Here is a 115,343-nt window from a genome sequence, read left to right on the forward strand (position 1 = left end):
TTCTATTTAGCACTTAATTGCTCTACATGAAATGATTATATATGGATATTATCCTGAATAATGATGGTATGAGCCTAAATAGATATTGTTGATTTTATGTTGCGCTATATTGGCGCAATTTAACCATTATTGTAACTATATATTAACAAAACTTATGGCACATAGATTAACTTCCAGAGATATTCTGGCATTAGGGTTTATGACATTCGCCCTATTTGTTGGCGCTGGCAACATTATTTTTCCTCCAATGGTGGGGTTACAATCAGGCGAATTTGTTTGGACAGCAGCAATTGGCTTTTTGATCACAGGGGTAGGTTTACCTGTTTTAACAGTAGTCGCATTAGCAAAAGTCGGTGGTGGTATAGAGGCATTAAGCACACCGATTGGTAAATCAATGGGATTATTATTAGCTATTGTTGCCTATCTTGCTGTTGGACCTCTTTTCGCAACTCCTCGTACTGCAACGGTCTCTTTTAAAGTGGGTATTGCCCCTTTGGTGGGTGATACAGAAATGTCATTGCTGATTTATAGCATTGCCTATTTCTTAATTGTGATTGGTATTTCACTTTATCCCGGTAAATTATTAGATAGTGTTGGTCATATTCTTGCGCCTATTAAAATTCTGGCATTAGCAGTATTAGGTGTGGCTGCGGTGTTTTGGCCTGCTGGTGGCGCGATCCCTGCCACAGATGCTTATCGTGAAATGGCTTTCACTCAAGGTTTTATCAATGGTTATCTCACCATGGATACCTTGGGGGCGATGGTTTTTGGTATCGTGATTGTTAATGCTGCCCGCTCTCGTGGAATAGATAACTCTTCATTATTAACACGTTACACTATGTGGGCGGGTATTATTGCGGGCGTATTATTAACAGCTATTTACTTAAGCTTGTTTAAATTAGGTTCTAGCAGTGGGAGCATTATTCCAGGGGCGCAAGATGGTGCTGATATTTTACACGCCTATGTTCAGTACACTTTTGGTGACTTCGGTAGCTTCTTCCTTGCTCTACTGATTTTCTTAGCCTGTATGGTGACGGCAGTTGGTTTAACTTGTGCATGTGCTGAATTTTTTAGCCGTTATTTGCCCATCTCTTACCGTACATTAGTGTTGATTTTAGCGATATTCTCAGCGGTTGTTTCAAACTTAGGATTAAGCAAACTTATTGAGTTTTCGATTCCTGTGCTGATTATGATTTATCCACCTTGTATTGTGATTATTTTGATGAGTTTCACTTTACGTCTGTGGAATAATCCAAGCCGTATTATCGCGCCAGCGATGGCTGTTAGCTTATTTTTCGGTATTTTTGATGCAATAAAAGCCTCTGATTATCTGAAACATTTATTACCAGACTGGGCAACTAAATTGCCATTAAGTGAACAGGGATTAGCATGGCTCATTCCCGTAGTGGTGACGATTGTTGTGTGCGGTATTTACGATAAAGTTGCAGGCTCTCAGAGTAAAAAAGCACTCCAGACGAAAGTGACTAAATAAGCGATAAAGCACATTGATTTAAACGTGAAAAGGGAAACGAAAGTTTCCCTTTTTGTTGGAATAACTCATTAATTTTGATCTGTAGAATACTGTTTTTCTGCCACGGGCTGTTGGTTTTCATCTAAGTAATAATGAACTCCAGCAACAATATCATCTTCACCTTCATAGAAGATTTTAAAGCGAGTACGATTGCCATCATGATAAGCAATAACTGCACTGCCGCCTTTTCCTAAGCAGAATTGATGGAGGCTACCTGTTGAGATACAAATACTGTCGTCGCCAGATACCGTGACTTTACAATTATCACCAGTATTAATCGCGACAGAGTTTTGTCCGATTACGTTGATTTGTGCTAAATCACCTGTGTTAGTGACTTTTGCTCGATCTTGCGAGGCAGTAATAAAATTACGCATGCCGCTGTTTGCGATATGAACACCATTACCAGAGGCATAAATTTTGACATCATTGCCACTATTACAAATGCGAGAGCGTCCACCTAAGCTGCCAATACGACATTGATTACCCGTATTACATACTTTTCCTGCAAAACCCGTATTCATCAATTGATTACTATAACCTGTGTTGGCAATGCTGTTTTCATCGCCAGAAAAAGCCACAATGTTATTACTCCCACACAAAGCAAGATCGGTACTTAATTGCTGACTTTTTAAGATCAATTGATGCCATTCGGTAGAAAATTGAATATTTTCAGATGTTGGCAAAGTATTGTGATATGGCAGGCGTTGTAATGACACGCCTTGCTGTTGTTCATCGCCGAGCAGGAACAAGATGTTTTCCATGACTTCTTGTTCCTGTTTGGCAAAGGATGTTTCACTAAAATGACGTAAATAAATATATTGAATAAAGCTCTCTATCCACTGTGTACGGCGCTGTTTTATTAACTCACTATGGATAGCACTGTAAGTGCCTCCATCAGGAAAATAACGCAAAAACCAACGATAAAGCGAAGTTGAAACATGCAGTTGTCGTAAGTCTTCTTTTGTTAATGTGATATTTTCCTTTGAAGGGACTGACATATAAGCTCCTTAATCCATGTATCAATTAGTGTCTATGGTAACCGTCAACCATACTGCGAAATGTTTGGAATGGGGTTCTGCCTGTCGTACACAGATACAGGTGACCAAGAATAAAAAAGACACTACATACGGCTAATACTTGGTGTGCGATCAATAGCCATGCTTTAAACATTACAGCATCAGCAGGAATAAATGCTGGGTTTTGCAGTAAAACACCCGTTATTAAAAGCAATGGAACTAATGCATACATCACACCTAAATAAGCCATTTGTTGCAGTGGATTAAATTTAACATTCGGTGTTGCTGGGAAGGGGTGATCTTCGCCTTTGATAATGCCGTAGAGGTAAAAACGAACTTGCATTAAGGTGCGTTGTAACCAATTTTTGCCATCAATGCGGTAAAACTTGCCATTACCACCAACAAGGTTAATCAGTACGAAGGATAACCAGCAAACTAATAGCAGATAACCACAGATTTCATGCACGCTAACTAATAATGCTGTATCGTGTGCAGAAAGTAGGGCGAAATGGTTAATGCCACCACTGAGAAGCAACAGAATAAATAAAGAGGCATTACTCCAGTGCCACAAACGCACTGCTTTAGAGTAAAGATAGAGCTTCTCTTCTTTATGAGACTCACCGTGTGGTGTGGCAAAGCGATAACGCAAGAAGCCATGCAGTGCGAGAACAAGCAACATCCCCACTAAGAGCACACCTGCAACAATTAACCAAAGTGGTAAATAGTCAGGCGTATAGATTAAGACATACTCTTTTAGTGAGGCTTGAAATTGCTCGGCATTTGGCATGATATTAACTGCACTCATACTTTACCCTCCTCTTGAGAATGAGGCCCTACACGACGATAGAGATGTGGTTTTCCTACGCCATCGAGTTGATAGATATAGTAATCATGTGTTTTGAGCCATTCTTGAATTTGAGGGCTGTCTTCTCTACCAAATAACAAGGCATTTTGTGGACAAGCGCTCACACAAATCGGTGGGAAACCTTTTTGTAATCGAGACTCAAGACAAAAATCACATTTATCAGCAACATGTGTCACAGGGTTAAGATAACGGACTTGGTATGGGCATGCCGATATACAATAGCTACAACCAATACATTTCTCTTTATTAACACGAACAATGCCATTGGTTTCATCACGCCAAGAAGCACCCGTAGGACAAACTGGGATACAAGGGGCGTCTTCACATTGCTGGCAAGAGTGTCTAAAGAAATGGTATTTATCGTTATCTTCTTTGAGGCTTAATGGAATATGAGCAATATCCATTCGAGCCATTCCATTGGGTACTTTATTTAATCGACGACATGCAGTGGCACAGATATTACAGCCATTACAGAGCGTCTCATCGTGGATCATGGCATAGCGGATAGGTTTTTTTTCTGCAGTTGCTGCAAGCGCACTTCCTAGTGGCGCACTGAAAAAAATGACCGATCCCATACCTGCTACAAATTTACGGCGAGAAACACGCATTATTTTTGCTCCTCAGTCTGATGATGTTGTAATACCCACATCGAATTTCGTTGATAAGGTGGAACGTTAAGGATTTTCATGTTGTTCTACCTCAATCCATTCAGTTAAGCCTCGTGCTTTGCCGTAACTCATTAACGTATTGCTAAAGAGATAAGGGGCATCGTTGGACGCTAAAACTTGCTGAATATCCTGAAAATCAGGGTGAGTTTTCATCAGTGTCAGTGCATCTTCAATCTCTGAAGCCGTGTACTGAAAAGGTTCAGACATCAACATGCTTTGTTTCAATGGTCGAGGATAGGTTTCACATTCAAAACGAACCACACCTGCAATTGCTGTACAAATATCCGCATAGCGGTTTAGTAATTGCAGTTGTGCGAAGTTATCTGACATAAATTCATCTGAGTAGAAATAATCCTCGCCATTGAGACTTAAATGGGCGATATCAATAAACTCGTCGCTCTTTAACGCGGTTTCTAACTGCGCAATATCTTCTTCTGTCAGAGAATAGGGCGCATCATACAGCGTTGAAATTGCTAATAGTTCACCTTCTTTTGAACATTGACGTATCGCATTCGCTAGATGTTGTTCGGCAGATAATTCTGCTATCTCTGCAACGGGCTCTTCTACGATATCCGTTGAGGTGTTAGCACTACGTCCAACACCGGTTTCTGATAGTGGCAGTAACCAACGGCGACGAGAAATATCAGGCTGCTCTAAAGCAATATCTGCATCATCAGCGATATCTTGTGGTATAGAAGCCGATGCACTTTGTTCTATCATCATGATCTCCTTCTTTTACCTATTAACTTGGTAATAAACCACGAGACGCTAAATCATCTGCAACATCTTGTAATCCAAGGCGAACTAAAGTTTCTTTTGTTGGGCAACCTAATTTAGGGTCCCAGCCCATTTCTTCATAGAACATGGTGAGAGAAAGCTGCATATCTTCTCTGTCCATTTTGTCTGTACCTTCAGTAAAGACAGGAATATCAGGATCTTTATCAAATACCCATGAACAGATTTGGTCATGCTCATTGCGCATATCCATAGTGTTCATTAATTTAACGGTATAAGCGCGGTGTAAGGTGAAGATACGCTCTGAGGCTAAATCTAAATCTTTAGATGTGGTTGGTTCACCTGTGATCGCCGTGAAGAATTTGGCTTCCATTTCAAGATCACCACGATAGTTACGGCTCTTATGAGGGGAAACCGTCATCGGCCATACCCAGTTACATAAAGTGACGGCATCGTGTAAGCAACTACGTAAGAGAGTCCATTTGGTATAAGCAATTTTTGCTTTATTAATTGGTGTGTAGTTTTTGGTTTCATCAAAAGCATCACCAGAGCCAAATAGCTCACCTGCAATCTCTTTTTGCAATTTCAGCGGTAAACCACTACCGATATAGTTGATATGGGTATGTGTCATCGCGTCGCGGTTAAACATACAGTTAACGATAGAACCAACTTGTGCAGAGGCTTCATTGGCGTGGTGAATTGGGAAGCCCATTGGTGACCAAAGTTTATTTTTCTTGTTACCCCAATATTCTTCACCTAAATTCCAACGCTGAGCCATCAGGTAAGATCCATCGGCAAGGTGGCTAAATTCACCTTTACGATGCGCTAAACGGTAATAGAAATCTTTGATAAATTCTGGGTTACCTTCTTCCAGTTTATCCCAAGGAATATCGTTATATTCTTCTTCAGAAAGCACACGTTTAAAGACGCCGTGGGTATAACAATAAGTGAAGTCACGATGGAGTTGACCGTAGTTACACCATAATCCCATATCATCAAAAATATTCAGACCAACAAGATTACCAACAACGTTGCCATCCCCTTTTTTCTCAACATCTTTAGGGCCATTAGGGAAAATGGTGGTGTGAACAAAGTTTGCAACGCAGGTATTACCCCCAGTTTGCGGTACACCAAATTTTTTCGCTTGTGGAACATTAAGTTGCGCCATACAACGAATAGGACAAGAGTGGCAACCTCCCATTTTGACCGTGTATTCTTCAGCTTCAGGACCAAGGTCAAAGGTGGATTTCATGGTTCTAAAACCAACGGTATTGATATCACCAGGAGGAATTTCACCCGTTTCGATAGGTCCGCCTTCAGCCGCACCCCAGAAAAGTCCTTTGCGTGCAGTCCAGCGAGAACCTGGATGAGAATATTCAGCCCATGATTGTGGTGTGCTTGGTACAACGTGGTTGTTATTTGAGCCAATAAGTTGTGTCATCATGTAGTCGTTAAGCTCTTTTAACGCTTTACGATCAGCAACGTTAACGCCTCGGCTACCTTCGACAACAATCGCTTTTAATTTTTTAGCGCCTAACACTGCACCAACACCCGCACCACCACTGTGATTACGGCTATTAATAATGCCAGATAACGGGACTAAATTTTCACCCGCAGGACCAATTGCGGCAACACAGGCTTCAGGGCTAGTTTGTGCGCACAGCTCTTCTGTGGTTTGACGAACGCCTTTACCCCATAAGAAAGAGGCATCTTCAATAGAAACTTGGTCATCATCGATATGGATCCAAACAGGTTTATCTGATTTACCTTCAATAATCAGAGAGTCATAGCCTGCAAACTTCATCCATGCTGCGAAAAATCCCCCCATATGAGCGTCAACAACGAGGTTGCCACGAGTAAAGGTGGAAAGAGAGGTGATATTGACGCGAGAGCTACAAGGTGCGCCAGATCCAGTTAAAGGACCTACTGCAAAAACAACTTTGTTTTCTTCATCAAAAGGTTTAACGCCGGGAGCAACCTCTTCGTACATAATTTTGTAGCCAAAGCCCATACCACCAATCAAGAATTTATACTTGCTTGAGCTTTCACGTGTGATGGCACCGGTAGTTAAATTGATTCTTAGAATATTTCCAGTCCAGCCGTTAGTCATAATATTGCTTCCTAATCTAAATGTGGTTCAGTGATGTGATTGTCTGGATTTATTAAACAGTAATTTCTTTCCATTCAATGATTTGCAGAGCACCTGTTGGGCACGCTGATGCACACTCACCACATAAATTACATTTGCCGGATTTTTTAGTTTGTGGGTTGACGGTTGCCATCATCCACGGACAAGCTGTTGTACAGGCGGCACAACCAATACAACGACGTGTATCAACGACAATACAGCCGAACTCTTCTTGATAACGGATAGCTTTGACTGGGCAGACCTTCATACATTCAGGATCTTTACATTGGCGGCATGTATCCGTTGTAAAGTTCAAATCGCCATAAAGCCCCCCACCAGAGCCAATACCTTTATCACCAAAATAAAAGTGACGATGGATTTTGGTACGTGAGAAGAATGATCCAACGCTTCCATCATTCCATGTTGTACATGCTGTTTCGCAACGGTGGCATCCTGTGCAACGCGCTCTATTTGTGACTAAAACGCCTTTAGGTGTTGTGGTTAATTGAATTATTCCGCTGTCTATTTCTTCTTGCTTACAACCTAAAAGAGAAAGCAATGCGGGTGCTATCGTGATCCCTGCAAGCCCTTTACCGGATATTCGCAGAAACTCTAGTCTTGATAGCCCAATATCTAATATTGGACGATGATGTGTATCAGACATTAATATTTATCTCCGCTTAACTAATTTTATTAAGAAATAAGTTGTGATGATAAATTCTTTATTTACCCGCTTGCCTTATCGTTATATAAAAAATATAATAACGGTATCGTTAGTAGATAAATTATAGATTTCAACTCTTTTTATGATTAAAAAACACGTTGTAAGAAAATGTTAAATATTTGTATTTACAATGTGTTATATCATTTTTTTTACGTATTTTTATTATCCTTTCTGATAGTGTGGTTATTAAAAAATTTATTCTGTGATTACTATCATAGAAATAAAAACAATTCGTGTTATTTAATTTGTTTAATTAAATGATTATTATTTTTATCTGTAATTACGAAAGAGAATAACTACTATTTATATATATTCTATTATTGAAATTAAATTAAAGGTGATTTGTTCTTGTATTTTATTTGATATTATTATTTTAATAATAAATTGATATTCGATATTAATTATCGATTAAATGAAATGTGAGTTTTGATTATTATTAATAGCTGTAAATATGAATAAATTGTAAAACCATGACTAGATCATTTTTATAAAAAAAGAAACCTTATCTAATTAAGAGAAGGTTTCTTTTGTTTGTTTTATCATTTGGTTTTATGGTTAGTAACCCACTGCTTTACCCGCAGGGCGGCGCACATCATTTGATCCATAAATATAACCTTCACGCACTGCTCCAGAAACAGCAGAATCGTTGCCTGATGAAGTTGGGATCACGCCTTCTTCTCCGGGGAGTCCAACCATAATCAATTCAGCAGCTCCCCATGGGGTTTGTTCTACCATTTTATATCCCATGGCAGAAAGTTTTTCTAACGTGTCTTTTGATAACCCTCGTTGTTCATAATAAACCTCATCAGGTAGCCATTGATGATGAATACGAGGGCTATTAACGGCTTCTTGCGGTGGCATACCAAACTCAATGATATTAAGTGCTGTTTGTAAGGTGATTGAGATAATTCGTGAGCCTCCTGGTGATCCTAATATTAAGAAAGGTTTACCTTCTTTCGTCACAATGGTTGGGCTCATTGATGATAATGGGCGTTTTAATGGGGCAATGCTATTACGTTCACCTTGTACTAAGCCATAGAGATTTTTCTCGCCAACTTTGGTTGTAAAATCATCCATTTCATTATTGAGGAAAAAACCTGTTCCAGGCGCAATAACAACGGCACCGAAACGACCATTTATAGTATAAGTGGTTGAAACTGCGTTACCATTTTTATCTATAACTGAGTAGTGTGTTGTTTCAGGGCTTTCATGAGGTGCAATACCAGGTTGTACATTTTCTGATGGAGTGGCTTTATTGGGTTTTATTTGTTGGCGAATTTCAGTGGCATAAGTTTTACTGAGTAACCTTTCTGTTGGATTATTAATAAATTGAGGATCGCCAAGAAAAGTGTTTCTGTCCATATAAGCATGACGCATTGCTTCCGTTAGTGTATGAACATATTCAGCTGAATTAAAGCCCATCGATTTAAGATCATAGCCTTCCAAAATATTCAATGTTTGGCAGATAGTGACTCCGCCTGAGCTGGGTGGTGGTGCAGAAATAAATTCATAACCCCGATAAGTACAGGTGATAGGTTTGGTCTCGGTGATAGTGAAGTTTGCGAAATCATCTTTAGTTAGCATTCCCTTATGCTGTTTTGAGGCTTCTTCTACTTTTTTAGGAATTTCACCTTGATAAAAAGCCTCTGCACCTTGCTCTGCAATAAGCTCAAGCGTATTGGCTAAGTCAGTCTGAATTAAGCGATCACCAGGTTGCCATGGTGTTCCATCTGGTTTTAAGAAAATTTTTGCCGATTCAGGATCTTGTTTAAAGCGCTCTGTTGTTGTTTCTAATACATCGGTATCAGCACGCGTTAAAATATAGCCTTCTCTTGCAAGTTTAATCGCAGGTGCCATCACTTCTTGGCGTGAAAGGGTGCCGTATTTTTCTAATGCAGCATCAAGCCCTTTTACCGTACCAGGTACACCTGAAGCGAGATAGCCATATAAACTGGCACCTTTAATTAAGTTACCCTCTTTATCTAAATACATATTTTTAGACGCTGCGGCAGGCGCGGTTTCCCTGAAATTAATAAAGGTATTTGTGCCATCAGCAAGGTGTATTGTCATAAAACCACCGCCACCAATATTACCGCAGCAGGCATTCACGACAGCTTGTGCATAACCAACTGCAACGGCGGCATCAATCGCATTCCCCCCTTTTTGTAAAATATCATTCCCGACTTGTGATGCTAAATGTTGAGAAGAGACAATCATACCATGTTGTGCTTCAACCGCGGGTTCATAGGCAGCATAAAGTGAATGTGAAAAAAGGGCGGTGAGTAACAGCAGGTGAGTCTTTTTTATAGTAATCATTATTATCTCCATTTATAACAGGGAGTTATATTTAATAAATACAAATATAGAGTTTTACGCTGTTATTAATGTGAATTAACAATTGCGTAACAATAAGTATAGAGAGAGGTTATTGGTGATGAGAATTTTTTTTGATGTGATGATCACAAAACTATCTTTAAGCAGGTAAACAATAAGCTTGAGTATAACTAATTGCAGTAATAAATAGAGTTGATAATAAATAAATAGATAAGCGCTGAATAAACAAAAAAAGCCTGTTTTCACAGGCTTTTAGAAAATAGTAGCTTACTGAAATATTACAGTTTGCCAGAGTTTGCTTTCAGGTATTTAGCAACGCCGTCTGGAGATGCGCCCATACCTTCTTGACCTTTTTCCCACTGTGCAGGGCAAACTTCACCGTGTTCTTCGTGGAATTGCAGTGCGTCAACCATACGGATCATTTCATCGATATTACGACCAAGTGGCAGATCGTTAACGACTTGGTGACGAACAACACCTTCTTTGTCAATTAGGAATGAACCACGCAGAGCAACGCCTGCTTCTGGGTGTTCGATGCCGTAAGCTTTGATGATGTCATGTTTGATATCAGCAACCATTGGGTATTTAACTTCACCAATACCGCCATCATCAATTGGGGTTTTACGCCATGCGTTATGAACGAATTCAGAGTCCATAGAAACACCGATGATTTCAACGCCACGTTTTTTGAATTCTTCAAAACGGTGATCAAATGCAATCAGCTCTGAAGGGCAAACAAATGTGAAATCCATTGGCCAGAAGAAAATAACGGCAGGTTTGCCTTTGATAAATGAATGCAGGTTGAAATCATTAACGATTTCGCCATTACCTAAAACGGCAGCAGCTGTGAAATCAGGGGCTTTGCGAGTAACCAGAACCATAATGTACTCCTGTAGATTGAAAAAGTTTATACTCGTCATATTTCGAGTTATAGCGTTGTTGACTGCGTTCATTCGCACTAGTCACATACTTTACTCATTTACTTGTCGCCTAGCTATACTTCGAACTATTCAGAGTAAATTCAAGGGGTATACCCTGTTTTTAAATGATGCATACAGCATAAATAATCAATCGCTATTGATAAAGTTAAACAGAACAATCCATTTGATAGATTATAGCTATCAACTTAATACAATAAAGTAGGATTATTTATGACTCCTTGTATAACGATTCATTCTAATCAACTTTGGAAATGAATACTATGCTTGTTAACAAATCGTTACTAATAACATGATAAATTGACTTAGCATCTCTTTGATATATCAAATGTAATTCTACAATATGACAAAAAGATGAAACTCAATATGGTAGTTAAATGTATCAGTCATCAAGTTGGTGATGTTGTGCTCTTTCTAGCAATTGTGGATAAAACTGCCAAAAAATTTCACTTAGTTCGTCATAGTGGGTTTCAAGAACAATATAAGAGCCAGCTAGTGCACTTAATCGTGGTCTTCTTCTTGCCATTCCTTTCAATGTTTGAGCAATATATGCCTTATCAGCATAACGAATTAACCAAGATTGTGACCATAGATACTCATTAAGCTCTTGGAATTTTTCAGGTGTTTGCCATAAATCAGGTTCAATAATATTTCGGGTCTTGGTAACAAATTCAATCAACGGTAAATCTGGTTCAAATTTCAACCAATTTAAAGAAAGAAAATGATCCCAAAAAACATCTAAGGTAATTGGTGAAACTCGGCGATATTCATCAGGAAATAAAAGGCGAGCTTGCTTGACTAATGGGTGAGTGTCTGTAAGCACATCAATGCGTCTATGCATGCGAATGCCCTCAATAACAGCTTGGCTGTAATCAGAGCTAGGTGCGCCTTTAACATAATCTGCCATCATATTGCCTAATAGAGAGCTTTTTGCTCTAAAGGCCAGATGTAAGTGAGCAAGATAATTCATCACAGCATCATAGCGCTTTTTGAATAAAAAAGGGCTTCTTTCTTGCACTGATAAGCTGGCAGCACTAGACTAGTCCGCCTGTTTTTTATGAAAGTAGTCGTTTAATTATGCGTGTATCAGACTTTACATTTGAATTGCCAGAAGCCTTGATTGCTCACTATCCACAACCTCAACGCAGTGGTTGCCGTTTGCTCTCTTTAGAAGGTGAGACTGGTGCTTTATCACACGGTATTTTTACCGATGTGTTAGATAAAATAAATGCTGGTGATCTACTGGTTTTTAATAATACGCGGGTGATCCCTGCGCGTATTTATGGACGTAAAGCGTCAGGTGGTAAAATCGAAGTACTAATTGAGCGTATGCTTGATGAACATCGCGTCCTTGCTCATGTTAGAGCCTCCAAATCACCAAAAGAAGGCGCTGCGCTTGTGCTAGGTGAAGATGAAAGTGTACAAGCAACTATGGTTGCGCGTCATGATACACTTTTTGAAATTCGCTTCGATGATGAAAGAGATGTTCTAACTATTCTTAATAGCATTGGGCATATGCCTTTACCTCCTTATATTGATCGTCCTGATGAAGAGTCTGATAAAGAGCTTTATCAAACGGTTTATAACGAGCGTCCAGGCGCTGTTGCAGCACCTACTGCGGGATTACACTTTGATGAACCATTACTTCAAGCCTTAAAAGAAAAAGGTGTTGAGATGGCGTTTGTCACACTGCATGTTGGGGCGGGAACTTTCCAACCAGTGCGTGTTGATAATATCGAAGAACACACAATGCATTCTGAATACGCAGAAGTACCACAAGAAGTGGTTGATGCTGTATTAGCGTGTAAAGCGCGTGGTAATCGAGTGATCGCTGTGGGGACAACCTCTGTTCGTTCATTAGAAAGTGCGGCTAAGGCAACAAAAGATGCGTTAATAGCACCTTTCTTCGATGATACCCAAATCTTTATTTATCCGGGTTATCAATATCAAATTATTGATGCATTGATTACGAATTTCCATTTGCCTGAATCGACTTTAATCATGCTGGTTTCTGCTTTTGCTGGGTATAAAAATACCATGAATGCCTATAAAGAAGCGGTTGAGCAAGAGTATCGTTTTTTCAGTTATGGTGATGCGATGTTTATTACTTGTAATCCTTTAGCTATCAATGAAAAAGTAGGACAAGAATAAAGATTTATTATTCTTTTTAACGTTTTTCTTCATTTTATGAATTGTTATTTCAATTTTATTGCTTAATCCCTTTGACTAAGCACGGGTTTTTGTTGAAGTAACATATACAGCCGTCTAACAAATGATTAGAATGTGCTGTTTTTTATTGCGCATTGGACTGTTTTTCTGATGCTTGGAGGATTAGTGAAATACGAATTAGACAAAACTGACGGTAATGCTCGCCGCGGTCGCCTTATTTTTGAACGAGGTGTTGTTGAAACACCTGCATTTATGCCAGTGGGTACTTACGGCACAGTAAAAGGAATGACACCTGAAGAAGTAAAAGCAACAGGTGCACAAATTCTTTTAGGTAACACTTTCCACCTATGGTTACGCCCAGGTCAAGAAATCATGAAGTTACATGGTGATTTACATGATTTTATGCAATGGCAAGGCCCTATTTTAACGGACTCAGGTGGCTTCCAAGTCTTTAGTTTAGGCGCAATGCGTAAAATTAAAGAAGAGGGTGTGCATTTCCGTAATCCTATTAATGGCGAAAAGATTTTCTTAAGCCCAGAAAAATCAATGGAAATCCAATACGATTTGGGTTCTGACATTGTGATGATTTTTGATGAGTGTACGCCATATCCTTCCGATTGGGATTATGCGAAAAACTCAATGGAGATGTCATTACGTTGGGCTAAACGTAGTCGTGCGCGCTTTGATGAACTTAATAACAAAAATTCATTATTCGGTATTATTCAAGGCGGTGTTTACGAAGATTTACGCGATATCTCCGTAAAAGGACTAGTCGAAATTGGTTTTGACGGTTACGCTGTCGGCGGCCTTGCGGTCGGTGAACCTAAAGAAGATATGCATCGTATTTTAGAGCATGTCTGCCCTCAAATTCCTGCGAATAAACCGCGTTATTTAATGGGTGTCGGTAAACCAGAAGATTTAGTTGAAGGTGTTCGTCGTGGTATTGATATGTTTGACTGTGTTATGCCAACACGAAATGCACGAAATGGTCATCTGTTTGTAACTGATGGTGTGATTAAAATTCGTAATGCGAAACATCGCTCTGACACATCAACGCTTGATGAACATTGTGACTGCTATACCTGTAAAAATTATAGCCGTGCTTATTTACATCATCTTGATCGTTGTAACGAAATTTTAGGTGCAAGGCTGAACACTATCCACAACTTGCGTTATTATCAGCGTTTGATGGCTGAAATTCGTCAGTCTATTGAAGACTCGCGTTTTGAAGAGTTTGTACACGAATTCTACGAACGTATTGGAAAACCCGTCCCACCGCTAAATGGCAGTGCGACTAAGTGTGAATAATGTATACGAGAAAGCCCAATTCTGTGTATGATATTGGGCTTATAACTTGAATATCGTCGATATCGACAACAATGAGGAAAAGTGAATGAGTTTTTTCATTTCTGATGCTGTTGCTTCTGCTGGACAAGCAGCACCTGAAGCTAGCTTTATGTCTATTTTACCGATGTTAGTGATCTTTATTCTGATTTTCTATTTTATGATCCTACGTCCACAGCAAAAACGTACTAAAGAACATCGTAAACTGATGGATTCTATTGGTAAAGGTGATGAAGTTTTAACGACTGGTGGTTTAATTGGTCGTGTTGTTAAGGTTTCAGATAACGGCTATATCGTTGTTGCTCTGAATGAAACAACTGAAGTAACTATCAAACGTGACTTTGTTGCCGCTGTATTACCTAAAGGCACAATGAAAGCTATTTAATAACATTTCCCCAAAGGGAAAAGGGAACTGCCGTGCTAAACCGTTATCCTTTGTGGAAGTACCTGATGTTGATAGCCGCTATCCTCATCGGTCTGCTTTACGCACTTCCTAACCTATATGGTGAGGATCCGGCTGTTCAAATCACTGGCGCGCGGGGAACCGCCGCCAATGAGCAAACACTGGATCAAGTTCGATCTTTATTAGATAAAGAAAAAATTGAAGCGAAATCTATTGCACTTGAAAATGGTGCGATTTTGGCTCGTTTCGGTAACCCTGATATTCAGTTACGTGCCCGCGAAGTGTTGTTGCCTGCATTAGGTGACCAGTTCATTGTTGCACTTAACCTTGCACCGGCAACACCAAAATGGTTAGAAGCCATTGGCGGTGAGCCGATGAAACTGGGGTTAGACTTACGTGGTGGTGTTCACTTCTTGATGGAAGTCGATATGGAAACCGCGTTAGGTAAACTTCAGGAACAAAATGTTGAAAGTCTACGTACATTATTACGTGACGAAGGCATTCCGTATTCATCTATCCGTAAAACGGATAACTATGGTGTTGAAATCCGTTTTCGTAATTCGGATGATCGCGCTAAAGCTTCAGATTACCTAACTCGTCGTAATCAAGATCTCATTTTTAGAGATGGCGCAAATAACTCGTTAAGAGCTATTTTTACTGACGAACGTTTACGTGATGCGCGTACTTATGCAGTGCAGCAAAACATCACTATCTTACGTAATCGTGTTAACCAGTTAGGTGTTGCAGAGCCATTAGTTCAACGTCAAGGCGCTGACCGAATTGTTGTTGAATTACCAGGCATCCAAGATACCGCTCGCGCTAAAGAAATTTTAGGTGCGACAGCAACATTAGAATTCCGCTTAGTCAATACCACTGTTGATCCTTCTGCTTTAGAAACTGGTCGTATTCCGGGTGACTCAGAAGTGAAATATACCCGTGAAGGTATGCCAACCATTCTCTATAAACGCGTTATTTTAACGGGTGACCACATTACTGACTCAACTTCTCAAGCTGATGAATATGGTCAACCTCAAGTGAATATTTCACTTGATAGCGCGGGTGGTTCTATCATGTCTAACTTTACGAAAGACAACGTCGGTAAACCGATGGCAACATTGTTCGTAGAGTATAAAGACAGCGGTAAACGTGATGAAAATGACCGAGCTGTATTAGTTAAAAGTGAAGAAGTGATCAACGTTGCGAATATTCAAAGTCGTTTAGGAAATAGCTTCCGTATTACGGGTATTTCAAATGCGAATGAAGCACGTCAATTGTCTCTGTTATTACGTGCTGGTGCGTTGATTGCACCTATTCAAATCGTTGAAGAAAGAACGATTGGTCCAACTTTGGGTCTACAAAATATTACCCAAGGTTTAGAAGCGTGTTTATGGGGTCTGATTGCGTCTGTTGCCTTTATGATAATTTATTATCGTAAATTTGGTGTGATTGCGAGTACTGCATTAATGGCAAACTTAGTGTTAATCGTTGGGGTAATGTCACTATTACCAGGCGCAACACTGACCATGCCGGGTATTGCAGGTATCGTATTAACACTTGCCGTCGCCGTCGATGCCAACGTACTGATAAACGAACGTATCAAAGAAGAGTTACGTAATGGTCGATCAGTACAACAAGCAATCCATGAAGGTTATAAAGGTGCCTTCTCCAGTATTATTGATGCGAACTTAACCACATTAATTACAGCTGTGATCCTTTATGCAGTCGGCACCGGCTCAATTAAAGGCTTTGCTATCACAACTGCAATCGGGGTTGCAACATCCATGTTTACCGCTATTGTCGGTACTCGTGCGATTGTAAACCTGTTGTATGGTGGTAAACGCGTTAAGAAACTGTCTATTTAAGGAGCACGTTGTGGCACAGGATTATACTGTTGAACAATTAAACCATGGTCGTAGAGTCATTGACTTTATGCGTTGGGACAACGTCGCCTTTAGTATTTCGTTTCTGCTTTTGGTAGCGTCAATTGCTATCATTTCCGTGAAAGGATTTAACTGGGGACTGGATTTTACAGGTGGTACAGTAATTGAGATCAATCTCAGTCAACCAGCCGACCTTGATAAAATGCGTGATAGCCTAGATGCAGCAGGCTTTAAAGATCCTCTATTACAAAACTTTGGTAGCAGCCGCGATATTATGGTGCGTATGCCTCCTGTTGAAGGACAGGCAGGCCAAGAATTAGGTAAGCAAGTCATCGATGTCATCAATGCTAAAGTTGATAACGATGCTGTGGTAAAACGTATTGAATTTGTGGGGCCAAGTGTTGGTAGTGAATTGGCTCAAACAGGTGCAATGGCGTTGTTATCTGCACTTATCTGTATTCTTATCTATGTTGGATTCCGTTTTGAGTGGCGTTTAGCGTTAGGTGCGGTTATTGCACTTGCGCATGACGTGGTGATAACACTGGGTGTTCTTTCACTGTTCCACATAGAAGTTGACTTAACCATTGTAGCGTCATTGATGTCTGTTATCGGTTACTCACTGAACGATAGTATCGTTGTATCAGACCGTATTCGTGAGAACTTCCGTAAAATTCGTCGAGGAACATCATATGAAATTATGAACGTTTCTCTTACACAGACATTAAGCCGTACCATCATGACATCAGCAACAACATTATTAGTTGTATTAATGCTGTACATCTTTGGTGGTTCAATGCTTCAAGGCTTCTCTTTAGTTATGTTAATCGGTGTTTCAATCGGTACTATTTCTTCTATTTATGTAGCTTCTGCATTAGCACTGAAAATGGGAATGAAACGTGAACACTTGATTGTACAAAAAGTGGAAAAAGAGGGTGCCGATCAGACAACACTCTTACCATAATAGAGCGTTTTTCTGATAAAACATCGCAAACACCCTGCCAGTGTATACTGACAGGGTGTTTTTTGTTCACTGAACAGGTACACTGTTTATGAGTATTGTCAAAAGTAGGAATAATTATGCATTGCCCATTTTGTGGAGCCGTAGATACCAAGGTAATTGATTCCAGACTTGTTGGTGATGGTTCACAAGTGCGCCGTCGTCGCCAATGTCTTGTTTGTCATGAACGTTTTACTACCTTTGAAGTAGCAGAGTTAGTGATGCCTCGTGTTGTGAAAAGTGATGAAATACGTGAGCCTTTTGATGAAGAGAAACTTCGTCGAGGCATGCTTAAAGCGCTAGAAAAGCGTCCAGTGAGTTCAGACGATGTTGAAGCGGCAATAAGTCATATCAAATCACAATTAAGAGCGACGGGTGAAAGAGAAATCCCTTCAAAAGAAATTGGCAATTTTGTTATGGAACAACTAAAGAAACTCGATAAAGTGGCTTATATTCGCTTTGCTTCTGTTTATCGTAGTTTTGAAGATATCCGTGATTTTGGTGAAGAAATTGCAAAATTACAGGATTAATACATTAATACTGTGCTTTATTTAATGATTTGAAAAATAACGATAAATAATAAAATTACATGTAATTATTATGATAAATAACAACAGCAACAATCCAAGTGAAAATGAAAGCCTGCAGGATGAACACTACATGCGTCGAGCTATTGAGCTTGCAGCATTAGGCCGTTTTACAACATCGCCTAATCCTAATGTGGGGTGTGTGATTGTAAAAGAGGGAGAGATTATTGGTGAAGGTTATCACCATCACGCAGGTGGCCCTCATGCTGAAGTCAATGCATTAAAAATGGCAGGAGATAAAGCAAAAGGGGCAACAGCGTATGTCACTCTTGAGCCTTGTAGCCATTTTGGTAAAACACCGCCTTGTGCTGATGCTTTGATTAATGCAGGTATAAAACGCGTTGTTGCTGCGATGCAAGATCCTAATCCTCAGGTTGCCGGACGAGGATTACACAAATTATTATCAGCCGGAATTGATGTTTCACATGGTGTTTTAATGCAAGAAGCTGAAAAACTCAACGTTGGCTTTTTTAAACGAATGAGAACAGGCTTCCCTTATATCCAGCTAAAAATGGGCGCATCTTTAGATGGTAAAACGGCATTAGCATCAGGTGAAAGCCAATGGATAACCTCTAAAGCCTCTCGTCGGGATGTACAAAATTTTCGAGCTCAAGCTAGCGCTATTTTAACGACAAGTGCAACCGTGCTTGCTGATAACCCTTCTATGAATGTCCGTTGGGATGAGCTTTCAGATGAGATAAAAGCCATTTACCCGGAAGAAACATTACGCCAACCTATTCGTATTGTGACTGATAGCCAAAATAGAGTGACTGAAGATCATAAAATCACTCAAATTGAAGGCGAATGCTGGTTGGCGCGTACAAAATCACACCCAAGTGACTGGCAGGGGAACGTATCAGAAATCCTATTACCAACGAATGGCAAAAACAGCGGTGTGGATTTAGTTTTATTAATGATGCAATTGGGTAAACGCAATATCAATACTGTATGGGTTGAAAGTGGGGCTCATTTTGCTGGCGCATTATTAGAGGCTGGGCTTGTTGATGAGCTTATTATTTATATTGCACCTAAAATTTTAGGCAATGATGCGCGTGGATTATTTACACTTTCTCCACTATCGTCATTATCCGAAGCACCTGAATTTACAGTAGATTCTCTTCAACAAATTGGCTCTGATATCAGAGTTTGTTTAAAACCTCGTTATTAATAGACGCAAATAAGTGTGTCTACGGCGCTATTTGTAGTAAAATGGCGCCGTGTGTGTTATTTCCTGTCGTTACGACATCGTTATCAGCCAACTAAATACCTTGATTTATCAAGGGTTTTTGGCTCCTTTACTGTGTAATAATAAAACAGAGCGCAGTAAGGGAAAGAATATGATAAAATCCGCGCCCCCGCGGATAGGAGAAAAAAGTAACCTATGAACGTAATCAAAGGTGTTGTCGCGGCGCCAAACGCACGCGTAGCAATTGCAATTGCCCGTTTTAATAACTTCATCAATGACAGCCTATTAGAAGGTGCGGTTGATTCATTAGAACGCATTGGACAAGTTTCCTCTGAAAATATTACCGTCGTTTGGGTTCCTGGCGCTTATGAGTTGCCATTAACGGTTAAAGCATTAGCCGAAAGCGACAAATACGATGCAGTTATCGCGTTAGGTACTGTTATCCGTGGTGGAACCGCACATTTTGAATACGTTGCTGGCGAATGTAGTTCTGGTTTATCTCAAGTTGCGATGCAAAGTGAGATCCCTGTGACTTTTGGTGTTTTAACCACTGAAAATATTGAACAGGCTATTGAACGCGCTGGAACTAAAGCGGGCAACAAAGGTGCTGAAGCGGCAATGACAGCACTTGAAATGATCAATGTACTTAAAGCCATAAAAGGCTAATCATCTGTTTTAACTTAAGGGGAATTTTGTGAAACCTGCTGCTCGTCGTCGTGCTCGTGAGTGTGCTGTTCAAGCTATCTACTCATGGCAATTATCCGGAAATGACATCGCGGATGTGGAATTGGAGTTTTTATCCGAGCAGGATACCCAAGGTGTAGATATTGCTTATTTTCGTGAGCTTTTAGTGGGGGTTGCCATTAATGCAACACGTTTAGATAAGGCGATGGAACCTTATTTATCCCGCCAACTTGAAGAATTAGGTCAAGTTGAAAAAGCAATTTTACGTTTAGCAATGTTTGAACTTAGCTTCCGTGAAGATGTTCCTTACAAAGTTGCGATTAACGAAGCGATTGAACTGGCTAAGGTATTTGGTGCTGACGATAGCCATAAATTTGTTAATGGCGTACTTGATAAAGCTGCACCAACTGTACGTAAAAAATAACGTTTTTCACGTTTCCTCTATGGTAAATAATTCAAGGCCGGTATTTCCGGCCTTTTGTTTAATCAAACTCATTTAGTATGCACAGCTAAATAGGAAATAGATAATGCCTTGTGGTGAATTCTCCCTTATTAAGCAATATTTCACTTCACAGCCTGTAAAACGAAAAGATGTGAGTACAGGAATTGGAGATGACTGCGCAATATTAACGGTACCTGAAAAGCAACAAGTTGCTATTAGCACCGATACTTTAGTGAGTGGTATTCACTTCCTTCCTTCTATCTCACCTGAAGATTTAGCGTATAAAGCACTGGCTGTAAATATTAGTGACTTAGCTGCCGTTGGTGCAGATCCTTCTTGGGCTTCATTAGCTTTAACACTTCCTGATACAAACAGTGAATGGCTTGAGGCATTTAGCCGCTCCTTCTTTGCATTAGCTGATTATTATGCAATTCAGCTAATCGGCGGTGATACCACTCGTGGTCCTTTAAGCTTAACAATCACAATACAAGGGCTTGTTCCACAAGGAACTGCATTACTTCGTTCCGGCGCTAAAATTGGCGATTGGATCTATGTTACGGGTTTTTTAGGTGATAGCGCGGCAGGGCTTGCTATATTACAAAATAGATTACAGCCGACAGAAAAAGAGCATAGTGACTATTTTGTTGCAAGGCATTTGCGTCCTCAACCTCGTTTACTGCAAGGTCAAGCATTGCGCCATTTAGCGACATCTGCGATTGATATTTCTGATGGGCTGATTTCAGACTTGGATCATATTCTTACTGCAAGTGGTTGTGGTGCGCGCTTAAATTTAGATGCATTACCTTATTCGCCTGCAATGAAAGCCGAAGTGAGTGAAGAACAAGCGGAGATCTGGGCATTGAGTGGTGGTGAAGATTACGAGCTTTGCTTTACAGTACCAGAAATAAACCGTGGCGCTTTAGAGATTGCATTAGCGCATACAGGTGCAGATTTTCATTGTATTGGTCAAATTATGCCGATTAGCGAAGGCATTCGTTATTTACGAAATGGTGAAGATGTTTACCCTAATCTTAAAGGCTTTGATCACTTTAGTGAGAGTAACGAGTAAGGTTTACTTAAACAAAAAGGCGCTTAATAAGCGCCTTTGAGAATGCTGATAATATCTGAATGAATTAATAAAGGTATTATTAATTTATCTTAGTTTTTCTTCACAAATTCAGATTTTAACTTCATTGGTCCAAAGCCATCAATTTTACAATCAATATTATGGTCGCCTTCCACTAAACGAATACCTTTTACTTTAGTACCAATTTTCAGCATGGTTGAGCTACCTTTGACTTTGAGATCTTTAATCACAGTCACTGAATCGCCATCGGCTAATAAGTTACCGTTAGCATCTTTAACAATCAATTCATCGCTTTCGGCAACAGGCTCAGCATCGTTCCACTCATGAGCACATTCAGGGCACACATACATTGCACCATCTTCATAGGTGTATTCTGAATTGCACTTAGGACAAGAAGGTAATGACATAATAATACTCTCAAATTTTATCAAAATGGGAAGTGATTAATCGTCAAAATGAGGATAACACTTGCCCCATAAATTAAAGGACACATTATCATTTAAGCATGAAAATTCTAAAGCAATACCCTAAATGGCGCTGCATCAGATAATGCGAAAGGGCAATAGTATAATAGATTTGATGGAAATTTGCATCCTTCATGGTCTATGGCGTAAAGAACGAGGAAAAGTAGCTAAAATATAGAGGGTTCAATAGGAAATAAAGATAAATAGACATAGTTTTAAAAATTATTTAACTAGTTGATCTTGAATCTTTAATTTTATAAATATAACTAGAAATAAATGCCCTCATCTTAAAAGAGAGCATCAGTAATAATAGTGCTAACTTTCTTGTTGTTATTTTATGAAATCTATCACCGAGCCACGCTCAATAAGTTTTGATATATAAATTAATGATGAGTCCAATCCTCAATTCTTAACCCATCAACTCTTTCAAATTCTCGAGTATTATTTGTAACTACTATTAGCCCTTTACTTCTAGCATGTGCAGCTATGTGTAAATCATTATCACCAATGCGTTTACCTTGTTTCTCAAGTGTTGCTCTGATTTCCCCATAATGAAAAGCGGCTAACTCATCGTAAGATAAAACAGTGAGTCGAGAAACAAAGTCGTTAACCGTAGCTAAGTTTTTAGCTGAATTTAAACTTTTTTCAGCACCAAAAATGAGCTCAGCAAGTGTGATTGTAGAAATAGCTAATTGTTCAGCATGTTGGTTGAATTTCGGTAGCAAAAATTCAGGTCTGCGTTTAATGGTAAATATAACGATGTTTGTATCTAACAGGTATTTAATCATCAAAGGATTCTCTTTCACTTGTGACTTGATCTGGTCTTTCAGATAAAAAATCATCTGTTACAGACTGATCTGATAAGAAAAAGCTATCCCATGCATTTTGTATAGGTGTGATTATTCTTTCTTTTCCTTTGACGCGAACAAAAACTTCTTTTACATCATCAGGAAATCGAGTCTCAGCGGGTAAACGAACGTTTTGTGTTCTATTGCTCATAAATACTTTGCCATGCTGGATCATAGTAATAGCTCCTATCAATTACTGCTATATAGCATAAGTATATAGCAGTTTTAATAGGATACCAAACATGTTGTATATAAATATATACCCATCCTAGTAACCTGTTAATCTAACAGGTTATTTTCTATGCCCTATCACCGAGCCACGCTCTATAAGTTTGGGGGTAAGCACTAGAACATTGTCATCAGCATCGATATTTTCCATGCGATGTAATAATTGGCTGACAGCGAGTTTTCCCAATTCATCTTTAGGTTGGTGAATGGTCGAAAGCGGTGGGATCATATAAGAGGCTAGGTCGATATCGTCATAACCCATGACGGAAATATCATCAGGTACACGCAAACCTTTTTGGTAAATGGCTTGATAAGCGCCAACAGCCATCGCGTCATTACAGGTAAAAACAGCTTGTGGTAAGACAGAAAGTGAGAGTAATTTTTGCATTGCACTAAATCCACCTGCAAATTCAAAATCACTGGTTAACACAAACTCGTTTCGAATAGCTAATCCTGCTTTTTGCATCGCATTATAATAACCTTGCAAACGATGTTTTGCAGGAAGCTTATCTTGTGGGCCTGCAATACATGCAATTTCAGTAAAACCTTTTTCAATCAGATAATTGGTTGCGATTTCGCCCCCGAGCAGAGAGTTATCTTGAATAATATCTCCCCCATATTCAAACGGGGACCAATCCATCATCACCATCGGTAAACGAGGATAACGATTTAGTACTTCATGAGAGGGCGCTCTGGCTTCCGTTGACATCAATAATAAGCCATCAACACGTTTTTGCAGCAACGTTTCAAGGCTGCTATCCATGCGCTCGTAATCCCCTTCGGTGTTACATAAAATAAGGCTATAGCCTTTTTCATAGCAGCTACGTTCAACACCGCGCACAACTTCGGCATAAAAAGGGTTGCTACTGGCTGTGACTAACATACCGATAGTGTGAGTACAGTTCATTTTTAAACTACGCGCTAAAGCAGAAGGCGCGTAATTTAAGGTTTCGATGGCGTCGTTAACCTTTTTACGAATACCTTCGCTAACATAACGGTTGTTATTGATAACGTGAGAAACAGTTGATGTCGAAACGCCCGCCAAACGGGCGACATCTTTCATTGTTGCCAAAGTACTATGCTCGCTCTGCTAAAAATGATTCGATTTCATGACGCCAAGGAACTGAAGATTGCGCACCATGACGTGTAACTGCAATTGCAGCTGCTGCGTGAGCAAAACGGATAGCCTCAACGGAAGGTTTCCCTTCTAATATTGCAGTGACAAATGCACCGTTAAATGTATCACCTGCGGCAATGGTATCAACTGCTTCGACACGAAAACCGGGAATTATCATGCCTTTTCTTTGTTCACTAAACCATACGCCACGGCTACCCAAAGTGATAAGCACTTGTTTGATACCTTTACGATGTAAGATTTCGGCAGCTTTTGCTGCACCCGCTTCATCATGCACAGAAACGCCTGTTAATATTTCGGCTTCCGTCTCATTTGGAGTGATAACATCAATAAAACTCAGAAATTCATCAGATAAAGGCACTGCTGGAGCAGGATTTAAAATAACTTTCGTGTGATGTGACTTTGCCAGTTTTGCTGCTTCAAAGACTGTCTCTAATGGTGATTCTAATTGCATCAGTAAGGCATCAGCATGCTCAACAACATGATGATATTGCTGAAAATGTGTTGGCGTTAGTGCGCCATTCGCACCTGCAACGATGCTAATTACGTTTTCTCCTTGTTCATTAACAAGGATCATTGCGACACCTGTTGGTGTCTGCGGAATAATACTAATTGCATTAATATGAATATTATCTGTTTTCAGTTGAGCAATGATTTCACTACCAATTGCATCATCACCGACACAAGCAATAAAGGTAATATCGGCGCCACTACGACCGCAAGCGACTGCTTGATTTGCACCTTTACCACCAAAGGCTATTTTGTATTGATGACCAATAATGGTTTCACCAGGTTTTGGAAATTGTGAAATATTCATAATGTGGTCAACATTGATGCTACCTAGAACAGCAAGGCGAGGTGTCGTCATAGCCTTTATCCTTGTGAAAACGTGTTTTAATGATTAAAGCCACCACGGAGCAATATCACTCCGTGGTATTTGTTGTTGTTATTTTTTTATAACTAACTCAAGCTCGACAGGGATTGTTGCATCCACTTTCTCGCCTTTGAGAATTTTATCTGCAGTTTGAATACCGATAATACCAATTTGATCTGGGCGTTGAGCAATGGTTGCACCTAACATGCCACGGTTTACCGCTTTGATCCCATCATCTGTACCATCGAAACCAATCACTAATACATCGGTACGACCAGCAGTTTGCAATGCACGTAATGCACCTAATGCCATTTCATCATTTTGTGCAAAAACAGCTTGAACAGCAGGATACGCAGTTAACAGATTTTGCATCACGTTAAGACCTTTGGTGCGGTCAAAATCAGCAGGTTGGCTTGCAAGTACATTCAGTTTATGGGCATCAACGGCTTGTTTAAAACCTTCACCACGTTCACGAGATGCAGATGTTCCTGTGATCCCTTCTAGTTGAATAACTTTGGCGTCATTAGCGACTTTTTCAGCAATATAATCACCTGCCATTTTACCGCCAAGGCGATTATCTGAAGCAACGTGGCTGACGACTTCACCTTTGTTTGCAACACGGTCTAGGGTGATAACTGGGATTTTAGCTTTATTGGCTAAAATAACTGCATTCCCCACAGCATCTGAATCTGTCGGATTAATAAGCATTAAACGTGTGCCTTTTACGGTGAGATCTTGCACGTTAGCAAGCTCTTTAGCCGGGTTGTCCATAGAATCTAGAACAACAAGGTCGTAACCTAATCTATTTGCCTCTTTCTGTGCACTGTCTTTCATTGTGACAAAGAAAGGGTTGTTTAGTGTTGAGATAACAAGCGCGATTGATTCTTTTGCCAATGCGTTAGCGCTGATTGTGGCGCTTAATGCAACAACAGAAAGAAGTGTTGCCATTTTTTTGAGTTTCATAATATAAGTTCCTGTCGGGGTTCGGATTAAGAGAATAGAGAGTTATTTTTTGTTATCTACCAAAACAGCAAGTAAGATGACCACCGCTTTTACTATCATTTGATAGTTTGATGATATTCCTAATAAATTCAGTGCATTATTTAAGAATCCTAGAATAAGTGCACCAATTAATGTACCGATAATACGACCTTTACCGCCTGCAAGACTGGTACCACCGAGAACAACGGCAGCAATAGCATCTAGCTCATAACCATTACCTGCCATTGGTTGTGCTGATGAAAGTCGAGCAACTTCAATGACACTCGCAAGGGCTGCTAATAAACCACATAATGAATAAACGATGATTTTGATTTTATCGACGCTAATACCCGATAAGCGAGTGGCAGATTCATTACCCCCTAATGCATAGATATAGCGACCTAAACGGGTGTGATGTAATAAATACCATGCACTTAAGAAGACAATCATCATGAGCCAAATTGGCGTTGGAATGCCAAATGGGCGACCAATACCAAACCAACTAAACAGATCGGCATTATCACTAAATCCGGTATTAATAGGGCTACCATCGGTATAAACGCGAGTAACACCGCGCAGTAATAACATCATGACTAACGTAGCAATAAAGGCTTGAACTTTACCTTTAGCAACGATAATTCCTGTTACACCACCAATAGCGGCACCTAATGCCAATGCGCCAACAACAGCAACAAGCGCATTAACATCCGCACCCACCATAGAAGCGGCAACGGCACCTGTTAATGCAAGCAATGAACCAACAGATAAGTCGATACCAGATGTTAAAATAACTAGCGTCATTCCAACTGCCATAATGGCGTTAACCGATGTTTGTTGGAGAATGTTGAAAATATTGTTTAAGGTAAAAAAATTAGGGCTGAGTGTGGAAACCACAACAATCAGAAGTAGCAATGCAATCAGCGATTTTTGCTCTAATAGCCAAGCTTTTGAGAACCAACGTTTTGACGCTGGAATTGAATTCGTGCTCATATCAAACTCCTACTTTAGCGTCATATTGTTTACCAACAGCCGCTGCCATTAGCATTTCTTGTGTGACATTGTGAGCGGAAAACTCACCACTAATACGACCTTCATGCATAACCAGAATACGGTCACTCATTCCCATTACCTCAGGCATTTCAGAAGAAATTAAAATGATGCTTAATCCTTCTTGTTTAAATTTATTAATTAGCTGATAAATTTCTTTTTTAGCGCCCACATCAACGCCACGAGTGGGTTCATCAAGAATAAGCACTTTAGGGCGAGTCATTAGACCTCTTGCGATAGCCACTTTTTGTTGATTTCCCCCAGATAAAAAGCCAATCGTTTGATCCATTGAAGGGGTTTTTATATTGAATAATTTAATAAAATCACCGACAGTGAGTTGCTCTTCTTTATGATTAAGTACACCCATACCGCGGCTAAAATAGCGAAGGGCTGTCAGAGACATATTTTCTTTTACCGACATGCCAAGCACTAAACCATCACGCTTTCTATCTTCAGAAATGTAAACAATGCCTTGTTCCAATCCTTCAACCGGCTTTTTGATTTGGCAGGGTTTACCATCTAATTCAACAGTGCCATTGGTTTTAGGTAATGCGCCGTAGATAATTTTCATTAACTCAGTACGACCCGCGCCCATTAATCCAGAAATGCCCAGAATTTCGCTTTCATGTAATGAGAAACTGACATCATGAACATCTTCGCCACTGAGGTTAATGACGTTAAGTTTGGTTTTTCCTTGAGGGATATTAATACGAGGGTATTGGTCTTCTAACTTACGACCCACCATCATTTCAATCAGAGTGTCTTCTTTTAATGAGGCGACAGGTTTTTCACCAATAAACTGGCCGTCTCGCAGTACAGTCACGTCATCACAAATCTCAAAGATCTCTTTTAGACGATGTGAGATATAAACAATGCCACAACCTTGATCTCTTAGTTCACGAATAACGTTAAATAGAGATTCTGTTTCAGTATCGGTTAACGCATCTGTTGGCTCATCCATGATGATGACTTTTGAGCCAAAGCTAAGAACCTTGGCGATTTCTACCATTTGCTGATCACCAATCGATAATTCAGACACTAAACGGTGACTACTGTAAGCAAGGTTTAATCGGGCTAATAACTTATCAGCCTCTACATACATTTTCTTCCAATCGATAGCGCCAAAAGCACGAGTAAACTCACGACCTAAGAAGATATTTTCTGCGATGGTTAATTCTGGAATAAGGTTAAGCTCTTGGTGAATAATGCCTATTCCTGCTTCTTGGGAAGTTTTGGGACCATTGAAAGCACAGCTTTCGCCTTGATAAATGACTTCACCCGAATCTTTTTTATAGATCCCAGTCAGCACTTTCATTAGTGTTGATTTGCCTGCCCCGTTTTCACCTACGAGTGCCATTACTCTACCGGGATAAATTCGAAGTGTGGCACCTGATAGTGCTTTTACACCAGGGAATGACTTATCAATATCTTTAAGTTCAAGTAAAGGTTCCATATTGCCCTCAAAAAGTCACACCAGAAAACAACACAATATTGGCATAAGGCGTACATTCACCGGTTCTAATAACAGCTTTATTTTCAGTAAGTTGCTTTTTGAATGCTTCATGTGAAACATACATTATTTGAATAGGTTTCTTCTGCTCTTGTTCTAATAAATTGAGATAAGAGAGGATTTCATTAAACAGAGAGGGATTGATGGTTTTAATTTCTTCCGCCAGCATCACCGCTTCGATTTGCATTTCATGGGTAACGGTTTGTAAGACTGACATAAAGTCAGGAATACCTTGAGTGAGAGCAAGATCAATTCGTTCAACAGAGGAGGGAATAGGTAATCCAGCATCTGCAATAGTGATTTTGTCAGTGTGTCCTAAACGTGAAATTACACTCGAAATAGGACTATTAAGTAATACACCTTTTTTCATGTTTCCTCCTCAGCGAAACGTTTCGCTGTCTACATAGTAGAAAAGAAAGGTGGGAAAACAAGTTTGATTTATTCATATTGTGAGCGTGATCGAAACGTTTCGTTGGCAAACAAAAAGAAAGAAAAATCTAACTGATTGAATAAATTAACGCTGAATGGATTCAAGAAAGAAAGAGGTTATTTTCAGTGAATTTCATAAAAATGTGATGATGGACAAGGTTGTAATAAAGGCGACAATATGGGGTGTGGAAATGTAAACCAGTATGATAAAAGTAGATAAATCACAGCCTAGAAATACATTAACCTCTCCTGTGGTTAATTAGGAGAGGTTTTTTAATCATTTTAATTCAATTAGTTAGCTTGATAAGCCTTAATTGATTTCTCAATACCTTCTGCATCTAATCCTAAGTCAGATCTGATCTCTTCTTGTCCACCTTGTGGTACAAACAGATTAGGTATACCTAAGTTTAGGACAGGTATTAAGCAACGTTCTTGCATGAGTAACTCGTTTACGCCACTGCCAGCACCACCCATAATGGCATTTTCTTCTAGCGTTACCAACATATCATGCTGTTCAGCCAGAGAAAGGATAAGTGATTTATCAAGAGGCTTGATAAAACGCATATCAGCCACAGTTGCATCAAGTTTTTTAGCAACTTCTAACGCTTCTGGTAGTAATGTACCAAAGTTTAAAATCGCAATACCTTTGCCTTGGCGACGAATAATACCTTTACCCATAGGTAGTGGACTAAGTGGTTGCAATTGTGCACCAACACTAGAGCCTCTTGGATAGCGTACGGCAACAGGACCATCTTGATAGTGATAACCTGTGTGAAGCATTTGGCGACACTCATTTTCATCACTTGGCGCCATAATGACCATATTAGGAATGCAGCGTAAGAATGAGAGGTCAAAAGCACCTTGGTGAGTTTGACCATCTGCTCCCACAATACCACCACGATCAATAGCAAATAAAACAGGCAGTTTTTGAATGGCAATGTCGTGGATCACTTGGTCGTAAGCGCGTTGTAAGAATGTTGAGTAGATAGCAACAATCGGCTTATAACCCCCAATTGCTAAACCTGCTGCAAAGGTAACGGCATGTTGTTCTGCGATCGCAACATCAAAGTATTGTGAAGGGTATTCCTTTGAGAAACGCACCATACCAGAGCCTTCACGCATAGCTGGGGTAATTGCCATGAGTTTTGGATCAGTTGAGGCTTCTTCACATAACCAGTCACCAAAAATTTTGGAAAATGTAGGTCGTGCATTAGGGCTTTTAGGTAATGTCCCAGTTTGTGGATCAAATTTAGGGACTGCGTGCCAGCTAATTGGATCACGCTCAGCAGGCGCATATCCACGACCTTTTTTAGTCATAATATGCAGAAGCTGAGGGCCTTTTAGATCACGCATGTTAGTTAATGTCTGTACTAACGCAATAACATCGTGGCCATCAACAGGACCGATATAGTTGAAACCCAACTCTTCAAACATGGTGCCTGGGACAACCATGCCTTTGATATGTTCCTCTGTCTTTTTCAGTAATTCTTTAATGGGTGGAATACCTGAGAAGACTTTTTTTCCACCTTCACGCAAGGTGGTATACAGTTTGCCAGATAACAATTGCGCAAGGTGATTATTCAATGCACCAACGTTTTCTGAAATCGACATCTCATTGTCATTAAGTACAACGAGCATATCTGGTTCAATATCTCCTGCGTGATTCATTGCTTCAAAAGCCATACCCGCAGTAATTGCCCCATCACCAATCACACAAACTGTTTTTCTGTTCAGCTTTTCTTGTTCGGCGGCGACAGCCATACCTAAACCTGCACTGATAGAGGTTGAAGAGTGACCAACACAAAGTTTGTCGTATTCACTCTCTTCTCGCCAAGGGAAGGGGTGTAACCCATTCTTTTGACGGATAGTATCAATGCGGTCACGGCGACCCGTTAAGATCTTATGAGGATAGGCCTGATGACCAACATCCCAAATCAGGTTATCAAAAGGGGTTTTATAGACGTAATGAAGAGCAACCGTTAACTCAATAGCACCTAAACCTGAGGCGAAGTGACCACTTGAGCGGCTGACACTGTTAAGAAGAAATAGCCTTAGCTCATCACAGAGTTTAGGCAAACTCTCTTTTGGTAACAGGCGCAAATCTTCTGGTGTTTCAACCAACGCCAATGTGGGATATTTTTCGATATCAATGCTCATGTGATGCCTATTAATTAATCACTTGTAATAGGGAAAGAACAGGTAAGCTGCTCTCTTTATTTTTTATTAGTTTTTCCGTTCGACGATAAAACTCGCTAATTGTTTAAGCGTGGTCGTATCGTACTCGTATTGCTCAAGAAACGCTAAGGCATCCAGTGCTTCGTTATACAATTCCTGTGCTTTCTTTTGAGCTTGCTCTAATCCAAGGAGTGCTGGATACGTGCTTTTTCCTGACTCTTGGTCGCTACCTTGACGTTTCCCAGTTTCTTCCGTACTGCCAATGACATCTAAAATGTCATCTTGTACTTGAAATGCAAGGCCAATAGAGTGGGCATATTTATCTAGTGCGGGTAATACATCATGGCCTTTTGAGCCAGCACTAAATGCGCCTAAGCGAACAGCTGCACGAATTAATGCACCTGTTTTGTGTAAATGGATTTTTTCAAGAGATGCGAGGTCAATCGATTTATCTTCGGCTTCAAGATCAAGAGCCTGACCGCCACACATACCTGCAAGCCCGCTGGCTGTTGCTAATTCAGAAATCATTGCAACACGATCAGCCATTGCAACATCAGGCATTGGATTTTTTGCTAAGATCTCAAAGGCGAGTGTTTGTAATGCATCACCCGCTAAAATTGCGTTGGCTTCACCAAATTCAATATGACATGTAGGCTTACCACGACGTAAATCATCATCATCCATCGCAGGCAAATCATCATGAATGAGAGAATAAGCGTGAATACATTCCACTGCGGCGGCTGGTGCATCAAGGTTAAGTGCGGGGACTTTAAACATTTCACCCACTGCATAAACAAGGAAAGGACGTAAGCGCTTTCCACCTAAAAGAGCACCATAATGCATGGCTTTACCTAGAGGCATGTCAGTGAATGGTAAAGCGGATAGCGCTTGGTTTAATGCATGATCAACACGCTGGTGGGCGGAATCTAATTTATGACGGAACGCATCCGTACTTGAAGTTGCGTTACTCAATTATTCTGCCTCTTGGATAAAATCATCAGGAGTTGCATTATCGTCTTCTTTTAGAAGAATACGAACACGCTGTTCAGCGTCTTGTAATGTTTTTTGTCCAACACGGGCTAGACGAACGCCATGTTCAAACTCATTAAGCGCTTCTTCTAAAGGGAGTTCACCGGATTCTAAACGGTTTACGATTTGCTCAAGTTCTTGCATAGATGCTTCGAAACTTGGTGCTTGTGCGATGTCTTCGTTAATTGGTGTCGTTTTCTTAGCCATAATATTTTTGATAATAAAGCATGTTAGCGCTGAATAATAGCGATCATCTTACTACAAGTGAGAAGAAAATTTCTTATTCAGTCGATGATTTTTGCGGGTGAGCCCTAAATATTGGTGATATACTTTGTGACTTTTATAAACTCCAGTCAATTAACATCACTGTAGTTTATGTTTCTACTTAATAACCTATGACCATTGACTATGAAGTTTATTATTAAATTATTCCCCGAAATTACGATCAAAAGCCAATCTGTTCGTATACGTTTTATCAAAATTCTCACTAGCAATATTCGTAATGTACTTAATACATTAGGTGATGAAATCACGGTTGTCCGCAATTGGGATAACATTGCTGTTGTGAGTAAAGATGAAAGCAAAAGTGAAGCGGTATGTGATGCATTAACACGTATTCCTGGTATTCATCACTTTTTACAAGTAGAAGAGCATCCGTATACTGATTTACACAATATTTTTGAGCAAACTTTTGCGGCATTTAAGCATTTAGTTGAAAACAAAACATTTTGTGTTCGTGCCAAACGTCGTGGTAAGCACAGTTTTACTTCAAATGAAGTTGAGCGTTATGTTGGTGGTGGTTTTAACCAACACGTTGAAAGCGCAAAAGTGAAATTAACGCGTCCAGATGTCACCATTAATTTAGAAATTGAAGATGACAAACTTATTTTAGTGAATGCGCGCTATGAAGGTATTGGTGGTTTCCCAATTGGTACACAGGAAGATGTTTTATCACTGATCTCTGGTGGTTATGATTCAGGTGTATCAAGCTATATGTTAATGCGTCGTGGTAGCCGAGTTCACTATTGTTTCTTTAACTTAGGCGGTTCTGCCCACGAAATTGGCGTTAAACAAGTTGCTCATTATTTATGGAACCGTTTTGGCCGTTCACATAAAGTGCATTTCGTTGCTGTTGATTTTGAACCTGTTGTCGCAGAAATCTTAGAAAAAGTCGATGATGGTCAAATGGGCGTTGTATTAAAACGTATGATGGTACGTGCCGCATCCCGTGTTGCTGAGCGTTATGGTGTTCAAGCCATTGTGACGGGTGAAGCATTAGGACAAGTTTCTAGCCAAACTTTAACTAACTTACGTTTAATTGATAATGCGACTGATACGTTAATTTTACGCCCTCTTATCACGCATGATAAAGAGAACATTATCAATATCGCTCGCCAAATTGGTACAGAAGATTTTGCTCGTACAATGCCAGAATTTTGTGGTGTTATTTCAAAAAGCCCAACAGTGAAAGCAGTAAAAGCGAAGATCGAAGCGGAAGAAGAGAAGTTTGATTTTTCTATTCTTGATAACGTTGTTGAAAACGCCAAGAATATGGATATTCGTCGTATTGCAGAAGAAACCGTACAGCAAGTTACTGAAGTTGAAATGGTATCTGAATTTGGTGCTAACGATGTTATTTTGGATATCCGCTCACCTGAAGAGCAAGAAACTTCGCCATTAAAGATAGACGGTGTTGATGTTAAAGAGTTACCTTTCTATAAATTAAGCACCCAGTTTGGTGATTTAGATAAAGCCAAAACTTATTTGCTCTATTGTGATCGCGGAATGATGAGCCGCTTACAAGCGCTGTATCTGCGTGAACAAGGTTTTGAAAACGTTAAAGTCTATCGTAAAAAATAATACGATAACGATTCGATCTTACAAATAAAAAAGCCACTGAAAAGTGGCTTTTTGGGTTACTGATAATAGCTTATTAGAAATTATTTTGAAATTCTTCTGCTCTTTTCTCTAATACAGCCAGAAATGATGTTTTTGCTATCTCATGAGCATTGGGCGACATAATAGCAATAATTTGATATCTGTTTGGGTAAAGCCAATGTTGACAGCAAACTAAGTAATGATTTGATTTTCTTTGTATTTGAGGTATCTTTTTATTCCATCCTGGTTCAAGTGGCATTCTAATATGTATTTTAGAAATAAGAGATTGACATAACTTGGCATTATTTTCCCAGCGACCATTGGAACCTAAATAATTAGATAATATATTGTCTTCTTTCCAAAGTTTTAATAAGTGAGCATATTCATTGGCGATAGTTTTATATTCAATATCAGGATGTATTGATATTTGAGTCATAAAATATCAATTACTATGAAATTTAGGTATATCAAGCCCTAATTTTATATGCTCAGATTGTATTAATCTCTGCATCTCAGCATTAGTTACATTGGGTTTTTTATTTGTTGTTTTTAATGGCTGATGAGTTTGTTCTATAAATAAAACAATCTCAGTTAATACACTTCTATACATTGCTAAAGAGCGACCAAATAAAAGAATACTTTCTTTTTTTAAGATATCGTTATTTAAACATGATGCAAGGACATTTTTTATATCAACTAAAGAGGTATCTATATCTTTTATATTTTTATTTATTTGTTCATAAATGTGTTGGCTAATAAATAAATTTTCATGGTTTTCCCATTCTTTTTTTAATCTAGTTAAGTCACTATTGAGTAACTCAGCTAAAGTGCTCATTTTTTCAGTAGCATCATCAATCGGAATAGCAACAAGTTGATTAGATACAGGAGATGCAAAAGAGTATTGAATATTGGGGATCAACGATGATTGTTTATGTCTAAAACTTTCAGCAGGAACAGTGGCTAATCCCATAGAAATTAAAGTAACAAGTTTAGGTAAGTTCTTGCGGTATTGAAGAGTTTTCATTTTGCCACATCCTTTAGAAGTTGGTTCTATTTTAACCTCTCAACACTTATTTTAAAATCTGATATGAAGAAATAACGACTGAAATAGGTCTTAAAAATTAATCCCCAACTAATAAATAATATACCTATTAATAAGATAAATGAATTAGGTGGGGATATTTTGTTATGAGTGTACAGTTTATCTATTTATCCCCAAACCCTGTAAATTCATCTTGATAATTATAAATACCGGGTGGTAATACAAGCTGTTTGGCAACATCTGCTGCAGCTTCTTTGCCTTTTAAGCGTTCGATAATTTTTAGTGCAAAATCGATAGATGTTGCTGGAGCTTGGCTAGTAATTAAGTTAACTCTTTCATCATAATAGACGCGATAATCAACCCATTTTTTCGATGAGATTTTATCTTTTAATGCAGGAAAACCCGTCATATTGCCGATGGGAAAAATATTGTGAGATTCAAGGATCATTGCGGGTGCTGCACAAATCGCGGCAACAAGCTTATTTTCACTGTGCATGCGACGTACTTTCTCAACGACTAAAGGGCTGTCTCTTAATGTTTCAGTACCTTGTAATCCACCAGGTAGAATAATAACGTCATAGTGGTGATCGACAACACGAACTAAAGGGGCATCTGCGACAAGTTTTATGCCTCGTGAACATGTAATTATAAGTTCATCAACATCATCTTCTGCACTTGCAAGCACGACATTAATACCTGCCCTTACCAGCAAATCTGCGGTAGTCACGACTTCGGTTTCTTCACTTCCATTAGCTAGGCAGATGAGCGCTGATATGGTCATAATTGCCTTCCTGTTGTTTAATAAATTGAAAAAGGTGGTTATTTTCTGGCAATACAAGCCCTTGTTCTGAAGCTCGGCGTAATAAATAACCCGTAATATAGTCAATCTCTGTATGGCGTTGATATTTCACATCTTGATACATAGAAGAATAATTATTTGCTGTTTGTTCTATTGTATCAATAATATAGCCATGAAGATGGGCTTGAGATGTTGGTACAACACCTTCACGTTCCATCACTAGATAAACTTCATCGCATATTTTTTGAATATGTTCAGGATAACGCAATAAATCCCCATTTCGGCATTGATAATAAACGGTAAGAGGGTTGATAACACAATTAACAGCAAGTTTTAGCCAACTAATTGTATGAATATCATTGTGCCAAGCGACATCGGGTAAAGCATGATGCAAGGTTTCTGCTAAATAGCTATATTGTTGAGCTGTATGATTTAATGGGCCTATATGTGTTATTCCTGTTGCGGTATGAATAACATCTTGCCCTTGTTGATAAGCACCATGAGTAATGATGCCTTGTAAGATAGGTCTGGATATAGAGTGCTGTGTTGCTGTTAATTCATCTGCTGTTCCCATGCCATTATGAATTAATAAGATAGGACATTGTGCAGAAAGATAAGGCAATAGCGCATTAACCGCATCTGAAACTTGCCAAGATTTTAAGCAAACAATTAATAATTCACTCTGTTTTAACCATTCCAGTTGATTAGCGATAATGCGCTGATAAAAAGGCTCGCCATTAATATTATCAACACTCACGTCTAAAAAAGGCTGAGGTATTCTTAGCCAACCTTGTACTTCATGAGATTGACGTGTTAAAGCTGCAACCCAAAGTTTACCAATCGAACCACACCCTAAAACGGTAATTTTCATTGTGCCTCTTTTTGCAAATCGTAATAGCGTAAGGTGGCTACTGACGGTCATTAGACTATTTAGCTAAAATTATAACATTGATTACACTTCTCTGTTTAAAGTATGTTTGCGCTTTACTGTAAGAGGAAATTAAAGGGATAAATTTGTTATTGAATGTGCAATGCTTTTTTGCAACCCTAAAAGAAGCTATTATTCGGGTTGTATTTATTTATTGAGGAAGAAAGAATGCCATCTTTTGATATCGTATCTGAAGTTGACTTACATGAAGTGCGTAATGCGGTGGAAAACGCACAACGTGAACTGACTACTCGTTGGGATTTTCGTAATGTTGAAGCAAGCTTTGAATTAAACGAAAAATCAGAGTCAGTGAAAACGACCAGTGTATCTGAATTTCAGGTTCAACAATTATTAGATATTCTGCGTGAGAAAATGGCAAAAAGAGGGATTGATGGTGCGGTATTAAATATCCCTGAAGAGATGACTCACAGCGGAAAAATGTACAGCGTAGAAGCCACCTTAAAACAAGGTATTGATTCAGCATTAGCGAAGAAAATTGTTAAGCTGATTAAAGATAGTAAATTGAAAGTACAAGCCCAGATCCAAGGCGAGCAAGTGCGTGTTACAGGTAAATCCCGTGATGACTTACAAGCTGTGATGAAATTAGTAAGAGAAGGTGAATTAGGGCAACCTTTCCAATTTAACAACTTCCGTGACTAATTGTTTATCCATTGAGTCATAAAAAAATGCGCTGAAATAAACAGCGCATTTTTATTTGGATTTATTGATATTTAAACAGAAGACACTAAAGATTCTAATGTTGCTCTTGGTGTTTGTTTAGTATCAACCTTGATATAAGCACTCTGTTCATCCGCCATAATCACAACTTCATTAACCCCCGGTTGTTGCTTAAATAATTGTTGTAGTTGCTGTTGTTGGCTTGAAGATAGATTTTCAGGTAATTCAACGCGTAAGCTACTGACATAAGAGGGTTGGCGTAATGTTAGGCTAATGAAAAACCAAATAATGCCAATCATTAAACAGCCTAAAAATACAATTTGTGCACTATAATGCTGGTAAAGCCATCCTCCTAAAATTCCGCCCAATGCCACACCTAAAAATTGGCTGGTGGAATAAATTCCCATAGCTGTACCTTTATAACCTGCTGGCGCTTCTTTACTGATTAATGAAGGAAGAAGGGCTTCCATAATATTAAAGCCAATAAAGAAGACCTGAATACCCGCAATAATTAACCATAAGCTAGAGCCTGAAATAATAAGAATTGCCTGAGCCACAATCAGTAAGAAAATACAGAATAAGAACACTTGTTTCATTTTTCGTTTCTTTTCTGCATAGATAATAAAAGGTAATACTGTAATAAAGGCGATAAGCATAGTGACAAGATAAACAATCCAATGTGTCTCTTTTGCTAAGCCAGCTTCACTCATGACAAGAGGAAGCGCAACAAAGGCTGCCATTAATAAAGTATGTAGAGAAAAAATACCGGTATTAAGCTTAAGAAGTTGTGCATCAAATAAGACTTTTTTGACACTGCCACGGACAAAACCAGATTCTCGATTAAGAATATGATGTTCACTGTTCGGTACAGTAAAAAGCGTAATAATAATGCCACCAAAGGCGAGCAGGGCAATGCCCCAAAAAAGACCTTGTAAGCCGAAAATATGCGTTAAAATAGGCCCTAAAACTAAGGCTAAAGCGAACGTTATCCCAAAGCTAATACCAATAAAGGCCATTGCTTTTGTTCTATTTTGTTCCCGCGTTAAATCAGACAATAAAGCCATTACTGCTGCTGAGATAGCCCCAGCCCCTTGCAATGCTCGTCCAATAATAATGCCGTAAATATTGTCACTAAGTGCAGCAATCAAACTACCAATAATAAAAATAATTAAGCCGAAAACAATTATCGGTTTTCGGCCGAATTTATCAGAGAAAATACCAAAAGGGATTTGGAATACCGCTTGTGTTAATCCATAAATACCGATGGCTAATCCGATGAGTGATTCTGTTGCGTGTTGTAGTTGAAGCCCATAGGTGGTTAAAACTGGGAGTACCATAAACATGCCAAGCATGCGAAGAGAAAAAACAGTGCCTAGTCCCCATGTTGCTTTGCGCTCTAATGGGGTCATTTTATTATCATTCATGGATTACCTCGTATTACTGATATCCCCATTGTAATGGCAAATCTTGGCGAGGTTAATCAATAAATAGGATACAAAAAAGACAAAACTGTACTGATATCATGTGTAGTCATAAAAGAGATAAAAAAATACCAGTCAGAAGGCTGACTGGTATTTGGGTTACTTTAGTAAATACATTATCTTAGATACGCAAGAACCGCTTCTGTTGAGCTTGTTGGATCAACAGACATCATTACGCTTAATGAAGTGATTGCGACAATAGAGAAAATAAATAATTTTCGTGCCCACACAATATCATTGGTTGCTTTGTAACCAGATAAAGCCATGCCTAACCACCAAATACTAACGGCTGAAGCTACAATCAGGTATTTATAACCCGCGTAACCCACTAATGTCAGCATTAAGGTTGCAATCATAAACGCCAGAATATAGAGAATGATATGACGTTTAGCGACTGAGATCCCTTTAATCACAGGTAATACAGGGATATTTGCAGCTTGGTAGTCTTTAAAACGGAAAATAGCAATGGCATAAGAGTGAGGCATTTGCCACAAACTAAAGATAAGTAATAGGATTGCCGCGCCTGCATCAAATTCACCGCTAACGGCACAATAACCGATAACAGGCGGTGCAGAGCCAGATAAGCTTCCAATCAGTGTGCCATAAACAGATTTACGCTTCATATAGAGGCTATAAACCCCAACATAAATAATAAAACCGAATACAGCGATAAACATTGCAAGTGGGTTGGCTGCTACATAGAGCAGCACAACACCTGCAATACCTAAAACTGAGGCATAAATCAGGCTAACTTGAGGGTCAATTAATCCTTTAACTAATGGACGATTCTTCGTTCTTTCCATGATACGGTCAATATCACGGTCAATGTAGTTGTTAAAAACACAACCAGAAGCAACGACCAGAGACACCCCAAGTAGAGTCGCGAAAAATAGGGAGTAATCAATCTCACCCTTAGAAGCGAGAAGAAAACCACCTATTACAGAAATTAAATTTCCGAAAATAATTCCTGGTTTGGTGACTTGTAGGTATTGCTTAATCATAGCGACAACTCTTAATCCATCATCATATTGATGTTCAGGTTGTACATAATCCACAACGAGCCTACGACAACAATGCCGATAATAAGCAGTGTGAACAGGAATGCGACGACGTTCCAGCGCTCTTCTGATGACGTATTCATATGCAAGAAGCAGACTAAGTGAACCACAATTTGCACAACTGCCATACCGACAACAGTCCATAGAATTGTTGCTGGTGTTGCTGTTCCTTCCATCACCATCCCAAATGGAATAACGGTGAGGATAACAGACAGAATAAAGCCGATCAGATAAGACTTCATGCTGCCGTGGCTTGCGCCTGAAGGAGAAGTATTTGGATGACTCATTACATCGCTCCCATCAGATAAACTACGGTGAACACACAGATCCAGACAACGTCAAGGAAGTGCCAGAACAGACTTAAACAGCTTAAACGAGTGCGGTTAACTTCAGTTAAACCACGGCGTGATACTTGGATCATCATAATAACAATCCAAATTAAACCCGCGGTTACGTGAAGACCGTGCGTTGAAACTAATGCAAAGAATGCAGATAAGAATGCACTGCGATCTGGGCCATAACCTTCTGCTATTAGCTCATGGAATTCGTAAACTTCCATGATGACGAAACCTAAGCCGAATAAGAAAGTCACAAATAACCATAGATTAACTTGGCTAACGCTACCTTTATTCATGCTCAGCATAGCGAAACCAAAAGTGATACTACTAAATAGCAGTAAGAAGGTTTCAACTAAAACAAACGGTAAGCTAAAAATCTCTTTACCTGAAGGACCATCCGCAATCCCGTTAACAAGCACCGCATAAGTGGCGAATAAGCTGGCAAACAGGATAAGGTCGCTCATTAGGTAGATCCAGAAGCCGAAAACTTTTGTCGCTCCTGCATCGTGGTGCCCATGATGCTCATGGGCGTTTGTGTTATTTACAGTTTGAGTAGACATTATTTCACACCTGCTTTTTTCAGTTCTTCATAATGCTTATTCTCGAGAGCTTCAATTTCAGGTACTTGGACATAGTAATCCACATCTGTATCAAAGCTTTTCACGATCCAAGTGACAATCATGCCAGCGAAACCAACGATAGCTAACCACCAGATATGCCAGATCATGGCAAAACCAAGGACTAAGCTAAATGCTGAAATAATTACACCCGCGCCTGTATTTTTAGGCATATGGATAGGTTCGTATTTAGCAGGACGCTGATAAGCTGTGCCTTTTTCTTTCTGATCCCACCACTCATCACGAGTTTGAACATTAGGTTCAACGGCAAAGTTATAGAACGGAGCAGGTGAAGAAATTGACCATTCCAGAGTACGTCCACCCCATGGATCACCCGTTAAATCACGGTTTTGATCACGGTCACGGATACTCACGTAGATTTGAACAACTTGGCAAGCGATACCGATAGCAATCAGTGCAGCACCACCAGCCGCAACAAGCAGCATTGGGTTAAATTCTGGATTGATATTTTGGCTTAAACGACGAGTCATACCCATAAAGCCAAGAATATATAGTGGCATAAAGGCCATAAAGAAGCCGATAAACCAGAACCAGAATGCACGGATACCCCATTTTTCATTCAGAGTGAAACCAAATGCTTTAGGGAACCAGTAAGTCATACCAGCGAAACAACCAAATACTACACCACCAATAATGACGTTATGGAAGTGAGCGATTAAGAATAAGCTGTTATGTAAAACGAAGTTTGCACCCGGAACGGCTAACAGAACCCCAGTCATTCCCCCAACAGAGAAGGTGATAAGGAAACCTATAGTCCACAGCATTGGGCTTTTATATTCGATACGACCTTGATACATCGTAAACAGCCAGTTAAAGATTTTAACCCCTGTTGGTATAGCGATGATCATCGTGGCGATACCGAAGAAGGCATTGACGTTGGCGCCAGAGCCCATGGTAAAGAAGTGGTGTAACCAAACGATAAATGACAACACGGTAATAACGACAGTTGCACCAACTAAAGAGGTATAACCGAATAACCGTTTTTTAGAGAATGTTGCTGTAACTTCAGAGAACACACCAAATACTGGCAGAACGAGGATATAAACTTCTGGATGACCCCAAGCCCATACAAGGTTGATGTACATCATCATGTTACCGCCCATATCATTGGTAAAGAAGTGCGTACCAAGATAGCGGTCTAAAGTTAACAGCGTAATAGTGACTGTTAAAATTGGGAATGCAGCAATAATTAGGACGTTAGTACATAAAGCCGCCCAAGAGAATACTGGCATTTTCATCATGCTCATACCCGGCGCACGCATACGCAGGATAGTCGCGAAGAAGTTAACCCCTGTTAGAAGCGTACCAATACCGGATATCTGTAAACTCCATATCCAATAATCGACCCCGACTCCTGGGTTATACTCCAAGCCAGAAAGTGGTGGATAAGCTAACCAACCTGTTTGTGCGAATTCACCAATACCTAAAGAAAGGTTGATTAGTACCACACCAACTACAAAGAACCAGAAGCTCAGTGAGTTAAGGAAAGGGAAGGCCACATCACGAGCACCAATTTGCAAAGGTACAACAAGGTTCATCAGACCCACAACAAAAGGTGTTGCCATGAAGAAAATCATGATAACGCCGTGTGCGGTAAAAATCTGATCATAGTGATGAGGTGGTAAGAAACCCGCTTCACCTGCGGAGGCAAGCGCTTGTTGGCTTCTCATCATAATTGCATCGGCAAAGCCACGGAACATCATGACCATTGCAACAATGATATACATAATACCAATTTTTTTATGGTCAACACTGGTTAACCATTCGCTCCATAACCATTCCCATTTACGGAAATAAGTTAAAGCGCCAACAACAGCAAGTCCACCAAGAACAATACCGAGTAAAGTGACTACGATAATGGGTTCATGTAGCGGGACTGCATCGAGAGTTAATTTTCCGAACATGCCTTTATTCCTCTGCTCCTGCATGCGCCGCATGGCTCATGTTCATATTCATTGTTGCATCAGCATGTGCTGTCTGATTGCCACTGGTGTGAGCGCCATGACCTGTGTGACCAAATTTAGAAATGGTCTCTTGGAATAACATTGGCTTCACGCTTGAATAGTAGGTCACTGGATTTTTCTGGCTTGGTTTAGCAAGTTCATTAAATGCAGCGGTCGTATTTAACGTATCTGACGATTGTTTGACTTTTTCAACCCACGCATCGAAACCGGCACGATCAGGTGTCGCAATCGCTGTAAATTTCATATCAGAGAAACCGTGTCCACTATAACTAGCTGACATACCTTGATATTCACCAGGTTCATTAGCAATTAAGTGTAATTTAGTCTGCATTCCTGCCATCGCATAGATTTGTCCACCTAAGCGAGGGATAAAGAATGAGTTCATGACAGAGTCAGAAGTGATTTTGAAATTAACAGGAACATTAGTAGGGAAAGCCAGTTCATTAACTGTTGCAATACCTTGTTCTGGATAGATAAATAACCATTTCCAATCCATTGAAACAACTTCAATGGTGACAGGTTTTTCTGTGGACTCTAATGGTTTGTAAGGATCAAGCTCATGGGTTGTTTTCCATGTAATCGTTGCCAAAATCACAATAATGATAATTGGCACAGTCCAAACGACAAGTTCAATTTTATTTGAGTGAGCCCAGTTTGGGCGATAGGTGGCTTTAGTATTAGATTCACGGTAGCGAAAAGCGAAAACAATCACCATCAGTATTACCGGTATCACAACAATTAACATTAAACCAAGCGCAATGAGGATTAATGTTTTTTGCTCAGCGCCGATAGCGCCTTTGGGATTCATTAACGCCATATCACAGCCACTTAATAGAAGAGCTGCAACTAATAGCGAAAGTGTCCCAATACTTTTTATGTATTTCATAAGTCTCATCCAACGACCCAAATGACAAAGGTTCTATTGTTGTTTCATCAGTATCAGTAAGGACATTTTACGGTAAGGTTGCGACAGTGTAAACAATTGTAATGGTAAGTAAGTGATTGGTTAGTCTTTTGTGTTAATGTGATCACAAGTAATCAAACTATTAAATAAATGTTAATTTAATTATTGTGTATTAACTATAATTTCATAAAGTACCATGTTTTTAAAATAAATACATATTTTTACAAATAAAAATGCAGTAAAAAGTGTAAGAAAACGTATTTTGATTAAAAAAGTAACAAAATAGAGGTCGGAGGAGAGTTGATGGGTAAAATCCTTTTTATCTTGATGTTTAATATCTATATTTGATGCTTGTGTGATTTTTAATATGGGCAATTAGTGATTTGATGAATGTTTGTATCCAATGAGAAAGTTTTTCATTAAGTGATAAAAAGAGGTTACAGCGAATAAAAATGCTTTCGCTGTAATAAAAATTAACAATTAGCGATCAAAAATTATACTTCAAGCTATATACAATGCCATCTTGCAGAAAATCTTCGCCTAGCTTTTTATAAGCATAACGATATTGAATACCCGTAGTAATAGAGGTCGTTGGATGCCACCAAAAAGCTAAAGCGCCATTGAACCCATTTTGCCCGCCATTGCCGTAACGCTTATGACGACTAAATTCCATTTCATGCCAATTGCTAATGCTAAGTTTCTGATCTCTAATGGAAAAATCATATCCAGCAACCCAACCAACGACGTAGCCATTATTTCCTGAATAATAAGTTTGATCGACATAATGAAGCGCAACGAATGGTTTAAACCATAAATTATCAATTTGTGTGTTATAGCCTAGACCGTAAAGCGTATTAACTTCATGGAAGTTGCCACCGTTTTCTTTTCCTGGAAGTGACCATGTGCCGTAAACATGCCCGTATAAATTAAAAGGACTTTCACCTAAATAAATACGGCTTGTTGCTTTAACGGTATAACGTTGATTATCACCCGGTTGTGTTTTCCGAGGATTAAGTGGGTTTTCTAGATCAAAGAAGCCATAAAACTCGCCCCATGAAAAATTGGCACCACCTTCAAGTTCTAAATAGGCAAAATCATCTTTATGAGAAGATTCCCCTGTTTTGTGTGTTGTATGAGAAGTCCAATCAAGATAATTGATGCTGGTATTAGCGAATCCACCTAAATAGCTAGCTTGAGCTGATAAAGAAAGTGTACTTGCGATGGTTAATAAAAATGTTTTTTTTATCATGATTAATCTCAATTAAATTTAATGAAATAATTTTACGGTGAATTTGTTTTTTAATATATTTTGAAACTATAACCTATTAAATTGAAATTTACAGATCATGATTTTGAAATCTAGATCTATTTCTAGAATATTAAATTGATAATTAAAAGTAGGAATTTTAGTATTGTTTAGTTTATTTTTATTATTTTATCTGTTTTGAATGGATTGAGCGCTTAATAACTGTTTTTTTTGGCAGGGAAAAAAGAAATTAAAAGAAGAAAGAAAAATATGTAGTAAAAGTCGCGTAAAAATACCTCACGACACAAGAATAAAGGGATAGTATCATTAACCAATATTCGTTTTTATCTTACTTGGAATTTTCATTGTGACCTCATTTGCTGAACTTAACGCACTTCCTGCTGAACAACTCGCTAACCTTAATGAATTGGGTTATCTCACTATGACTCCAGTTCAAGAAGCCGCTTTGCCCGCTATTCTTGAAGGAAAAGACGTTCGCGCTCAAGCAAAAACAGGCAGCGGTAAAACAGCTGCTTTTGGTTTGGGGCTTTTGCAACACATTGATGCAAAACAGTTTAATACTCAATCACTTATTTTATGTCCAACGCGAGAACTTGCTGATCAAGTTGCAAATGAATTACGTCGCCTTGCTCGTTACCTTCCAAATATCAAAGTATTAACGCTGTGTGGTGGCGTTCCATTTAGTATCCAGCGTGATTCATTAATACATGCTGCACATATTATTGTTGCAACACCAGGTAGATTGCTTGATCACCTAAAAAAAGAGACTGTCACTTTAGATGATGTGAAAACATTGGTATTAGATGAAGCAGACAGAATGTTGGATATGGGATTTTTTGATGATATCAACGATATTATTTCTCGTATGCCAACGGAACGTCAAACGTTACTCTTTTCTGCAACTTGGCCAAATGAGATCGCAGCAATTAGCCGTAAAATTCAGCAAAATCCAGTAACTATTGAAATAAACTCTGTTGATGAACTTCCTGCTGTTGAGCAGCAGTTTTATGAAATATCTCGTCATGGAAAAATAGGATTGCTGCAAAAGCTGTTAAGTCGTGAGCAGCCTGCCTCTTGCGTTGTATTTTGTAACACAAAGCGAGATTGCCAAGATGTGTATGAAACACTGACAGAAAGCAACCAAAGTGTGCTTGCTTTACATGGCGATATGGAACAAAGAGAGCGTGACCAAACGCTGATTCGCTTTGCTAATGGGAGTTGTCGTGTATTAGTAGCAACAGATGTTGCAGCTCGTGGACTTGATATTAAAGCGTTAGAAATGGTGATTAACTACGAATTGTCGTGGGATCCTGAAGTGCATGTTCACCGAATTGGCCGTACAGCCAGAGCGGGTGAAAGTGGATTGGCGATTAGCTTTTGTGCACCAGAAGAAATTCAGCGTGCTAACGCTTTAGAAGAGATGCTTCATATGAAGATAAATTGGCTACCAGTACCTACTGGGCTACAAATTACGCCTCTTGAAGCAACAATGGCAACATTATGTATTGATGGTGGTAAAAAAGCCAAAATGCGCCCAGGTGATATTTTAGGCGCATTAACGGGTGATATGGGTTTCAATGGTGCCGATATTGGTAAAATTATGATCAATCCAACACATGCTTATGTTGCTGTGAAACAATCTATTGCAAAACAAGTCTGGAAACAGCTGCAACAAGGTAAAATCAAAGGTAAGGCAGTAAAAGTAAGATTGTTTAGATAAATTATCTTTACTAAGAATACAAAAAAGGACAGCTTAGGCTGTCCTTTTTTCTGACGAATATAGTGAAGAAAGCAACAAGATTAGTGTGTTGTTTTCTTAAGGGCTAAATAATCTAGGATTGTGCCAAAGACAAGGCTTACCGCACCAACAATAACACCATATAAAAAGAGTGTTGAAGCCCAAGAACTTAATCTATCAGTATCTATTGATTGAATAAAATTGACAGACTGGAACATTTCTAAAGTTGGTAGTGAATTTGTGATCACAAGAATTAAACTACAAAGAAAGAAAAGAACAGTCAGCATCAAACCATAAATAGCAAAACGGTATTGTTTAATAAACAAAGTTCTTCTAAGGAATTCACCTGTTTTTTGCGTATAAATAAGTGTGTTTTTCGAAATCAACAGCAAGATAAGACCGGGTACAGAAGCAACAATAGAAAAAAGGTAAAATGCTTCCCAACCATGGCTTTCAACATACCAGCCTGCAACTGGGCCAACATAAACACGACCAATTGCAGAGAGAGCCGAGAGTAACGCAAATTGTGTTGCTGAAAAGGAGAGATGACAAAGTGTCATTAAGAGGGCAACAAATGCTGCTGTTCCCATACCGCCACAGATATTTTCAAATGCAACTACTGCACCCATGCTATAAATACTTTGCTCAGAAATAGCTAAATACCAATAACCGATATTTGAACCGCCTTGCAAAATACCAAAAATCATCAGTGCTTTAAATAAACTCCAACGGCGCATTAATAAACCACCTAGTAATGCCCCAACAATCGTGGCGGCAAGCCCAAGTGTTTTATTCACTAATCCTACTTCACCAGCATCAAATCCAGCACCGCGGATCAGAAAAGTAGTACTTAAACTTAGGGCAAAGGCATCACCCATTTTATACAGCACAATAAGCAGTAAAATTAGCCAAGCATTATTACGAGAGAAGAACTCATATAAAGGCTCAATAACAGCTTCATAGAGTGTACGTGGTGGCTTTACGGTGGTTTCTGGCTCTTGGGCAAGTAATGTGGCAATAATACCAATACCCATTAAGGCAGCCATTAACCAGTACATGTTTTGCCAGCCAATATATTTATCCGCTAACCAAAGCGCCATTCCTCCAGAAACAAGCATTGCTATGCGATAGCCTAATACAGAAACTGCAGCACCAGTACCACGCTCATCGGCTTTTAAAATATCGGTTTTATAGGCATCAAAAACAATGTCTTGTGAAGCGGAACAAAAGGCAACAATGACAGCTAAAGAGGCAAGCCACCATAAATGGTCGTTAGGATTTAAAAAGCCCATCCCTGCAATACCAAGTACTAACCCTATTTGAGTGAGCAACATCCATCCTCGGCGTCGACCAAGAAAAGAAGGGGTATAGCGATCCATAAAGGGTGACCAGAGGAATTTAAAAACATAGGCTTGTCCCACCAATGAGAAAAAACCAATGGTTTTTAAATCGATATCTTCTACTGTCATCCAAGCTTGTAATGTACCCGCTGTGAGTGCCAGAGGTAATCCAGAAGTAAAGCCAAGTAATAGAAGAATAAATGATTTATACCAAGTGGTTTGTTTGAAGGTGGGCTGAACCATGCAAAAATTCCTTTCAACGACCTGTTTGAGATAACAGGTCGTTTATTCTAATAAAATTAACGGGCGTTAGATTTGATAAATTGACTGACTGAAGCGTCTTTTGCCATATCGCTAACGAGTTCACTTAAGACATTGTTAATCGCGGCGGCAATTTTCTCATTAGTTGCACCAAATGGACCTTGAACATTGTAGCTAGTACGGAATGTTTTGGTATTAGAACTGCCATTCGGTAAGGTGACGATAACTGAAATATCCGCTTTTGCACTGATATTATGACGAACACTTCCTTCACCCACATCTGCACTGAGTTTATTGATGACAATAATCACATCAGCAGAAGCAGGAGAACCTATCATAAAACCACGCGCTGCCATTTGCTTTTGTAGAACTTCTTGCATTAAAAATGCAATGTCACGAGATGGAACAAGGATATCTAATTTACCGTTACGGTTGATTTCCGCTAGATTTTTTGATGCACGTTTGTCTTGGCTAGAAATATTCAGTGAAATAGGGCGCATCGTTGGATCAGCCGCAGGAACTGACATCGTGGGCTCAATAGATAATTTGTTACTAGGAGTTGCACAACCTGAAAGCAGTGTTAATGCAAAAACAGCACAGAGTAAATTTTTAATCATGAGGTAATCTCGGTTAAATATGTCTGTTGTGTTAACAAGTAGAATAGGCTTCAAACTTTAGCCTATCATACCACTGCTGGTAGGTTGCTAATATCCCCTTAACGAACGAAATTATCTGATTTTATCAATTGATTTTATTTCAAATTACTCTCATTTTTGCTCATGTATTTGACAATATTCGGTCAATGGTTTTACTCAAGATGAAAAATAAGCGATTATCATCAGCAAAATTAAAAAGAATAAGCCCATCATTTTGTATTGATAACGACTAAATCGATATAGTCTGGTTGACTTGTTTTTGGTTTGCCGTGGTATAAAGGCTAGAGTATTAGGGGCAGAGATGATCCGTGATGATATTGAGAATAAGCTGATTTCACGCTTTTCACCGCATTTTTTACAAGTAATAAACGAAAGCCATCGCCATAATGTGCCCGAAGGCTCTGAAAGCCACTTTAAAGTCATTATCGTTTGTGATGATTTTAATGAGAAACGTAGTGTTTCGCGCCATCGTGATGTGTACCAAACATTAGCTCATGAAATGGAAAATGGTGTTCATGCATTAGCATTACACACTTTTACTTTGAGCGAATGGAATGAACAGCAGGATAAAGCATTGCGCTCTCCTGGGTGTCGTGGCGGAAGCCAAGAAGATTAACAACCTTATCGTTAATCGTGAGTAAATAGATCCTAAGATGCGTATTTTTTGTTCTTTATAGAGGGAAAAAGGGGTGAGTTGCTCGATTTTATGAAAAAATTGAGGAATAAAACGGCTCTTTCTCGACTCAACCCCTCTAGATCGTTATAATGTCGCGTCTAATTTTCAGTAAGGTTTCGGGATGCTTCTGATATCAGGGATCCTCGTTTTTTTAAATGTGGCGGCCCCGGTTCTGAAAGGAAAATAAACCTAAACATGTCAATATCATGTTAGTTTCCTTTAAAGTAGACCGAGCACTAAAACTTATTTTGAGGTAACAAGATGCAAGTTTCTGTTGAAACGACTCAAGGCCTAGGGCGTCGTGTCACAATCACCGTACCAGCCGCTGATATCCAAACTGCTGTAGACAGTGAACTGAAAAAAGCTGCTAAAACTGTTCGCATTGATGGTTTCCGTAAAGGTCACGTTCCAATGTCAATGGTTAAACAGCGTTACGGTATGTCAGTGCTGAATGATGTTCTGGGTGATCTGATGCAGCGTAATTTCATTAACGCTATCATCGAAAATAAAGTAAACCCAGTTGGCGCGCCTGACTACAAACCAGAGCAATACAAAGAAGGTGAAGACTTTGTTTACTCTGTAGAATTCGAAGTTTTCCCAGAAATCGAACTGAAAGATCTGGAAAGCATTGAAGTTGTAAAACCTGTTGTTACTGTTAAAGACGAAGACGTTGATAACATGTTAGAAACACTGCGTAAGCAACAAGCAGAGTGGAAAGACAAAGACGGCGAAGTTGCAGCAGAAGATCGCGTAACTGTTGATTTCAACGGTTCTATTGACGGTGAAGAATTTGAAGGCGGAAAAGCTGAAGATTTCGTACTGGCAATGGGTCAAGGTCGTATGATCCCAGGTTTCGAAGAAGGCGTTATCGGTCATAAGGCTGGCGAAGAATTCACAATTGATGTGACTTTCCCAGAAGATTACCACGCTGAAAACCTGAAAGGTAAAAAAGCACAATTCGCTATCAACCTGAAAAAAGTTGAAGAGCGTGAACTGCCAGAATTAACTGAAGAGTTCATCAAGCGTTTTGGTATTGCTGATGGTTCTGTTGATGGTTTACGTGCTGAAGTACGTAAAAACATGGAACGTGAACTGAAAAATGCAATCCGTACTCGTGTTAAATCACAAGTTATCGATGGCTTAGTTAAAGCAAACGAAGTTGACGTACCAGCAGCCGCTGTTGACAGTGAAATCGAAGTTCTGCAGCGTCAAGCAGCTCAACGTTTTGGTGGCGACGAGAAACAAGCACTGCAATTGCCTCGTGAACTGTTCGAAGAACAAGCTAAACGTCGTGTAATCGTTGGATTACTGTTAGGTGAAGTGATCAATAGTAATGAACTGAAAGCAGAAGACGACCGTGTGAATGCACTGATCGACGAAATGGCTTCAGCTTATGAAGATCCATCAGAAGTTGTTGAGTTCTACAACAAGAACGAGCAACTGATGAATAACATCCGTAATCTTGCGTTAGAAGAGCAAGCGGTAGAAAAAATCTTAGCAAATGCTAAAGTAACTGAAAAAGAAACTAACTTCACTGAACTGATGAACGAAGTTCAAATGGGTTAATTCTTAACCGCGAATATCGGTTTTAAGCAAAAACCCGTGGTTTTTACCACGGGTTTTTTTCAGTTTGTATATATTTATCAAATTTTGCCTTGAAATTTGAGCGATTATCTCCAGATAATTCTATATTCTCTTTATCACTCCTCGCGAGGCGCCTTGAATGTCTTGTGAGAGATTAGATCATTAGAAATGGTCATGATCAATTATCTCAAGTAAAATTGTTGTCATTGGCACCAATAAGAATGCAATAGGAGACAGACATGTCATTTAACGACACACAGGAACAATTCGCACCTAATATGGCTCTGGTGCCGATGGTTATAGAGCAAACTTCGCGAGGAGAGCGTTCTTACGACATTTACTCACGTTTATTAAAAGAACGTATTATTTTCCTGACTGGCCAAGTTGAAGATCACATGGCTAATCTTATCGTTGCTCAAATGCTATTTTTAGAAGCAGAAAACCCAGAGAAAGACATCAACCTGTATATCAACTCACCAGGTGGCGTGATTACAGCGGGTATGTCTATTTATGACACCATGCAGTATATCAAAGCAGATGTGAGTACCATTTGTATGGGACAAGCGTGTTCAATGGGCGCTTTCTTATTATCTGCTGGTGCGAAAGGTAAACGTATTTGCTTACCTAACTCTCGTGTGATGATCCACCAACCATTAGGTGGTTTCCAAGGTCAAGCAACAGATATTCAAATTCATGCTCAAGAAATTTTGAAAGTAAAATCTCGTATGAATGAGCTAATGGCTCAACATACAGGTAAATCTATTGAAGAAATAGAAAGAGACACTGAGCGTGATCGTTTCTTATCCGCTAACGAAGCGTTAGAATACGGGTTAGTGGATAAAGTCTATACTCAACGTGGCTAATCATTACACGTTGTAATAGCAATTGAATTAACACGTTTCCTTTGCTATAGAATCGCGCAAAGGAAACGGCTATTAATATCTCTATGTAAAAAGTCTTTCTTCTTCTTATTAATTGAATAAGAAGAATAACTAAGTGAGGTTGACTGATGACAGATAAGCGCAAAGATAGCTCAGGGAAGCTTCTGTATTGCTCTTTCTGCGGTAAAAGCCAGCATGAAGTAAAAAAATTGATCGCTGGTCCGTCGGTTTATATCTGTGATGAATGTGTCGATCTTTGTGTTGATATCATTCGTGAGGAAATAAAAGAACTGGCGCCTCATCATGAACGCAGTGAATTGCCAACGCCACATGAAATCCGTAAGCACCTTGATGACTATGTTATCGGTCAGGAATTGGCTAAAAAAGTTTTGGCTGTTGCCGTTTATAACCACTATAAACGTCTGCGTAATGGCGATAAAGCCAATGGTGTTGAGCTGGGGAAAAGTAATATTTTGCTGATTGGTCCTACTGGTAGCGGTAAAACGTTATTAGCAGAAACATTAGCACGCTACCTTGATGTTCCTTTTACTATGGCAGATGCCACAACGCTGACAGAAGCGGGTTATGTGGGTGAAGATGTTGAAAACATCATTCAAAAACTGCTACAAAAATGCGATTACGATGTGCAAAAAGCACAACGTGGTATTGTTTATATTGATGAAATTGACAAGATCACCCGTAAATCTGAAAACCCATCAATCACTCGTGATGTGTCTGGTGAAGGTGTACAACAAGCATTATTGAAATTAGTTGAAGGCACTGTGGCTTCTGTGCCTCCTCAAGGCGGGCGTAAGCACCCACAACAAGAGTTTTTACAAGTTGATACTTCTAAAATCCTCTTTATTTGTGGTGGTGCATTTGCTGGACTCGATAAAGTTGTCGCACAACGTTTAAATACACATTCAGGTATCGGTTTTGGTGCAGAAGTTAAAAGCCAAAAAGAGAAAGCTAGCGAAGGTGAATTATTAGCTCAAGTTGAGCCAGAGGATCTGATTAAATTTGGTCTTATCCCTGAATTTATTGGTCGTTTACCTGTTGTTGCAACACTCGGCGAATTAAACGAAGAAGCGTTAATCCAAATCTTACAAGAACCTAAGAATGCACTGACTAAGCAATATCAGGCATTATTTAAATTAGAAGGTGTAGATTTAGAATTCCGTAAGGAAGCGCTGACTGCGATTGCGAAAAAAGCCATGGTACGTAAAACGGGTGCGCGTGGTTTACGTTCGATTGTTGAAGCAGCATTACTTGATACGATGTATGACCTTCCTTCATTTGAAAATGCAGAAAAAGTGGTCATTGATGAAGGCGTTATTAATGGAAAATCTGAGCCACTGATTATTTATAGTCAGCTAGAAAATCAAGCGTCTGGTGAATAATACATCGTAATTTGGCAATGTCTCTTGTCTGACATTATCTAGTTTTCTCTCAAAATAAGAGGGAAATTTAAGATAAGGCGCGCCAACGCAATAAAAATGAGGGAATTTTCCCTCATTTTGTTTTTTTAATGGGTAAGGCTATTGAATGTCAGAAAAGTGCCCTTATATATTTTGACAATCCGTGGAATTAATTTTATTTGGTGACATGCGAATAAAATTACCTGTAAAAGCGTTAAGCTAAAAACGAAGAGAGAGCTCTATGAATCCTGAGCGTCCAGAACGTATTGAAATACCTGTATTGCCATTACGTGATGTCGTTGTATATCCGCATATGGTGATCCCGTTGTTCGTTGGTCGTGAAAAATCTATTCATTGCTTAGAAGCTGCGATGAACGACAACAAACAAATTATGCTGGTTGCGCAGAAAGATGCATCTACTGACGAACCAGGTGTTAATGATCTTTTTTCTGTTGGTACAGTTGCGTCTGTATTACAGATGCTAAAACTGCCTGATGGAACAGTGAAAGTACTTGTTGAAGGTATTCGTCGTGCCAAAATTACGACGTTATCTGACAATGGTGAATACTTTCAGGCGAAAGCAGAATACCTTGAAACGCCAGCCGTTGATGAGCGCGAACAGGAAGTCTTAAATCGTACAACGATTAATCAGTTTGAAGGTTATATCAAGCTGAATAAAAAAATTCCGCCAGAGGTATTGACCTCATTACATGCTATCGAAGAATCAGCGAAATTAGCAGACACTATTGCTTCTCATATGCCGCTGAAATTAAAAGATAAGCAAGCTGTACTTGAAATGTCTGATGTCACCGAACGCCTTGAATATTTAATGGCAATGATGGAATCAGAAATCGATCTGCTACAAGTTGAAAAACGCATTCGTAACCGCGTTAAAAAGCAGATGGAAAAGAGTCAGCGTGAGTATTATCTCAATGAACAAATGAAAGCTATTCAAAAAGAATTAGGTGAGATGGATGATGCACCTGATGAAATGGAATCGCTGAAACGTAAAATCGACGCTGCTAAAATGCCAAAAGAGGCAAAAGAAAAGACAGAAGCGGAACTTCAGAAATTAAAAATGATGTCGCCAATGTCAGCAGAAGCCACGGTTGTGCGTAGCTATATTGATTGGATGGTTCAAGTTCCTTGGAATAGCCGTAGCAAAGTTAAAAAAGACTTAGTGAAAGCACAAGAAGTTCTTGATACTGACCATTACGGTTTAGAACGTGTTAAAGAGCGTATCCTTGAATATCTCGCGGTACAGTCTCGTGTTAGCAAAATTAAAGGGCCAATCCTGTGTTTAGTTGGACCTCCAGGTGTGGGTAAAACCTCGCTGGGTCAATCTATTGCTAAAGCAACTGGCCGTAAATATGTTCGTATGGCGTTAGGTGGTGTGCGTGATGAAGCTGAAATCCGTGGTCACCGTCGTACTTACATCGGTTCTATGCCAGGCAAATTAATTCAGAAAATGGCGAAAGTTGGCGTTAAAAACCCTCTTTTCCTGTTAGATGAAATTGATAAAATGTCATCAGACATGCGAGGCGATCCGGCTTCTGCACTGTTAGAGGTGTTAGATCCAGAACAAAACATCGCATTTAACGACCATTATCTGGAAGTTGATTACGATCTGTCTGATGTGATGTTCGTGGCGACATCTAACTCCATGAATATACCGGCACCGTTGTTAGATCGTATGGAAGTTATTCGTTTATCAGGTTATACCGAAGACGAAAAACTGAATATTGCTAAACAACATTTGTTACCAAAACAGATTGAACGTAATGCGTTAAAACCAAGTGAGCTGACAATCCATGACAGCGCAATTATGGGCATTATTCGTTATTACACGCGTGAAGCGGGTGTACGTAGTTTAGAGCGTGAAATTTCTAAATTATGCCGTAAAGCAGTAAAACAACTGCTAATGGATAGCACAATCAAACATATTGAGATTAACGAAGATAATCTCAAAGACTACTTAGGTGTTCGTAAAGTTGATTACGGTCGTGCTGACACAGAAAACCGAGTAGGGATGGTAACAGGACTTGCATGGACAGAAGTTGGTGGTGATCTACTGACTATTGAAACAGCAAGTGTACCAGGTAAGGGCAAGCTGACATTCACCGGCTCTTTAGGTGAAGTCATGCAAGAGTCTATTCAAGCGGCAATGACGGTAGTTCGTGCTCGTGCTGATAAACTTGGTATTAATAGCGATTTCTATGAAAAACGTGATATGCACGTACACGTTCCTGAAGGCGCAACACCAAAAGATGGTCCAAGTGCAGGTATCGCAATGTGCACTGCATTGGTATCAAGCCTAACAGGTAATCCTGTGCGTTCTGATGTTGCAATGACGGGCGAAATTACGTTACGCGGACATGTCTTGCCAATTGGCGGACTGAAAGAAAAGTTACTTGCTGCACATCGTGGTGGAATTAAGACAGTTCTTATCCCTGATGAAAATAAACGTGATTTAGAAGAAATTCCTGAAAATATTGTTGCTGACTTGGATATTCACCCGGTGAAAACAATTGAGGAAGTTTTATCGCTAGCCCTGCAAAACTCGCCGTTTGGCATGGAAGTTGTGACTGATAAATCACACTAAAGAGTGATATTAGTCATAAATAATAGCTAAAAAAAAGGCTGGATAAGTAATAAAAGCTTGCCAGCCTTTTTTTGTGTCGCTAATTTAATGGGGATTTTAATTAAAAATGCTGTTTTATCGGTCTTGCTATATCTAAAAAGGCTTGATATAACGACGTTTGCAAAATTTGCCATTAATGGTGAAAAATAACGCATAAAATTATGGGGATGAAAGCGTGAATAAAACTCAACTGATCGACAAAATTGCTGCAAATGCAGATATCTCAAAAGCGGCAGCAGGTCGTGTTGTAGATGCTCTGGTTGCTTCTATCACTGAATCTTTACAAAAAGGTGATGATGTAGCATTAGTAGGTTTCGGTACTTTCACTGTACGTGATCGTGCAGCTCGTACAGGCCGTAACCCACAAACAGGTAAAGAAATTCAAATTGAAGCTGCAAAAGTTCCTGCATTCCGTGCAGGTAAAGGCTTAAAAGACGCAGTTAATCAATAATAGTTGAACTTATTTTCTGCCAATTTGTTATTAGCTTAACGTTATGGGTAAACAGAAAACGACTCAATTAAAAAATGAAGCGCATCTTTTTGAGATGCGCTTTTCTTTTTTAGGTTATAAATCACGATTAAACCTTGTATTCTCTGGCGATAAGACGTGAAACTGAAGTAGTCATTTGATAGAATGGCGCGTTGTTCTATAACTGAAATAGACAACAATGAATGATTCAGTGGTGAGTTAAATGGTTATCGTAATCAATGAATCAAATAATGCTGTTTAGTTTTTTTTAGTTATAGAAAGTGCGTGTTAAGACTGCGCATTAATACGGGACTGGCTGTTTTTAATGATTGTCGCGTGTCGTGACATTTTGATATTAAGCCAGCATGGGCATATTATCTTTTCGCTGTGCTCAAAATAGTCGTGTAACACCCATAAAAAATAATTTTTATTTCACCAAACGGAGCCTCGTCTCGTTATGATGGACAACATTCGTTCCACTGCTAATAATCCATTTATAAAGATATTATTAGCTGTGATCATCCTCTCCTTCGTCCTAACTGGTGTGGGCGGATATCTCTTTAGTTCAGGCGTTAATGATGCTGCTGAAGTTAACGGATATAAAATTAGCCGTTCTCAATTAGAGCAAACTTATCAGCAACGTCGTGCTCAATTACAACAAGATATGGGTGAAAATTTTGCTGCTCTTGCTTCATCAGAAGAAGGTCAGAAACTTATTCGCCAACAAGCGCTTGATTTACTGATCAACCAAGCATTACTTGATCAATTTGCACAAAATCTGGGTATTTCAGCCGGTGATCAGCAAATTAGAGATGCTATTTTTGCACTTCCTTACTTTCAAACTGACGGCAAATTTGACAATAAAAAATATGTCGATTTATTGAAAGGCAATAATATTGATGCAGATGCTTTTGCAGAAGGTATTCGTCAAAACCTTATTAATCAGCAATTAAAATTTTCTATCCAAGGTACGGATTTTGCCTTAGATAGCGAAGTTAAAGAATTTGCGGGATTAATGCTACAAAGCCGTAATGTACGTTTAGCATCATTAGACATTCAGCCATTCCTTGAAAAACAAACGGCATCTGATGAAGAAGTGAAAGCGTTCTATGAGCAAAATAACCAAATGTTCATCGCGCCAGAGCAATTTAAAATTAGCTATATCCAATTAAATGCTCAAAAAGATTTTAATAAGATCAACATTACTGATGAAGAAGCAAAGGCTTACTACGATAGTAATATTGATGAGTTCACGGCAGCAGGACAGAAACAGTACAGCATCTTAGTCTTAGCTGATGAAGCAGCAGCTAAAGCGGCAGAAGACGAGCTGAAAAAAGGTGCTGATTTTGTTTCGTTAGTGAAAGAAAAATCTATTGATAGTTTCTCTAAGAAACAAAATGGTTCTTTAGGTTGGATAACTATTGGACAAGAGTTACCAGAGCTGGCTAATGCAAGTTTGACAGAAAAAGGTCAAATCTCTGAACCTGTTAAAATCAGCAATGGCTACGCAATTTTCCGCCTTGATGATGTCAAACAATCTGTTGTAAAACCATTTGATGAAGTGAAAACAGATTTACTGGCAAAAATGCGTGAAAATAAAGCAATTGATGATTTCTTCGCATTACAACAAAAAGTGAGCCAAGCTGCATCTAATGACAACGACACACTAGTTCCTGCTGCAAATGCGGGCAACGTGACCGTGGTTAATACTGATTGGTTTGATGAAAATACGGTTCCTGCACCATTAAATAATGAAAAACTCACCCAGTTAATTTTTGGTGGTTCATTAGTGGATGAAAATGGCCCAACAGGCATGAATTCAGACATGGTGACGTTAGGTAATGACAGTGCATTTATCGTGCGTGTAGAAGGTTACAAGCCTTCAGCAACCCAACCATTAGACAAAGTACGTGATCAAGTTGTTATGCTGGTTAAACAGCAAAAAGCATCACAAGCAATGAATGCAGAAGCCCAAAAACTTTTAGCCGCATTAAAAGAAGGTAAAGGCGAAGAAGCACTGAAAGCTGCTAACATTTCGTTTGGCAGTGAAGAAAGCATTGTTCACTCATCTGCAACAGATGTAGTACAAACCGCGATTTTCTCTATGCCAAAGCCAGCTGAAGGCAAAAAAGAGTATGGCATGACTAATGTACCAGGTACTAAAGTTGTCCTTATTCAATTAGATAGCGTAACAGACGGCAAACCAACATCTGAACAGCTAGAGTTTATGACTAATCTCTATCGTGCTCAGATGGGCGAAGAAGCGTTACAACTTATGTTACGTGACCTAAAAGATAACGCTAAAATTGAAATTTTTGATAAAGATTATCAATAATCGAATTTGAGTTATTACATTGAAAACCCAGCATAAAGCTGGGTTTTTTTATGGCTGCTATTCTTGATAATTGAAGCAAATGCTTCGCTTTTCTAAAAATTCATATTTGAGAGCAAGCCCGACAATTTTTTGTAATGCTTCTTTTATTCATTTTTATTTTTCCTGCTTTCTCGCAGTTCTCTTTTTATACAATTGATGATTTATCAGTATATTGGCATTCTTTTTCTGCATTCAGAAATCTCTGTTTGCTATTGAATTTAAAATTATTGAATAAAAGGAAATTATGATTATGAAAATGGATAAAAAAATGTTGTCAGGTTTTATGGCTTCTATCTGTCTTGCTTTAGGATTAGGGCTTTCTCCTTTCTCTTATGCAGAAGAAACACCAGCTTCAACACCAACAGTTTCTATTGAAACTCACTCATCTGTTGCTCGTGATGCTAAAGAAAACAAAGCCAGTGCAGAAGGTAAAGTTAATTTAAATACAGCAACAGTAGATGAACTAATGGGATTAAAAGGGATCGGAAAAGCGAAAGCGCAAGCCATTATTGATTACCGCGAACAGCTAGGGCGTTTTACCTCTATTGATGAACTTGAAAAAGTTTTTGGAATTGGTATGAAGTTAGTTGATCAAAATCGTGATTTTATCGTTATTAATTAAGGTATTCATTCTTATACGATGTTGAGTATAAGTGATAGCAGAAACGTGAATATTGATTGAAAATCTCCGTGTTTCTCTTTGATTTTTATTTTGATAAGAGAAACACGTTTTCTTAGCGTTTTCTTTGTTAAAAGAAAACGAGATAAACCTATATCAGAAATTACTAAATTTATTTTCTTGGCTATATTTATGGTATCGCAAAAAAACTTTATAAAAACTTTATAAAAAGTTTATTAGAATAATCAAGAGGTAATAAATTGATATGAGTACGTTAATTAAAGTTTATGGCTTTCATTTAGATGTTTTTGAACATGTGAATAATGCGCGTTACCTTGAGTTTTTAGAACAGGCTCGATGGGATTGGATTGAGCAACATTTAGATTTTGATTGGTTTAAGCGCAATGGCTTGGCATTAGTGGTTGCTAATATCAATATCAATTATCGCTTACCTGCAAGTTTAGGTGATGAGCTACTTATTGATTGTGATGTTGCTGAAGTGGGAATTAAAAGTGGCGTACTTTCTCAAAAGATTGTGAGAAAAAAAGACGGTGCGCTTATCTCTGATGCATTAATTACTTTTGTTCTTGTTGATATCAATACCAAAAAAGCACTGACATTAACAGAACAGTTAAGAGAGAAGCTTGAATATGTACGTCAATCATCCTAATACACAAAGAGAGTATTAGAGAGCTCTCATTAAATGCTTTCAGGCTAATCTAAGATGATTTAATGCAGTGATAGTGCTGGTGAATTATCACTGCATAAGTGAATAGAATGCCAGGTAGCAGTGATAATTAATAAGGTAATTCCAATGATTATTTAAGACCCACTTTCTGTTTCATTGTCTGCATAATTGGTGTTTTATCGGCTAAGTAGGTGTTTAATCCGCGTTGTCTTAAATGACAAGCAGCACATTCACCACAGCCATCCCCCTGAATACCGTTATAGCAAGTTAAAGTTTCATGACGAACGAAATCTAACTTTTTATAGTAATCAGCAAGAGCCCACGTTTCGGCTTTATCTAGCCACATTAATGGCGTGATAAATTGAATATCACGAGCAATACCTAAGCTGACAGCATGATTCAGAGCTTTTACAAATTCATCACGACAATCAGGGTAACCAGAGAAATCTGTCTCACAAACACCAGTGATGACACTCTCTGCACCAATTTGATAAGCGTAAATTGCAGCCAAAGTGAGGAAAAGGATATTTCTACCTGGTACGAAGGTACTAGGAATATCACTTTCTTCACTTTCTTTGAAATCAGGAACAGGAATATTATCTCGAGTTAAGCTACTGATGGCGAGTTCGTTGAGTAAACTTACATCTAAAACTTTATGAGCGGTTGCACCTAGTAATTGACTAACTTTTTGTGCTACCTCAATTTCTTCTTTATGGCGTTGCCCATAATTAAATGTAATGCAATGTACTTCATCGTACTTTTCCAACGCTTGAATAAGGCAGGTTGTCGAATCTTGTCCACCACTAAAGACAACGACCGTTTTTTTCATCAGAATACTCCTGAATATTGAATTTCTATAAGGATTAGTACGCATAAAAGTACATATATTATGGCAATTTATTACCTATTTATCATTAGATGATTACTCTTATAGTAAGGGGCAGGTTATCATTATTTTTTGTAGGGGCATATTTTGAAGGAGTATCTATGTTAGATAAGATTGACCGTAAACTATTAGCGCTGTTACAGGAAGATTCAAGCCTCTCACTGAATACTTTGGCTGAGGCTGTTAACCTAACCTCAACACCTTGCTGGAAACGATTGAAAAGACTAGAGGATGAAGGGTATATTCGTAAGCGCGTTGCGCTGCTTGATAGTGAAAAAATCGGGCTAGGTCTAACAGTTATTGTTATGATTAGAACACAGCAACATAATAGCGAATGGTACGAACAGTTTGTCTCATTTGTTAAGCAAATGCCAGAAGTACTGACATTCTATCGAATGGCGGGTGAGTGTGATTATCTAATGCATGTTGAAGTAGTAGACATGAAAAGTTACGACCTATTTTATAAGCGTATGGTTAATGGCGTACCAGGTCTTATTGATGTGACTTCTAACTTCGCAATGGAAAAAATTAAATACACAACGGCAATGCCGATACCTGAATAAGGTTCATCTTTACCAACTGGCACTTTTATTTTTTGTATAACCTTAGGATTTAAGGCGTGGCTCTATTTTCACAGCTCAGTTGGTATTTTCTCAGTGAATGGCGTCGTTATGTAGGTGCCATTTTCTTATTGATGGTTATCGCAGTATTACAGGTGATCCCTCCAAAGATTGTTGGGATCATTGTGGATGGTGTCGATAACCATAGTCTGACGTTTAGCCAAGTGATCAACTGGATTGGCGTGATGGTATTAATTGCCCTCGCGGTTTATCTTTTGCGTTATTTTTGGCGTCTTTGGTTATTTGGTGCATCTTATCAATTAGCAGTAAAACTGCGGATGCAAATTTATCAACAACTTAATCAACAATCTTCTTCATTTTATCATCGTTATCGTACAGGTGATTTAATTGCACGTACCACCAATGATGTTGATAAAGTGGTTTTTGCTGCGGGCGAAGGTGTACTGACCTTAGTGGATTCTATGGTTATGGGGCTTGCTGTGCTTGTCATGATGAGTATTCAGTTAAGTTGGGAACTGACGCTGATTTCATTATTACCTATGCCAATCATGGCAATTTTGATTAAGCGATATGGCGATAAATTACATAGTCGCTTTAAAACCGCACAGGCACTTTTCTCTTCACTTAATAATCAAGCACAAGAAAGCTTGAGTAGTATTCGTATGATCAAATCATTCGGACTAGAGCAACAGCATGCCTCCCGTTTTGATGATGTGGCAAAAGAAACTGGACGACAAAATATGCGCGTTGCAAGAATTGATGCGCTATTTGATCCTACTATTTTTATGGCTATTGGTTTTGCTAATTTACTCGCTGTTGCTGGTGGTAGCTATTTTGTTATTAATGGCAGAATGACATTGGGTGAATTAACCAGCTTTGTGATGTATTTGGGGCAAATGATCTGGCCAATGCTGGCTTTAGCATGGATGTTCAATATTGTTGAGCGTGGCAGTGCTGCTTATAGTCGAATTAATAGTTTATTGGATGAAAAACTCGATATGGTTGATGGTGAATTATCACCAAAGCAAGGTAGAGGAGTATTATCCGTTAATATCAAACGTTTCCAATATCCCGAACAAACGACACAAACACTGAAAAATATTCAGTTCACATTATCACCCGGTGAAATGCTAGGTATTTGTGGTGTGACAGGAAGTGGTAAAAGTACATTACTTAGTGCCATTCAACGACTTTACGATGTTACTGAAGGTGAAATTTGTTTTCAATCAGTTCCTATTTATCAATTGAAACTTGATGAATGGCGAGCACGATTGGCTGTTGTTAATCAAACACCCTTCTTATTTTCAGACACCATCGCGGGAAATATTGCCTTAGGTCGTCCTGATGCGACAAAAGAAGAAATAGAGTCTGTTGCGAAATTGGCAAATATTCACGAGGATATTTTACGCTTACCTGAAGGGTATCAAACACAGGTAGGTGAAAAAGGTGTGATGTTATCTGGTGGACAAAAACAGCGTATTTCTATTGCCCGAGCACTATTATTGGATGCCGAAATTTTATTATTAGATGACGCATTATCTGCTGTTGATGGACAAACTGAATATCAAATTCTGCAAAACTTGTCACAATGGCGAAAAGATAGAACATTAATTATCAGCGCTCATCGCTTATCTGCATTGGTTGGTGCTACGAATATCTTAGTCTTAAAACAAGGTGAGATTATAGAGCAAGGTACACATCAGCAATTAATTTCAATACCAGGTTGGTATCAAGATATGTACCATTATCAGCAATTAGAGGCCGCGCTGGATGACGATGAATAAAAATAAATCCGTTAAAGCGCTATTGCCTGCATTAAAGCGTCTTTTGACTTATGGTAAAACCTATCGCAAACCCATGACATGGGGCGTCATTATGTTGTGGGTAGCCGCCGTTGCAGAAGTGGGGGGGCCATTAATTGTTGGCTATTTTATTGATGCAAAAGTTGCCACGAATAATGTGGAATTAATGTCATCATTAGGCCTAGCATTGGCTTTTATTCTTTTGCAGGTGATCGCCGCTACACTTCACTATTATCAGGCCATTGTGTTTAATCATGCCGCTGTTGGGGTTGTACAACAATTACGTACTGATGTAATGAGTGCGGCTCTAAAACAGCCATTAAGTGCTTTTGATAATCAGCCTGTGGGGCAGTTAATTTCTCGTGTAACAAATGATACAGAGACGATTAAAGATTTGTTCGTGAACGTTTTACCGACATTATTCCGAGCAATTGCTTTAGTGGTTGTAATGCTGATAGCTATGTTTTTATTAGAATGGCAAATGGCGCTTGTTGCAATGATGATATTTCCTGCGGTGATAGGTGTGATGATGTTTTATCAGCGATTGAGCACACCGATTGTACGTAATGTACGTCATTTTCTTGCCAATATTAATGATGGTTTCCACGAAGTTATCAATGGCATGTCAGTTATTCAGCAATTTAGGCAACAAGCTCGATTTGGTGAAAGAATGTCAGATGACAGTTGGCAACATTACCAAGCACGTATGAAAGCGTTAAAACTGGATGGTCTGTTATTACGTCCTTTATTAAGTATGCTCTCTGCGTTGGTTCTGTGTGGTTTATTAATGTTGTTTGGGTATCAGGGCAGTGCAGTTATTGGTGTTGGAGTTATTTATGCGTTTATTAGTTATTTAGGGCGATTAAATGAACCCTTGATCACATTGACATCTCAGCAATCGATTTTGCAACAGGCGGTAGTCTCTGGTGAGCGTGTTTTTGAACTGATGGATGCGCCTTTACAGCACTACGGTTCATCATCACATTCCATCACTCAAGGTAATATCGATGTTAACTCTCTTTGGTTTGCGTATCGTGATGAGCAATGGGTATTAAAAGATATCAATTTAACTATTCCTGCTCGTCATTTTGTCGCATTCGTTGGGCATACAGGGAGTGGCAAAAGCACTCTAGCAAGTTTATTAATGGGAAATTACCCTTGGCAAAAAGGAAATATCCATTTAGATGGGCAACCTTTAGAGGACTATTCTCATACTGCATTACGCAGTGGTATTGCAATGGTGCAGCAAGATCCCGTTTTATTATCAGGTTCACTGCATGACAACATTACGTTAGGGCGTGAATGTGATGAGTCACATTTATGGCAGGTATTAGAAACAGTTCAACTTGATCAATGGGCTAAAGCCTTACCTGAAGGACTACAAACAGAACTCGGTGAGCAAGGTAGCCGCTTATCCGCTGGACAAAAACAATTACTTGCATTGGCGCGTGTATTATTAATACCTCCTCGTATTCTTATTTTGGACGAGGCAACAGCAAATATTGACTCAGGAACAGAACAAGCCATACAGAAGGCGCTAAAAGTAGTTAGGGAAAAAACAACACTGATTGTTATTGCTCATCGACTTTCCACTATTATTGAAGCCAATGAGATTGTGGTGCTTCATCGTGGTGCAATTGTTGAACAGGGTGATCATGCTAAGTTACTTTCACAAAAAGGGCGATACTATAATATGTATCAATTACAGCAAGTCAGAGAGTCTTTACAAGAACAGGAACCTGTTGAAGTAGAATAATAACCTTAAATAAAAAATATAATTTTAGAGGGCACATCATCTTTATGTATGTGTCCTTTTTTATTTCCTCATTATCTCGCTTTTATCAAAATAGCAGCCGTATTTTTGCACCAACTCGGTGAGTTTTTTCATTTTAACTATTTCAATAATTTAATTTCTATTTAAATATCAATTAATTAAATAATGGCATGCCTTTTGCTTTTCTATATGAGCTTTGTTCTTTCAAATATCGACGAGGTTTATATGAAATATATCATCGCCATTATTAAGCCATTTAAATTAGAAGAGGTAAGAGAGTCGCTTTCTGATCTGGGTATCAAGGGAATGACAATCAGTGAAGTCAAAGGTTATGGACGACAAAAAGGGCATGCAGAGCTTTATAGAGGAGCTGAGTACGAAGTTAATTTTCTCCCCAAAGTAAAAATAGAACTCGCTATTTGCGATGAGCAACTTGAGTCAGTTATGCAAGTGATTATGCAAGCGACTGATACAGGGAAGGTAGGAGATGGAAAAATTTTTGTTTTGGAATTATTGCAGGCGGTCCGTATTCGTACTGGCGAGTCTGGTGATGAAGCTCTTTAAAGGAGATATTCGATGAAACGCTTACTTTCTTTGTTATTAATGTTAGTGCTTACACACTTTTCATCATCCGCATTTGCGACTGAAACAGTAATTGTTGATAAAGCTGATAACGGTTTTATGTTGATATGTACTGCTTTGGTCTTTTTTATGACTATACCTGGTATTGCTCTGTTCTATGGCGGGTTATTAAGAGGGAAAAACGTACTTTCTTTGATCACGCAAGTGATGATGATCTTCAGTGTTGTTGTTATTCTTTGGGTTATATTTGGCTACAGTCTGGCATTTACCGCAGGTAATAAAATTTGGGGTGGGTGGTCACTTACTTTTTTGAATAACGTATCACTAGATTCACTCTCTGGTTCAATTAATCAGTATGTACATATTGCTTTTCAAGGATCTTTTGCTGTTATCACTGTTGCATTGATTGTTGGTGCATTAGGCGAGCGAGTCCGTTTTTCCGCACTGCTTATTTTCACGGTTATTTGGTTTACGTTTTCTTATATCCCTATTGCGCATATGGTATGGGGAGAAGGTGGTTGGTTAATCGATGATGGTGCATTAGATTTTGCAGGGGGAACTGTCGTGCATATTAATGCGGCTATTGCGGCTCTTGTTGGTGCTTACTTACTTGGTAAGCGACGTGATAGCCAGCATACAGCGCTTAAACCTCATAATTTACCAATGGTCTTTACAGGTACAGCGGTACTCTATATTGGTTGGTTTGGTTTTAATGCAGGTTCTGCTGGTAGTGCAAATGCGATTGCGGCTTTAGCATTTCTAAATACAGTAATTGCAACCGCAGGCGCTGTACTTTCTTGGACGGCATCAGAATGGATCACCAGAGGAAAGCCTTCCATGCTAGGCAGTTGTTCAGGTTGTATTGCTGGATTAGTGGCGATTACACCTGCTGCTGGCACGGTCGGAGTGATGGGGGCTTTATTTATCGGTGTAATGGGGGGCATTATCGGGCTTTGGGGCGTTGTTGTTTTAAAGCGCTGGTTAAAAGCGGATGATGTTTGTGATGTTTTCGGTATCCACGGTACTTGTGGTATCGCAGGTTGCCTATTAACCGGGGTATTTACGGCTTCATTCTTAGGTGGAGTAGGATATAGCGATGGTATGACACTCAGTAAACAAGTTTTAATTCAATTAATGAGTGTTGTGATCACCGTGATTTGGTCTGGTGTTGTCGCTTATACAAGTTTTAAAATCGCAGATAAGTTGGTGGGTTTACGTGTTTCAGAAGAGGAAGAGCATGATGGATTAGATTTAACAACGCATGGTGAAAGAGCTTATCAACAATAATTGTCTATTCCCCCTCGTTTGAGGGGGGAATATGCCAAGATATTATTTTGAATGTTTAGTACGTTTTTGGCGAATAACCCCTTCTTGAACAGAAGACGCGACTAGTTGACCATTTGTATTAAAGAATTTACCTCTCACAAATCCTCTACCGCCTGATGCTGAAGGGCTTTCAATCACATAAAGTAACCAATCATCTACACGGAATGGGCGATGAAACCACATAGAATGGTCAATCGTAGCGACCTGTAGACTTGTATCCATAAAGCCTAAGCCATAAGGTTGGAGAGCGGTTGGTAAAAAATCAAAATCAGAAACATAACCAAGCAAGTATTGATGCAAGAAAGGATCTGATGGCATTTCACCACGACTACGATACCAAACATAGCGTTCAGCAGGTGCTTTAGAGTAGCCAAAAGGGCTAAAATATTGCACTGGACGCGCTTCAAAAGGTGTTTCTCGTAGTGCTAAAGATTTAATCGGCTCGGGTAATTTAGGTGCTAATTTCTTTAAAATCTCATGTTGTGAGATAAGTTCATTTGGAAAAGGAACATCAGGCATTATATCTTGATGTTCAAAACCCTCTTCAAATTCTTGAAAAGAAACGGTCATATAAAAAATAGGTTTGCCATGCTGAATAGCGCTGACTCTACGAGTACTAAATGAACCGCCATCACGGATAAATTCCACATCATAAACAATAGGCTTATGGCTATCACCAGGACGTAAAAAGTAGCTATGAAATGAGTTGATATAGCGGTTATCAGCAATAGTCTGTTTTGCAGCGTATAGTGCTTGTCCTACAACTTGCCCACCAAAAACTTGAGGTAATCCTAGATCTTCGCTTTGACCTCTAAATAGACCTTCTTCTATTTTTTCAAGTGCCATCAAATTGATGAGATCTTTCAATGCTTGACTCATAGTGTACCTGTATCATTAGATCTGGTTATTTTTTATAAAGTTGATTATATACAATCCTAAGAAGATAAAAAATAATCTCCCTTTTTATCTTAGATAGCAATCTAATGATAAATAAACAGAGTTGATGAGATTATGTTTACCCACTTATTGAATACTCTCTGATGAATTTATGAGAGGCAAAAAGAGCGTTAAAGGCAATTGAATAATCAGCGAGTGTAGATTTGGGTAATTAATCATCACTTAGGTTCACTTTCCTTGCTATTTGGATCAGTTTAAAACATAATGCGTGACGTCTTAGCAATAAGACAATCTATGGGGTCTTGTTGGTTCTCCCGCAACGCTAACTTGTTAACTCGGTCAGGTCCGGAAGGAAGCAGCCATGGCAGGTGTCGCGTGTGCCGGGATGTCGCTGGCAAGGCCCCACCCAATTTTTAGCCTTTCATAATATCTAATCTTTCATAATTATTATCTTCTAAGATTGTTATTTTTCCTTATATTCTTACTCTCTATACGTGTTTTTTGAGCGCTGTTTTCTTTGGGTTTAAGAGTCAATATTATTGAATAGAAAATAGTATGCTTAATGTATCAATTTATTATTGGAAAATTTACGGTCGTATTTATAAATGAAAGGAATATTTGAGTAAAGCAGTGCAGTCATGCCGTAATAAGTCAACGGCATGATGGTGTGTAATCATTCTACTGATAAGAAAACGTGAATAAAACGATATCTAAATTAAGAACTAATAACCCTACTACTATAAAAAATAAAAATAGCAAAAATAAAACTAAGGCAATTAAATAGAATTAGATTATCTTACAAATTTCCAAACAGACGCTGGAATTTTATCATATAGCTTATTCATTGTGAGTTCTGCTAAACGGTGGTCTGCTGCTGAATAAAACAGCTCCAGTTCATCATCAGAGAGTTCATATTTGTTTTTTTCAATCACACGTTCTAATGTTTCGATTGAAGTACATTTTCTTAAACGCATTAGATAGTCTGTCTTAGTCATGTTGTCTTTTCTCTATTATTAAAATAAAACTACAGATAATTAAAATTACTTAATATAACTTTTTGGGTTTTTGGCAATGAGAGCTAAAAGTGACTGGTTTAACTCTTTCCAATTATTGATATCTGAGTAAGAAATTGATGTATTACCAAATAAACGATAAGTCTCTTCAAGGTACTCTTCTATAAGCGTATTAATTACATGTTTATCTGGGTGCTTAATCTTAAATTTCCAACTAAAGTCCATAATGTGTTCAATTAGAACATTAAGGTCAACGCTTTTTGTGCTACTCAGATCGTTGTGCCAAACTGTGCTTCCTTTATCTAATGAGCCTAAAGCTTGCTGTAATAGCTCTTCGCACAAAAACGACAATTCGGCTAAATCTACTTTTTCTGGTGAATATTCGTCCATAACATATCGTAATTGAATTAATAGAAAATATTCATTAATAATGATCAATGCTTAAAGTTGAACTTATTAACGGGATACATCACATAATTCATTAATGGATTAATAAAAAACATAAACTTGAAAATGAGTGTTTATATTTACTCGTATGCTAAAAGAGTTTAATAATTATATTTATTATTTCTAACAAAGTAATAGCATATCGAAAGACAACACTAAACTGCACACGAATGAGTTTAAAACTTATACAATAAGTATTTCTTTGCTTAATATAGCACTATTATTGCATAAGTCACTATCTGAACAACAGAATTTTGTCTATTTTCGTAAAAATCAAGAAACCCCGATTAAAGAGTATTTCTCTTAACTTTGTGATTTTATTTGTTTTTATTATATTTTAAATGTTTAAGCGTGTAAATGAGGCATAATTATCGTTGTTATTTATAAATAACAGAACTGCTTAATTTTGACAAAAAGTCATATATAAGAAAAAAAATAAAATAAATTTATTGATTAAAGAGATATTTCCTAAAAATAATATAATGAGATAAGTTTTCATTTAAAACAATACATCAATAGATAAAGAAAAAGGTCGCTTTCGCGACCTTTTTGGCATTACCATTCAAATTAGTGTGAATGATTTGGATGCTCTAAATCTTCATTTTTCTTCGCAAATCGTCTACGGATCACGACGAAGAAAATAGGAACAAAGTAGATAGCAAGGGAGGTTGCGGCAATCATACCACCGAATACACCTGTACCTACGGAGTTCTGAGCACCAGAACCTGCACCGTTACTTAATACTAGAGGAATAACCCCTAACATAAAGGCAAGTGAAGTCATTAGAATTGGACGTAGACGCATTCTAACAGAGTCTAACGTTGCTTCTATGAGTCCTTTACCTTCTTTCTCCATCAAGTCCTTGGCGAATTCAACAATCAAGATTGCGTTTTTCGCCGATAACCCAATGGTTGTTAAGAGCCCAACCTTAAAGTAAACGTCGTTTTCAAGGCCTCTTATTGATGTTAATGCAAGAGCACCAATAACCCCCAGTGGAACGACTAACATAACGGAGAATGGTACTGACCAGCTCTCATAAAGAGCAGCAAGACAAAGGAATACAACTATCAAGGAAATGGTATACAGCGCAGGCGCTTGGTTACCAGATAAACGTTCTTGATATGACATTCCTGTCCATTCATAACCGATACCGCTTGGTAGTTTACTTGCGAGATCTTCCATCATAAGCATTGCATCACCACTACTTTGGCCTGGTGTTGCACTACCTTGAATTTGAACTGCTGGTAAACCGTTATAACGCTCTAAACGAGGAGAGCCGTATAACCAAGGATCTTTACTTGTATCAATGAACGATGAGAATGGAACCATCTGACCGACATTGTTACGAACATAAAGATTACCGATATCTTGTGGCAACATACGGTATTGTGATTCAGCTTGAACGTAAACTTTCTTAACACGACCACGGTCGATAAAGTCGTTTACATAGCTACCACCAAACATCGTACCTAATGTTGAATAGATATCGCTAATCGCAACACCTTGAGCTTGTGCTTTTTCTAGGTCGATATATAGACGATATTGTGAAGTATCTTCCTGACCATTAGGACGCACGCCCATTAACATTTGAGGCTGTTGCGCTGCCATTCCTAGTAATTGATTTCGAGCTTCCATGAGTTTTTCGTGACCGAGGTTAGCTTTATCCACTAACTCGAATTCGAAACCACCCGCAGAGCCTAACTCAACAATCGCTGGAATGTTAAATGAGTAAACAAAGGCTTCCTTAATTTGGGATAATGCCATATTGGCACGTGCAACAATCGCCGGAACTTTGTCTTCATCTGATTTACGTTCATCCCAATCATTCAATACTACGAAAACCAGTCCCATATTTTGTCCTTGACCACCGAAGCCGAAGCCACTTACGGTAAAGACCGATTTAACGAGTTCTTTCTCATCAGTATTGAAGTAGTCGTTTACTCTTTCTAGTACGTCTTGTGTTTGTTCTTGTGTTGAACCAGCAGGCAACTGAACCATTGTCAGTAATACACCTTGGTCTTCTTCAGGTAAGAACGATGCTGGTAAGCGAATAAACATTAACGCCATACCTGCGACTAATAAAACGTAAATTAGTAAGTAACGACCTGTACCACGAAGAGTACGGGATACGCTGTCAGTGTAGTGGTGGCTACTCTTTTCAAAGGTACGGTTAAACCAACCAAAGAAACCTGTTTGCACACCGTGACTGCCTTTCGGTACAGGTTTTAACATCGTTGCACAAAGTGCTGGTGTTAAAATCAACGCAACGAAAACAGACAGAACCATTGCTGATACGATGGTGATAGAGAACTGGCGATAGATTGCACCTGTTGAACCACCAAAGAATGCCATTGGAATAAATACCGCAGAAAGTACTAGGGCGATACCGACCAACGCACTTTGGATTTGTCCCATGGATTTACGTGTTGCTTCTTTAGGCGATAAGCCTTCTTCTTGCATAACACGTTCAACGTTTTCTACCACAACGATGGCATCATCCACCAGAAGCCCGATGGCAAGTACCATCGCGAACATCGTTAAGGTATTTATCGAGTAACCAAACGCCGAAAGTATGGCGAAGGTTCCTAACAATACAACTGGTACTGCAATTGTTGGGATTAACGTAGCACGGAAGTTCTGTAAGAACAGATACATTACTACGAATACCAGCATAATTGCTTCAATCAGCGTTTTTACCACTTCGAAAATAGAGATCTTAACGAATGGCGTTGTATCGTAAGGATAAACAACTTCTAATCCCGCAGGGAAGAATGGCTCCATTTCAGCCAATGCTGCACGTACCGCGGTTGCTGTATCTAATGCGTTAGCGCCTGTTGCTAATTTAATACCGATACCAGAAGCGGGTAGGCCATTAAAGCGAGCAATAGTGCTGTAGCTTTCAGCACCCATTTCAACTATACCAAGATCTTTTAGCTTAACCTGTGAACCGTCGGTGTTAACCTTCATCAGGATATCGCCAAATTGCTCTGCGGTATTGAGTCGAGTTTGAGCAATAATAGATACATTTAAACGCTGGCCAGGAACGGGAGGTGTACCCCCTAATTGACCTGCGGCCACTTGGTTATTCTGTGCTTTAATCGCACCGATAACATCAAGTGTGGTCATGTTGTATTTCACCAGTTTATCTGGGTCTAACCAAATACGCATCGCGTATTGAGTACCAAATAACTGGGTTTCACCCACGCCGGTTACACGGCTTAATGGGTCTTTAATCGTTGCACCCACATAGTCTGCGATATCATCTTGTGACATTGAGCCGTCACTTGAGATGAAACCCGCAACCATCAAGAATGAACTTGAGGATTTATCAACACTAATCCCTTGTTGTTGCACTTCCTGAGGTAATAACGGCATGGCAAGTTGCAGTTTATTCTGCACCTGTACTTGCGCGATATCAGGATCAGTACCTGCTTCAAAGGTCAGAGTGATATTCATCATACCGGCTGAGTCACTGGTCGCAGACATATACACCATGTTATCGATACCATTCATATTCTGTTCGATAACTTGGGTAACAGTATTCTGCACAGTGGTGGCGTCAGCACCAGGATAAACCGCAGAGATAGAAATCGCTGGCGGTGCAATCGTTGGATACTGGGCAACAGGCAGTTTGATGAGTGCCAGAAGACCTGCGAGCATGGTAATTATCGCAATTACCCACGCAAATATCGGTCTATCTATAAAAAACTTAGGCATGGATCACCGACTCCTTATTGAGGATTCTTAGCTGGCTCAGTTTGTTCAGGTGATGGCTTCGCATCTAAATTCTCTTCTTGAGCCGTTACTGTCATTTTGGGTTTTGCTTTTTGCAATCCAGAAACGATAACGCGCTCACCAGCCTGAACACCACTATTAACGAGCCATTTATTACCAACAGCTTGTGACACTTCAATGGTACGAACTTCAACAACATTGTCTTTATTCACAACCATTGTTGTTGCTTCACCACGCGCTGTACGAATAACGGCTTGTTGTGGGATCAAAACTGCATTTTGACGAATACCATTCTCTAACTTAGTACGAACAAACATACCTGGTAGTAATTCCCCATTCGGGTTAGGTACGATAGCGCGCATTGTAATTGAGCCTGTTGTTTCATCAACAGTCACATCAGAAAATTCTAAATGCCCTTTCTGTGCGTAAGCTTGCCCATTCGTCAGTGTTAAATGAACAACGGGTTTACCTTGTTCTTGACGAATAATGCCGCTTTCAATTTCATTTTTTAATTTCAGATAATCTTCGCTCGATTGTGTCACATCGACATAAATCGGATCGATTTGCTGAATTGTTGTCAGTGCAACTTGTTGACCTTGGGCGACTAAAGCACCTTCAGTTACGGTTGATTTGCCTGAACGACCTGAAATTGGTGATGTTACTTTGGTGTATTCAAGATTGATTTTTGCGCTTGTCACTGCTGCTTCTGCTGCTTTAACTGCGGCAGCCGCTTGTGCATATTGTGATGTTGCGGCATCAAAATCTTGTTTACTGACGTAATTTGTACCTAGTAGCGGTTTATAACGCTCTACAGTGAGACGCGCAATTTCAGCATTTGCTTTCGCTTTTGATAATTCAGCTTGCGCACTATTTAACGTTGCTTCAAAAAGAGCTGGGTCGATTTGATACAGTGATGTACCTGCTTCTACATAGCTACCTTCTGTATAGTTACGCTTTAAAATAATGCCGCTAACTTGAGGGCGAACCTCAGCAATACGGAAGGCTGATGTACGACCTGGTAAATCAGTAGTGATTGTCAGAGCTTGCGCTCCTAACGTCACAACACCTACAGCGGGTGCAGGAGGTGGACCTCCAGCAGACTGTTTAGCTTTGTCGTCACATCCAGCAAGAACCAAGCTGCCTGATAGCACTAACAGAGCCAGAGGCAAAACCCCTCTGTTTTTTCGCATAAGAAAACCTCTATTCAAACGTTGTTTCCCGGGATAAAAATAATTAAGTTGATGATTGATTGCGATGTATAGTACAAACATACATGAATGTATGTAAATTAACTTCAGTCAAAATCGAGGATTAATGGCACGAAAAACTAAACGGCAGGCACAAGAAACAAAACAGCAGATTATTGATGCTGCACTTCGACTGTTTACTGTGCAAGGCGTTTCTGCCACATCACTTTCAGATATTGCAGCAGCGGCAGGTGTTACCCGTGGCGCAATATATTGGCACTTTAAAAATAAAGTGGATTTATTTACTGAAGCGTGCGAACTCACCGACTTAAAAATAGAATCTTTAGAAATAGAGTATCAATCAAAATACCCAGATGATCCACTATTTGTATTAAGAGAATTGCTTATTTACATATTGACATCAATTGTCGAAGATCCCAAACATAATGCACTTTTAGAAATATATTTCCATAAATGCGAATTTGTCGGTGAAATGACACCAATTGTTGAAATTCGCAGAGAATTGTGTGCAGCGGATCACTCTAGAATAGAACAGTCTTTATCTCGTTGTATTGAAAAAAAACAGCTTCCTACGGACCTTAATTTAAGAAGAGCCGCCATTATGTTAAGAGCCATGATGACAGGTCTTGCCGAAAATTGGTTATTTTCACCAGAAAGTTTTTCTATCAAAGATGAAAGTCAATATTTGGTTGATAGCTTTATTGATATGATAAAGCACAGTGCAAATATGAGAATATCTGCGACCTCTTAATTTATTTTTAAACAAAAGGAAGACATTCATGAGTAAGGTGTTAGTTATTGCTAATGGTGCAGCTTATGGCAATGAATCATTATTTAACGCACTGCGTTTATCGATTACATTAAAAGAACAGCATCCAGAAACTCAATTAAATATTTTTTTAATGTCTGATGCTGTGACTGGGGCTTTAGCCCGTCAACAACCTAAAGAAGGCTACAACTTACAGCAAATGCTGGAAATTTTAACAGCGCAAAATGTGCCTGTTAAGTTATGTAAAACCTGTACAGACACCCGTGGTATCAGTGATTTACCACTTGTTGATGGTGCAGAATTAGGGACTTTAGTTGATTTAGCGCAGTGGACACTAGATGCTGATAAAATCCTGACTTTCTGATCACTATTTCGTTTTCTCAGGCGAGAAACACCCCAAGCAACTTGTTCTGTTTACACTGCCAATTTAAAGCAATTGGATTATACTAAGAGACAGTTTTTCAATATTAATTGAACAAGTTGCTTAACCATGTGTACAAAAACTCTTTTTTCTCAATTTAATAGTCAAATAAAGACGGTTATTACAGCCTCGATTATTGTCTTTATTCTTTGGAGCCTTTCCATTACCGCTGTTTTAGCCGCGGTATCGAGTAATTTACCGACTCAAGAAAGCATTCAAAATCAGCTTAATTTATTAAATAAGCGCAGTGAGTTAAGTGCAGAAGATAAATTAACTATTGCTGATCTTGAGCAATCGCTTTTATTACTTGATGATATTCAACAATTAGAGAAAAAATCGACAAGTTACAATAAAACAGTCGATCAATTACCAGAAAAATTGCGTAGTACTCAATATCAACTCGATCAATTAAAACAAAAAATCGCTAATAAAGAAGGTGACAATTATAAAAAATCATTAGAGGCTTTACCGCTTGCAACATTAGAATCTCAACTTGAAACGGTATTACAGTCATTACAAAAATCTCAAGATGATTTAGCCAACTACAGTAATGAGCTTATTGTATTACAAACACAACCTGAAAGGGCGCAATCTGTTTTATTTAGCAATTCAGAAAGACTGCAACAAATAAGAACCTTGTTAAATAAAAGCAGTGCTGATAAAGCACAAATGCGCACTTCGGCAGTGCAACTGTTGCAATTAGAACAATATTATCTTCAACAACAAAATAATTTTCAAAAGCGAACTCTCCAATCAAATGTGCAACTGCAAAGCTTATTGCAATTACAGCGAGATTATAGCTCTGCTTATATCGACCTTTCACAAGAGCATGCTCAATTACTTCAGGATGCTATCAATGATAAACGCTTAGATAGCTCAGAGGAAACTGCCAAAGAAGCCCAAAGTACAGGGCTTGAGAATCAGATCATTAATAATGATCCATTTTATTTGGCACAAACAGAAATCAATAAACAGCTTAGTGATAAGTTGATTGTTACCACGCAAAATAATAACGATTTAAATCGCCATAGCTTACTAGTCAAGAATCGCTTAGATAGAGCCATTCAATCTGAACGTAATTTAAAAGAACAAATTGATGTGCTTAAAGGCAGTTTATTGCTGTCACGTATTCTGTTTGAAGAACAAGTTGATTTACCCGATGGTATATTTATTAATAACCTGCCTGATAAAATTGCCGATCTGCGATTAGAACAATTTGAAATAAACAAGCAACGTGATCAAATCATTCAACCTAATATTTATATTGATCAGTTGATGAAAGAGTATCAATCAACACATCCTGAAACCTCTGATGCTAATGCGCAAAAAGAGTTACGCAATGCTTTGGAACTATTAGTTGATGCTCGTAGAGAACTGCTCGATAAACTGAATAACCAATTAGGTAATCAAATTTCGGGTTCGATTAATCTCCAAATGGATCAGCAACAATTACGCAGTGTGGTAAGTTCACTCGAAAACACATTGGCTCAGCAAATTTTCTGGGTAAGCAGTAATAAGCCGATTAACCTAAATTGGTTTTCAACATTCCCCGCTCAGGCTGTTGCCGAATTTCAAGGTCTTAAACTTAACTGGTCAAATGAAAATCTGCTGATCGGGGCTAAGAAATCACTTCCTATACTTATTGCACTTATTTCGTTCAGTTTGTTGATTATTTGGCAACGTAAAAAGCTAGATGTGCAATTTGAAAAACTGAATGCGGATATTAATAAGCTTAATAAAGACTCACAACTGCATACGCCATTAGCATTAGGGATTGTATTTATAAAAACATTACCCCTTTCTTGTATTGTATTAGCAATAGGGTATTGGCTAATTAATAGCTTTAATGTTCAGCAAGAATTTATTTGGTCTTTTGCATGGCAATTTGCGGTATTTTGGCTGATGTTTGAATGGTCTTATCGCTTAATGTCTGACAATGGTGTTGCAGTAAAACATTTTAAAATTCCTCTCGAACGCGTTCAGCAAAATCGTAAACGTTTATTACGATTATCACTGCCAATGTTGCCAATTATTCTGCTTTCAGCTTATGGCATTAATAATCCATTGCTGTTGGTGGGTGATGTTATTGGGCAATTGGTTGCGATTATTTCATTATTTGGTATTAGTTTATGTGCGTTGCCATTTTGCCGTGAAATGTGGCAAGAAAAGGGCAATCATGTTGTTCGAACGGTCGTCATTACCTTATTAACGTTTTCACCCCTTATTTTAATGGGATTGGTTATTTTTGGTTATTACTACACCGCATTGCGTTTAGCAAATCGTTGGATTGATAGCTTATATCTACTTATGCTGTGGTTTATTGCTTATCACGCCAGTTTGCGCGGCTTAACAGTTGCGGCTCGACGCCTTGCCTATCGTCGTGCACTTGAGCGTCGACAAGCAATGCTTAAAGAGAAAAAAGAAGGCGAAGATAACAGTCTTGAACCTATTCAAGAACCACCAATGGATATGGATCAAATCAATCAACAATCATTAAGACTGACAACGATGATCTTATTTATCATCTTTGCGTCTAGTTTCTATGGTATTTGGTCTGATTTTATTACGGTCTTTACCTATTTAGATGGAATAACACTCTGGAGTTACACTTTACCGACAGAACTCGGAAATGTTGTTAAGGCAGTGACTGTTGCAGATCTATTATTGTCTGTTTCTATTATGGCAATTTCTTGGTTTATGACACGAAATTTACCAGGTTTATTAGAGGTATTAATTTTATCTCGTATAAAATTGCAACAAGGTGCTTCTTACGCGATCACAACCATTTTGACCTACATTATTATTGCTATCGGAACCATCGTATCACTGGGAATATTAGGTGTAGCATGGGAAAAACTGCAATGGTTAGCCGCAGCTTTAACAGTTGGTTTAGGATTCGGTTTACAAGAAATATTTGCAAACTTTGTGTCTGGCTTAATTATTTTGTTCGAAAGACCCGTCAGAATTGGTGATACGGTTACTATTGGTACTTATTCCGGTACGGTTAGCCGAATTCGTATTAGAGCAACGACAGTGACTGACTTTGATCGCAAAGAAGTGATTATTCCAAATAAAGCGTTTGTAACTGAACGGCTTATTAACTGGACATTATCTGATACGGTGACACGTATTATTATTCAAGTGGGTGTTGCTTATGGATCTGACCTCGATAAGGTCAAAGAGATCTTAATGAAAGCCGCTAAAGATAATGCCAGAGTGATGACTGAACCAGAACCTGTGGTGCTATTTACTGAATTTGGGGCAAGCACCCTGAATCATGATTTGCGTTTTTATGTCAGAACATTAGGTGACAGAAATATTGCAATAGATGAAGTTAACCGCGCTATTGATAAGCTGTGTAATGAAAATAATATCAATATTGCGTTTAACCAACTTGATGTCTATTTGCATAATAAACAAGGTGATGAAGTACAAGAGATAAAACGTCCTCTTGATGGCTCAACACCCGAAGCCAATACGCCTTTTGCTTAATTAAAGGGATGAATGAGTAGATTGTGCCGCTAATTTTTTTTCATAATCTTGGCGCACAATCTCGAGGGCTTCTAGTGCTGTTTTAGGATCAATATGGTGGCTTTCAAGTAAATAGATAAGATCGACTGCCAATTGAACAGACTCTGGTGCTTCTTTTAAACTCATTATCACTCCCTTTAAAATTTATCTTCTTGTTTCTCAATGCTCTTTTCGATAGAGAACAGGGCATTTTTGCAGCGCGCAAGGCGATTTTCAAGCGCGGCAATCTCTTTTTGTAACTCTTGTTGCTTCATAAAGCTCTGTGCCTGCGTTAACGAAAGCTCCCTATCTTGGATCATGGCTTGTAATCGGCGCTCATAATCCTGATGTTGGGCAAGCTTTTGGTATAAATCGACACTTTTTTTTCGTTGAGTAAGCTGGTTCTCTTGCTTTCTTAGTGTTTGTGTCGATAATTCACGAGTTAATGCTTCAATTTGTTGTAGGATTTGTGTGGCCAGAAATTTAACTTGCTGGCTTCGTTGTGCCTCAACACAAGCGATTAACTGGGTAAAATTATCGCGGATCTGTTGCATGTAGCCACCAAGGGAATCACTTCGGCGGTGGAATAGTGCTGTGTCGAAGCAAGGTGCTGCAATTTTTTTGTTTGCAATAGGCGCCACTGTTTCGGCTAGATTGTCTATCTGTTTTTTAAACAAGCTTAAAGGATCGGGTTTATTCATCTGGTTCTTGTCCCTGTTTTGATAAAAACATGAATTGACTTAAAGCAACAAAAAAGAGTTGTTAATTGGCTTTCTGTTGCATTTTAACGGCATATTGCATAGATTCTATCGTTTCGTTTTTTATTATGGCACTGATTATGACTGCTAACGCGCAACAACTGCAATTTATTAAAGACAGTATTGAAACCATTCCTGATTATCCAAAAGAAGGGATATTATTCCGTGATATCACCACATTATTAGATAATCCTGCTGCATATCAGGCAACCATTGATTTATTGGTAGAACACTATCAAGGTCAGGGTATCACTAAAGTTGTGGGTACCGAAGCGCGTGGCTTCCTATTTGGTGCTCCTGTCGCTTTACGCCTAGGTGTTGGTTTTGTTCCTGTTCGTAAAAAAGGTAAATTGCCTCGCGAAACGCTCAGTGAAACTTATGATCTGGAATACGGCACAGATACTTTAGAGATCCACAAAGATAGCATTACGGATAAAGATAAAGTATTAATGGTTGATGATTTACTGGCAACAGGTGGCACCATTGAAGCAACTGCTCGTCTGATCCGCCGTTTAGGTGGCACTGTGACAGAAGCTGCATTCATTATCTGCTTACCTGATTTAGGCGGTATCGAACGCTTAGAAAAACAAGGTGTTCACAGCTTTACACTGGTTGATTTTCCAGGACATTAATATCTTCACTGTTTAGAGAAGAACTAATTAAGTTCTTATCGTAAACACAAGTAAGAGTGCGGGTGTTTATATATCATTTATAATTTTTTCTATTTTTATAAATGTGTATTGCCCGCACAATTGTTGCCTCTTATCTTTACCTTAAATTTCTGCTGGTTCTTTCTCCAATATCTCATTTGTTTCTTACAGATCTCGCTCAATAGGTCGTCCCTGTGTTAGCATAGAGATAAATCTTGTTCAAATTTAGCGGAATCAATGAGCTATCAGGTACTTGCCCGTAAGTGGCGCCCACAAACTTTTAACGATGTTGTTGGTCAACGTCATGTGTTGACTGCTTTAGCTAATGGTCTTGATCATCAGCGACTTCATCACGCCTATCTTTTTTCTGGCACACGAGGTGTCGGAAAAACTACGATAGCCCGATTATTTGCTAAAGGGCTCAATTGTGAAACAGGTATTACGAGTAAACCTTGTGGTCAATGTGCAAATTGCCTTGAAATAGAACAAGGGCGTTTTGTCGATTTAATTGAAATCGATGCTGCATCTCGTACTAAGGTAGAAGATACCCGTGAACTGCTGGACAATGTGCAGTACGCGCCAGCACGAGGACGCTTTAAGGTCTACTTGATTGATGAAGTTCACATGCTTTCTCGTCACAGTTTTAATGCGCTACTAAAAACATTAGAAGAACCGCCAGAGCACGTTAAATTCTTATTAGCGACGACTGATCCACAAAAATTACCTGTCACGATTTTATCACGTTGCTTGCAATTTCATCTGCGAGCATTAGATATTGACCAAATTGCGACACAACTCGAAAAAGTGCTATCAGCAGAGCATATTGAAAATGATGTAAGAGCGCGTCAACTTATTGCACGCGCTGCTGATGGCAGTATGCGAGATGCATTAAGCTTAACAGACCAAGCTATAGCAAGTGGCGAAGGTGTTGTCAGTGCAGAAGTGGTTAGTCAAATGCTTGGCACGATTGATGATACTCAGCCTTTAGCATTGATTGAAGCGCTAGTAAAAGCGGATGGTCAACAGGTCATGTCGCTGGTTAATGAAGTTGCTTCAAGAGGTACTGACTGGGAAAATTTCTTGGTTGAAACACTCTCATTACTGCATCAAATTGCCATGTTGCAGTTATTGCCTAGTGAAGAAAATCCTCAAGAGCAATTTACTCAAGAACGCCTACGTTTATTGGCAAAATCTGTTTCTCCACAAGATTTACAACTCTATTATCAAACCTTACTAGTAGGGCGAAAAGAACTGGCTTATGCGCCAGATAGACGCATGGGTGTTGAAATGACTCTGCTACGTGCGCTTGCTTTTCATCCTAAAACAGTGATTGATGAAATACCTTCTGCGCCATTAGCACAAACTTTACCTTCAGCATCATTGCCTACAAATAGAATGTCTGAACATTATGCCCCGCAAACTGTGCAGACTCATTCGCCTCAAGTGGATCACCCATCTTCTTCACCAATAGAAAATAGTGCTTCATTAGGCAATAGCCCCGCAGCACAACTTTTAAGAGCAAGGCAGGCAATAAAGGGGACGGAACAACAAACCCCGCCAAAAAAGTCTGAACCGGCGACGCCTAATCGGGCCAAGCCGGCTGCTAGTGCATTAGAGCGGCTAGCAGCCGTGAGTGAAAAACGCCAGCAAGTTGCGAAGCGTCAGACTAATGCGCCTGAAAAAAAGAAAAAAGAAGAGTATCAGTGGCGTCCACAAAACCCTGAGTTAATGTCAACGCAAGAGGTTGTTTCTTCACCAAAAGAGATCAAAGAAGTTCTCGAATATGAGAAAACACCTGAATTAGCAGCAAAAATTGCTAAAGAGTCGCAAGAAAGAGATGCTTGGGCGGCTGAAATTGACAAAATGCCACTCCCTAAATTGGTGCAACAACTGGCATTAAATGCGTATAAAGAGACAGTAAACGAAGAAAACGTTATTTTGCATTTACGAACTAAACAGAAACATTTAAATTCAGCAAATGCGTTACGCACGCTTACTAATGCGTTAAGTGAATTGCATGGAAAAGCAATTTCACTCACAATTATAGAAGATGATGATCCAGCGGTAAAAACACCGTTGGAATGGCGACAAGCCATTTATGATGAAAAATTGGCGTTATCGCGTCAATCGATTATTACGGATAAAACGATTCAAACATTACAGCAATATTTTGATGCTGAATTGGATGAAGAGAGTATCCGACCTGTTTAATCGCAACATGTTGTATGACTTCATACTGTGTGGCTTTTACAAAGAGAGACAATTATGTTCGGAAAAGGTGGTTTGGGTAATCTGATGAAGCAAGCCCAACAAATGCAAGAAAAAATGCAACAAATGCAAGAAGAGATCGCAAACTTAGAAGTGACAGGTGAATCTGGCGCTGGCTTAGTTAAGATCACTATCAATGGTGCTCATAATTGCCGTCGTGTTGAAATCGATCCTAGCCTGCTAGAAGATGACAAAGAGATGCTGGAAGATCTGATTGCTGCTGCCTTTAATGATGCTGCGCGTCGCATTGATGAAACACAAAAAGAAAGAATGGCCTCTGTTTCTAACGGTATGCAATTGCCACCAGGCTTTAAGATGCCATTCTAATGCAAACCAGCCCACTTCTTGAATCATTAATGGAAGCGTTGCGTTGTTTACCCGGTGTCGGGCCTAAGTCAGCGCAACGAATGGCTTTCCAACTACTTCAACGCGATAGAAGCGGTGGTATGCGACTTGCACAAGCACTCACGCGTGCAATGTCTGAAATCGGTCATTGTTGTGATTGCCGAACTTTTACTGAAGAAGAGCGTTGCACCATCTGTGCCAATGTTCGTCGTCAGCAAAATGGGCAAATTTGTGTTGTCGAAAGTCCTGCGGATATTCATGCTATCGAGCAGACAGGGCAGTTTGCGGGGCGATACTTTGTCTTAATGGGGCATTTATCCCCTTTAGATGGTATCGGTCCTATGGACATTGGTTTAGATAGACTTGAAGAGCGCTTAAGCCAAGAGACGATTTCTGAAGTGATCTTGGCAACCAATCCGACTGTTGAAGGTGAAGCAACAGCCAATTATATTGCTGAAATTTGTGCTCAGTATGATATTTCGGCTAGCCGAATTGCCCATGGGGTTCCTGTGGGAGGTGAACTTGAAATGGTCGATGGTACAACGCTTTCGCACTCTATTGCTGGACGCCAAAAGATCCACTATTAACATCATAAATAGTTTATTAAAAAGCACCTTTTACAAGATGTAATAAGGTGTTTTTTTCATTTGAAATCATGAAAACACTCTCAAATTTAATTTAAAACATCGAGTTTTAAACCTTAAAGCTTATTTTTTATCAGAAATATCTTTATCTTCACTTTATTGCTTTTTTCTTTCTGATGAATTTTGCGTCTTTATGTTACATTAATCATTATCATGAAAAATAATAACTGAATGATGGAGCATCCCATGATCCCTGACGTAGCCTTGGTTGATAACAGTGAACAACGTACCCCTCTGATCTTAGTGCTAGATAGCTCTGGCAGTATGTATGGTCAACCTATTCAACAATTAAATGAAGGGCTTAAATTACTCGAACAAGAACTCAAAAACGATGTGATTGCGGCTAAACGTGTCCGTATTTTAGTGATTGAATACGGCGGATATGACCAATGTACGGTTCATGGTGATTGGAAAGATGCTATGGATTTTACAGCCCCTGTTTTAGAAGCTAATGGCACAACCCCAATGGGACAAGCCATTACTTTAGCGCTTGAAGAAATTGAAGCAGAAAAACAGCGCTTTAAACAAGCGGGTGTTGCTTATACACGACCTTGGCTATTTTTAATGTCTGATGGTGTTCCTACAGATCAATGGGAACAGGCTGCACAGCTTTGTCGCCAAGCAGAAGAAAGCCAAAAAACAGCGGTGTTTCCGATTATGGTTGATGGCGCATCAGCAGAAGTCATGGGAAGCTTTAGCCGTAATGGTGTTAATGGTGTGAAAATGCTTAAAGGGCTGCAATTTAAAGAACTGTTCTTGTGGCTAAGCGCCAGTATGCAGGTGGTTTCTCAATCAACACCGGGTGGCACAGCACAATTACCTTCAACTGATTCTTGGGCGAGTGTACCTGTTTGATGAATGATTGGTTAGCTTATGGGGCATCTGTGACAGGCATTGCCCATCAAGAACGTCAAATTCCCTGTCAGGATGCTTATTTTATTCGTCGTAAAGGTGAATATCTTATCGCTGCTGTTTGTGATGGTGCTGGTTCTTCTCGTTATAGTGAACAAGGTGCTCAGCTCGTTGCTCGGTTATTTACGCTACGTATTACAGAGTGGCCAAACATTGATTTGTTAACCGAAAAACAGATAACACAAGGGGCTAAACAACTTATTGAAGATATTCGCCTCCAACTGGCTGAATATGCAGAAATAAAGCAGTGTGCGCTTAATGAATATGCATCAACACTGGTTGCATGTTGGGTTGGTGATGATAGTGGCTATTTATTCCATTTGGGTGATGGTATTGCTGTGGTGGAATACTGTGATGGTACAAGTTATGTATCACAACCTGAAAATGGAGAATATGCGAATCAAACTTGGTTTGTGACGTCAGAAAATTGGGAAGCGCATTTACGCGTTATTCCCCTAAATAAACCAGTAAAACAAGTTATTTTGATGTCTGATGGTGTACAACCTTTTGCCATGAATAAAGCGGGTGATGCCCTTTATGAACCGTTTATCACCCCAGTTATTCGTTATTTAAAAACCGTATCAGAAGATAGTGGAAGTGAGGCGTTAGCAGGGACTTTAGCTGATCCTCGAACACATTCGATCACAGGCGATGATAAAACCTTAGTTATTTGCATCAGGGATGAAGAGTTGTGGTAAAAGCGAGAAAGAAAGGGATAGTTCAACCAGTATCTAGGCAATTACAAGATGAAAACGGTAAGATTTATCAAATAGGTGATTTGATAAAAAGCGGTGGTGCGGGTAGCGTTAGCCATATTAATAATGCACCTTTCCAAGTATCAAAAGTTTATCATGACAAAATTGATAAAGCCTATTATCTGAAAAAGATCACGGCAATGCAGAAGTTAGAACCTGCATTAAAGCCCGTTTCTGTTAACGATACGCCTATTATCCAACTCGCATGGCCTCAAGCACGTTTATACAATAGCCAAAAGCAATTTGTTGGCTTTGTGATGCCTGAACTTGATGTTAAAAATACTATTGAGTTGGAATACATTCTTCAAGAACGCCAAGCCAAAGCGCATGGCTTACCCACAGGAATGGGGGCAAAAGTGAGTCTCGCATATAACCTTTGCTCATTGATTGATGCTTTACATCAGCAAGGGCACCGTATTATTGATATGAAACCGCTGAATTTGCGGTTTTATAAATCAAGTCTGTATATGTCTCTTCTCGATTGTGATGGATTTAGTATCCAAGGCGATAATACGCGTTTTCCTGCCGGACAATTTACTGTTGAATATCTTGCCCCTGAATTTCAAGCAAAACAAACTGTTCCAGAATCTCAAGAAGAGTGGCAAGACCGATTTGCGTTAGCCGTTATTATTTTTCAGTTGCTTAATTTTGGTATCCACCCTTTTAGTGGTCGTCCTAAAAATGACACTGTACCTACGGATATACCAAGACGTATTGCGGGGCGTTTTTATGGTTATGGCATAAAGGCGCATAATTTGATCACCCCAAATGTCGCCAGTGGACATAAACAATTACCTGATAAGCTAAGAACTCTCTTTGATAAAGCATTTTCAGGCACACCTTCGCAAAGACCAAGTGCAAAAACATGGACGACAGCACTTTATGAATATGCACAACCCGAAAAGCAACAGTTAGTCATTTGTCAAAAAGATAAAAACCACCAGCATTTTGCAGGTAAAGCTTGCGCAGCTTGTGCAAGAGAGGCGAAGTTACAGCAAGTTGCAATTACTCAGAAACAAAACCAAACGCAACGTGAGCCAGTTCGTCAAAAAAGAGTACAAAATGCGAATATCCGACAAGCGCCAACTCAAACTACGCCAGCGAAACCTATTCAACCGCCAGCGATATTTATTACGGTTAAAAATGCAATAAATCAAGTACCCAAAGTCATATTACATACCGCTATTGCCATGATAGTCCCTGTATTTTTGGGTTTATTACTGATGAATTTTATTCCACAAGGAGCCAGCGGTGGTTTAGGTTCTAGCTGGATCGCAGATTTAATTAAAGCGGATTATATTGAGCAAATACTAATAACGATGTTGAGTGTGATGTTTTTAATGGTTTTAGCCATTATCTTGTTAGTTCTTTTTGTTTTCCCTTCAATGCATATTTTGAAAAGAAAGCCATAATTTAGGGAAAATAACATGAAAAAAAGAATAAAGCTGATCCTGATTATTATTGGTGTTATAACGTTACTGTTCCCTTTCTGGTTGCCAGCCTTCTTAGTTTCAACCTTTAGCTTGATTGATAGTTTTAATAGTAAAATTCTCCCCTCATCTGTTCGCTTTGATGAGCGTAATTTCTTACTGGGATTATGGTTAGGCTCTCTTATTATGACGATTGTTATGTTATTGCAATCGTGGCGAGCTAAAAATATTTACTATTTATGTGGTGGTGGATTAGTCCTTTTAATGGCGCTGAGTGTGTCATTATCGGTGATCCCAACGAATGAATTAGAAGATCGCCGTCGTTTTGTTTTACAAAATATCGAACAATCAGAATGGCAAAATTATCATTATTTTGTTGTTAATAGCGAAAATGAGATCCGTAACGTTATTCGGTCTAATCAACCGAAAGCGCTGGCATCGATTAGCGCTATTGAGAAAGTGCGAATTGCTTTACCAGGATTAGATTATTTTAGCGATGATGTGATTGAAGCGACAAAAGCGAAAGAGGCTTATTTAGTTTATACCAAGGGAACCACAGAACGTGCGGAAGCTGTAAAAACACTCAATTTTTATGGTGACTGGCTATTAAATCAACCTGATATTATGGTTGCTCAGGCATTAGCTTCTCTTTCAAATAGTAATGATGCTCAATTAACGCAATCAGGTATTAATGTTATTGCTGTTGCGCCATTATCACCTGAGGCATGGCAAGTTTTATCACTTACTTATATCGCCCATCGTTCTTTGGATGCACAAATTGAAAAAGCGATGTTAGCTTTAATGGTGGCAGATACGCTCAAACAGGCTAATCAAGGTCATAATGATATTTCAGCGCAACAATTATTGGAAAAAGCAATTTCAGAGCTTACTGAAAATCAGCGCCAGATTTATCAGATATTACAAGCGCGTGTTATTGAAGATCGTTTTTATCGACAAAACAGTACACCACCAGAAGAAGTCACTAAGCTTGCTAATCAGCGATTACCAGTGAGTAATGCAATCAATAATGATTTAACCACTTATCTTGAAATGCAATCAATGATGGGAAAAGAGTATCCCGGAGAAGTAATTGTTGAATCACCTAATGAAGTGAAAAACTTAACTGAGATCCGTTATCCAACAATCAGAAAATATATCCCTCGTGCAGATGTTATTTTATCCGTTGATGTCGATCCTCAAGGGCGTATTTCAGGGCTTTGGGTGCAAAACAGTAGTGGTGTTGATGCTTTCGATGATCAAGCAGTGAAAGCAGCTCGTCATTGGCGTTTTATGCCAAACAAAGACGGATATCGCCAACGTGTGACAGTTCGTTTTGAAAGTACCCGTCTTGGTTGGAAAGAGTATGCGGTTAAGCAACAATCAACATTGATAAAACTGGTTAAAGCTTATGCGAGACAAGATGCAAAAGGGATAACACTGACTGAAAATGCTTATACAGAACTGAAAAAGCAAGCGCCAGAATTAGATGATGGAAGAGAAGCAACTCGCTCCAGCTATGATCCTTATTCATCTTATTACCCTAGATTATCTCAACAACAGCAAGAAAAACGTGCTGCGTTACAAGCCATCTTAAAAGAGTTGCAGACATTGCCTAATGGTAAAAATAACCATGAAAGTTGGGATAACAGTATTCGCTTTTTAAATGAAAAACTCGCTCTTCATCAGGATAATGCCGATATCGTGAGAACAGTGGCACGTTTTGAATTGCAATATTACAACGTAGGAACCAACAATTTAGCCAATTCTCCTAAAATTTATCCTCAAGAGAAAAAATATTGGCAAACTTTATTACTCAATGCGCGTACTCATTTTGAACAGGCCATCGCATTAGAACCCGATCGTGAAGATGTCTGGTTAGGATGGGGCATAACATGGCTCGATGAAGATCCTGAAATTGCAGCAGGGGCATTTGCTAAAGCTTCACAGCAAAAATCAAAAGAAAGTGTTGGTTCGCTTATGCAAATGTTAGAAATGAGAATGGTGATACATACACTTGAGGGCGCTCGCTTAGATCGCTATCAAACCTTACGAGCGCGAATGGATATGCGTTATTTACCTGAAGGTATTGAAGTTAAACCTTCAGATGATTATCTCAGTGATGACCTAACTCAGATTCAATTAGCTCAACGTGTAATACCAGCATCAGATCCTAATAGTAAAGTGATACGTAAGCCGCTAAACAACAAGGTTGTTGAGCAATCAAATCGGACATTTAGTACTGATGAATCCCCTAATGATTTTGGTAAAAATCATTAAGTTAAGGTGGATACACATCTTGTCATATGATCAAATGGTTTCGCGAAAAATCAATAATCAGACAACAAGATGTGCGAACTCGATATTTTACACGACTCTCTTTACCAATTCTGCCCCGAATTACACTTAAAACGACTCAACAGCTTAACGTTGGCTTGCCACGCATTACTTGACTGTAAAACTCTCACTCTTACCGAACTTGGCCGTAACCTGCCAACCAAAGCGAGAACAAAACATAACATCAAACGAATCGACCGATTGTTAGGTAATCGTCACCTCCACAAAGAGCGACTCGCTGTATACCGTTGGCATGCTAGCTTTATCTGTTCGGGCAATACGATGCCCATTGTACTTGTTGACTGGTCTGATATTCGTGAGCAAAAACGACTTATGGTATTGCGAGCTTCAGTCGCACTACACGGTCGTTCTGTTACTCTTTATGAGAAAGCGTTCCCGCTTTCAGAGCAATGTTCAAAGAAAGCTCATGACCAATTTCTAGCCGACCTTGCGAGCATTCTACCGAGTAACACCACACCGCTCATTGTCAGTGATGCTGGCTTTAAAGTGCCATGGTATAAATCCGTTGAGAAGCTGGGTTGGTACTGGTTAAGTCGAGTAAGAGGAAAAGTACAATATGCAGACCTAGGAGCGGAAAACTGGAAACCTATCAGCAACTTACATGATATGTCATCTAGTCACTCAAAGACTTTAGGCTATAAGAGGCTGACTAAAAGCAATCCAATCTCATGCCAAATTCTATTGTATAAATCTCGCTCTAAAGGCCGAAAAAATCAGCGCTCGACACGGACTCATTGTCACCACCCGTCACCTAAAATCTACTCAGCGTCGGCAAAGGAGCCATGGGTTCTAGCAACTAACTTACCTGTTGAAATTCGAACACCCAAACAACTTGTTAATATCTATTCGAAGCGAATGCAGATTGAAGAAACCTTCCGAGACTTGAAAAGTCCTGCCTACGGACTAGGCCTACGCCATAGCCGAACGAGCAGCTCAGAGCGTTTTGATATCATGCTGCTAATCGCCCTGATGCTTCAACTAACATGTTGGCTTGCGGGCGTTCATGCTCAGAAACAAGGTTGGGACAAGCACTTCCAGGCTAACACAGTCAGAAATCGAAACGTACTCTCAACAGTTCGCTTAGGCATGGAAGTTTTGCGGCATTCTGGCTACACAATAACAAGGGAAGACTTACTCGTGGCTGCAACCCTACTAGCTCAAAATTTATTCACACATGGTTACGCTTTGGGGAAATTATGAGGGGATCTCTCAGCATTTAGTATTGATTTCTCATCAGCGAATATCAAAGGCAGTGATCAGGCATTACCGAAAGTGAATGCACCTGATACAGCACCTAAAACAGGGGATATGATCTTACAACTTGATGTTGACCCTCAAGGTGTTCCTACCGTGGTGCTATTGAAATCTGGCAGTGGTGACATGAGCATAGATAATGCCGTTATTGATGCTGCATACCAATGGCATTTTAATGGTTCACCTGCTCGAAAAGGTAATGTGCTTTTGATATCCGTTCAATTTAGCCAATAATTACTACTTAATTAAATAATGTTATAAAAAACCTCCTTTTTTGTTAGTGAAAAGGAGGGTTTCTTCTATTTTGTGAGTTTCTAACTTATTGAAAGAAATAAAATTGTTACCTAGATCACAAAAAAATAGCCTTTTCAAAAAGACAGAACCACTCAACTTAGAAAACAGACCGCTTAATTCGTTATACAACCGCTAAGCGATTTTGTCGCACTGTTTATATCTCATTCTTCTTATTATGTAGTAGCGGGCAGTTGTCTCTCATATTCGCTCAAATCATTCTCAGCTGTCTCGCATTACTCTTTGGCTGTTCGGTCTTGCCTGAAAAAAAGGTGTCTCATGAACAAAAATGCATTTTTAAAGCACGTACCTTGGGTGATCCTAGGGATTATTGGTGCTTTTTGTCTTTCAGTGGTTGCACTTCGCCGTGGTGAACACGTCAGTGCACTATGGATAGTTGTTGCTTCTGTTGCCGTTTATTTAGTTGCTTATCGTTATTACAGTCTTTACATCGCTCAAAAAGTGATGAAGCTTGATCCAACTAGAGCAACACCTTCTGTTGTTAATAATGACGGTTTGAACTACGTTCCAACTAACCGTTATGTTTTATTTGGTCACCACTTTGCGGCTATCGCAGGTGCTGGTCCTTTAGTAGGGCCTGTTCTTGCTGCTCAAATGGGGTATTTACCGGGTACGCTTTGGTTATTAGCTGGGGTTGTGCTTGCTGGTGCAGTACAAGACTTTATGGTGTTGTTTATTTCAACACGCCGTAATGGTAACTCACTTGGTGAGATGATAAAGAAAGAGATGGGTCCTATTCCGGGTACTATCGCTTTATTCGGCTGTTTCCTTATCATGATCATCATTCTTGCAGTGCTTGCGCTTATCGTTGTTAAAGCATTAGCAGAAAGCCCATGGGGTGTGTTCACTGTTTGTTCAACAGTACCAATTGCCCTGTTTATGGGTATCTACATGCGCTATATCCGTCCGGGTCGTGTCGGTGAAGTCTCTGTTATCGGTATTGTATTACTGATTGCTGCGATTTGGTTTGGTGGTGTTATTGCTCACGATCCATACTGGGGGCCTGCGCTAACCTTTAAAGATACAACCATCACCTTTGGTCTTATTGGTTATGCTTTTGTTTCTGCATTACTGCCAGTTTGGTTGATCCTTGCTCCTCGTGATTACTTAGCGACGTTCCTGAAAATTGGGGTTATCGTTGGTTTAGCCGTTGGTATTGTTATCCTAAACCCTGAACTGAAAATGCCAGCGGTTACTCAATATGTCGATGGTACAGGACCATTGTGGAAAGGGGCTTTATTCCCATTCTTATTTATCACTATCGCTTGTGGTGCTGTTTCTGGTTTCCACGCACTGATTGCTTCAGGTACAACACCTAAACTTATCGCCAATGAAATGGATGCGCGTTTTATCGGTTATGGTGCAATGTTAATGGAATCATTCGTTGCGATCATGGCGTTAGTCGCTGCATCTATTATTGAACCAGGTCTGTATTTTGCTATGAATACACCACCAGCAGGTTTAGGTATTACTATGCCAAACCTTCATGAATTAGGTGGTGAAAATACAGCAGTTATTATGGAGCAGTTAAGAGAAGTGACTGTACATACTGCTGCAACGGTGAGTTCATGGGGCTTTGTTATTTCGCCAGAAGAAATTCTACAAACGGCGAAAGATATTGGTGAGCCTTCTGTATTAAACCGTGCTGGTGGTGCGCCTACCTTAGCAGTGGGTATCGCGATGGTATTCCATAAAATCATTCCTGCTGCGGATATGGGCTTCTGGTATCACTTTGGGATCTTGTTCGAAGCGCTCTTTATTTTAACGGCGTTAGATGCGGGTACACGTTCCGGTCGCTTTATGTTCCAAGACTTGTTAGGTAACTTTATCCCTTACCTGAAGAAAACAAACTCGTTCATTCCGGGTGTGATTGGTACTGCGGGTTGCGTAGGATTATGGGGATATCTGTTATACCAAGGTGTTGTTGACCCATTAGGCGGTGTTAAGAGCTTGTGGCCACTGTTTGGTATTTCAAACCAAATGTTAGCGGCAGTTGCTCTGGTATTAGGTACTGTTATCTTAGTTAAGATGAAACGTACTAAATATATCTGGGTGACAGTTGTTCCTGCAGTATGGTTATTAATTTGTACAACATGGGCATTAGGTCTGAAACTTCTCAGCGATGATCCACAAATGGAAGGTTTCTTCTACTTAGCAAATGAATACAAAGCGAAGATCTTAGCAGGTGGTGCTGACTTAACTGCGGCTGAAATTACCAATATGAATCATATTGTAATTAACAACTATACCAATGCTGGCTTAAGTATTCTGTTCTTAGTGGTTGTTTACAGCATCATTTTCTACGGTTTCCGTACCGCAATGAAAGCGCGTAAAAACCCAGAAGATACATCACAAGAAACACCGTATGTTCCTATGCCAAAAGATGTAAAGGTGTCCTCAGGTCACTAATTTAGGTTGATAGGTTAAACCCCCGTGCTGGCTTGCCAGTACGGGGCTTAGGAGAAACTTATGTTTGGTAATTTAGGACAAGCTGGAAAATATCTAGGACAAGCAGCACGTATGCTAATAGGTATTCCTGATTACGATAATTATGTGCAACACATGAAAGATAACCATCCAGATAAGCCTGTTATGACCTATAACGAGTTTTTCCGTGAGCGTCAGGAAGCCCGTTATGGCGGTGGTGATGGTAAAGGCGGTTTTCGCTGTTGCTAATGATCCGTAAAGGAGATAAATGATGGAACCTATTGCAGTGACAATACTGACCGGTTTTTTAGGATCAGGAAAAACAACACTTTTACGTCATATGCTTAATGAAGAGCATGGCTATAAAATTGCCGTTATTGAAAATGAATTTGGTGAAGTCCCTATTGATGATGAAATCATTGGTGATAGAGCCACTCAAATTAAAACACTGACCAATGGTTGTATTTGTTGCAGTAAATCGAATGAATTAGAAGATACGCTATTAGATTTATGTGACAGCCTAGATCGCGGTGAAATCGAATTTGATAGATTAGTTATTGAATGCACTGGGATGGCTGATCCAGGCCCTATTAGCCAAACATTCTTTTCTCATGAGATCATCTGCCAGCGCTACTTATTAGATGGCATTATCACACTTGTTGATAATGTTCACGCTCAGCAACAACTGGATCAATTCACGATTGCACAATCACAAATTGGTTATGCTGACCGCATTCTGTTAACGAAAACAGATGTCACTCCAGCCTCTCCTGAATTAATGGCACGATTAAGACGTATTAATGCTAGAGCGCCTGTGCATACCGTGATCCATGGACAAATTGATTTAGGATTACTGTTTAACGTAAAAGGTTTTATGTTGAACGATAACCTCGATGTAAAACAGCCTCTGTTTCGTTATCAGGCTGATAAGCAAGATGACATTAATTCGATTGTACTAAAGTTTGATTATCCTGTTGAGTTACAAGAAGTTTCAGACGTAATGGAAAAATTATTATTAAGCTTTGCTGATAATCTTTTGCGTTATAAAGGGATATTAAATATTAAAGACCAACCTAATCGCTTGTTATTCCAAGGTGTACAACGCCTTTATAGTGCTGATTGGGATAGACCGTGGAATGAAGATGAAACTCGTCAAAGCACATTGGTTTTTATTGGTATTCAATTACCAGAAGAAGAGATAAGAGCCAATTTTGATGCATTGATGCCTAGTACAGAAGAGAAGGCTTATTAACCTAATACCCTGTAGTGAGTGTTAAAAAGCAGTAAGAAGTAAAGTAGTTAAGTAACCGTAGTCGTTGAAACGTAGTAGTTGAAATGTAGTAGCCGTAAATAGCAGTAACGAATATTGATAAGCTCCTGACTTGAGGAGGATCCTGTTCCTAGGATCTTATGTTTCACCCCATAATAACCAATATTATGGGGTGTTTTTTTTTAAACGCTCAAATTAGCCATTAGCAACGGCTTTATATTCCATGATCTCAATAATTTGAACATCGGTATGTTGCATTGCACGGCTTGCTAGTGCACATAGATTTTCAATTGTAGAATCAACATCATGAGCGACAATACCGTCATTACCTGTCACATAAGTGTTATCTAGAGCCATTAACACAGCTTTATAAGCTGCACTTGCACCAGTTGAGACTTTCATCGCACAACTATTTGAAGCACCATCACAAATCACACCGCTGATATCACCAATCATGCTACTAATTGCCATAGCCATAGATTCGTAACGTTCATCCATTAGCCATGCAATTGCACCAGCTGCGCCCATTGATGCGGTTGTTGCTGCACATAACGCAGATAGTGCAGGAAATTTATGGTGAATATAAATAGCCAGTAAATGGGAAAGCATTAATGCTCTTGCCATTTTCTCTTCGCCAACTTGTAAATATTCAGCAACCACGACAACAGGCATCGTTGCGGCAATACCTTGGTTACCTGAGCCAGAATTACTCATTGCGGGTAAAACGGCACCACCCATACGCGCATCAGAGGCAGCAGAAGTACGGATCATGATTTCTGATAATAAATCTTTTGCTAATAAGCCACGCTGTTGCTGGCGTTGTAAAGTTTGCCCAATATGTAAACCATAAGTATTGTTCAAACCTTCTTTTGATAGCGCATCATTTAAGTGTGCTGACTCAAGGATAAAAGAAATTTCTTCTACTGGAGTTTGGGTAACAAACTGGTAAATTTCTTGAGTGTTGGTTTGGGTTAACGTTTCTTTTATTTCGCAAGGTGATGCAGACTGTTCTGCGCCAGCACAAGTATTATCAAGAACAACATGACCGTTATGAATAATTTTAACAATATTAGTGTGGTTACCTGCAATAATGACAGTTGCGCTGTTTTCACTATCTTCAACAGTCACTTCACTATATAGAACTTCTTGGCACTCTTTTTTAATTGAAACATTCACAATGCCAGCAGCTAACAGTGCTTTGCTTTGTTCAACGTGTTCAGGCGTTGTATTTTTTAATACTTCTAAACCTGCTTCACTGTCACCACCAACGGCACCTAGGCTTGCTGCAATGGATAATCCCACCATGCCTGTACCTGGTACGGTTACGCCCATACCGTTTTTCATTAAATTAGGAGAGACTTCAGCACTAATGCGGGTAATCGCGTGTTGTAAGTAACGTGCTGCTGTTGCAGCCGCTAATGCAAGCGAAATAGGCTCTGTACAACCTAAAGCGGGTTTTACTTGTTGCTTAACTGCCGCTATCAATATTTTCCAACGAGAAGATAATTGTTCTTTCATTGCATGCATCCAATAAACAGTATGAAAATTCAATGGGTTATTCTATTTTTAATACAAACATCATACTGAATTTATGGGAGAAAGTTTTTTCTGAATTTACTAAGATTGTACAAATTTTGAGAAAATACTGCCCTTATTAACTTTAAAAATGGTAATTTTTTCTATGTTAAAAACAAGGCAACCGTATTGACTCTCTTGCGATATTTATCAATAAAAAGGAGGGTGTTTTGTATTCTTTTTATTAAAGAGACGTGGTGAGAAACATAAAGAGAATGAGATGGTGTTAATATCTAATAATAAGACTAAATAAAAATGCAATAGAACGAATACACCATTCTATTGCTAGTATAATTATCATACTTAATGTGGGCTAACTCAGAATAGTTAAAATAAATGGCAATGAGTGAGTGCGTTTAATATCATGTCATCATTTTAACAAAATAAATAATAGGCGTTTTATTTTCTGCTGTATAAGAATAATATCTTATTATTTTGTTAATATTTTCATTGATTTAGTAATTTTATTTTTGTTTTAAAATGATTGAGTAAATATATTTTAAATAAAATGTAACTAATTTTTTATTTATGAAAATAACAATAAATTATCTTCACTTATTTTTAAGATGTTTATTATTTGAAAATAACCTGAAGCAACAATTATTGCTTCAGGTATATTTATTAATAATAGAAGATAGCAATAATAGCACTATGGAATACAAAACCGACCATAAGCGGTACTGCTGTTCTCTTTACAACATCAAACGGTTGTAATTTTGCGCCACTCGATACGGCAATGATTACACCCGCCACTGGAGACATACCTCGTCCCATATGTGACGCTTGTTGCATTGGTAAAATCATCGCAATTGGGTTTACGCCCATGCTATGGGCAATTTGTGGAATAAGTTCAACGAAGGCAAGGAAAGGTGCATTACCTGAACCCATAATAATCGCGGCAGCTAATGTTACGATAGCGAAGACCAATGCCATTGCAAATGGTGGTAGGCCAACAGATTCTGCCATAACGATCAGACTGTCTATTGCACCACTGACTTTAATACCATGAGCAAAAACACCTGCTGCGACTAATAATCCCACAACATTACTAAATGCAGAACCCATACCCTTTAAGAAATGCTGGAAGCCCGCACACACTGATTTAAAATCACGTAAGCGTAATGTTTCAATCAGCATACAAATTGCCATTGAAATCAATACAATAGTGACTACATCAAGGTGAATGCCTTTAACAAATAGGCTTGATGAACTTACTGCCATAATGATAGGTAACATTGGCAGTAAGGCATAAAAGCCGGGTACATTTTTATCACTCTTTGCTTCTTCAGACATTTTGCCTAATTGAGGCACAAACCCAGCTTTGCGATCACAATGGCGTTGCCAGAAGATATGTGTAATACCGACGGCTAATACGGTAGCAATCGCCGCAGGTCCTTGGTAATAAAGCACATATTCAACAACGCCTAAATCAACTGCTTTTGCACCACGAATAGCATCAATTGCTGTTGGGGTATAAGCAACGCCCAATGAGGTTGCAATCACGCCAGCCGCGGAAGCGGGGGATAAGCCAAGCCCTATCATAATCGGGAACATCGTACCCATTAATAGAACGGCCAATCCTGTTGCTGAAGGAATAGCAAGTTGCAAAATACTTGCGAGTAAAAAAGAGAGAAATAGCAACACATAAGGTGAGCGCATATTTTTCAATGGACGAGTTGCAACACGGACAACGGCCTCATTGGCACCAATATGATCCATATAATGTGCAAATCCCATCAGCGCCATGATCATTAAACCAAGATCAGCCGCACGGCTACTAAAGAGATCACGCATTACTTCAAAAGGATCTAACCAGCCAATACCTGTTGTTTTGACATTTTTAGGAAGAATATCTCCCCAACCAAACATCATTGTTAGCGCCATTAAGGCTAAACCCGCCACTAACAAAACAGGCTCGGCTTTATATCCTTTCAAGATCATTCTAGCGACAATAACAACGACAACTAAGACCGCAAGAATTTGGATCATGCTTTAGCTCCAGGTGCAAAGCGTTCAGCGGTGATCTTAACGACAGATTTTAAGACATCACTTGCCGCATAAAGCGATTTAACTGGCAGATATTCATAAATAGAGTGGAAGTTATGAGCGCCAGTAAAAATATTAGGACAAGGCAGACCATTTTGAGAGAGTGCAGCTCCATCATAACCACCGCGCATTGGGATTGGGCGAGGTGTAATGCCATTCGCTTCATAAGCCGCTACTGCAATATCGATAGGATAGCGGTTATCACCTTGCAGGCTATTAAACACGTTTGCATAACGATCTGCTAGTTTACAAGTGACAGAGCCTTCACCCCATAAACCTTCACAATAATCTGAGAGTTGTTTTAAAAATGCCATGCGGTGCGCATAACCTTTTTCGGTGAAATCACGCACATCCATTTTTAATACAGTACGCGCGCTATTACCTGCTAATTGTTTTACCCAATAATAACCTTCACGGCCTTCTGTATATTCAGGTGCTTCACCGCCCGGTAACATAGCAACAAATTTATGTGCCATTAACAGTGAGTTTTTTAATTTCCCTTTGGCTGACATTGGGTGCGCTGATGCGCCTGTAAAGGTGATTTCAACATCACCCGCATTCCAGTTTTCATACACTAATTCACCAATACCACAGCAATCTAAGGTATAGGCAAAATCAGCACCAAATTCTTTAGTATCAAAGACTTTTGCACCACGTAAACCTTGTTCTTCATCTGGCACAAAACCAATTTTAACTGTACCGTGTTTAACTTCAGGATGCTGTTTAAAGTACTGCAACATATCCATAATAGAGGCGATAGCGGCTTTATCGTCAGCACCTAATAGGCTTGTGCCATCGGTCACGATAATATCGTCACCAATATAGTTTTCTAATTCAGGAAACTCGCTTTGGCGCAGATAAATATCAAGTTCTTTGTTTAAGCAAAGGTCACCGCCTTTATAAGGTAGGATTTGCGCTTTGGTATCGTTAGTTTGTTCAGCGCTGGTATCTAGATGACCAAAAAAGGCAACCGTAGGGACATCATAATCAAGGTTTGAAGGAAGTGTCGCTGTGACAATCGCGGTATCGCGAATTTTAATATCTTCAACACCTAACGCTTTTAATTCTTCCACTAATTGTAGTGCAAGCACTCGCTGACCTTCCGATGAAGGCATGATACCAGCAGCGCCATTTTCCCTGTTAGTTGTGGTGTTAACTTTTGTATAAGAAATAAAACGTTCAACGAGATTCATGACAAGACTCCATTGTGTTTGATTTTTTGTATTCTCTCTATTAAAGCTTAGTTGTCTCATTTATTGGAAAGGGCAACACCTACTTGTTGTATCATAAAAAAACCAGCAGGGAATTAGAGGAAAATAATTTTTTTTGCAGAAAATTTTTAATGTTAATTAATATTTAATTTTTGGTTTTTTCTTTATTAAAAAAAATCGTGTTTTGTATAGGTGAGGTTATTTTATTTACTTTATGACTTCTATTTTTGTGAAGTTAATCATTAAACTTCACTATTATTTCTTTATCATAATTAATATATTTTTTGAAAATTATTAAGTTTTTTTCTTAAAATAAATGCTATTTATTTAAAAAAATAGAAAAGAGAAGTGATAGATGAGGGGGATCCTGAGAGTAAAATATTGTTTATATATAAATAATATGAGTATTATGATAATGAATGGTATCAATGAAATTGGTAGAAAATCACCCTCTATTGCGAATAAAATAGTCTCCATAGACGGGGAAATAAAACTCTCTATTTCTAATCTATCTATCAAGGTGAGGAATACAATAAATGAATTTATTCACCCTAATCGCTATGAAAAGAAAATGTTTTTTAAAAAGAAACAGAGTGTTTTAAAATTTATCGAACTTCCAAATAAAGATTTGATACCAATTGATAAAGCTATTAACGCTCTTCGTTCATGTAAACAAGATAGTTTGTTGAAGAGTAAGATGTTATTAATTGATTATATTACAGATATGAAATTTAAACCTCTAATGAATAATTTTGAATTACTAGAGAAATCCAATTCTAATTATTTAAAAGAAAGTGAAATTGAATTTGATGATACAAGATATGAATCTGCAAATTTTCATTCTTATGAAATAATTGAACATGGTGAAAAAGAATCATCAACGCTATCTAATTTAAATAATGATGATACACCGATAGAATCTAATGAAAACAAATTAGCTATTGAAAAGGACAAATTTAAATCTTTCTTGATTGAAACAACAAAAGACATATCATTATTAGATAGATTATCAGATAGCGATAATAGTTATGGCTATACTTTTCTTGCTAAAGCCTCTAATTTTTTAGAAGATTATAATGGGATTGAAAATAAAGAAAAATCAAACTGTTTTAATAAGAAGAATTATTTAAATAAATTGGTTAAATCAGATTGTTTTTTTAAATTAAATAAAAAAGCTAATGATATTATTTGCTTACAATATTTAAAAAATGAGCAAAGCAAGCATGAAAATGGTGTTGTAGAAGAAATTATTATTAAGCAGCCTAGTGAAGAGGAGAAATTAAAAGAAACAGAGAAACAAAAAGAAACTCTAGCCGGAAAAGATAAGATAAATGAAAGAAATCTAGCATTGATAGAGAAAGAGCATAAAGCTAGATTTAATTTAATAAATAACAATAAATTAATTGGTGGTTTTTTAGATGAAATAGACGAACAGCTTAAAATATCGAATGAAAATAAGCATCTTACATTAAAAGAATTATTGGAAAAAGTTAAAAAAAGCTAAAATTATGATGGTGGTGCCCATGGTTTTTATTGTAGCTGTATTTTAAATTTCAATGATAAATTGATAATGTTTAAAAATAAAAACACACAAAATGGTTTTGTTACCATGCTAAATGACGTAATAGATATCAAGTTACTTGTTTAAATAAAGATAACCACCTTTATAAGGAATAACTTGCGCTTTTTTCTTATTAACTTGTTCTACACTGGTACCTAAATGACCAAAAAAGGCAACCGTAGGGATATCATAATCAAGGTTTGAAGGAAGTGTTGCTGTGACAATTGCGGTATCGCGAATTTTGATATCTTCAACACCTAACGCTTTTAATTCTTCCACTAATTGTAGTGCAAGTACTCGCTGACCTTCCGATGAAGGTATGATACCAGCAGCGTCATTTTCCCTGTTAGTTGTGGTGTTAACTTTTGTATAAGGAATAAAACGTTCAACGAGATTCATGACAAGACTCCATTTTGTATTCTCTTTATTAAAGCTTAGTTGTCTCATTTATTGGAAAGGGCAACACCTACTTGTTGTATCATAAAAAAACTAGCAGGGAATTAGAGTAAAATAATTTTTAGGTCTAAAAAAAGCATCTCTAATATCAAAAATAATCAGAGTGAAAATGATAATATAAAATTAGATTATAAAAAATAAAAAAGATATTGATGAGGTTTTTGATAGGGGTTTATCTAGAGCACAAAGAAAAGTAAAAAGTGATGAAATAAAAGAAATAGTAATTAATGATATTATCTCTTCTTTGGAGGAAACACCTACATTAGAGAAAGAAAAAATTACAGAGTTTAAGAATGAGTTATATTTTAATTCTAAATTGATTTTGTTTTCTGGTGATACAACGTCTTTAACGAAAATTAAAGAAGATTTTATGGGTTCAATAGTTGATACTCTATTAAATTCAGATGATAAGATAAAATATAATATTGGAAATATTGATGGTTATAAATATTTTTTACAAGATAGTATTAATAATACTGTCGATATTATTCTTTACAAAAATTAGCTTTATATATTTTCTTGTAAAAATTATTTATATGGATGGTGGATAAATGGTAGATGAAGAAAAATCGAAATATATAATATTATCTATATTTAACTAATAGGATGATAATGATGTATCTTGAAAAGATAAACATAATGCCACAAGGAATGTATTCAACTTTAGCAAATCATATATCAGATACTGATCTCTCTATTAATAGAGACTCAGTGTTATCAATGAAAAATTCATCGCATGAATTTATTGGTGTTAAGTGTTTAGAAAGTAAAACAATGGAGATGCTAGACGAACCAATTTATATGGACATGAGTAAAGATATCTCTTGTGTTTCTAATTCTTACGAAATTTTTTATGACAAAATCGCTGATGGCTATTTTTCTAATAAAAGTTTATTTATTAAAAGTGAAAAAGAAAATCCATTTTTTGATTTAGATAAGAAAGAGCAAGAATCAATATTTAGTTATTTAAAAAATAAAGGGTTTGATACTAATAAATTAATAAATAAAGAATTGCTAAAAAATGTTATTGATAGTTCTATTAATGAACCTATTGAAGATAATATTTATGAACCAATTTATGAACCAATTTATGAAACAATGAATCAAGATTGTTTGTTAAAAGAAAAACTAGAGCTTGTTGATGATTTATCTAAAATTATTTATAAGAATAATAAAGTGAATGGTAAGTTTAAAGATAACTTAATTAAGATTATTATCAATGTTTCATTAGATGAATTATTTTCTTCATGTGAAAAATATGAAGAGCAGTATGAGATACAAGATTATTTTTTAATTAATAGATTTATTTATCGATTTATAGAAGATTTTAATAAATCAAATAATCATAAAATTAAAGTAAATGAAGATTTAAAAAGACGTTTAAATGCTTTTATTCTTCTTGAGAGTTTAAAGTTGAAAAATAACAATATTATCTAATAGGGTTTCCCCGATAAAATATCGGGGAAAAAAAAGAGTATTAGTACTAAATATCCAAGCGCTTAGTTTGCCATTTACGAGAGCGCCAACGCCATGCGTTAGTTAAGCCACGCAGCCATTCATCACAAAGGAAGCCAATCCAGATACCAATCAAGCCCATTTCCATTTTTATACCAAGGAAATAGCCCACCGGAATAGCAATACCCCACATAAAGCAAATTGCTGTCATCAGCGGGAATTTAGCATCGCCGGCTGCACGCAAAGCATTCACCATCACGATATTAAAAGTACGGCCGGGTTCTAAAAAGACGGATAAAATAAATAGAGGGATCAATTGGTCAATGATGCGTTGGTCTTCAGTGATCGAATACAAAATAGGATCACGCATAAACCAATAAACAATCACAACCCCGATGGTAAATATCACTCCCGTTTTTAAGCTTTTCCAGCCTCTAGCAAAAGCATCATCAAAGCGTTTAGCACCAACTAAGTGACCCACTAGTATTTCATTACCAATACTAATCGCTATACCAAAAAGCATTAAAAATAATGACAGTTGGAAATAGAGAGTTTGCGCTGCAAGAGGGACTTCGCCCATTAAGCCAATAAAGGCTGATGCAGTCATATAATGTAAAATCCAAACCAAGTTCTCACCCGCAGCAGGTAAACCGATATGTAGGATTTTCCCTAACATATTTTTAGACCACACGACGAGTTGCTTGGCTTCGAATTTAATACGTAAACCGTAGAACAGTAATCCACATAGTAAAATAACTGCAATAATACGACCAACAACCGTTGACCACGCAACACCCACTAATCCGTATTGTGGCAAACCAAAGAAGCCGTAAAGCACAATCATATTACCAATAACAGTAACAATATTAGCAATCAATGTGACATACATGGCGGCTTTTGATTTGCCGTAAACTCTCAGACAAGCTGCAAGAATAATCGAAATTGCCTCAGGAATAAGACAAATACCAATAATATGCAGATAATTGTAGCCATCTTGCACCAAGTGCTCAGGCGTATTCATTATGTTGAGAATATTGTAGCCAAAGAACAGGATAATCAGTGCGCTACTAATACCCAGCAAAGAGTTAAATGCGATAGAAATATGAATTGCTTGGCTTGCTTTCTCTTTTTTACCTGCACCTAAGTATTGGGCAATAACAACGCTACACCCAACGCTAATAAAGCTAAAAATGGTGATGAAAAGATCAAAAACTTGGTTACCGACGCCCATAGCAGCTAAGTAAGCCGTAGAAACGTGACTTACCATGTAAGTATTAATTAATAGTGTGGCTAGATGTAGGAAAATATCTATAAATATTGGCCAACTAAGGGAAAAAAGCGAGCGATCCGCTACATCAGGCTGATGCATTGAAAACCTTCTTAAAAACAGAGTGAAATCGATATTATTAATATAACGCGTAGGAAGATAAGAGATTCTACAAGGTTTATTTATAAGGTAATAGCGCAAATAATGTTTATCTGGCAAAAAAGATGTTTATATGGTTTATTCATTGATAACTAATCACTATTATCATTAAGAGATGATTCACGTTAAAGTCAGGGGAATTAATGAATACTAAAATAAAAGTGGCCATTGTCGGTTATGGAAATATTGGTCGATTTGCATTAGAAGCGGTTCAAGCTGCTCAAGATTTTGAATTAATGGGTGTTGTTCGTCGAGATATTAATAATGTTCCAGAAGAACTGCAAAATATTACCGTGACTAACGATATTAAAACATTAGGTAATGTTGATGTTGCTCTCTTATGTTCACCGACTCGTGCAATTAAAGAATTAGCTAAATCTATTTTAAGCTTAGGCATTAATACAGTAGATAGTTTTGATGTTCACAGTGAAATTGTGTCATTAAAAACAGAGTTAGATGAAGTCGCAAAAAAACATGACCGTGTCGCTGTTATTTCAGCAGGTTGGGATCCGGGGTCTGATTCTATTATTCGTACGCTAATGTTAGCTATGGCACCAAAAGGGATCACTTATACTAACTTTGGCCCTGGTATGAGCATGGGGCATAGCGTAGCTGCTAAAGCAATTGATGGTGTAAAAGATGCACTTTCAATGACTATTCCATTAGGAACTGGCGTTCATCGTCGTATGGTTTATGTGGAATTAGAAGCAGGAGCAAATTTTAATCAAGTAGAGCAAGCCATTAAAGCAGATAGCTATTTTTCTTCTGATGAAACTCATATTAAGCAAGTCGATTGTGTTGATAGCTTAAAAGATGTGGGACATGGTGTACAAATGTCTCATAAAGGGGTTTCGGGTAAAACACATAATCAATTATTTGAATATTCAATGCGTATTAACAATCCTGCATTGACGTCTCAATTTATGGTATCTGCTGCAAGAGCAAGTATGAAACAACGTGCAGGTGCTTATACGGTTATTGAAATTCCACCAGTTGATTTCTTAGCGGGGGATTTAAATACATTAATCGCAAAACTTGTCTAATTCGATTAAGAGTATCTGCATAAAATATTGCCCACATAACGTGGGCAATATAGATTAACGCTTAGGCAAACTTGATGATTTTGAATTAGCGTTTAATGCTTTTAAATTCTTTGGTCGTTGCGGTTAATGCCACTTCTGTTGGTAAGCGTTCCATTGAACTTGCACCATAGAAGCCGTGGCAATCAGGGCAATTATCTAAGATATATTGTGCATCTTCTGGTGTTGCAATTGGGCCACCATGACAAAGCACAATGACATCAGAACGTACAGCTTTTGCCGCTTTTGCCCAGTCATTAATTAAAGGAACACAGTCCGCTAAGGTTAATGCTGTTTCAGCACCAATATTACCGCCAGTTGTTAATCCCATATGAGGCACAATAATATCTGCACCAGCCTCAGCCATTGCAATCGCGTCTTCACGACTAAAGACATAAGGTGTGGTTAATAAACCTTTTTCGTGGGCCTTGCGGATCATATCTACTTCAAGGCCATAACCCATACCTGTTTCTTCTAAATTAGCGCGGAAATTACCATCAATCAGACCTACCGTTGGGAAATTCTGTACACCAGCAAAGCCTGTTGCTTTAACTTCATCTAAGAATTTATCAAAGTTACAGAAAGGATCTGTACCATTAACGCCAGCAAGTACAGGTGTATGTTTAACAACAGGTAATACTTCTTTTGCCATATCCATAACGATTTCATTGGCGTTACCATAAGCTAATAAACCCGCTAAAGAACCACGGCCAGCCATACGATAACGACCAGAGTTATAAATAACGATAAGGTCAATACCACCTGCTTCTTCACACTTAGCTGAAAGCCCTGTACCTGCACCACCGCCAATAATTGGCTCATGGCGTGCAATCATTTCATTGAATTTTTTTAGTAACGTTTCACGTGAATGAGTCATTCTTCTTCTCCGTGGTTAACAAATAAGTTCCTGGTGTAAATCATAAATTTGCTGAGTAAACTCAGCAGAGTTTATGTGATAAGGACTGATGACTAACTGACGAGTCTCTGTCTCTTTAAATGTTGTTATAAATGCATCAAAAAAAGCTTGGTTCGCTTGAGGATCCCAGAAAGGGGCTCCTTCAATATCCAGAGCTGAAAAACCGCCCTGTGGTAATACAAACCGCAATGGACCTTCACACTGATTGAGTTTCTCAGCGATCCAGATACCTAATTGACGGTTTTCCTCTGGTGTTGTACGCATCAAGGTGACTTGCGCATTGTGATGATAAAATTGACGCCCTTTATATTTCTCAGGAACACTCGATGGGCGACCAAAGTTCACCATATCTAATGCGCCACAAGAACCTATATAAGGGGTTTTGGTACGGGCGATTGCACCAAAACGGTCTTCATCACAAGCAAGTACACCGTCAAACAAGTAATCACACACTTCTGTTGTTGTAAGATCGAGCACGCTATGAAGTAGGTGACTGTCTGCCAGTTTTTCCATGGCTTTACCGCCACTTCCTGTTGCGTGAAAAACAAGGCAGTCATAATTATTTTCAAGTTTTTGTGTAAGTTGTTGTACACAAGGCGTAGTTACACCAAACATTGTTAATGCGACAGCCGGTTTATCAACAACATGTTCTTCCTGGTAAAAATAGACAGCGCCAGCTATTTGGTTCGCCGCATTTCTTAGGACTTTGCGAGAAATGCGATTTAAGCCGGATACATCTGTGACGGAGTACATCATTGAGATATCACTTGCACCGATATAGCCTGAAATATCGCCAGACGCCATCGTCGATACCATCAATTTAGGTACACCAATTGGCAAAGATTGCATTGCTGGTGTAATCAGTGCCGTTCCCCCTGATCCGCCTAGTCCAAGAATGGCTAAGACATCATCTTGGTGAGTTAAATAGTGTTCAAATGCGATAGACATCGCTTCTATGGCTTTACCTCTATCGCCACAGAAAACCGCGTCTTTACCATTAGGATGAAAACTTGCGATTTCTGCTGCGGTGACATCAGCTTCTTTGGCGAGTGTCGTGGGTTTAGTTGTCAAATCGACGGTTTTAACAGGAAGGCCTGCTTTTTTAATTAAATCACTGACATAAAAAATCTCAGCACTTTTAGTATCAAGCGTTGTGGCAATATAAATAGAGCCAGAATACTGTTTCATAAGCCTTCCCTTACCTTTTATGATTATCGACGAATAGATTATAACCATAATGAGACTCGAGTTTCATTTATCATAACATCGTTTTGAGACTCTTGTCTCATTATTTTTATTTTTATACTCTAGAGGTCGATAAGGTGTGATTAATCACCTAAAGTAAACGTTAAGTGTTGTGAGTATTTGACTTAAAATAAATTAGACACATAAAGTGTGGAAATAACGAAGGATTTTCTATGAGTGACAATGACGAAACGGATGCTATGTCCGGTACACGAAAAAGAACCCATCAATTATTGGTGACAACAGCATTGGGACTTTTTGAGCAAGGAATGTTACCGACAGTGTCGGAATTAGCGGCACATGCAGGTGTTTCGAGAGCAACCGCATATCGTTATTTTCCAACACAAAGTGATTTAATTAGTGCCACTGTTGATGCAAGTTTAGCACCGATCATTGCATGGAAGCCCACTCCTGAAGATAATACGCAACAGCGCATTACTGAATTGCTCAATCTTGCCTATCCTCAAATGTTTAAACATGAAGGTGCACTGCGTGGTGCATTACAAGTCTCATTACAGCAGTGGGCAAAAGAAAGGCAATCAAGTGAATATGCAGAAAAACGATTTATTCGCGGTCACCGTAAAGAGATTCTACTCAAAGTTATTGAGCCATTAAAAGCACACTATCCTGAAGAAATGTGGGATAAGGTGATTAAATCTTTCTCTTTAATTTATGGGTCTGAAGTCTTTTTGGTAATGAAAGATATCTGGAAAATGGATGATCAACAGGTCATTGATATGACTCAATGGATGGCAAAAGCTATTCTAAATCAGGCAAAATCTGATTATCCTGCAGATAACGATTAATTATTTGAATAAATCAGTTAAAATTGTATAAATCATTTACGTTTTAGCTATTGCAGGGATCGTTATGTCACACAAAACAGAAGACCAAGAGTGGCTGGTAGAACAACTACAATTTATTGCACAAGGCATTGGTAAAACATTATCGCCTTTTTGTGAAGTTGTACTTCATGATCTAACCGATAGTGAAAATACCATTATGGTCATTGAAAATAATCTATCAGGTAGAAAAGTAGGGGATAGAGCAACTGAGCTAGGAATGGCACGTATTGAATCGTCAGATTTCCCTCAGATTGTGGCGAATTACCCCAATCAATTTCCGGATGGAAGAACGGCAAAAAGTACGTCTATCGGTATTAAAGACAAACAGGGCAATTATGTTGCAGCGTTATGTTTAAATATTGATATTTCAATGATCAAAGGATTACAAATGGTACTTAACCAATTTGCAACCCTTGAAGAAGGTAATGACATTATTGAAACCTTTAGTTCAGTGACGGAAGATTCGCTAAAAAAACGTATTGATGAGTTTTCTGCGACTTATTCAGTCACACCAAGAGCATTAAAACCGCATCAACGGCGCGAGTTGTTACTCTGTTTACAAGATGAAGGTTATCTTTCGCTGCGTAAGGCGATGGAAATTACTGCCCAATACCTTGGTGTTTCAAGAGCAACGGTGTATAACGATTTAAAAGAATGATTAAGAAATAAATTATTTTTAAATTCCAGCGGAAGATAAATCAGTAAAATAAAAAAAGATATCACTTGTTGATATCTTTTTTTATTTCTATTTTTAAATTTTAATAATATAGTGTTTTTTTATTGAAACTAGTTAACTAATTACTTGTGTGTGATTTTTATAAACATAAAAAAATAAAAGGAATAGACTGTCTATAATAATTTTTAATTGATAGGTGTTAAAATGAAAATTTCAGAAGTGAAACCAGTTATATCTACAGTTATAGATAAGATTAATAATAAAATAGATAAAGGATTTGATTTTATAAAAAATATAAAATTGATTGATAATACTACTGTTTCTTTTGATAAAGGAAAAAGAGAAGAAATATCCCAAGAAAATTATTTAAAGTATATTACAGGATGTCAGAATATATTAAATAAAACAAAGCCTGATATTTATAGTCCCCATTTTGGAAGTCTTAGAGCAGAAAATAAAGAAAGTATAGTTAATAAAGAAAATATAGTTAATGGAGAAAATATAGTTAATGGAGAAAATGTAGTTAATGGAGAAAATGTAGTTAATGGAGAAAATGTAGTTAATGGAGAAAATGTAGTTGATAAAGAAAATGCAGTTAATGGAGAAAATGTAGTTGATAAAGAAAATGTAGTTGATAAAGAAAATGTAGTTGGTGAAGAAAATGTAGTTGATAAAGAAAATGCAGTTGATAAAGAAAATGTAGTTGGTGAAGAAAATGTAGTTAATGGAGAAAATGTAGTTGATGAAAAAAATGCAGTTGATAAAGAAAATGCAGTTGATGAAGAAAATATAGTTAATAAAAATACGGATGAGTTAGAAATAGAGAAATATTTAGATGAAGTAATTAATAATTCGAATTCAATTATTAGCTTAGATAATGATGTTGGAGATACCATAGATTTTGGGAGAGATTTGAAAAGAGAAAACGTTAATATAAAAGAAACTAGAGATAAACTTCCAGATTGGATTACTAATTCAGGAAAGAAAGAGTTAAATACAGAACAAAAACTTTATTTTAGAAGCGAGAAAAAAAGGAGCTTTAAAAATCTAATTATAAATTTAACCTCTCCATTTAAATTTATAAATAGAACATTATTACCTGTAAAAATAAACTTTGAGAATGAAAATATAAATAAAGCGTTAAATACATTTAAATTTGATAATGTATCAAGTGATAATGATGCATTTAAAAATTTCTCAAATAAGTTAAATCAACTTAATAAAACATTTACTGATAATGTTAATAAGGTAATATCTAAAAAAATAAATAGTGATAACAAAATAGATATTATGATTAAATATCATACCTTAGAAAAAGCTTTGGAGTGTAAGCTTGTTGATGATATTAAAATAATAAATAATGAATTTAAAGCTGATTTGGCTAAAAATAAATTCCAGAATAATTACTCTGATTTACCTAGTAAAATAATGGGTAAATTGAATATTGTTTCAAATTTAAATATAGATGAACTATTCTCTTCTAATACAATCGATAATTTAAAGAATTTACTAAAAGAAAAAATCAACAATCAGGATAAAGATGTGAATGTTGATAGCGTTATTAATAAAATTATTGATTCTATTTTTAATAAAAAGAATAGATTAGAAATTAAAGAAATTTCTGGTGGTGATTTTGAAAATGTTAAACAAGAAATATCTTTAAGTTTAACAAAAGAATTATTTAACCAGCTATCAAAAGATGAAAACTTTATTGGCGAGGATGACTCTATTGCTAAAGTAGACAACTTAATAAGGATGGTGAGCAAGGATATTTATAAGAATATGGGAGAGCCAACAGATAAAGCAATAACTTTACTCAACAATAGTTTTTATGAAAATATAAAGAAAAATGATAATGGACATGATTTTCTTACTCGGTTATTTAAAAACTCAAGTAATAACATTAATTATAAATGGGCGCAAGATGCTGTTGTTCTATTAGTTAGTTATAGTTATTTTGGAAATAAAAATAATGAAATAATTAACTACACTAGTGACGGTATGGTTGGATATGGCGGTAGTGGTACTAGTAGCACACAAAAAACAGCAGTGGAAGATAAACTAAAAGGTATTTTTAGCCGGTTAGGGTTAAGCATTGATGATTTAGATAAATCTAAAGATGAAGTACTAAGAAAGTATTTTGCTAATTATTTTGAGCATATCTAATAATTTTATCAAGTTATTTATATGTTTAATAATTTAATTATATTTATTGATATATGGGTGGATGATTTATGATTAGCAAAACAAATATATTTAACCCCAGCGTGTTATTTGTAAATAAAAAACATTATCTTCCCAAAAATGAAGATTATATTTTTACAAAAAAAATAACTGAAATAAGAAACACACCAGTTTCACCTTCTTTTGGTAAGAGAATTATTCATGTGTTGACTTCTTTATTCCATAAACTAGAGATTGGTTTTCTTATAAAAGATATAAAAAATAATAAACTATTTGATATTGTTGATACAAAAAAACATAGTAATATTTTCAATAAAATAGATAAAGAAAACATTGAAATAGAAGGTGTTAGAGAAGAAAAAATAGAAATAAAAAATAAAAATTTAAATACTATAAATAACATAATTTCTCATGCAAATGATAAGTTTGAGTTTTACAGTTTCTGTGATTATTTAACTGAAGTGAAAAGAGCTAAAGATTTTTTCTCAGGACTAGATGATATAGAGAATGAAGGCTCTAACAGTAACTTAATTGTAGAGTGTTTAAATGAAATTATTAAACTTAGAATAAACTCCATAGATGATAAAAGTATTAAAAATATTTTCAAGTTAATAAATTCAAATTTTAACTTCGAAAATATTCATTTAAATAAAAAATATGATTTTATGCATAATTTTTCGACAGGAAAAGAAAGAGATAATTTTATAAAATCAATGAACATTTTACTTATTGGTATTGAAGAAGCCCAAGTGCTTGATAAATTTGATGATACTATAAAAAATAAAATAGAAAATAAATTATCTACTATTATGATGATAGCACTTAATAAAAATATGGGTAGTGAATATTCCTTTAATGACTTAATGCAAGAATGGATAGGAAAATATATTAGTGATAACCATAATGCGATAAAAAGAAATACGATAGTAGATACAGTTACACAAGTAGATACAGATATAATTAATGATATAGATATAGAAACAATAATAATATTACCCCAATCTACACCTAAAGAAGACTTGCAAGATAGATATATTGATATTGATGATTTTAATGTTGGGGATTATAAATTTACATTAAAAAGTGAAATGGATAATGCAGGTAAAATTGACGATGGTGATACTCAGGATATTGATGATAGTGAATTAATATTAGATAATTCAAAAGAAATGAATGAAGATGATAATCCAGATTATCAATGGGATTATGAAAATTTTAATATAAATAATATTCATTATAAAAGACCAGAATTGGATGATTTAATGGAAAAAATAAAGAATTTAAATTCAACGCTAAAGTCAGATGAGAAATTTAATAAAATAAATAATAAATTAGACTCGATTATACTCGATATAGATGAAAACTCTACTGAAGAAGACACACTTTTAGATTTAGATGAGAAATTAAAATTTTCACCAGATAATTATCAATTGAATTTTAGTAAGAACGAAAATACGAGTGAAATAAGTGAAAAAGATAAAACTAACAAAAAATTATAAATCCTTTCTTAAGTAATATTTTTTATCACTAATTGGATAGTTTTCTAACATGCCAAATATCTCAAACCCCTGCTTTTGATAAAAAGGCAGGGCTTGAAAGCTAAAAGTATCCACTTCAGCATATTTGGCTCCTTTTTCTTTTGCTGTGCTTTCCATCGTTTGCAACAATTCTGTACCTATGTTTTGTCCACGATAGGTTTTATCTACCCACAAATAACGAATGCGTAGCCAATTCCCTAAAATATCCCCTATGATCCCACCTATTTTTTTACCATTCTCCTCCTTAAAAACAGCAAGTGGTGTGTATTGATCCATATGAATATAGCTGAGGTTATGTGTTAATAAGCCTTCATAAATTTCATTGATCTCATTTGATGTGGGATTTGTGGTTATTTTCAGCGACATAATCGGCTCTATGCATTAAAAAAAATAATAATTACATTATCACTATTTGGTTATTAAATATTTATACAAATGCTAGGATGGAAACAATAATTAAAAAAGTTGGATAACACAACATGTCGTTTTTAAAAACTCTGCCAGGTATTCTATTTTGTGCATTAATCGGTGGTGTTCTTACCCTTTCAGGTTTGCCTATGGCTCTGATGTTTGGGCCAATTCTCGTTGTCATTATTGCTTATCGTTTTAAATGGGAGCTTGCGGTTCCTAAACATACATTAACGTTTATTCAGCTCACTTTAGGTACATCGGTTGGCTTAATGTTTAACCAAGTTCATTTAGGCAATGCTGATAATTTAATCATTCTATTACTGACGTTGGTTGTTTGTTTAGCCATTCAATTTTTTGTGAGCTATTTTTGGTTCCATCGCCATATTGGTTGGACGAAAGAAGAATCAATGTTAGGTGCCGTACCCGGTGCGATGGCGGCTATTTTGGCTCTTACGGATCATACTAAAACACCACCACAAAAAATCGTTATTTCTCATACCATTCGTTTAATGGTGCTGATTATTATGGCGGGTTTTATTGTGGGAGCCGATAAAGCCAATATGCCTGAATTTGCAATACCCGAAATGACAATAATTTCTCTGTTGTGGTTATTGTTGATTATTGCGTTAGGGTTGGGCTCTGGGATTTTATTACAGAAAATCCGATTTCCTGCGCCTTTTATGCTAACCTCATTAGGCAGTGCGATATTGGTTCAATCTTTTGTGAGTGAGCCTATTACGTTTCCAATGCTTCTTAATGAATTGAGCATGGTATTAATTGGTATGAATATTGGCGCACATTTTGTTGTTTTCCCGCTTTCATCACTGATTAAAAATGCATTTTCTTCTGTGCAAGTTGTGATTATTAATGTGATTTTAACCGTGATTGTGGCGTATGGGGCGGCTTATCTAACAGGTGTGCCTTGGGCAACGTTAGTATTAGCTTGGGCGCCGGGAAGTATGGAAGCAATGACTTTTGCTGCGATAACCATGAATGTAGATGCGGCTTTTGTTATGTCGAATCATATTTTTCGAATGCTGATTATTCAAAGTATTCCATCTGTTGCTTTATATTGGAATGAATATAGGCAGAAGAAAAATAATTAGCATTAAAGAAAGGTAAAAAATCTGTTGATAACCTCTATAAGTCACTTTATATCGCGACTGTATTTAAAGAGGTTATCTCGCTTTATTTATCCAATAGTGAATTAACACAAGTATTAATAATTTAATAAACTTAGCGATTTATTTGCTAATAGCTGACATTTCTTACTGTGTGTTACTTCAATGCCTTTTAAATCCTTATAGCTATCTTCATTTAATTGACTCATTGGCAACGTCGAGTAATTACTGACATCCCATTGTTGTGAGCGTGAAAAAACCATTAATGCTCTTTCAATTTTAGGTTTTGATATTTGCTCATAACCACAATCTTTATTTAGAAAAAGGTAGATAGCGGTTAAATCTGCCAAGTCTTCTGCTTGCGTGTAAGTTAACGCTTTTGTACTCGAAGAAAAGAGCATAGTAAAAGAAAGCGTTAGTGTGCAGAACAAGGCGAACATTTTTTTCATTAGGTGAGCTATTCCTTTGTGTGATGATTTAGCAAGTTTTGTTATTTGGCTTAATGTAGT

At 38.1% G+C, this 115,343-nt stretch carries 103 protein-coding genes, 1 other RNA gene and 1 pseudogene; 54 read left to right on the top strand and 51 right to left on the bottom strand.

Annotated features, from left to right (window positions below):
- Positions 1 to 154 precede the first annotated feature (154 nt).
- On the top strand, positions 155 to 1,492 hold the full coding sequence (brnQ, locus tag F1325_RS03225) for a branched-chain amino acid transport system II carrier protein (protein WP_160229983.1): 1,338 nt from the start codon (positions 155 to 157) through the stop codon (positions 1,490 to 1,492).
- A 68-nt stretch (positions 1,493 to 1,560) separates the two neighbouring features.
- On the opposite strand, the gene ydhT is transcribed toward brnQ, so the two are convergent.
- From ydhT to F1325_RS03270, 9 genes are all read right to left on the bottom strand, one after another.
- Positions 1,561 to 2,529: a protein YdhT gene (ydhT, locus tag F1325_RS03230; protein WP_160229984.1), complete on the bottom strand. Its 969-nt coding sequence runs from the start codon at positions 2,527 to 2,529 to the stop codon at positions 1,561 to 1,563.
- A gap of 25 nt (positions 2,530 to 2,554) precedes the next feature.
- Positions 2,555 to 3,352 (bottom strand): thiosulfate reductase cytochrome B subunit, encoded by a 798-nt coding sequence (phsC, locus tag F1325_RS03235; protein ID WP_109371768.1) that lies wholly within the window; start codon positions 3,350 to 3,352, stop codon positions 2,555 to 2,557.
- The gene (locus F1325_RS03240; RefSeq protein WP_109371766.1) at positions 3,349 to 4,020 is read right to left on the bottom strand and encodes a 4Fe-4S dicluster domain-containing protein; all 672 of its coding nucleotides are present in this window, start codon (positions 4,018 to 4,020) and stop codon (positions 3,349 to 3,351) included. The genes phsC and F1325_RS03240 overlap by 4 nt, the downstream gene beginning before the upstream one ends.
- Positions 4,021 to 4,086: 66 nt before the next feature.
- A complete protein-coding gene (locus F1325_RS03245) occupies positions 4,087 to 4,803 on the bottom strand; it encodes a YdhW family putative oxidoreductase system protein (RefSeq protein ID WP_109371764.1) in 717 nt (238 codons plus the stop codon).
- A 19-nt stretch (positions 4,804 to 4,822) separates the two neighbouring features.
- Complete coding sequence (locus tag F1325_RS03250) at positions 4,823 to 6,925, bottom strand: aldehyde ferredoxin oxidoreductase (RefSeq protein WP_109371762.1); 2,103 nt, start codon at positions 6,923 to 6,925, stop codon at positions 4,823 to 4,825.
- A gap of 52 nt (positions 6,926 to 6,977) precedes the next feature.
- Complete coding sequence (locus tag F1325_RS03255) at positions 6,978 to 7,607, bottom strand: ferredoxin-like protein (protein ID WP_006535141.1); 630 nt, start codon at positions 7,605 to 7,607, stop codon at positions 6,978 to 6,980.
- A 615-nt stretch (positions 7,608 to 8,222) separates the two neighbouring features.
- Positions 8,223 to 9,983, bottom strand: a complete 1,761-nt coding sequence (ggt, locus tag F1325_RS03260; protein WP_160229985.1) for a gamma-glutamyltransferase — start codon at positions 9,981 to 9,983, stop codon at positions 8,223 to 8,225.
- 296 nt (positions 9,984 to 10,279) lie between these two features.
- Complete coding sequence (locus F1325_RS03265; protein ID WP_072069413.1) at positions 10,280 to 10,882, bottom strand: peroxiredoxin C; 603 nt, start codon at positions 10,880 to 10,882, stop codon at positions 10,280 to 10,282.
- A 439-nt stretch (positions 10,883 to 11,321) separates the two neighbouring features.
- Positions 11,322 to 11,909, bottom strand: coding sequence for an ACP phosphodiesterase (locus tag F1325_RS03270; RefSeq protein ID WP_109372071.1), 588 nt, complete (start codon positions 11,907 to 11,909; stop codon positions 11,322 to 11,324).
- Between the two features lie 107 nt (positions 11,910 to 12,016).
- On the opposite strand from F1325_RS03270, the gene queA reads away from it, so the two are divergent.
- The 10 genes from queA to thiL all read left to right on the top strand — a co-directional run bounded on the left by queA (position 12,017) and on the right by thiL (position 21,700).
- Positions 12,017 to 13,090, top strand: coding sequence for a tRNA preQ1(34) S-adenosylmethionine ribosyltransferase-isomerase QueA (gene queA / locus F1325_RS03275; protein ID WP_109371756.1), 1,074 nt, complete (start codon positions 12,017 to 12,019; stop codon positions 13,088 to 13,090).
- A gap of 183 nt (positions 13,091 to 13,273) precedes the next feature.
- Positions 13,274 to 14,416 (top strand): tRNA guanosine(34) transglycosylase Tgt, encoded by a 1,143-nt coding sequence (gene tgt, locus F1325_RS03280; RefSeq protein WP_036911729.1) that lies wholly within the window; start codon positions 13,274 to 13,276, stop codon positions 14,414 to 14,416.
- An 85-nt stretch (positions 14,417 to 14,501) separates the two neighbouring features.
- Positions 14,502 to 14,837 carry a preprotein translocase subunit YajC gene (gene yajC, locus F1325_RS03285; protein ID WP_006535133.1) on the top strand — a complete coding sequence of 112 codons (336 nt, stop codon included), beginning with the start codon at positions 14,502 to 14,504 and terminating at the stop codon, positions 14,835 to 14,837.
- 32 nt (positions 14,838 to 14,869) lie between these two features.
- Positions 14,870 to 16,717 (top strand): protein translocase subunit SecD, encoded by a 1,848-nt coding sequence (secD, locus tag F1325_RS03290; protein ID WP_109371754.1) that lies wholly within the window; start codon positions 14,870 to 14,872, stop codon positions 16,715 to 16,717.
- Positions 16,718 to 16,727: 10 nt separating this feature from the next.
- Positions 16,728 to 17,696, top strand: coding sequence for a protein translocase subunit SecF (gene secF, locus F1325_RS03295; protein WP_109371752.1), 969 nt, complete (start codon positions 16,728 to 16,730; stop codon positions 17,694 to 17,696).
- Positions 17,697 to 17,812: 116 nt separating this feature from the next.
- A complete protein-coding gene (gene nrdR / locus F1325_RS03300) occupies positions 17,813 to 18,262 on the top strand; it encodes a transcriptional regulator NrdR (protein ID WP_006535128.1) in 450 nt (149 codons plus the stop codon).
- 70 nt (positions 18,263 to 18,332) lie between these two features.
- Entirely contained in the window at positions 18,333 to 19,487 is a 1,155-nt protein-coding gene (gene ribD / locus F1325_RS03305) for a bifunctional diaminohydroxyphosphoribosylaminopyrimidine deaminase/5-amino-6-(5-phosphoribosylamino)uracil reductase RibD (RefSeq protein ID WP_167392468.1), read from the top strand.
- A 213-nt stretch (positions 19,488 to 19,700) separates the two neighbouring features.
- A complete protein-coding gene (gene ribH / locus F1325_RS03310; protein ID WP_160229986.1) occupies positions 19,701 to 20,171 on the top strand; it encodes a 6,7-dimethyl-8-ribityllumazine synthase in 471 nt (156 codons plus the stop codon).
- A gap of 28 nt (positions 20,172 to 20,199) precedes the next feature.
- Positions 20,200 to 20,613: a transcription antitermination factor NusB gene (nusB, locus tag F1325_RS03315; RefSeq protein WP_006535124.1), complete on the top strand. Its 414-nt coding sequence runs from the start codon at positions 20,200 to 20,202 to the stop codon at positions 20,611 to 20,613.
- Positions 20,614 to 20,716: 103 nt separating this feature from the next.
- Positions 20,717 to 21,700 carry a thiamine-phosphate kinase gene (thiL, locus tag F1325_RS03320; protein ID WP_160229987.1) on the top strand — a complete coding sequence of 328 codons (984 nt, stop codon included), beginning with the start codon at positions 20,717 to 20,719 and terminating at the stop codon, positions 21,698 to 21,700.
- An 89-nt stretch (positions 21,701 to 21,789) separates the two neighbouring features.
- Here the strand turns inward: thiL and F1325_RS03325 are convergent, their stop codons facing one another.
- The 12 genes from F1325_RS03325 to xseB all read right to left on the bottom strand — a co-directional run bounded on the left by F1325_RS03325 (position 21,790) and on the right by xseB (position 32,645).
- Positions 21,790 to 22,125, bottom strand: a complete 336-nt coding sequence (locus F1325_RS03325; protein ID WP_109371746.1) for a zinc ribbon domain-containing protein YjdM — start codon at positions 22,123 to 22,125, stop codon at positions 21,790 to 21,792.
- A gap of 440 nt (positions 22,126 to 22,565) precedes the next feature.
- A complete protein-coding gene (vapC, locus tag F1325_RS03330) occupies positions 22,566 to 22,970 on the bottom strand; it encodes a type II toxin-antitoxin system tRNA(fMet)-specific endonuclease VapC (RefSeq protein ID WP_109371744.1) in 405 nt (134 codons plus the stop codon).
- Entirely contained in the window at positions 22,963 to 23,205 is a 243-nt protein-coding gene (vapB, locus tag F1325_RS03335) for a type II toxin-antitoxin system VapB family antitoxin (protein WP_099074198.1), read from the bottom strand. The genes vapC and vapB overlap by 8 nt, the downstream gene beginning before the upstream one ends.
- A 117-nt stretch (positions 23,206 to 23,322) precedes the next feature.
- Positions 23,323 to 24,330 (bottom strand): ribose operon transcriptional repressor RbsR, encoded by a 1,008-nt coding sequence (rbsR, locus tag F1325_RS03340; protein ID WP_196564086.1) that lies wholly within the window; start codon positions 24,328 to 24,330, stop codon positions 23,323 to 23,325.
- Positions 24,331 to 24,334: 4 nt separating this feature from the next.
- Positions 24,335 to 25,261, bottom strand: a complete 927-nt coding sequence (gene rbsK, locus F1325_RS03345; protein ID WP_160229988.1) for a ribokinase — start codon at positions 25,259 to 25,261, stop codon at positions 24,335 to 24,337.
- Positions 25,262 to 25,339: 78 nt separating this feature from the next.
- The gene (gene rbsB, locus F1325_RS03350; protein ID WP_109371738.1) at positions 25,340 to 26,230 is read right to left on the bottom strand and encodes a ribose ABC transporter substrate-binding protein RbsB; all 891 of its coding nucleotides are present in this window, start codon (positions 26,228 to 26,230) and stop codon (positions 25,340 to 25,342) included.
- A gap of 42 nt (positions 26,231 to 26,272) precedes the next feature.
- Complete coding sequence (rbsC, locus tag F1325_RS03355) at positions 26,273 to 27,238, bottom strand: ribose ABC transporter permease (RefSeq protein WP_069368591.1); 966 nt, start codon at positions 27,236 to 27,238, stop codon at positions 26,273 to 26,275.
- Position 27,239: 1 nt separating this feature from the next.
- Complete coding sequence (rbsA, locus tag F1325_RS03360; protein ID WP_160229989.1) at positions 27,240 to 28,748, bottom strand: ribose ABC transporter ATP-binding protein RbsA; 1,509 nt, start codon at positions 28,746 to 28,748, stop codon at positions 27,240 to 27,242.
- 7 nt (positions 28,749 to 28,755) lie between these two features.
- A complete protein-coding gene (gene rbsD, locus F1325_RS03365) occupies positions 28,756 to 29,175 on the bottom strand; it encodes a D-ribose pyranase (RefSeq protein ID WP_109371734.1) in 420 nt (139 codons plus the stop codon).
- A gap of 350 nt (positions 29,176 to 29,525) precedes the next feature.
- The gene (gene dxs / locus F1325_RS03370) at positions 29,526 to 31,391 is read right to left on the bottom strand and encodes a 1-deoxy-D-xylulose-5-phosphate synthase (RefSeq protein ID WP_109371732.1); all 1,866 of its coding nucleotides are present in this window, start codon (positions 31,389 to 31,391) and stop codon (positions 29,526 to 29,528) included.
- A 66-nt stretch (positions 31,392 to 31,457) separates the two neighbouring features.
- Positions 31,458 to 32,381 carry a (2E,6E)-farnesyl diphosphate synthase gene (gene ispA, locus F1325_RS03375; RefSeq protein ID WP_160229990.1) on the bottom strand — a complete coding sequence of 308 codons (924 nt, stop codon included), beginning with the start codon at positions 32,379 to 32,381 and terminating at the stop codon, positions 31,458 to 31,460.
- Entirely contained in the window at positions 32,382 to 32,645 is a 264-nt protein-coding gene (xseB, locus tag F1325_RS03380) for an exodeoxyribonuclease VII small subunit (RefSeq protein ID WP_023580876.1), read from the bottom strand.
- A 201-nt stretch (positions 32,646 to 32,846) separates the two neighbouring features.
- On the opposite strand from xseB, the gene thiI reads away from it, so the two are divergent.
- Complete coding sequence (thiI, locus tag F1325_RS03385) at positions 32,847 to 34,298, top strand: tRNA uracil 4-sulfurtransferase ThiI (protein ID WP_160229991.1); 1,452 nt, start codon at positions 32,847 to 32,849, stop codon at positions 34,296 to 34,298.
- A 73-nt stretch (positions 34,299 to 34,371) separates the two neighbouring features.
- On the opposite strand, the gene F1325_RS03390 is transcribed toward thiI, so the two are convergent.
- From F1325_RS03390 to panE, 4 genes are all read right to left on the bottom strand, one after another.
- Complete coding sequence (locus F1325_RS03390; RefSeq protein WP_160229992.1) at positions 34,372 to 34,752, bottom strand: type II toxin-antitoxin system YafO family toxin; 381 nt, start codon at positions 34,750 to 34,752, stop codon at positions 34,372 to 34,374.
- Between the two features lie 6 nt (positions 34,753 to 34,758).
- A complete protein-coding gene (locus F1325_RS03395) occupies positions 34,759 to 35,340 on the bottom strand; it encodes a hypothetical protein (protein WP_109371724.1) in 582 nt (193 codons plus the stop codon).
- Between the two features lie 181 nt (positions 35,341 to 35,521).
- Positions 35,522 to 36,139, bottom strand: coding sequence for a protein deglycase YajL (yajL, locus tag F1325_RS03400; RefSeq protein WP_160229993.1), 618 nt, complete (start codon positions 36,137 to 36,139; stop codon positions 35,522 to 35,524).
- On the bottom strand, positions 36,108 to 37,028 hold the full coding sequence (gene panE, locus F1325_RS03405) for a 2-dehydropantoate 2-reductase (protein WP_109371720.1): 921 nt from the start codon (positions 37,026 to 37,028) through the stop codon (positions 36,108 to 36,110). The genes yajL and panE overlap by 32 nt, the downstream gene beginning before the upstream one ends.
- A 225-nt stretch (positions 37,029 to 37,253) precedes the next feature.
- Between panE and F1325_RS03410 the strand changes: the two genes are divergently transcribed.
- The gene (locus tag F1325_RS03410) at positions 37,254 to 37,745 is read left to right on the top strand and encodes a YajQ family cyclic di-GMP-binding protein (RefSeq protein ID WP_109371718.1); all 492 of its coding nucleotides are present in this window, start codon (positions 37,254 to 37,256) and stop codon (positions 37,743 to 37,745) included.
- A 71-nt stretch (positions 37,746 to 37,816) separates the two neighbouring features.
- Here the strand turns inward: F1325_RS03410 and F1325_RS03415 are convergent, their stop codons facing one another.
- The 7 genes from F1325_RS03415 to F1325_RS03445 all read right to left on the bottom strand — a co-directional run bounded on the left by F1325_RS03415 (position 37,817) and on the right by F1325_RS03445 (position 45,407).
- Complete coding sequence (locus F1325_RS03415; RefSeq protein WP_109371716.1) at positions 37,817 to 39,187, bottom strand: MFS transporter; 1,371 nt, start codon at positions 39,185 to 39,187, stop codon at positions 37,817 to 37,819.
- A 173-nt stretch (positions 39,188 to 39,360) separates the two neighbouring features.
- Positions 39,361 to 40,245 (bottom strand): heme o synthase, encoded by an 885-nt coding sequence (gene cyoE, locus F1325_RS03420; RefSeq protein WP_109371714.1) that lies wholly within the window; start codon positions 40,243 to 40,245, stop codon positions 39,361 to 39,363.
- 11 nt (positions 40,246 to 40,256) lie between these two features.
- Positions 40,257 to 40,589 (bottom strand): cytochrome o ubiquinol oxidase subunit IV, encoded by a 333-nt coding sequence (locus tag F1325_RS03425; protein ID WP_160229994.1) that lies wholly within the window; start codon positions 40,587 to 40,589, stop codon positions 40,257 to 40,259.
- The gene (locus F1325_RS03430) at positions 40,589 to 41,200 is read right to left on the bottom strand and encodes a cytochrome o ubiquinol oxidase subunit III (protein ID WP_036932890.1); all 612 of its coding nucleotides are present in this window, start codon (positions 41,198 to 41,200) and stop codon (positions 40,589 to 40,591) included. The genes F1325_RS03425 and F1325_RS03430 overlap by 1 nt, the downstream gene beginning before the upstream one ends.
- A complete protein-coding gene (gene cyoB / locus F1325_RS03435) occupies positions 41,200 to 43,182 on the bottom strand; it encodes a cytochrome o ubiquinol oxidase subunit I (protein ID WP_160229995.1) in 1,983 nt (660 codons plus the stop codon). Before cyoB ends, F1325_RS03430 begins: the two co-directional genes overlap by 1 nt.
- Before the next feature lie 4 nt (positions 43,183 to 43,186).
- A complete protein-coding gene (cyoA, locus tag F1325_RS03440; protein ID WP_109371710.1) occupies positions 43,187 to 44,137 on the bottom strand; it encodes a cytochrome o ubiquinol oxidase subunit II in 951 nt (316 codons plus the stop codon).
- Positions 44,138 to 44,633: 496 nt separating this feature from the next.
- Complete coding sequence (locus tag F1325_RS03445) at positions 44,634 to 45,407, bottom strand: outer membrane protein OmpK (protein WP_406588699.1); 774 nt, start codon at positions 45,405 to 45,407, stop codon at positions 44,634 to 44,636.
- A gap of 352 nt (positions 45,408 to 45,759) precedes the next feature.
- Here F1325_RS03445 and dbpA point away from each other — a divergent pair, with 352 nt between their 5' ends.
- Positions 45,760 to 47,133, top strand: coding sequence for an ATP-dependent RNA helicase DbpA (gene dbpA / locus F1325_RS03450; RefSeq protein ID WP_109371706.1), 1,374 nt, complete (start codon positions 45,760 to 45,762; stop codon positions 47,131 to 47,133).
- 80 nt (positions 47,134 to 47,213) lie between these two features.
- On the opposite strand, the gene ampG is transcribed toward dbpA, so the two are convergent.
- Both ampG and F1325_RS03460 read right to left on the bottom strand, forming a co-directional pair.
- Entirely contained in the window at positions 47,214 to 48,734 is a 1,521-nt protein-coding gene (gene ampG, locus F1325_RS03455; RefSeq protein WP_160229997.1) for a muropeptide MFS transporter AmpG, read from the bottom strand.
- A gap of 56 nt (positions 48,735 to 48,790) precedes the next feature.
- Positions 48,791 to 49,369: a YajG family lipoprotein gene (locus F1325_RS03460; RefSeq protein WP_109371702.1), complete on the bottom strand. Its 579-nt coding sequence runs from the start codon at positions 49,367 to 49,369 to the stop codon at positions 48,791 to 48,793.
- A gap of 340 nt (positions 49,370 to 49,709) precedes the next feature.
- Here F1325_RS03460 and bolA point away from each other — a divergent pair, with 340 nt between their 5' ends.
- The 9 genes from bolA to F1325_RS03505 all read left to right on the top strand — a co-directional run bounded on the left by bolA (position 49,710) and on the right by F1325_RS03505 (position 60,740).
- Positions 49,710 to 50,024: a transcriptional regulator BolA gene (gene bolA, locus F1325_RS03465; RefSeq protein ID WP_109371700.1), complete on the top strand. Its 315-nt coding sequence runs from the start codon at positions 49,710 to 49,712 to the stop codon at positions 50,022 to 50,024.
- A 321-nt stretch (positions 50,025 to 50,345) separates the two neighbouring features.
- Positions 50,346 to 51,650 (top strand): trigger factor, encoded by a 1,305-nt coding sequence (tig, locus tag F1325_RS03470; protein ID WP_023580863.1) that lies wholly within the window; start codon positions 50,346 to 50,348, stop codon positions 51,648 to 51,650.
- A gap of 257 nt (positions 51,651 to 51,907) precedes the next feature.
- Positions 51,908 to 52,531, top strand: a complete 624-nt coding sequence (gene clpP, locus F1325_RS03475) for an ATP-dependent Clp endopeptidase proteolytic subunit ClpP (RefSeq protein ID WP_160229998.1) — start codon at positions 51,908 to 51,910, stop codon at positions 52,529 to 52,531.
- A gap of 146 nt (positions 52,532 to 52,677) precedes the next feature.
- On the top strand, positions 52,678 to 53,949 hold the full coding sequence (gene clpX / locus F1325_RS03480) for an ATP-dependent protease ATP-binding subunit ClpX (protein ID WP_023580862.1): 1,272 nt from the start codon (positions 52,678 to 52,680) through the stop codon (positions 53,947 to 53,949).
- 259 nt (positions 53,950 to 54,208) lie between these two features.
- Positions 54,209 to 56,569, top strand: a complete 2,361-nt coding sequence (gene lon, locus F1325_RS03485; RefSeq protein WP_109371696.1) for an endopeptidase La — start codon at positions 54,209 to 54,211, stop codon at positions 56,567 to 56,569.
- Positions 56,570 to 56,783: 214 nt separating this feature from the next.
- Positions 56,784 to 57,059 carry a nucleoid-associated protein HU-beta gene (gene hupB / locus F1325_RS03490; RefSeq protein WP_036911695.1) on the top strand — a complete coding sequence of 92 codons (276 nt, stop codon included), beginning with the start codon at positions 56,784 to 56,786 and terminating at the stop codon, positions 57,057 to 57,059.
- Positions 57,060 to 57,534: 475 nt separating this feature from the next.
- Positions 57,535 to 59,412 carry a peptidylprolyl isomerase gene (gene ppiD / locus F1325_RS03495; protein WP_109371694.1) on the top strand — a complete coding sequence of 626 codons (1,878 nt, stop codon included), beginning with the start codon at positions 57,535 to 57,537 and terminating at the stop codon, positions 59,410 to 59,412.
- A 289-nt stretch (positions 59,413 to 59,701) separates the two neighbouring features.
- Positions 59,702 to 60,073, top strand: a complete 372-nt coding sequence (locus F1325_RS03500; protein ID WP_232805415.1) for a ComEA family DNA-binding protein — start codon at positions 59,702 to 59,704, stop codon at positions 60,071 to 60,073.
- Between the two features lie 262 nt (positions 60,074 to 60,335).
- Positions 60,336 to 60,740, top strand: coding sequence for an acyl-CoA thioesterase (locus F1325_RS03505; protein WP_099074223.1), 405 nt, complete (start codon positions 60,336 to 60,338; stop codon positions 60,738 to 60,740).
- A 148-nt stretch (positions 60,741 to 60,888) separates the two neighbouring features.
- On the opposite strand, the gene queC is transcribed toward F1325_RS03505, so the two are convergent.
- Positions 60,889 to 61,587, bottom strand: coding sequence for a 7-cyano-7-deazaguanine synthase QueC (queC, locus tag F1325_RS03510; protein WP_109371692.1), 699 nt, complete (start codon positions 61,585 to 61,587; stop codon positions 60,889 to 60,891).
- Between the two features lie 158 nt (positions 61,588 to 61,745).
- Between queC and F1325_RS03515 the strand changes: the two genes are divergently transcribed.
- The 5 genes from F1325_RS03515 (at position 61,746) to amtB (ending at position 67,670) form a co-directional block, all read left to right on the top strand.
- Positions 61,746 to 62,207, top strand: coding sequence for an Lrp/AsnC family transcriptional regulator (locus tag F1325_RS03515; protein ID WP_036911686.1), 462 nt, complete (start codon positions 61,746 to 61,748; stop codon positions 62,205 to 62,207).
- Positions 62,208 to 62,263: 56 nt separating this feature from the next.
- Positions 62,264 to 64,009, top strand: coding sequence for a SmdA family multidrug ABC transporter permease/ATP-binding protein (locus tag F1325_RS03520; RefSeq protein ID WP_109371690.1), 1,746 nt, complete (start codon positions 62,264 to 62,266; stop codon positions 64,007 to 64,009).
- Entirely contained in the window at positions 63,996 to 65,783 is a 1,788-nt protein-coding gene (locus F1325_RS03525; RefSeq protein WP_160229999.1) for a SmdB family multidrug efflux ABC transporter permease/ATP-binding protein, read from the top strand. The genes F1325_RS03520 and F1325_RS03525 overlap by 14 nt, the downstream gene beginning before the upstream one ends.
- Before the next feature lie 243 nt (positions 65,784 to 66,026).
- Positions 66,027 to 66,365 carry a P-II family nitrogen regulator gene (glnK, locus tag F1325_RS03530; RefSeq protein ID WP_109371686.1) on the top strand — a complete coding sequence of 113 codons (339 nt, stop codon included), beginning with the start codon at positions 66,027 to 66,029 and terminating at the stop codon, positions 66,363 to 66,365.
- 12 nt (positions 66,366 to 66,377) lie between these two features.
- Entirely contained in the window at positions 66,378 to 67,670 is a 1,293-nt protein-coding gene (gene amtB, locus F1325_RS03535) for an ammonium transporter AmtB (RefSeq protein ID WP_109371684.1), read from the top strand.
- A gap of 42 nt (positions 67,671 to 67,712) precedes the next feature.
- Here the strand turns inward: amtB and tesB are convergent, their stop codons facing one another.
- On the bottom strand, positions 67,713 to 68,588 hold the full coding sequence (tesB, locus tag F1325_RS03540; RefSeq protein ID WP_100159258.1) for an acyl-CoA thioesterase II: 876 nt from the start codon (positions 68,586 to 68,588) through the stop codon (positions 67,713 to 67,715).
- Between the two features lie 321 nt (positions 68,589 to 68,909).
- Between tesB and ffs the strand changes: the two genes are divergently transcribed.
- An RNA gene (gene ffs / locus F1325_RS03545) (signal recognition particle sRNA small type) lies at positions 68,910 to 69,006 on the top strand.
- 391 nt (positions 69,007 to 69,397) lie between these two features.
- Here ffs and F1325_RS03550 read toward each other — a convergent pair.
- From F1325_RS03550 to F1325_RS03565, 4 genes are all read right to left on the bottom strand, one after another.
- Entirely contained in the window at positions 69,398 to 69,601 is a 204-nt protein-coding gene (locus F1325_RS03550) for an HHA domain-containing protein (protein WP_006535062.1), read from the bottom strand.
- Positions 69,602 to 69,646: 45 nt separating this feature from the next.
- Positions 69,647 to 70,009: an Hha toxicity modulator TomB gene (gene tomB, locus F1325_RS03555; RefSeq protein WP_109371682.1), complete on the bottom strand. Its 363-nt coding sequence runs from the start codon at positions 70,007 to 70,009 to the stop codon at positions 69,647 to 69,649.
- Between the two features lie 624 nt (positions 70,010 to 70,633).
- Entirely contained in the window at positions 70,634 to 73,783 is a 3,150-nt protein-coding gene (locus F1325_RS03560; RefSeq protein ID WP_109371680.1) for an efflux RND transporter permease subunit, read from the bottom strand.
- Positions 73,784 to 73,797: 14 nt separating this feature from the next.
- Positions 73,798 to 74,991, bottom strand: a complete 1,194-nt coding sequence (locus F1325_RS03565) for an efflux RND transporter periplasmic adaptor subunit (RefSeq protein WP_109371677.1) — start codon at positions 74,989 to 74,991, stop codon at positions 73,798 to 73,800.
- A 124-nt stretch (positions 74,992 to 75,115) separates the two neighbouring features.
- Between F1325_RS03565 and acrR the strand changes: the two genes are divergently transcribed.
- From acrR to mscK, 3 genes are all read left to right on the top strand, one after another.
- Positions 75,116 to 75,760, top strand: a complete 645-nt coding sequence (acrR, locus tag F1325_RS03570; protein ID WP_109371675.1) for a multidrug efflux transporter transcriptional repressor AcrR — start codon at positions 75,116 to 75,118, stop codon at positions 75,758 to 75,760.
- A 28-nt stretch (positions 75,761 to 75,788) separates the two neighbouring features.
- A complete protein-coding gene (locus F1325_RS03575; protein WP_072069368.1) occupies positions 75,789 to 76,142 on the top strand; it encodes a DsrE/DsrF/TusD sulfur relay family protein in 354 nt (117 codons plus the stop codon).
- Between the two features lie 126 nt (positions 76,143 to 76,268).
- Entirely contained in the window at positions 76,269 to 79,691 is a 3,423-nt protein-coding gene (gene mscK, locus F1325_RS03580; RefSeq protein ID WP_160230000.1) for a mechanosensitive channel MscK, read from the top strand.
- Here the strand turns inward: mscK and rsmS are convergent, their stop codons facing one another.
- On the bottom strand, positions 79,692 to 79,856 hold the full coding sequence (gene rsmS, locus F1325_RS03585) for a pleiotropic regulatory protein RsmS (RefSeq protein WP_102949409.1): 165 nt from the start codon (positions 79,854 to 79,856) through the stop codon (positions 79,692 to 79,694).
- 11 nt (positions 79,857 to 79,867) lie between these two features.
- The gene (priC, locus tag F1325_RS03590) at positions 79,868 to 80,410 is read right to left on the bottom strand and encodes a primosomal replication protein PriC (protein ID WP_088493663.1); all 543 of its coding nucleotides are present in this window, start codon (positions 80,408 to 80,410) and stop codon (positions 79,868 to 79,870) included.
- A 137-nt stretch (positions 80,411 to 80,547) separates the two neighbouring features.
- Here priC and apt point away from each other — a divergent pair, with 137 nt between their 5' ends.
- The 13 genes from apt to yjiA all read left to right on the top strand — a co-directional run bounded on the left by apt (position 80,548) and on the right by yjiA (position 95,071).
- The gene (gene apt, locus F1325_RS03595; RefSeq protein ID WP_036932856.1) at positions 80,548 to 81,099 is read left to right on the top strand and encodes an adenine phosphoribosyltransferase; all 552 of its coding nucleotides are present in this window, start codon (positions 80,548 to 80,550) and stop codon (positions 81,097 to 81,099) included.
- Positions 81,100 to 81,354: 255 nt separating this feature from the next.
- Complete coding sequence (gene dnaX / locus F1325_RS03600) at positions 81,355 to 83,328, top strand: DNA polymerase III subunit gamma/tau (protein WP_109371669.1); 1,974 nt, start codon at positions 81,355 to 81,357, stop codon at positions 83,326 to 83,328.
- 54 nt (positions 83,329 to 83,382) lie between these two features.
- Positions 83,383 to 83,712, top strand: coding sequence for a YbaB/EbfC family nucleoid-associated protein (locus tag F1325_RS03605; protein WP_023580840.1), 330 nt, complete (start codon positions 83,383 to 83,385; stop codon positions 83,710 to 83,712).
- On the top strand, positions 83,712 to 84,317 hold the full coding sequence (gene recR / locus F1325_RS03610; RefSeq protein WP_109371667.1) for a recombination mediator RecR: 606 nt from the start codon (positions 83,712 to 83,714) through the stop codon (positions 84,315 to 84,317). The genes F1325_RS03605 and recR overlap by 1 nt, the downstream gene beginning before the upstream one ends.
- Before the next feature lie 243 nt (positions 84,318 to 84,560).
- Positions 84,561 to 85,229 carry a vWA domain-containing protein gene (locus F1325_RS03615; RefSeq protein ID WP_227336451.1) on the top strand — a complete coding sequence of 223 codons (669 nt, stop codon included), beginning with the start codon at positions 84,561 to 84,563 and terminating at the stop codon, positions 85,227 to 85,229.
- A complete protein-coding gene (locus F1325_RS03620) occupies positions 85,229 to 85,984 on the top strand; it encodes a PP2C family serine/threonine-protein phosphatase (protein ID WP_109371663.1) in 756 nt (251 codons plus the stop codon). The genes F1325_RS03615 and F1325_RS03620 overlap by 1 nt, the downstream gene beginning before the upstream one ends.
- Positions 85,978 to 87,453 (top strand): DNA-binding protein, encoded by a 1,476-nt coding sequence (locus F1325_RS03625; protein WP_109371661.1) that lies wholly within the window; start codon positions 85,978 to 85,980, stop codon positions 87,451 to 87,453. Before F1325_RS03620 ends, F1325_RS03625 begins: the two co-directional genes overlap by 7 nt.
- Before the next feature lie 15 nt (positions 87,454 to 87,468).
- The gene (locus tag F1325_RS03630) at positions 87,469 to 89,748 is read left to right on the top strand and encodes an energy transducer TonB family protein (RefSeq protein WP_160230001.1); all 2,280 of its coding nucleotides are present in this window, start codon (positions 87,469 to 87,471) and stop codon (positions 89,746 to 89,748) included.
- A gap of 69 nt (positions 89,749 to 89,817) precedes the next feature.
- Positions 89,818 to 91,026, top strand: a complete 1,209-nt coding sequence (locus F1325_RS03635) for an IS4-like element ISVsa5 family transposase (protein WP_001339197.1) — start codon at positions 89,818 to 89,820, stop codon at positions 91,024 to 91,026.
- 72 nt (positions 91,027 to 91,098) lie between these two features.
- A complete protein-coding gene (locus F1325_RS03640) occupies positions 91,099 to 91,314 on the top strand; it encodes a TonB family protein (protein ID WP_160230002.1) in 216 nt (71 codons plus the stop codon).
- 336 nt (positions 91,315 to 91,650) lie between these two features.
- Positions 91,651 to 93,801, top strand: coding sequence for a carbon starvation CstA family protein (locus F1325_RS03645; protein ID WP_109371657.1), 2,151 nt, complete (start codon positions 91,651 to 91,653; stop codon positions 93,799 to 93,801).
- A gap of 60 nt (positions 93,802 to 93,861) precedes the next feature.
- Positions 93,862 to 94,068, top strand: a complete 207-nt coding sequence (locus tag F1325_RS03650; RefSeq protein WP_004245057.1) for a YbdD/YjiX family protein — start codon at positions 93,862 to 93,864, stop codon at positions 94,066 to 94,068.
- 22 nt (positions 94,069 to 94,090) lie between these two features.
- Positions 94,091 to 95,071, top strand: coding sequence for a GTPase (gene yjiA / locus F1325_RS03655; RefSeq protein ID WP_109371655.1), 981 nt, complete (start codon positions 94,091 to 94,093; stop codon positions 95,069 to 95,071).
- A gap of 213 nt (positions 95,072 to 95,284) precedes the next feature.
- Here the strand turns inward: yjiA and F1325_RS03660 are convergent, their stop codons facing one another.
- The 3 genes from F1325_RS03660 to pepT form a co-directional block, all read right to left on the bottom strand.
- On the bottom strand, positions 95,285 to 96,607 hold the full coding sequence (locus F1325_RS03660; RefSeq protein WP_109371653.1) for a serine dehydratase subunit alpha family protein: 1,323 nt from the start codon (positions 96,605 to 96,607) through the stop codon (positions 95,285 to 95,287).
- Between the two features lie 678 nt (positions 96,608 to 97,285).
- Positions 97,286 to 98,653: a C4-dicarboxylate transporter DcuC gene (dcuC, locus tag F1325_RS03665; RefSeq protein ID WP_109371651.1), complete on the bottom strand. Its 1,368-nt coding sequence runs from the start codon at positions 98,651 to 98,653 to the stop codon at positions 97,286 to 97,288.
- Positions 98,650 to 99,903 carry a peptidase T gene (gene pepT / locus F1325_RS03670; RefSeq protein ID WP_109371649.1) on the bottom strand — a complete coding sequence of 418 codons (1,254 nt, stop codon included), beginning with the start codon at positions 99,901 to 99,903 and terminating at the stop codon, positions 98,650 to 98,652. The genes dcuC and pepT overlap by 4 nt, the downstream gene beginning before the upstream one ends.
- A 433-nt stretch (positions 99,904 to 100,336) precedes the next feature.
- Here pepT and F1325_RS03675 point away from each other — a divergent pair, with 433 nt between their 5' ends.
- The gene (locus F1325_RS03675; RefSeq protein WP_160230003.1) at positions 100,337 to 101,425 is read left to right on the top strand and encodes a hypothetical protein; all 1,089 of its coding nucleotides are present in this window, start codon (positions 100,337 to 100,339) and stop codon (positions 101,423 to 101,425) included.
- A 135-nt stretch (positions 101,426 to 101,560) separates the two neighbouring features.
- Here the strand turns inward: F1325_RS03675 and F1325_RS03680 are convergent.
- Positions 101,561 to 101,881 (bottom strand): annotated as a pseudogene (locus tag F1325_RS03680) (peptidase T); the annotation flags it as partial.
- A 301-nt stretch (positions 101,882 to 102,182) separates the two neighbouring features.
- Between F1325_RS03680 and F1325_RS03685 the strand changes: the two are divergent.
- A complete protein-coding gene (locus F1325_RS03685; RefSeq protein WP_109371645.1) occupies positions 102,183 to 102,443 on the top strand; it encodes a hypothetical protein in 261 nt (86 codons plus the stop codon).
- Between the two features lie 107 nt (positions 102,444 to 102,550).
- Positions 102,551 to 103,375, top strand: coding sequence for a hypothetical protein (locus tag F1325_RS03690; protein ID WP_160230004.1), 825 nt, complete (start codon positions 102,551 to 102,553; stop codon positions 103,373 to 103,375).
- A 46-nt stretch (positions 103,376 to 103,421) separates the two neighbouring features.
- Here the strand turns inward: F1325_RS03690 and F1325_RS03695 are convergent, their stop codons facing one another.
- Positions 103,422 to 104,762: an MATE family efflux transporter gene (locus tag F1325_RS03695; protein ID WP_160230005.1), complete on the bottom strand. Its 1,341-nt coding sequence runs from the start codon at positions 104,760 to 104,762 to the stop codon at positions 103,422 to 103,424.
- Between the two features lie 200 nt (positions 104,763 to 104,962).
- Between F1325_RS03695 and F1325_RS03700 the strand changes: the two genes are divergently transcribed.
- Positions 104,963 to 105,862, top strand: a complete 900-nt coding sequence (locus tag F1325_RS03700; RefSeq protein WP_160230006.1) for a diaminopimelate dehydrogenase — start codon at positions 104,963 to 104,965, stop codon at positions 105,860 to 105,862.
- Between the two features lie 85 nt (positions 105,863 to 105,947).
- Here the strand turns inward: F1325_RS03700 and F1325_RS03705 are convergent, their stop codons facing one another.
- Positions 105,948 to 106,775: a phosphoenolpyruvate hydrolase family protein gene (locus tag F1325_RS03705; protein ID WP_088493647.1), complete on the bottom strand. Its 828-nt coding sequence runs from the start codon at positions 106,773 to 106,775 to the stop codon at positions 105,948 to 105,950.
- A gap of 15 nt (positions 106,776 to 106,790) precedes the next feature.
- Positions 106,791 to 108,002: a Tm-1-like ATP-binding domain-containing protein gene (locus tag F1325_RS03710; RefSeq protein ID WP_109371637.1), complete on the bottom strand. Its 1,212-nt coding sequence runs from the start codon at positions 108,000 to 108,002 to the stop codon at positions 106,791 to 106,793.
- Between the two features lie 230 nt (positions 108,003 to 108,232).
- On the opposite strand from F1325_RS03710, the gene F1325_RS03715 reads away from it, so the two are divergent.
- From F1325_RS03715 to F1325_RS03730, 4 genes are all read left to right on the top strand, one after another.
- Positions 108,233 to 108,865 (top strand): TetR/AcrR family transcriptional regulator, encoded by a 633-nt coding sequence (locus tag F1325_RS03715; RefSeq protein WP_160230007.1) that lies wholly within the window; start codon positions 108,233 to 108,235, stop codon positions 108,863 to 108,865.
- 64 nt (positions 108,866 to 108,929) lie between these two features.
- Complete coding sequence (locus tag F1325_RS03720; RefSeq protein WP_006535016.1) at positions 108,930 to 109,562, top strand: helix-turn-helix transcriptional regulator; 633 nt, start codon at positions 108,930 to 108,932, stop codon at positions 109,560 to 109,562.
- Between the two features lie 222 nt (positions 109,563 to 109,784).
- The gene (locus F1325_RS03725; RefSeq protein WP_160230008.1) at positions 109,785 to 111,746 is read left to right on the top strand and encodes a hypothetical protein; all 1,962 of its coding nucleotides are present in this window, start codon (positions 109,785 to 109,787) and stop codon (positions 111,744 to 111,746) included.
- A gap of 68 nt (positions 111,747 to 111,814) precedes the next feature.
- The gene (locus F1325_RS03730; RefSeq protein ID WP_160230009.1) at positions 111,815 to 113,263 is read left to right on the top strand and encodes a hypothetical protein; all 1,449 of its coding nucleotides are present in this window, start codon (positions 111,815 to 111,817) and stop codon (positions 113,261 to 113,263) included.
- Here F1325_RS03730 and F1325_RS03735 read toward each other — a convergent pair.
- Positions 113,258 to 113,668 (bottom strand): GNAT family N-acetyltransferase, encoded by a 411-nt coding sequence (locus tag F1325_RS03735; protein WP_160230010.1) that lies wholly within the window; start codon positions 113,666 to 113,668, stop codon positions 113,258 to 113,260. The genes F1325_RS03730 and F1325_RS03735 overlap by 6 nt on opposite strands.
- A 113-nt stretch (positions 113,669 to 113,781) precedes the next feature.
- Between F1325_RS03735 and F1325_RS03740 the strand changes: the two genes are divergently transcribed.
- Positions 113,782 to 114,819 carry an AbrB family transcriptional regulator gene (locus tag F1325_RS03740; RefSeq protein WP_160230011.1) on the top strand — a complete coding sequence of 346 codons (1,038 nt, stop codon included), beginning with the start codon at positions 113,782 to 113,784 and terminating at the stop codon, positions 114,817 to 114,819.
- 113 nt (positions 114,820 to 114,932) lie between these two features.
- Here F1325_RS03740 and F1325_RS03745 read toward each other — a convergent pair whose 3' ends face one another.
- Complete coding sequence (locus F1325_RS03745) at positions 114,933 to 115,283, bottom strand: YacC family pilotin-like protein (protein WP_160230012.1); 351 nt, start codon at positions 115,281 to 115,283, stop codon at positions 114,933 to 114,935.
- Between the last annotated feature and the right edge of the window lie 60 nt (positions 115,284 to 115,343).

The organism is Proteus columbae (genome assembly GCF_009914335.1).
GTDB lineage: Bacteria > Pseudomonadota > Gammaproteobacteria > Enterobacterales > Enterobacteriaceae > Proteus.

Bases quoted from the DNA above. Each gene is read 5' to 3' on its own strand.
- brnQ (WP_160229983.1), top strand. From the start codon at position 155: ATGGCACATAGATTAACTTCCAGAGATATTCTGGCATTAGGGTTTATG.
- ydhT (WP_160229984.1), bottom strand. From the start codon at position 2,529: ATGTCAGTCCCTTCAAAGGAAAATATCACATTAACAAAAGAAGACTTA.
- phsC (WP_109371768.1), bottom strand. From the start codon at position 3,352: ATGAGTGCAGTTAATATCATGCCAAATGCCGAGCAATTTCAAGCCTCA.
- F1325_RS03240 (WP_109371766.1), bottom strand. From the start codon at position 4,020: ATGCGTGTTTCTCGCCGTAAATTTGTAGCAGGTATGGGATCGGTCATT.
- F1325_RS03245 (WP_109371764.1), bottom strand. From the start codon at position 4,803: ATGATGATAGAACAAAGTGCATCGGCTTCTATACCACAAGATATCGCT.
- F1325_RS03250 (WP_109371762.1), bottom strand. From the start codon at position 6,925: ATGACTAACGGCTGGACTGGAAATATTCTAAGAATCAATTTAACTACC.
- F1325_RS03255 (WP_006535141.1), bottom strand. From the start codon at position 7,607: ATGTCTGATACACATCATCGTCCAATATTAGATATTGGGCTATCAAGA.
- ggt (WP_160229985.1), bottom strand. From the start codon at position 9,983: ATGATTACTATAAAAAAGACTCACCTGCTGTTACTCACCGCCCTTTTT.
- F1325_RS03265 (WP_072069413.1), bottom strand. From the start codon at position 10,882: ATGGTTCTGGTTACTCGCAAAGCCCCTGATTTCACAGCTGCTGCCGTT.
- F1325_RS03270 (WP_109372071.1), bottom strand. From the start codon at position 11,909: ATGAATTATCTTGCTCACTTACATCTGGCCTTTAGAGCAAAAAGCTCT.
- queA (WP_109371756.1), top strand. From the start codon at position 12,017: ATGCGTGTATCAGACTTTACATTTGAATTGCCAGAAGCCTTGATTGCT.
- yajC (WP_006535133.1), top strand. From the start codon at position 14,502: ATGAGTTTTTTCATTTCTGATGCTGTTGCTTCTGCTGGACAAGCAGCA.
- nrdR (WP_006535128.1), top strand. From the start codon at position 17,813: ATGCATTGCCCATTTTGTGGAGCCGTAGATACCAAGGTAATTGATTCC.
- ribD (WP_167392468.1), top strand. From the start codon at position 18,333: ATGATAAATAACAACAGCAACAATCCAAGTGAAAATGAAAGCCTGCAG.
- ribH (WP_160229986.1), top strand. From the start codon at position 19,701: ATGAACGTAATCAAAGGTGTTGTCGCGGCGCCAAACGCACGCGTAGCA.
- thiL (WP_160229987.1), top strand. From the start codon at position 20,717: ATGCCTTGTGGTGAATTCTCCCTTATTAAGCAATATTTCACTTCACAG.
- F1325_RS03325 (WP_109371746.1), bottom strand. From the start codon at position 22,125: ATGTCATTACCTTCTTGTCCTAAGTGCAATTCAGAATACACCTATGAA.
- vapC (WP_109371744.1), bottom strand. From the start codon at position 22,970: ATGATTAAATACCTGTTAGATACAAACATCGTTATATTTACCATTAAA.
- vapB (WP_099074198.1), bottom strand. From the start codon at position 23,205: ATGATCCAGCATGGCAAAGTATTTATGAGCAATAGAACACAAAACGTT.
- rbsK (WP_160229988.1), bottom strand. From the start codon at position 25,261: ATGACGACACCTCGCCTTGCTGTTCTAGGTAGCATCAATGTTGACCAC.
- rbsB (WP_109371738.1), bottom strand. From the start codon at position 26,230: ATGAAACTCAAAAAAATGGCAACACTTCTTTCTGTTGTTGCATTAAGC.
- rbsC (WP_069368591.1), bottom strand. From the start codon at position 27,238: ATGAGCACGAATTCAATTCCAGCGTCAAAACGTTGGTTCTCAAAAGCT.
- rbsA (WP_160229989.1), bottom strand. From the start codon at position 28,748: ATGGAACCTTTACTTGAACTTAAAGATATTGATAAGTCATTCCCTGGT.
- rbsD (WP_109371734.1), bottom strand. From the start codon at position 29,175: ATGAAAAAAGGTGTATTACTTAATAGTCCTATTTCGAGTGTAATTTCA.
- dxs (WP_109371732.1), bottom strand. From the start codon at position 31,391: ATGAGCATTGATATCGAAAAATATCCCACATTGGCGTTGGTTGAAACA.
- xseB (WP_023580876.1), bottom strand. From the start codon at position 32,645: ATGGCTAAGAAAACGACACCAATTAACGAAGACATCGCACAAGCACCA.
- thiI (WP_160229991.1), top strand. From the start codon at position 32,847: ATGAAGTTTATTATTAAATTATTCCCCGAAATTACGATCAAAAGCCAA.
- F1325_RS03390 (WP_160229992.1), bottom strand. From the start codon at position 34,752: ATGACTCAAATATCAATACATCCTGATATTGAATATAAAACTATCGCC.
- F1325_RS03395 (WP_109371724.1), bottom strand. From the start codon at position 35,340: ATGAAAACTCTTCAATACCGCAAGAACTTACCTAAACTTGTTACTTTA.
- yajL (WP_160229993.1), bottom strand. From the start codon at position 36,139: ATGACCATATCAGCGCTCATCTGCCTAGCTAATGGAAGTGAAGAAACC.
- panE (WP_109371720.1), bottom strand. From the start codon at position 37,028: ATGAAAATTACCGTTTTAGGGTGTGGTTCGATTGGTAAACTTTGGGTT.
- F1325_RS03410 (WP_109371718.1), top strand. From the start codon at position 37,254: ATGCCATCTTTTGATATCGTATCTGAAGTTGACTTACATGAAGTGCGT.
- F1325_RS03415 (WP_109371716.1), bottom strand. From the start codon at position 39,187: ATGAATGATAATAAAATGACCCCATTAGAGCGCAAAGCAACATGGGGA.
- cyoE (WP_109371714.1), bottom strand. From the start codon at position 40,245: ATGATTAAGCAATACCTACAAGTCACCAAACCAGGAATTATTTTCGGA.
- F1325_RS03425 (WP_160229994.1), bottom strand. From the start codon at position 40,589: ATGAGTCATCCAAATACTTCTCCTTCAGGCGCAAGCCACGGCAGCATG.
- F1325_RS03430 (WP_036932890.1), bottom strand. From the start codon at position 41,200: ATGTCTACTCAAACTGTAAATAACACAAACGCCCATGAGCATCATGGG.
- cyoB (WP_160229995.1), bottom strand. From the start codon at position 43,182: ATGTTCGGAAAATTAACTCTCGATGCAGTCCCGCTACATGAACCCATT.
- cyoA (WP_109371710.1), bottom strand. From the start codon at position 44,137: ATGAGACTTATGAAATACATAAAAAGTATTGGGACACTTTCGCTATTA.
- ampG (WP_160229997.1), bottom strand. From the start codon at position 48,734: ATGGTTCAGCCCACCTTCAAACAAACCACTTGGTATAAATCATTTATT.
- F1325_RS03460 (WP_109371702.1), bottom strand. From the start codon at position 49,369: ATGATTAAAAATTTACTCTGTGCTGTTTTTGCATTAACACTGCTTTCA.
- bolA (WP_109371700.1), top strand. From the start codon at position 49,710: ATGATCCGTGATGATATTGAGAATAAGCTGATTTCACGCTTTTCACCG.
- tig (WP_023580863.1), top strand. From the start codon at position 50,346: ATGCAAGTTTCTGTTGAAACGACTCAAGGCCTAGGGCGTCGTGTCACA.
- clpP (WP_160229998.1), top strand. From the start codon at position 51,908: ATGTCATTTAACGACACACAGGAACAATTCGCACCTAATATGGCTCTG.
- clpX (WP_023580862.1), top strand. From the start codon at position 52,678: ATGACAGATAAGCGCAAAGATAGCTCAGGGAAGCTTCTGTATTGCTCT.
- lon (WP_109371696.1), top strand. From the start codon at position 54,209: ATGAATCCTGAGCGTCCAGAACGTATTGAAATACCTGTATTGCCATTA.
- ppiD (WP_109371694.1), top strand. From the start codon at position 57,535: ATGATGGACAACATTCGTTCCACTGCTAATAATCCATTTATAAAGATA.
- F1325_RS03500 (WP_232805415.1), top strand. From the start codon at position 59,702: ATGAAAATGGATAAAAAAATGTTGTCAGGTTTTATGGCTTCTATCTGT.
- F1325_RS03505 (WP_099074223.1), top strand. From the start codon at position 60,336: ATGAGTACGTTAATTAAAGTTTATGGCTTTCATTTAGATGTTTTTGAA.
- queC (WP_109371692.1), bottom strand. From the start codon at position 61,587: ATGAAAAAAACGGTCGTTGTCTTTAGTGGTGGACAAGATTCGACAACC.
- F1325_RS03515 (WP_036911686.1), top strand. From the start codon at position 61,746: ATGTTAGATAAGATTGACCGTAAACTATTAGCGCTGTTACAGGAAGAT.
- F1325_RS03525 (WP_160229999.1), top strand. From the start codon at position 63,996: ATGACGATGAATAAAAATAAATCCGTTAAAGCGCTATTGCCTGCATTA.
- glnK (WP_109371686.1), top strand. From the start codon at position 66,027: ATGAAATATATCATCGCCATTATTAAGCCATTTAAATTAGAAGAGGTA.
- amtB (WP_109371684.1), top strand. From the start codon at position 66,378: ATGAAACGCTTACTTTCTTTGTTATTAATGTTAGTGCTTACACACTTT.
- tesB (WP_100159258.1), bottom strand. From the start codon at position 68,588: ATGAGTCAAGCATTGAAAGATCTCATCAATTTGATGGCACTTGAAAAA.
- F1325_RS03550 (WP_006535062.1), bottom strand. From the start codon at position 69,601: ATGACTAAGACAGACTATCTAATGCGTTTAAGAAAATGTACTTCAATC.
- tomB (WP_109371682.1), bottom strand. From the start codon at position 70,009: ATGGACGAATATTCACCAGAAAAAGTAGATTTAGCCGAATTGTCGTTT.
- F1325_RS03560 (WP_109371680.1), bottom strand. From the start codon at position 73,783: ATGCCTAAGTTTTTTATAGATAGACCGATATTTGCGTGGGTAATTGCG.
- F1325_RS03565 (WP_109371677.1), bottom strand. From the start codon at position 74,991: ATGCGAAAAAACAGAGGGGTTTTGCCTCTGGCTCTGTTAGTGCTATCA.
- acrR (WP_109371675.1), top strand. From the start codon at position 75,116: ATGGCACGAAAAACTAAACGGCAGGCACAAGAAACAAAACAGCAGATT.
- F1325_RS03575 (WP_072069368.1), top strand. From the start codon at position 75,789: ATGAGTAAGGTGTTAGTTATTGCTAATGGTGCAGCTTATGGCAATGAA.
- mscK (WP_160230000.1), top strand. From the start codon at position 76,269: ATGTGTACAAAAACTCTTTTTTCTCAATTTAATAGTCAAATAAAGACG.
- rsmS (WP_102949409.1), bottom strand. From the start codon at position 79,856: ATGAGTTTAAAAGAAGCACCAGAGTCTGTTCAATTGGCAGTCGATCTT.
- priC (WP_088493663.1), bottom strand. From the start codon at position 80,410: ATGAATAAACCCGATCCTTTAAGCTTGTTTAAAAAACAGATAGACAAT.
- apt (WP_036932856.1), top strand. From the start codon at position 80,548: ATGACTGCTAACGCGCAACAACTGCAATTTATTAAAGACAGTATTGAA.
- dnaX (WP_109371669.1), top strand. From the start codon at position 81,355: ATGAGCTATCAGGTACTTGCCCGTAAGTGGCGCCCACAAACTTTTAAC.
- F1325_RS03605 (WP_023580840.1), top strand. From the start codon at position 83,383: ATGTTCGGAAAAGGTGGTTTGGGTAATCTGATGAAGCAAGCCCAACAA.
- recR (WP_109371667.1), top strand. From the start codon at position 83,712: ATGCAAACCAGCCCACTTCTTGAATCATTAATGGAAGCGTTGCGTTGT.
- F1325_RS03615 (WP_227336451.1), top strand. From the start codon at position 84,561: ATGATCCCTGACGTAGCCTTGGTTGATAACAGTGAACAACGTACCCCT.
- F1325_RS03620 (WP_109371663.1), top strand. From the start codon at position 85,229: ATGAATGATTGGTTAGCTTATGGGGCATCTGTGACAGGCATTGCCCAT.
- F1325_RS03630 (WP_160230001.1), top strand. From the start codon at position 87,469: ATGAAAAAAAGAATAAAGCTGATCCTGATTATTATTGGTGTTATAACG.
- F1325_RS03635 (WP_001339197.1), top strand. From the start codon at position 89,818: ATGTGCGAACTCGATATTTTACACGACTCTCTTTACCAATTCTGCCCC.
- F1325_RS03645 (WP_109371657.1), top strand. From the start codon at position 91,651: ATGAACAAAAATGCATTTTTAAAGCACGTACCTTGGGTGATCCTAGGG.
- F1325_RS03650 (WP_004245057.1), top strand. From the start codon at position 93,862: ATGTTTGGTAATTTAGGACAAGCTGGAAAATATCTAGGACAAGCAGCA.
- yjiA (WP_109371655.1), top strand. From the start codon at position 94,091: ATGGAACCTATTGCAGTGACAATACTGACCGGTTTTTTAGGATCAGGA.
- F1325_RS03660 (WP_109371653.1), bottom strand. From the start codon at position 96,607: ATGAAAGAACAATTATCTTCTCGTTGGAAAATATTGATAGCGGCAGTT.
- dcuC (WP_109371651.1), bottom strand. From the start codon at position 98,653: ATGATCCAAATTCTTGCGGTCTTAGTTGTCGTTGTTATTGTCGCTAGA.
- pepT (WP_109371649.1), bottom strand. From the start codon at position 99,903: ATGAATCTCGTTGAACGTTTTATTTCTTATACAAAAGTTAACACCACA.
- F1325_RS03675 (WP_160230003.1), top strand. From the start codon at position 100,337: ATGAATGGTATCAATGAAATTGGTAGAAAATCACCCTCTATTGCGAAT.
- F1325_RS03690 (WP_160230004.1), top strand. From the start codon at position 102,551: ATGATGTATCTTGAAAAGATAAACATAATGCCACAAGGAATGTATTCA.
- F1325_RS03695 (WP_160230005.1), bottom strand. From the start codon at position 104,762: ATGCATCAGCCTGATGTAGCGGATCGCTCGCTTTTTTCCCTTAGTTGG.
- F1325_RS03700 (WP_160230006.1), top strand. From the start codon at position 104,963: ATGAATACTAAAATAAAAGTGGCCATTGTCGGTTATGGAAATATTGGT.
- F1325_RS03705 (WP_088493647.1), bottom strand. From the start codon at position 106,775: ATGACTCATTCACGTGAAACGTTACTAAAAAAATTCAATGAAATGATT.
- F1325_RS03710 (WP_109371637.1), bottom strand. From the start codon at position 108,002: ATGAAACAGTATTCTGGCTCTATTTATATTGCCACAACGCTTGATACT.
- F1325_RS03715 (WP_160230007.1), top strand. From the start codon at position 108,233: ATGAGTGACAATGACGAAACGGATGCTATGTCCGGTACACGAAAAAGA.
- F1325_RS03720 (WP_006535016.1), top strand. From the start codon at position 108,930: ATGTCACACAAAACAGAAGACCAAGAGTGGCTGGTAGAACAACTACAA.
- F1325_RS03725 (WP_160230008.1), top strand. From the start codon at position 109,785: ATGAAAATTTCAGAAGTGAAACCAGTTATATCTACAGTTATAGATAAG.
- F1325_RS03730 (WP_160230009.1), top strand. From the start codon at position 111,815: ATGATTAGCAAAACAAATATATTTAACCCCAGCGTGTTATTTGTAAAT.
- F1325_RS03735 (WP_160230010.1), bottom strand. From the start codon at position 113,668: ATGTCGCTGAAAATAACCACAAATCCCACATCAAATGAGATCAATGAA.
- F1325_RS03740 (WP_160230011.1), top strand. From the start codon at position 113,782: ATGTCGTTTTTAAAAACTCTGCCAGGTATTCTATTTTGTGCATTAATC.
- F1325_RS03745 (WP_160230012.1), bottom strand. From the start codon at position 115,283: ATGAAAAAAATGTTCGCCTTGTTCTGCACACTAACGCTTTCTTTTACT.